The organism is Nocardioides sp. JCM 18999, from assembly GCF_055391175.1.
Genome location: NZ_AP043887.1, coordinates 567,380 through 678,744, shown reverse-complemented (window position 1 = coordinate 678,744; position 111,365 = coordinate 567,380). Strand labels below are relative to the sequence as shown.

General features: G+C 70.6%; 109 protein-coding genes, 2 tRNA genes and 1 other RNA gene (2 of these 112 running past the window's edge). 32 read left to right on the top strand and 80 right to left on the bottom strand.

The features are described from left to right. Positions 1-1,312, bottom strand: the 5' portion of a protein-coding gene (gatA, locus tag ACZ5J1_RS03240) for an Asp-tRNA(Asn)/Glu-tRNA(Gln) amidotransferase subunit GatA (RefSeq protein ID WP_464562453.1). The gene continues 203 nt to the left of window position 1, outside the view; the window shows 1,312 of its 1,515 coding nt (coding positions 1-1,312); its start codon is at positions 1,310-1,312; the stop codon falls past the left edge of the window. Beyond that, positions 1,309-1,608: an Asp-tRNA(Asn)/Glu-tRNA(Gln) amidotransferase subunit GatC gene (gene gatC, locus ACZ5J1_RS03235; RefSeq protein WP_464562451.1), complete on the bottom strand. Its 300-nt coding sequence runs from the start codon at positions 1,606-1,608 to the stop codon at positions 1,309-1,311. The genes gatA and gatC overlap by 4 nt, the downstream gene beginning before the upstream one ends. A gap of 37 nt (positions 1,609-1,645) precedes the next feature. Between gatC and ACZ5J1_RS03230 the strand changes: the two genes are divergently transcribed. The 3 genes from ACZ5J1_RS03230 (at position 1,646) to ACZ5J1_RS03220 (ending at position 4,031) form a co-directional block, all read left to right on the top strand. Next, complete coding sequence (locus ACZ5J1_RS03230) at positions 1,646-2,449, top strand: SDR family NAD(P)-dependent oxidoreductase (RefSeq protein ID WP_464562449.1); 804 nt, start codon at positions 1,646-1,648, stop codon at positions 2,447-2,449. Beyond that, entirely contained in the window at positions 2,446-2,955 is a 510-nt protein-coding gene (locus ACZ5J1_RS03225; protein ID WP_464562447.1) for a GNAT family N-acetyltransferase, read from the top strand. The genes ACZ5J1_RS03230 and ACZ5J1_RS03225 overlap by 4 nt, the downstream gene beginning before the upstream one ends. A gap of 119 nt (positions 2,956-3,074) precedes the next feature. Next, positions 3,075-4,031 (top strand): hypothetical protein, encoded by a 957-nt coding sequence (locus tag ACZ5J1_RS03220; protein WP_464562445.1) that lies wholly within the window; start codon positions 3,075-3,077, stop codon positions 4,029-4,031. 39 nt (positions 4,032-4,070) lie between these two features. On the opposite strand, the gene ligA is transcribed toward ACZ5J1_RS03220, so the two are convergent. Further along, entirely contained in the window at positions 4,071-6,326 is a 2,256-nt protein-coding gene (gene ligA / locus ACZ5J1_RS03215) for an NAD-dependent DNA ligase LigA (protein WP_464562443.1), read from the bottom strand. A gap of 166 nt (positions 6,327-6,492) precedes the next feature. On the opposite strand from ligA, the gene ACZ5J1_RS03210 reads away from it, so the two are divergent. Next, a complete protein-coding gene (locus ACZ5J1_RS03210) occupies positions 6,493-7,122 on the top strand; it encodes a TetR/AcrR family transcriptional regulator (RefSeq protein ID WP_464562442.1) in 630 nt (209 codons plus the stop codon). After that, entirely contained in the window at positions 7,119-8,732 is a 1,614-nt protein-coding gene (locus tag ACZ5J1_RS03205; RefSeq protein WP_464562440.1) for an MFS transporter, read from the top strand. Before ACZ5J1_RS03210 ends, ACZ5J1_RS03205 begins: the two co-directional genes overlap by 4 nt. Positions 8,733-8,763: 31 nt before the next feature. On the opposite strand, the gene ACZ5J1_RS03200 is transcribed toward ACZ5J1_RS03205, so the two are convergent. From ACZ5J1_RS03200 to ACZ5J1_RS03190, 3 genes are read right to left on the bottom strand one after another with little or no spacing between them, the layout of a single operon-like run. Next, on the bottom strand, positions 8,764-9,750 hold the full coding sequence (locus ACZ5J1_RS03200; RefSeq protein ID WP_464562438.1) for a uroporphyrinogen decarboxylase/cobalamine-independent methonine synthase family protein: 987 nt from the start codon (positions 9,748-9,750) through the stop codon (positions 8,764-8,766). Continuing rightward, entirely contained in the window at positions 9,747-10,874 is a 1,128-nt protein-coding gene (mnmA, locus tag ACZ5J1_RS03195) for a tRNA 2-thiouridine(34) synthase MnmA (protein WP_464562436.1), read from the bottom strand. The genes ACZ5J1_RS03200 and mnmA overlap by 4 nt, the downstream gene beginning before the upstream one ends. Continuing rightward, positions 10,871-12,058, bottom strand: a complete 1,188-nt coding sequence (locus ACZ5J1_RS03190) for a cysteine desulfurase family protein (RefSeq protein WP_464562434.1) — start codon at positions 12,056-12,058, stop codon at positions 10,871-10,873. The genes mnmA and ACZ5J1_RS03190 overlap by 4 nt, the downstream gene beginning before the upstream one ends. A gap of 78 nt (positions 12,059-12,136) precedes the next feature. Between ACZ5J1_RS03190 and ppk2 the strand changes: the two genes are divergently transcribed. Continuing rightward, positions 12,137-13,027 (top strand): polyphosphate kinase 2, encoded by an 891-nt coding sequence (gene ppk2 / locus ACZ5J1_RS03185; RefSeq protein WP_464562433.1) that lies wholly within the window; start codon positions 12,137-12,139, stop codon positions 13,025-13,027. 74 nt (positions 13,028-13,101) lie between these two features. Here the strand turns inward: ppk2 and ACZ5J1_RS03180 are convergent, their stop codons facing one another. The 7 genes from ACZ5J1_RS03180 to ACZ5J1_RS03150 all read right to left on the bottom strand — a co-directional run bounded on the left by ACZ5J1_RS03180 (position 13,102) and on the right by ACZ5J1_RS03150 (position 21,631). Beyond that, entirely contained in the window at positions 13,102-14,067 is a 966-nt protein-coding gene (locus tag ACZ5J1_RS03180) for an endonuclease/exonuclease/phosphatase family protein (protein ID WP_464562431.1), read from the bottom strand. After that, positions 14,067-15,164, bottom strand: coding sequence for a glutamate 5-kinase (gene proB, locus ACZ5J1_RS03175; RefSeq protein ID WP_464562429.1), 1,098 nt, complete (start codon positions 15,162-15,164; stop codon positions 14,067-14,069). The genes ACZ5J1_RS03180 and proB overlap by 1 nt, the downstream gene beginning before the upstream one ends. Further along, positions 15,161-16,750 carry a GTPase ObgE gene (obgE, locus tag ACZ5J1_RS03170; protein ID WP_464562427.1) on the bottom strand — a complete coding sequence of 530 codons (1,590 nt, stop codon included), beginning with the start codon at positions 16,748-16,750 and terminating at the stop codon, positions 15,161-15,163. Before obgE ends, proB begins: the two co-directional genes overlap by 4 nt. A 100-nt stretch (positions 16,751-16,850) precedes the next feature. Continuing rightward, positions 16,851-17,108: a 50S ribosomal protein L27 gene (gene rpmA, locus ACZ5J1_RS03165; protein ID WP_464562425.1), complete on the bottom strand. Its 258-nt coding sequence runs from the start codon at positions 17,106-17,108 to the stop codon at positions 16,851-16,853. Positions 17,109-17,154: 46 nt separating this feature from the next. Continuing rightward, positions 17,155-17,457: a 50S ribosomal protein L21 gene (gene rplU / locus ACZ5J1_RS03160; RefSeq protein ID WP_464562423.1), complete on the bottom strand. Its 303-nt coding sequence runs from the start codon at positions 17,455-17,457 to the stop codon at positions 17,155-17,157. A 143-nt stretch (positions 17,458-17,600) separates the two neighbouring features. After that, the gene (locus ACZ5J1_RS03155) at positions 17,601-20,492 is read right to left on the bottom strand and encodes an Rne/Rng family ribonuclease (protein WP_464562421.1); all 2,892 of its coding nucleotides are present in this window, start codon (positions 20,490-20,492) and stop codon (positions 17,601-17,603) included. 422 nt (positions 20,493-20,914) lie between these two features. Then, positions 20,915-21,631, bottom strand: a complete 717-nt coding sequence (locus tag ACZ5J1_RS03150) for a TIGR03936 family radical SAM-associated protein (RefSeq protein ID WP_464564694.1) — start codon at positions 21,629-21,631, stop codon at positions 20,915-20,917. Positions 21,632-21,733: 102 nt separating this feature from the next. Here ACZ5J1_RS03150 and ACZ5J1_RS03145 point away from each other — a divergent pair, with 102 nt between their 5' ends. Then, positions 21,734-22,393: a hypothetical protein gene (locus tag ACZ5J1_RS03145; protein WP_464562419.1), complete on the top strand. Its 660-nt coding sequence runs from the start codon at positions 21,734-21,736 to the stop codon at positions 22,391-22,393. 160 nt (positions 22,394-22,553) lie between these two features. Here the strand turns inward: ACZ5J1_RS03145 and ACZ5J1_RS03140 are convergent, their stop codons facing one another. Further along, positions 22,554-24,506 (bottom strand): TIGR03960 family B12-binding radical SAM protein, encoded by a 1,953-nt coding sequence (locus tag ACZ5J1_RS03140; RefSeq protein WP_464562417.1) that lies wholly within the window; start codon positions 24,504-24,506, stop codon positions 22,554-22,556. Between the two features lie 172 nt (positions 24,507-24,678). Here ACZ5J1_RS03140 and ACZ5J1_RS03135 point away from each other — a divergent pair, with 172 nt between their 5' ends. Further along, on the top strand, positions 24,679-26,754 hold the full coding sequence (locus tag ACZ5J1_RS03135; RefSeq protein ID WP_464562416.1) for a carboxypeptidase-like regulatory domain-containing protein: 2,076 nt from the start codon (positions 24,679-24,681) through the stop codon (positions 26,752-26,754). A 71-nt stretch (positions 26,755-26,825) separates the two neighbouring features. Here the strand turns inward: ACZ5J1_RS03135 and rodA are convergent, their stop codons facing one another. From rodA to ACZ5J1_RS03080, 11 genes are all read right to left on the bottom strand, one after another. Beyond that, entirely contained in the window at positions 26,826-28,016 is a 1,191-nt protein-coding gene (gene rodA, locus ACZ5J1_RS03130) for a rod shape-determining protein RodA (RefSeq protein ID WP_464562414.1), read from the bottom strand. After that, positions 28,016-30,133, bottom strand: coding sequence for a penicillin-binding protein 2 (gene mrdA / locus ACZ5J1_RS03125; RefSeq protein ID WP_464562412.1), 2,118 nt, complete (start codon positions 30,131-30,133; stop codon positions 28,016-28,018). Before mrdA ends, rodA begins: the two co-directional genes overlap by 1 nt. Next, entirely contained in the window at positions 30,130-30,675 is a 546-nt protein-coding gene (gene mreD, locus ACZ5J1_RS03120; protein ID WP_464562410.1) for a rod shape-determining protein MreD, read from the bottom strand. Before mreD ends, mrdA begins: the two co-directional genes overlap by 4 nt. Then, positions 30,672-31,661, bottom strand: coding sequence for a rod shape-determining protein MreC (mreC, locus tag ACZ5J1_RS03115; RefSeq protein ID WP_464562408.1), 990 nt, complete (start codon positions 31,659-31,661; stop codon positions 30,672-30,674). Before mreC ends, mreD begins: the two co-directional genes overlap by 4 nt. Then, positions 31,658-32,626: a rod shape-determining protein gene (locus ACZ5J1_RS03110; protein ID WP_464562406.1), complete on the bottom strand. Its 969-nt coding sequence runs from the start codon at positions 32,624-32,626 to the stop codon at positions 31,658-31,660. The genes mreC and ACZ5J1_RS03110 overlap by 4 nt, the downstream gene beginning before the upstream one ends. A gap of 238 nt (positions 32,627-32,864) precedes the next feature. Continuing rightward, positions 32,865-34,391 (bottom strand): hypothetical protein, encoded by a 1,527-nt coding sequence (locus ACZ5J1_RS03105; RefSeq protein ID WP_464562404.1) that lies wholly within the window; start codon positions 34,389-34,391, stop codon positions 32,865-32,867. Positions 34,392-34,483: 92 nt separating this feature from the next. Continuing rightward, positions 34,484-35,599 carry an o-succinylbenzoate synthase gene (gene menC / locus ACZ5J1_RS03100; protein ID WP_464562402.1) on the bottom strand — a complete coding sequence of 372 codons (1,116 nt, stop codon included), beginning with the start codon at positions 35,597-35,599 and terminating at the stop codon, positions 34,484-34,486. A gap of 16 nt (positions 35,600-35,615) precedes the next feature. Next, positions 35,616-36,365 (bottom strand): hypothetical protein, encoded by a 750-nt coding sequence (locus tag ACZ5J1_RS03095; protein ID WP_464562400.1) that lies wholly within the window; start codon positions 36,363-36,365, stop codon positions 35,616-35,618. A gap of 18 nt (positions 36,366-36,383) precedes the next feature. Further along, positions 36,384-36,794, bottom strand: a complete 411-nt coding sequence (gene ndk, locus ACZ5J1_RS03090; protein WP_464562398.1) for a nucleoside-diphosphate kinase — start codon at positions 36,792-36,794, stop codon at positions 36,384-36,386. Positions 36,795-36,818: 24 nt separating this feature from the next. Next, positions 36,819-37,238, bottom strand: coding sequence for a DUF4233 domain-containing protein (locus tag ACZ5J1_RS03085; RefSeq protein WP_464562397.1), 420 nt, complete (start codon positions 37,236-37,238; stop codon positions 36,819-36,821). After that, a complete protein-coding gene (locus tag ACZ5J1_RS03080) occupies positions 37,235-38,596 on the bottom strand; it encodes a bifunctional folylpolyglutamate synthase/dihydrofolate synthase (RefSeq protein ID WP_464562395.1) in 1,362 nt (453 codons plus the stop codon). Before ACZ5J1_RS03080 ends, ACZ5J1_RS03085 begins: the two co-directional genes overlap by 4 nt. Positions 38,597-38,623: 27 nt before the next feature. Between ACZ5J1_RS03080 and valS the strand changes: the two genes are divergently transcribed. Further along, entirely contained in the window at positions 38,624-41,209 is a 2,586-nt protein-coding gene (gene valS, locus ACZ5J1_RS03075; RefSeq protein ID WP_464562393.1) for a valine--tRNA ligase, read from the top strand. Here the strand turns inward: valS and ACZ5J1_RS03070 are convergent. From ACZ5J1_RS03070 to tig, 6 genes are all read right to left on the bottom strand, one after another. Beyond that, positions 41,181-42,020 (bottom strand): hypothetical protein, encoded by an 840-nt coding sequence (locus tag ACZ5J1_RS03070; RefSeq protein WP_464562391.1) that lies wholly within the window; start codon positions 42,018-42,020, stop codon positions 41,181-41,183. The two genes, valS and ACZ5J1_RS03070, sit on opposite strands and share 29 nt — an antisense overlap. A gap of 117 nt (positions 42,021-42,137) precedes the next feature. Beyond that, complete coding sequence (gene clpX, locus ACZ5J1_RS03065; RefSeq protein WP_464562389.1) at positions 42,138-43,427, bottom strand: ATP-dependent Clp protease ATP-binding subunit ClpX; 1,290 nt, start codon at positions 43,425-43,427, stop codon at positions 42,138-42,140. 17 nt (positions 43,428-43,444) lie between these two features. Then, positions 43,445-44,050 (bottom strand): ATP-dependent Clp protease proteolytic subunit, encoded by a 606-nt coding sequence (locus tag ACZ5J1_RS03060; protein ID WP_464562387.1) that lies wholly within the window; start codon positions 44,048-44,050, stop codon positions 43,445-43,447. A gap of 11 nt (positions 44,051-44,061) precedes the next feature. Further along, positions 44,062-44,634, bottom strand: a complete 573-nt coding sequence (locus tag ACZ5J1_RS03055; protein WP_464564692.1) for a ClpP family protease — start codon at positions 44,632-44,634, stop codon at positions 44,062-44,064. 85 nt (positions 44,635-44,719) lie between these two features. Then, the gene (locus ACZ5J1_RS03050) at positions 44,720-45,583 is read right to left on the bottom strand and encodes a lipase family protein (RefSeq protein ID WP_464562386.1); all 864 of its coding nucleotides are present in this window, start codon (positions 45,581-45,583) and stop codon (positions 44,720-44,722) included. A gap of 77 nt (positions 45,584-45,660) precedes the next feature. Next, complete coding sequence (gene tig / locus ACZ5J1_RS03045) at positions 45,661-47,052, bottom strand: trigger factor (protein ID WP_464562384.1); 1,392 nt, start codon at positions 47,050-47,052, stop codon at positions 45,661-45,663. Positions 47,053-47,179: 127 nt separating this feature from the next. Here tig and ACZ5J1_RS03040 point away from each other — a divergent pair, with 127 nt between their 5' ends. Together ACZ5J1_RS03040 and ACZ5J1_RS03035 are read left to right on the top strand one after the other, a co-directional pair. After that, the gene (locus ACZ5J1_RS03040; RefSeq protein ID WP_464562382.1) at positions 47,180-47,995 is read left to right on the top strand and encodes a carotenoid biosynthesis protein; all 816 of its coding nucleotides are present in this window, start codon (positions 47,180-47,182) and stop codon (positions 47,993-47,995) included. An 11-nt stretch (positions 47,996-48,006) separates the two neighbouring features. Beyond that, positions 48,007-50,934, top strand: coding sequence for a hypothetical protein (locus tag ACZ5J1_RS03035; RefSeq protein WP_464562380.1), 2,928 nt, complete (start codon positions 48,007-48,009; stop codon positions 50,932-50,934). A 17-nt stretch (positions 50,935-50,951) separates the two neighbouring features. Here ACZ5J1_RS03035 and ACZ5J1_RS03030 read toward each other — a convergent pair. The 11 genes from ACZ5J1_RS03030 to ACZ5J1_RS02980 all read right to left on the bottom strand — a co-directional run bounded on the left by ACZ5J1_RS03030 (position 50,952) and on the right by ACZ5J1_RS02980 (position 58,539). Next, positions 50,952-51,024 (bottom strand) — tRNA-Pro (locus tag ACZ5J1_RS03030). A gap of 50 nt (positions 51,025-51,074) precedes the next feature. Beyond that, positions 51,075-51,145: transfer RNA gene (locus ACZ5J1_RS03025), tRNA-Gly, on the bottom strand. A 70-nt stretch (positions 51,146-51,215) separates the two neighbouring features. Beyond that, positions 51,216-52,334: a PP2C family protein-serine/threonine phosphatase gene (locus tag ACZ5J1_RS03020; protein WP_464562378.1), complete on the bottom strand. Its 1,119-nt coding sequence runs from the start codon at positions 52,332-52,334 to the stop codon at positions 51,216-51,218. After that, entirely contained in the window at positions 52,271-53,125 is an 855-nt protein-coding gene (locus ACZ5J1_RS03015) for an Fpg/Nei family DNA glycosylase (RefSeq protein WP_464562376.1), read from the bottom strand. Before ACZ5J1_RS03015 ends, ACZ5J1_RS03020 begins: the two co-directional genes overlap by 64 nt. 36 nt (positions 53,126-53,161) lie before the next feature. After that, positions 53,162-53,680: a ribose-5-phosphate isomerase gene (locus ACZ5J1_RS03010; RefSeq protein WP_464562375.1), complete on the bottom strand. Its 519-nt coding sequence runs from the start codon at positions 53,678-53,680 to the stop codon at positions 53,162-53,164. Between the two features lie 12 nt (positions 53,681-53,692). Continuing rightward, on the bottom strand, positions 53,693-54,574 hold the full coding sequence (locus tag ACZ5J1_RS03005) for a sucrase ferredoxin (protein ID WP_464562373.1): 882 nt from the start codon (positions 54,572-54,574) through the stop codon (positions 53,693-53,695). After that, a complete protein-coding gene (locus ACZ5J1_RS03000; RefSeq protein WP_464562372.1) occupies positions 54,571-55,422 on the bottom strand; it encodes an alpha/beta hydrolase in 852 nt (283 codons plus the stop codon). The genes ACZ5J1_RS03005 and ACZ5J1_RS03000 overlap by 4 nt, the downstream gene beginning before the upstream one ends. Positions 55,423-55,433: 11 nt before the next feature. Beyond that, the gene (locus ACZ5J1_RS02995; protein WP_464562370.1) at positions 55,434-56,060 is read right to left on the bottom strand and encodes a non-canonical purine NTP pyrophosphatase; all 627 of its coding nucleotides are present in this window, start codon (positions 56,058-56,060) and stop codon (positions 55,434-55,436) included. Further along, on the bottom strand, positions 56,057-56,779 hold the full coding sequence (gene rph / locus ACZ5J1_RS02990) for a ribonuclease PH (RefSeq protein WP_464562369.1): 723 nt from the start codon (positions 56,777-56,779) through the stop codon (positions 56,057-56,059). Before rph ends, ACZ5J1_RS02995 begins: the two co-directional genes overlap by 4 nt. A 51-nt stretch (positions 56,780-56,830) precedes the next feature. Further along, positions 56,831-57,640 (bottom strand): ABC transporter permease, encoded by an 810-nt coding sequence (locus ACZ5J1_RS02985; protein WP_464562367.1) that lies wholly within the window; start codon positions 57,638-57,640, stop codon positions 56,831-56,833. After that, complete coding sequence (locus ACZ5J1_RS02980; protein ID WP_464562365.1) at positions 57,637-58,539, bottom strand: ABC transporter ATP-binding protein; 903 nt, start codon at positions 58,537-58,539, stop codon at positions 57,637-57,639. Before ACZ5J1_RS02980 ends, ACZ5J1_RS02985 begins: the two co-directional genes overlap by 4 nt. Before the next feature lie 99 nt (positions 58,540-58,638). Here ACZ5J1_RS02980 and ACZ5J1_RS02975 point away from each other — a divergent pair, with 99 nt between their 5' ends. Further along, positions 58,639-59,091, top strand: a complete 453-nt coding sequence (locus ACZ5J1_RS02975; protein ID WP_464562364.1) for a GNAT family N-acetyltransferase — start codon at positions 58,639-58,641, stop codon at positions 59,089-59,091. A gap of 6 nt (positions 59,092-59,097) precedes the next feature. Here ACZ5J1_RS02975 and ACZ5J1_RS02970 read toward each other — a convergent pair whose 3' ends face one another. From ACZ5J1_RS02970 to ACZ5J1_RS02920, 11 genes are all read right to left on the bottom strand, one after another. Beyond that, complete coding sequence (locus ACZ5J1_RS02970; protein WP_464562362.1) at positions 59,098-59,874, bottom strand: MBL fold metallo-hydrolase; 777 nt, start codon at positions 59,872-59,874, stop codon at positions 59,098-59,100. Beyond that, on the bottom strand, positions 59,871-60,740 hold the full coding sequence (gene murI / locus ACZ5J1_RS02965; RefSeq protein ID WP_464562361.1) for a glutamate racemase: 870 nt from the start codon (positions 60,738-60,740) through the stop codon (positions 59,871-59,873). Before murI ends, ACZ5J1_RS02970 begins: the two co-directional genes overlap by 4 nt. After that, positions 60,712-61,680: a PLP-dependent cysteine synthase family protein gene (locus ACZ5J1_RS02960; RefSeq protein WP_464562359.1), complete on the bottom strand. Its 969-nt coding sequence runs from the start codon at positions 61,678-61,680 to the stop codon at positions 60,712-60,714. The genes murI and ACZ5J1_RS02960 overlap by 29 nt, the downstream gene beginning before the upstream one ends. A gap of 4 nt (positions 61,681-61,684) precedes the next feature. Next, a complete protein-coding gene (locus ACZ5J1_RS02955; protein ID WP_464562357.1) occupies positions 61,685-61,963 on the bottom strand; it encodes a MoaD/ThiS family protein in 279 nt (92 codons plus the stop codon). 35 nt (positions 61,964-61,998) lie between these two features. Continuing rightward, on the bottom strand, positions 61,999-62,421 hold the full coding sequence (locus tag ACZ5J1_RS02950) for a M67 family metallopeptidase (protein WP_464562356.1): 423 nt from the start codon (positions 62,419-62,421) through the stop codon (positions 61,999-62,001). 34 nt (positions 62,422-62,455) lie between these two features. Beyond that, positions 62,456-63,037 carry a DUF2017 domain-containing protein gene (locus ACZ5J1_RS02945; RefSeq protein ID WP_464562354.1) on the bottom strand — a complete coding sequence of 194 codons (582 nt, stop codon included), beginning with the start codon at positions 63,035-63,037 and terminating at the stop codon, positions 62,456-62,458. Positions 63,038-63,056: 19 nt separating this feature from the next. Next, positions 63,057-63,350 (bottom strand): ATP-dependent Clp protease adapter ClpS, encoded by a 294-nt coding sequence (gene clpS / locus ACZ5J1_RS02940; protein ID WP_464562353.1) that lies wholly within the window; start codon positions 63,348-63,350, stop codon positions 63,057-63,059. After that, positions 63,347-63,769, bottom strand: coding sequence for a MarR family winged helix-turn-helix transcriptional regulator (locus ACZ5J1_RS02935; protein ID WP_464562351.1), 423 nt, complete (start codon positions 63,767-63,769; stop codon positions 63,347-63,349). The genes clpS and ACZ5J1_RS02935 overlap by 4 nt, the downstream gene beginning before the upstream one ends. Before the next feature lie 23 nt (positions 63,770-63,792). Next, complete coding sequence (locus tag ACZ5J1_RS02930; protein WP_464564690.1) at positions 63,793-65,490, bottom strand: DEAD/DEAH box helicase; 1,698 nt, start codon at positions 65,488-65,490, stop codon at positions 63,793-63,795. 103 nt (positions 65,491-65,593) lie between these two features. Next, positions 65,594-65,884 carry a DUF3039 domain-containing protein gene (locus ACZ5J1_RS02925; protein WP_464562349.1) on the bottom strand — a complete coding sequence of 97 codons (291 nt, stop codon included), beginning with the start codon at positions 65,882-65,884 and terminating at the stop codon, positions 65,594-65,596. 38 nt (positions 65,885-65,922) lie between these two features. Continuing rightward, a complete protein-coding gene (locus tag ACZ5J1_RS02920; RefSeq protein ID WP_464562347.1) occupies positions 65,923-66,459 on the bottom strand; it encodes a hypothetical protein in 537 nt (178 codons plus the stop codon). Positions 66,460-66,614: 155 nt separating this feature from the next. On the opposite strand from ACZ5J1_RS02920, the gene ACZ5J1_RS02915 reads away from it, so the two are divergent. Then, the gene (locus ACZ5J1_RS02915) at positions 66,615-67,271 is read left to right on the top strand and encodes a TetR/AcrR family transcriptional regulator (RefSeq protein ID WP_464562345.1); all 657 of its coding nucleotides are present in this window, start codon (positions 66,615-66,617) and stop codon (positions 67,269-67,271) included. A gap of 16 nt (positions 67,272-67,287) precedes the next feature. Here ACZ5J1_RS02915 and ACZ5J1_RS02910 read toward each other — a convergent pair whose 3' ends face one another. Further along, positions 67,288-68,307 carry a DUF3048 domain-containing protein gene (locus ACZ5J1_RS02910; RefSeq protein ID WP_464562343.1) on the bottom strand — a complete coding sequence of 340 codons (1,020 nt, stop codon included), beginning with the start codon at positions 68,305-68,307 and terminating at the stop codon, positions 67,288-67,290. Positions 68,308-68,334: 27 nt separating this feature from the next. Continuing rightward, positions 68,335-69,477 (bottom strand): M15 family metallopeptidase, encoded by a 1,143-nt coding sequence (locus ACZ5J1_RS02905; protein ID WP_464564688.1) that lies wholly within the window; start codon positions 69,475-69,477, stop codon positions 68,335-68,337. 111 nt (positions 69,478-69,588) lie between these two features. Here ACZ5J1_RS02905 and ssrA point away from each other — a divergent pair. From ssrA to ACZ5J1_RS02890, 3 genes are all read left to right on the top strand, one after another. After that, positions 69,589-69,960: a transfer-messenger RNA gene (ssrA, locus tag ACZ5J1_RS02900) on the top strand. 73 nt (positions 69,961-70,033) lie between these two features. Then, positions 70,034-70,666: a transglutaminase-like domain-containing protein gene (locus tag ACZ5J1_RS02895; protein ID WP_464562341.1), complete on the top strand. Its 633-nt coding sequence runs from the start codon at positions 70,034-70,036 to the stop codon at positions 70,664-70,666. A gap of 116 nt (positions 70,667-70,782) precedes the next feature. Beyond that, positions 70,783-73,455 (top strand): Ig-like domain-containing protein, encoded by a 2,673-nt coding sequence (locus ACZ5J1_RS02890; RefSeq protein WP_464562339.1) that lies wholly within the window; start codon positions 70,783-70,785, stop codon positions 73,453-73,455. Positions 73,456-73,464: 9 nt separating this feature from the next. Here ACZ5J1_RS02890 and smpB read toward each other — a convergent pair whose 3' ends face one another. Next, on the bottom strand, positions 73,465-73,944 hold the full coding sequence (gene smpB / locus ACZ5J1_RS02885) for an SsrA-binding protein SmpB (protein WP_464562338.1): 480 nt from the start codon (positions 73,942-73,944) through the stop codon (positions 73,465-73,467). A gap of 97 nt (positions 73,945-74,041) precedes the next feature. Here smpB and ACZ5J1_RS02880 point away from each other — a divergent pair, with 97 nt between their 5' ends. Next, positions 74,042-75,301: a sensor domain-containing diguanylate cyclase gene (locus ACZ5J1_RS02880; protein ID WP_464562336.1), complete on the top strand. Its 1,260-nt coding sequence runs from the start codon at positions 74,042-74,044 to the stop codon at positions 75,299-75,301. A gap of 27 nt (positions 75,302-75,328) precedes the next feature. Here the strand turns inward: ACZ5J1_RS02880 and ACZ5J1_RS02875 are convergent, their stop codons facing one another. The 3 genes from ACZ5J1_RS02875 to ftsE form a co-directional block, all read right to left on the bottom strand. Continuing rightward, positions 75,329-76,657 (bottom strand): M23 family metallopeptidase, encoded by a 1,329-nt coding sequence (locus ACZ5J1_RS02875; RefSeq protein WP_464562334.1) that lies wholly within the window; start codon positions 76,655-76,657, stop codon positions 75,329-75,331. Positions 76,658-76,756: 99 nt separating this feature from the next. After that, positions 76,757-77,668 carry a permease-like cell division protein FtsX gene (gene ftsX, locus ACZ5J1_RS02870; protein WP_464562332.1) on the bottom strand — a complete coding sequence of 304 codons (912 nt, stop codon included), beginning with the start codon at positions 77,666-77,668 and terminating at the stop codon, positions 76,757-76,759. Positions 77,669-77,691: 23 nt separating this feature from the next. Further along, on the bottom strand, positions 77,692-78,375 hold the full coding sequence (ftsE, locus tag ACZ5J1_RS02865; protein ID WP_464562331.1) for a cell division ATP-binding protein FtsE: 684 nt from the start codon (positions 78,373-78,375) through the stop codon (positions 77,692-77,694). 63 nt (positions 78,376-78,438) lie between these two features. Between ftsE and ACZ5J1_RS02860 the strand changes: the two genes are divergently transcribed. Together ACZ5J1_RS02860 and ACZ5J1_RS02855 are read left to right on the top strand one after the other, a co-directional pair. Then, positions 78,439-79,053, top strand: a complete 615-nt coding sequence (locus ACZ5J1_RS02860; protein ID WP_464562329.1) for a hypothetical protein — start codon at positions 78,439-78,441, stop codon at positions 79,051-79,053. A 46-nt stretch (positions 79,054-79,099) separates the two neighbouring features. Next, the gene (locus ACZ5J1_RS02855) at positions 79,100-79,660 is read left to right on the top strand and encodes an ATP-binding cassette domain-containing protein (RefSeq protein ID WP_464562328.1); all 561 of its coding nucleotides are present in this window, start codon (positions 79,100-79,102) and stop codon (positions 79,658-79,660) included. Positions 79,661-79,666: 6 nt separating this feature from the next. Here the strand turns inward: ACZ5J1_RS02855 and prfB are convergent, their stop codons facing one another. The 3 genes from prfB to ACZ5J1_RS02840 all read right to left on the bottom strand — a co-directional run bounded on the left by prfB (position 79,667) and on the right by ACZ5J1_RS02840 (position 87,030). Beyond that, positions 79,667-80,737, bottom strand: a complete 1,071-nt coding sequence (prfB, locus tag ACZ5J1_RS02850; RefSeq protein ID WP_464564686.1) for a peptide chain release factor 2 — start codon at positions 80,735-80,737, stop codon at positions 79,667-79,669. A gap of 130 nt (positions 80,738-80,867) precedes the next feature. Beyond that, on the bottom strand, positions 80,868-83,198 hold the full coding sequence (locus tag ACZ5J1_RS02845) for a bifunctional metallophosphatase/5'-nucleotidase (protein ID WP_464562326.1): 2,331 nt from the start codon (positions 83,196-83,198) through the stop codon (positions 80,868-80,870). 184 nt (positions 83,199-83,382) lie between these two features. Further along, positions 83,383-87,030: a lamin tail domain-containing protein gene (locus ACZ5J1_RS02840; protein WP_464562325.1), complete on the bottom strand. Its 3,648-nt coding sequence runs from the start codon at positions 87,028-87,030 to the stop codon at positions 83,383-83,385. A gap of 164 nt (positions 87,031-87,194) precedes the next feature. Here ACZ5J1_RS02840 and ACZ5J1_RS02835 point away from each other — a divergent pair, with 164 nt between their 5' ends. Beyond that, a complete protein-coding gene (locus ACZ5J1_RS02835; protein ID WP_464562323.1) occupies positions 87,195-88,739 on the top strand; it encodes a helicase HerA-like domain-containing protein in 1,545 nt (514 codons plus the stop codon). A 3-nt stretch (positions 88,740-88,742) separates the two neighbouring features. Here ACZ5J1_RS02835 and ACZ5J1_RS02830 read toward each other — a convergent pair whose 3' ends face one another. From ACZ5J1_RS02830 to ligD, 9 genes are all read right to left on the bottom strand, one after another. Further along, positions 88,743-89,171 carry a pilus assembly protein TadG-related protein gene (locus ACZ5J1_RS02830; protein ID WP_464562321.1) on the bottom strand — a complete coding sequence of 143 codons (429 nt, stop codon included), beginning with the start codon at positions 89,169-89,171 and terminating at the stop codon, positions 88,743-88,745. Beyond that, positions 89,158-89,598, bottom strand: coding sequence for a TadE/TadG family type IV pilus assembly protein (locus tag ACZ5J1_RS02825; protein WP_464562320.1), 441 nt, complete (start codon positions 89,596-89,598; stop codon positions 89,158-89,160). The genes ACZ5J1_RS02830 and ACZ5J1_RS02825 overlap by 14 nt, the downstream gene beginning before the upstream one ends. Beyond that, the gene (locus ACZ5J1_RS02820; protein ID WP_464562318.1) at positions 89,595-89,975 is read right to left on the bottom strand and encodes a TadE/TadG family type IV pilus assembly protein; all 381 of its coding nucleotides are present in this window, start codon (positions 89,973-89,975) and stop codon (positions 89,595-89,597) included. Before ACZ5J1_RS02820 ends, ACZ5J1_RS02825 begins: the two co-directional genes overlap by 4 nt. A gap of 289 nt (positions 89,976-90,264) precedes the next feature. Continuing rightward, positions 90,265-91,149, bottom strand: coding sequence for a type II secretion system F family protein (locus ACZ5J1_RS02815; protein ID WP_464562316.1), 885 nt, complete (start codon positions 91,147-91,149; stop codon positions 90,265-90,267). Then, entirely contained in the window at positions 91,146-92,000 is an 855-nt protein-coding gene (locus ACZ5J1_RS02810) for a type II secretion system F family protein (RefSeq protein ID WP_464562314.1), read from the bottom strand. Before ACZ5J1_RS02810 ends, ACZ5J1_RS02815 begins: the two co-directional genes overlap by 4 nt. Position 92,001: 1 nt before the next feature. Further along, entirely contained in the window at positions 92,002-93,300 is a 1,299-nt protein-coding gene (locus ACZ5J1_RS02805; RefSeq protein WP_464562312.1) for a CpaF family protein, read from the bottom strand. Between the two features lie 112 nt (positions 93,301-93,412). Next, entirely contained in the window at positions 93,413-94,639 is a 1,227-nt protein-coding gene (locus ACZ5J1_RS02800; protein ID WP_464562310.1) for a histidine kinase dimerization/phospho-acceptor domain-containing protein, read from the bottom strand. Continuing rightward, the gene (locus ACZ5J1_RS02795; RefSeq protein ID WP_464562308.1) at positions 94,632-95,321 is read right to left on the bottom strand and encodes a response regulator transcription factor; all 690 of its coding nucleotides are present in this window, start codon (positions 95,319-95,321) and stop codon (positions 94,632-94,634) included. Before ACZ5J1_RS02795 ends, ACZ5J1_RS02800 begins: the two co-directional genes overlap by 8 nt. Before the next feature lie 116 nt (positions 95,322-95,437). Continuing rightward, positions 95,438-96,256: a non-homologous end-joining DNA ligase gene (gene ligD, locus ACZ5J1_RS02790; RefSeq protein ID WP_464562306.1), complete on the bottom strand. Its 819-nt coding sequence runs from the start codon at positions 96,254-96,256 to the stop codon at positions 95,438-95,440. A gap of 38 nt (positions 96,257-96,294) precedes the next feature. Here ligD and ku point away from each other — a divergent pair, with 38 nt between their 5' ends. Then, positions 96,295-97,092 (top strand): non-homologous end joining protein Ku, encoded by a 798-nt coding sequence (gene ku, locus ACZ5J1_RS02785; protein WP_464562304.1) that lies wholly within the window; start codon positions 96,295-96,297, stop codon positions 97,090-97,092. A gap of 18 nt (positions 97,093-97,110) precedes the next feature. Continuing rightward, positions 97,111-97,581 carry a DUF2505 domain-containing protein gene (locus tag ACZ5J1_RS02780; protein WP_464562302.1) on the top strand — a complete coding sequence of 157 codons (471 nt, stop codon included), beginning with the start codon at positions 97,111-97,113 and terminating at the stop codon, positions 97,579-97,581. A 175-nt stretch (positions 97,582-97,756) separates the two neighbouring features. Here the strand turns inward: ACZ5J1_RS02780 and ACZ5J1_RS02775 are convergent, their stop codons facing one another. Together ACZ5J1_RS02775 and ACZ5J1_RS02770 are read right to left on the bottom strand one after the other, a co-directional pair. Continuing rightward, a complete protein-coding gene (locus tag ACZ5J1_RS02775; RefSeq protein WP_464562300.1) occupies positions 97,757-98,092 on the bottom strand; it encodes a DUF6912 family protein in 336 nt (111 codons plus the stop codon). After that, positions 98,092-99,558, bottom strand: a complete 1,467-nt coding sequence (locus ACZ5J1_RS02770) for a WS/DGAT/MGAT family O-acyltransferase (RefSeq protein WP_464562298.1) — start codon at positions 99,556-99,558, stop codon at positions 98,092-98,094. The genes ACZ5J1_RS02775 and ACZ5J1_RS02770 overlap by 1 nt, the downstream gene beginning before the upstream one ends. A gap of 96 nt (positions 99,559-99,654) precedes the next feature. On the opposite strand from ACZ5J1_RS02770, the gene ACZ5J1_RS02765 reads away from it, so the two are divergent. Together ACZ5J1_RS02765 and ACZ5J1_RS02760 are read left to right on the top strand one after the other, a co-directional pair. Next, positions 99,655-100,008 carry a hypothetical protein gene (locus tag ACZ5J1_RS02765; RefSeq protein WP_464562296.1) on the top strand — a complete coding sequence of 118 codons (354 nt, stop codon included), beginning with the start codon at positions 99,655-99,657 and terminating at the stop codon, positions 100,006-100,008. After that, on the top strand, positions 100,005-101,375 hold the full coding sequence (locus tag ACZ5J1_RS02760) for a hypothetical protein (RefSeq protein WP_464562294.1): 1,371 nt from the start codon (positions 100,005-100,007) through the stop codon (positions 101,373-101,375). Before ACZ5J1_RS02765 ends, ACZ5J1_RS02760 begins: the two co-directional genes overlap by 4 nt. Here the strand turns inward: ACZ5J1_RS02760 and ACZ5J1_RS02755 are convergent. Beyond that, positions 101,338-102,591, bottom strand: coding sequence for a nucleotide-binding protein (locus ACZ5J1_RS02755; RefSeq protein WP_464562292.1), 1,254 nt, complete (start codon positions 102,589-102,591; stop codon positions 101,338-101,340). The genes ACZ5J1_RS02760 and ACZ5J1_RS02755 overlap by 38 nt on opposite strands. Before the next feature lie 22 nt (positions 102,592-102,613). Beyond that, positions 102,614-103,285 (bottom strand): hypothetical protein, encoded by a 672-nt coding sequence (locus tag ACZ5J1_RS02750; protein WP_464562290.1) that lies wholly within the window; start codon positions 103,283-103,285, stop codon positions 102,614-102,616. A 100-nt stretch (positions 103,286-103,385) separates the two neighbouring features. Between ACZ5J1_RS02750 and ACZ5J1_RS02745 the strand changes: the two genes are divergently transcribed. Then, the gene (locus tag ACZ5J1_RS02745) at positions 103,386-103,622 is read left to right on the top strand and encodes a helix-turn-helix domain-containing protein (protein ID WP_464562288.1); all 237 of its coding nucleotides are present in this window, start codon (positions 103,386-103,388) and stop codon (positions 103,620-103,622) included. Positions 103,623-103,635: 13 nt separating this feature from the next. Here the strand turns inward: ACZ5J1_RS02745 and ACZ5J1_RS02740 are convergent, their stop codons facing one another. Further along, entirely contained in the window at positions 103,636-104,073 is a 438-nt protein-coding gene (locus ACZ5J1_RS02740) for an anti-sigma factor family protein (RefSeq protein ID WP_464562286.1), read from the bottom strand. Then, entirely contained in the window at positions 104,070-104,660 is a 591-nt protein-coding gene (gene sigE, locus ACZ5J1_RS02735) for an RNA polymerase sigma factor SigE (protein WP_464562284.1), read from the bottom strand. The genes ACZ5J1_RS02740 and sigE overlap by 4 nt, the downstream gene beginning before the upstream one ends. A gap of 146 nt (positions 104,661-104,806) precedes the next feature. Between sigE and ACZ5J1_RS02730 the strand changes: the two genes are divergently transcribed. The 7 genes from ACZ5J1_RS02730 (at position 104,807) to ACZ5J1_RS02700 (ending at position 109,879) form a co-directional block, all read left to right on the top strand. After that, positions 104,807-105,448, top strand: coding sequence for an O-methyltransferase (locus tag ACZ5J1_RS02730; protein ID WP_464562282.1), 642 nt, complete (start codon positions 104,807-104,809; stop codon positions 105,446-105,448). A gap of 51 nt (positions 105,449-105,499) precedes the next feature. Further along, entirely contained in the window at positions 105,500-106,570 is a 1,071-nt protein-coding gene (dapE, locus tag ACZ5J1_RS02725; RefSeq protein ID WP_464562280.1) for a succinyl-diaminopimelate desuccinylase, read from the top strand. Beyond that, positions 106,567-107,301: an LOG family protein gene (locus tag ACZ5J1_RS02720; protein WP_464562278.1), complete on the top strand. Its 735-nt coding sequence runs from the start codon at positions 106,567-106,569 to the stop codon at positions 107,299-107,301. Before dapE ends, ACZ5J1_RS02720 begins: the two co-directional genes overlap by 4 nt. 7 nt (positions 107,302-107,308) lie before the next feature. After that, complete coding sequence (locus ACZ5J1_RS02715; RefSeq protein ID WP_464562276.1) at positions 107,309-107,674, top strand: DivIVA domain-containing protein; 366 nt, start codon at positions 107,309-107,311, stop codon at positions 107,672-107,674. A 14-nt stretch (positions 107,675-107,688) separates the two neighbouring features. Further along, positions 107,689-108,111, top strand: coding sequence for a hypothetical protein (locus ACZ5J1_RS02710; RefSeq protein ID WP_464562274.1), 423 nt, complete (start codon positions 107,689-107,691; stop codon positions 108,109-108,111). Between the two features lie 90 nt (positions 108,112-108,201). After that, positions 108,202-108,369, top strand: coding sequence for a DUF3117 domain-containing protein (locus ACZ5J1_RS02705; protein WP_464562272.1), 168 nt, complete (start codon positions 108,202-108,204; stop codon positions 108,367-108,369). After that, positions 108,356-109,879 (top strand): leucyl aminopeptidase family protein, encoded by a 1,524-nt coding sequence (locus tag ACZ5J1_RS02700; protein ID WP_464562270.1) that lies wholly within the window; start codon positions 108,356-108,358, stop codon positions 109,877-109,879. The genes ACZ5J1_RS02705 and ACZ5J1_RS02700 overlap by 14 nt, the downstream gene beginning before the upstream one ends. 117 nt (positions 109,880-109,996) lie before the next feature. Here ACZ5J1_RS02700 and ACZ5J1_RS02695 read toward each other — a convergent pair whose 3' ends face one another. The 3 genes in view from ACZ5J1_RS02695 to ileS are tightly spaced (at most 4 nt apart) and all read right to left on the bottom strand, a layout consistent with a single transcriptional unit that may run on beyond the window. Next, entirely contained in the window at positions 109,997-110,314 is a 318-nt protein-coding gene (locus tag ACZ5J1_RS02695) for an AzlD domain-containing protein (protein ID WP_464562268.1), read from the bottom strand. After that, entirely contained in the window at positions 110,311-111,009 is a 699-nt protein-coding gene (locus ACZ5J1_RS02690) for an AzlC family ABC transporter permease (protein ID WP_464562266.1), read from the bottom strand. Before ACZ5J1_RS02690 ends, ACZ5J1_RS02695 begins: the two co-directional genes overlap by 4 nt. 4 nt (positions 111,010-111,013) lie before the next feature. After that, positions 111,014-111,365 carry the end of an isoleucine--tRNA ligase gene (gene ileS / locus ACZ5J1_RS02685; protein WP_464562264.1) on the bottom strand. It continues 2,903 nt past the right edge of the window, so the window shows 352 of its 3,255 coding nt (coding positions 2,904-3,255); its start codon lies off the right edge, out of view — the gene reads right to left on this strand; the stop codon is at positions 111,014-111,016.

Genomic DNA, 111,365 nt, shown 5'->3' with positions numbered 1-111,365 from the left:
CCGGGATGGTGGCGAGGTCCTGCAGGTAGTTGGCCAGCGGGTCGTCAGCCTTCTCCCCGATCGGCCACGCCGTGGTCGGCGCGGTCGGGCTGACCAGGACGTCGACGGACTCGAAGGCGCGCTTGAAGTCCTCGATGATCAGCGTCCGGATCTTCTGGGCCTGGCCGTAGTAGGCGTCGTAGTACCCGCTCGACAGGGCGTAGGTGCCGATCAGGATGCGGCGCTTGACCTCGTTGCCGAAGCCCGCGTCGCGCGACGCCTTCATCACGTCCTCGGCGCTCGGGGAGCCCTCGGGGGTGACCCGCAGCCCGTAGCGCATGGCATCGAACTTGGCGAGGTTGGAGGAGCACTCGGCCGGGAGGATCAGGTAGTAGGCGGCCATCGCGTGCACGAAGTTCGGCAGGCTCACCTCGGTGATCTCCGCACCGAGACCTCGCAGGATCTCGATCGACTCGTTGAACCGCTCCACGACGGGCGCGGTCCAGGCGTCGCCCTGGAGCTCCTTCACGATGCCGACCTTCAGACCGGTCAGGTCACCGGCAGCACCGGAGCGAGCAGCCTCGACGAGTCCCTCGACCGCGGTCGGGACCGAGGTGTGGTCGCGCGGGTCGTGCCCACCGATCAGCTCCTGCAGCAGCGCGGAGTCGAGCACCGTCCGGGTCACCGGGCCGAGCTGGTCCAGCGAGTTGGCCAGCGCGATCACGCCGTAGCGCGACACCGAGCCGTAGGTCGGCTTCACCCCGACGGTGCCGGTCATGGCGCCGGGCTGGCGGATCGAGCCGCCGGTGTCGGAGCCGATCGCGAGCGGAGCCTGGAAGGCGGCGACGGCAGCAGCCGATCCACCACCGGAACCACCCGGGATCCGGGTGTGGTCCCACGGGTTGGCGACCGGGCCGTAGGCGGAGTTCTCGTTGGAGGAGCCCATCGCGAACTCGTCCATGTTGGTCTTGCCGAGGATCGGCAGACCCGCGGCCTTGATCTTGGCGGTCACCGTGCCGTCGTACGGCGGGATCCAGCCCTCGAGGATCTTGGATCCGGCCGTGGTCGGCAGACCCTCGGTGGCCAGCACGTCCTTGATCGCGATCGGGACACCGTCGAGCGGGTGCAGCGGCGCACCGGCGGCGCGGCGGGCGTCGGAGGCCTTCGCCTGTGCGAGAGCGCCCTCGGCGTCGACGTGCAGGAACGCGTTGAGCGTCTCGTTGGTCGCGGAGATCTGGTCGAGGTGCGCCTGCACCAGCTCGACCGAGGTGACGGTGCCCGCGGCGAGGGCGTCGGCCTGCTCGGCGGCAGTGGTGTGGATCCAGTTGCTCACTGTTCGTCTCCCAGGATGCGCGGGACGGAGAACTTGCCGTCCTCCTGCTCGGGGGCGGCCGCCAGCGCCTGGGCCGGGGTCAGGCTGGGCACGACGACGTCCTCGCGGAACACGTTGGTCATCGGGATCGGGTGCGAGGTCGCGGGCACGTCGTCACCGGCGATCCCCTGGATCGAGGCGACCGACTCCAGGATCACGTTCAACTGGGGAGCGAGGTGGTCGAGCTCAGCGTCGGAGAGATCGATCCGGGCGAGGTCGGCCAGATGGCGCACCTCGTCACGGGAGAGTTCAGGCATGGGGGTCAGTCTAGGGCGCTGGCTAGGCTCACCCGTCATGGAGATCTCCGGCAAGAGGTTCGTGGTCACCGGCGGCGGGAACGGCATCGGGCGCGAGGTCGTCCTGGCGCTCCTGGGCCAGGGCGCCGAGGTGGTCGCGATCGATCTCGACGCCGACGCGTTGGCCGAGACCGCCCGCCTGGCCGACGCCGGCGAGCGGCTCCGCACCGAGGCCGCCTCGATCACCGACCGCGACGCGATGCTGGCGCTCCCGACGACCCTGGGTCCGGTCGACGGGCTGATCAACGTCGCCGGGGTGATCCACGACTTCGTGCCGATCAACGACCTGGAGTTCGCCGCGATCGAGCGGGTGATGAACGTGAACTTCTGGGGCACGGTGAACACGGTCAAGGCGTTCCTCCCCGGCCTCCTCACACGCCCGGCCGCGGCGATCGTCAACGTCTCCTCGATGGGCGCCTACGGTCCGGTGCCCGGGCAGAGCGCGTACGGCGCCTCCAAGGCCGCCGTCCGTCTCTTCACCGAAGGTCTCTACGCCGAGCTGATGGACACCGACGTCCAGGTGACCGTCGTCCACCCCGGCGCGATCGCCACCCAGATCACCGAGAACTCCGGTGTCGACGCTCCGGTCGAGGGCATGTCCGAGGCGAAGATGGCCGAGATCCAGGCCAAGCTCACCCCGGCCCCCGAGGCGGCGCGCCAGATCGTCGACGCGATCCGCACCGGACGCGAGCGGGTGCTGATCGGCAAGGACGCGGCGATGCTGGACAAGCTGATGCGCCTCCTCCCGACCCGCGGCATCGCGATCGTGAAGAAGAACATGGAGAAGATGCTCGGCTCATGACCCGTCTGATCTCCCCCGACCCCGACCGCTACGCGGACTGGGCGGCGCTCGTGGCCGACAACGAGGACGAGGTCCCGCACGGCAGCGGGATGTGGTGGGTCACCGGCGGCACCAGCCCGGAGGGTTTCGGCGAGCACCTCGCGGCCTCGGCCCGGAACGCCGACCTGACGCAGCCGCCTCCCGAGGGCCGAGTCCGCTGCACTCAGTGGTGGATCACCGACGACGCGGGGACGCTGGTCGGTTTCATCCAGCTGCGGCACACGCTCAACGACTTCCTGCTGGAACGCGGAGGTCACATCGGCTACTCGGTGCGCACGTCACGCCGACGCGAAGGGCATGCGACGGCTGCGCTGGGCCTGGCGCTGGACGAGGCACGCAAGCTCGGCATCGCCCGAGCGCTGGTCACGTGCGATGACACCAACGAGGCCTCGGCGCGCACGATCGAGACTCACGGAGGCGTGCTCGAGGACGTCCGCGACGGCACACGCCGCTACTGGATCGGCTGACCGGCGACCGATCGTGGAGCGGCACGGTCACATGCTGACCATGGCGCTCCACAACCCGCTATCCACAACCGTCCCCTCGGCGAGAACGCGTTCGCGCGGAATGGCGGAGTGTGGGCACCATGACGGTCGACCCTGGGGCAGCTCGGATCCTTCGTGAAGCCCTCGAGCTTGATCGCACAGCCCAGGCGGGCGTGGTCACCTGGCATCAGCTCCGCGAGGGCCGGTGGCCCGTGGCCGAGATCCGTCGCGCCGTACGACGCCGTGAGCTGGTGCGGGTCCACCCGCACGTCTACGTCGGCCACACCGGGCCGCTCTCAGCGGAGCAACGCGCGTGGGCGGCGGTGCTGTGGGCGGCGCCGGCCGCGCTGTGTGGTCCGTCCGTCCTCGGGGTCTCGGGCTCCGACGAGGTTCACGTCGCCGTCGAACGCGGCCGTCGACTCAACCCTCCACCGGGCGTCGTCGTGCGTCCGGTCGCGCACCTGGAGGAAATGATCCGAGCCGGGACGAAGCCACCGCGACTGGCCCTGGAGCACCACGCGCTCCTCGAGGCCGCCCGGGCCACCACCGAGTCCGAGGTCGTCGCGGCGCTGACCGACACCATCGGGCGAAGGGGTACGACGGCCGCCGGCGTGCGACGAGCGATGTCCCTCCATCCCACCCTTCCGCGACGTCGGCTGGTTCTCGCCCTGCTCGACGACATCGAGAACGGCACTGAATCGGTGCTGGAGCACGGCTTCCTGGCCCGGGTCGAGCGGCCACACGGACTGCCGACACCGGTCCGCCAGGCGGTCCGTCGCAACGGCAAGGAACGACGCGACCTGGACTACGTGGAGTTCGAGTTCGTGATCGAGCTCGACGGGCGACTCAACCACGAGTCCTGGCGGGCTGGGAACCGGGACGCGCTGCGGGACCTGGCGGATGTGGCGAGCGGAAAGGCGGTCCTGCGTCTGCGCTGGAGCCCCGTCATGGAGACGCCCTGTGACACCGCCGCACTCCTGGCACGAGCGCTGCAGCAGCGCGGCTGGACCGGCACGATGACCGCCTGCCCGAACTGCCCGCCCGAGAATCGGTTGTAGAGCGCCACGGTCACATGCTGACCATGGCGCTCCACCACCTCAGGCGAGCCCGTCCGGTCCGTCCGCCAGCAGGCGCTTGAACCCGTCCTCGTCGAGGATGGTCAGCCCGAGCTCCTCGGCCTTGGCGGCCTTGGATCCGGCGTTCGCGCCGAGCACCACGTAGTCGGTCTTCTTCGACACCGAGCCGGCGGCCTTGCCGCCGCGGCTGATGATCGCCTCCTTGGCGCCGTCCCGGCTGAACTCCTCCAGCGACCCGGTGACGACGACGGTCAGTCCCTCGAGCGTCTGGAGGATCGACTTGTCCCGCTCGTCCCTCATCACGACGCCGGCAGCGGCCCAGCGGTCGACGATCTCGACGTGCCAGTCGACCCGGAACCAGGCGAGCACGGCGTCGGCGATCACCGGCCCGACGCCCTCGACCTCGGCGAGGCGAGCCCGAGCGCGTTCGGCCTCGGTGGCGGGGGCCTTCGCGCGGGTGCTCGGCGCCGCGGGCTCGACCTCGGCATCGACGAGGTCGTCGGACTCCTCGCCCGACAGCTCGGTGAGCTCGGCGTCCTTGGCCTGCTCGACCAGCGCACGCAGGGCCTCCATCGAGCCGAACTCGGTCGCCAGCGCGCGGGCCGCGATCGGGCCGACGTGGCGGATCGAGAGCGCGACCAGCACCCGCCACAACGGAACGCCGCGCCGATCACGCAGGTTGGGGATCAGCTTCAGTCCGTTGGCGGACAGCTGGCGCCCTTCCTCACCACGCTTGGGTTCGCGGGTGAAGAGCGGGGTCTTGAGGAGGTCCTCCTCGGTCAGGTCGAAGACGCCACCCTCGTTGCGCAACGCACCCGACTCGAGCAGCGCGACGCAGGCCTCGTACCCCATGCCGTCGATGTCGAAGGCGCCGCGACCCGCGACGTGGTTGACCCGTTCGGTCACCTGGGCGATGCAGAACTCGTGGTTCGGACAGCGCCGGTCCTTGTCTCCGGCCTTCTGCTCGACCAGCGGTGTCCCGCACGCCGGGCAGGCCGTCGGCGGCTCCCAGGCGGGCAATCCCTCGGGGCGCAGGCTGAGGACCGGGCCGAGGATCTCGGGGATGACGTCGCCGGCCTTCCGCAGCACGACGGTGTCGCCGGGGCGGACGTCCTTGCGCGCGACCTCGTAGAAGTTGTGCAGCGTGGCCATCTCCACCGTCGAGCCGGCGACCTTGACCGGCTCCATCACACCGAACGGCGTCACCCGCCCGGTCCGACCGGTGTTGACCGCCACCGCCTTCAACAGCGTGTGCACCTCTTCGGGCGCGTACTTGTAGGCGATCGCCCAGCGCGGGGCACGCGAGGTCGAACCCAGGGCCCGCTGCTGGGCGACCTCGTCGACCTTGATCACGACGCCGTCGATCTCGTGCTCGAGCACGGCCAGGTCGTGACGGTGCTTCTCGAAGTACGCGATGTACTCCTCCACCCCGGCCAGGTCCGGAACGACCTTGACGGTGGCCGCGACCGGCAGGCCCCACGCCGCCAGGGCCTCGTAGGCGTGGGACTGCGAGACGGGCTCGAAGCCCTCCCGCGCACCGATTCCGTGGCAGACCATCGAGAGTCGTCCGAGTCGAGCCAGCGCGGCGGTCCGCTTCTGCGCCGTCGTCGAGACCCCGTCGAGCTTGAGCCGGAGCGACCCCGCGGCGGTGTTGCGCGCGTTGGCGAACTCCTTGATCCCCTGGGCGCGCTGCTCCTCGAGGAGCGCCTCGAACTCGGTCACGGGCATGTAGACCTCGCCGCGCACCTCGACCAGCGTCGGCACGGGAAACTCCGGCGTCGCGGCCAGCTCGTCGGGGATGGAGGTGATGTGGCGGACGTTGACCGTGACGTCCTCACCCGTGGTGCCGTCGCCGCGGGTGAGTGCCCGCTTCAGCACGCCGTCGCGGTAGAGCAGGTTGATCGCCAGCCCGTCGACCTTGACCTCGCACAGCAACGGCGGGGGTACGGCGCCGGCGCCGGCGACCCGGAGGTACCAGGCCTGCACCTCCTCGACCGAGAAGGCGTTGTCGAGGGACTCCATCCGCTGCAGGTGATCGACCGAGGCGAACCCGGAGGTGACCCGGCCGCCGACGCTCTGGGTCGGCGACTCGGGCGTGACCAGCTCGGGGTGGGCCGCCTCGAGCTCGACGAGATCACGCCACAGGGCGTCGTACTCGGCGTCGGAAAGGGTGGGCGCGTCCTGCTCGTAGTAGAGGGCGCGCGCCTCCTCGATCCGCTGTGTGAGCTCGTGGTGGCGGGCGCGCGGGTCGAGGTCGCCTGTCTGCGGAACGGTCACAACACCATCTTGCCGCGTCCGACCGACAGGTCTTGTCGGTGGGACGGGCTAGGAATGATTTGGCGGGTTCTCAGGTTGCGCCCTGATGAAACGGCGTCGTACTCTTCTCAAAGATGAAACGAAACGGTTTCGTTCCATGTGAACACCAGGTGAACCAGGAGGTGTGATGAACCTGCCACTGCCGAAGCTTCACCGCCCCCGGGTGGAGGGCGACCGACAGCAGGAGATCCTCGCTGCTGCCGCTGAGATCCTCACCGAGGTCGGCTACGACCGATTCACCATGGACGCGGTCTCGTCGCGGGCGAAGGTCTCCAAGGCCACGCTCTACCGACACTGGGACGGCAAGGTCGAGCTCGCGATCGATGCTCTGGCTCAGTCCCACCGCTCCGATGCGCCGGTCCCCGACACCGGGAACCTGCGCGACGACCTGCTCGCGACGTTCTGCGGCGTGGGCGGCCTGGACGACCCGAAACCGACGGCGCAGTTCGGTGCCGTCCTCACGGCCATCATGCGTGACCCCGAGTTCGCGGTCGCGTTCCGCGAGCGCTTCATCGGACCGAAGATGGCGCGTGGTGACGTCGTGTGGCAGCGCGCTGCCGCCCGCGGCGAGCTGCGCGAGGACCTCGACGTCGACCTGCTCACCCCGGCCATCGCCGGGATCGTGCTCCACCGGACCTTCCTGCTCGGCGAGACGCCGACGCCGGAGTTCATCGCTCGGGTGATCGACCAGATCATCCTGCCCGCCGCCCTGAAGCCAGCGATCCTGGCCGGGGCCGATTCCAAGGAACTCTCATGACCACACCCGCTACCGACACCGCGCCTCCCGGCGCCGCGGTCAAGCACGCAGGCTGGGCGCTCGTCCTGATCTGCGTCGCGCAGCTGATGGTGGTGCTCGACGCCTCCATCGCCAACATCGCGCTGCCCTACATCAAGGAAGACCTCGGCATCAGCGAGGCCAACCTGACCTGGATCGTCACCGGCTACTCGCTGGCCTTCGGCGGCTTCCTGCTCCTCGGTGGCCGCCTCGGTGACCTCTACGGCCGCCGGCTGATCTTCGCCCTCGGTCTGACCGTCTTCGCGATCGCCTCGCTCATCGGCGGGTTCGCGCAGAACGAGGCGATGCTGCTCGGCTCCCGTGGCCTGCAGGGCCTCGGCGCCGCGCTGGCCTCCCCCGCCGCCCTCGCGCTGATCACCACCACGTTCGCCCCCGGGCCGGCACGCAACCGCGCCTTCGGCGTCTACGCGATGATGTCCGGCGTCGGCGCGGCGGTCGGCCTGGTCCTCGGTGGTTGGCTGACCGGCCTCGACACCGTCTTCGGCCAGGAGATCGACGGCTGGCGTCTGACCTTCCTGATCAACGTCCCGGTCGGCCTGCTCGCCGCGCTGTTCGCCTTCAGCGTCCTGACCGAGTCCGAGCGCCACTCCGGCTGGCTCGACGTCCCCGGTGCGATCACCGGCACGCTCGGACTGCTCGGCATCGTCTTCGGTCTCTCCCGGGCCGGCGAGCGTGACTACGGCTGGGACTCGACCCAGACCATCGTGTCGCTGGTCTTCGGCGCGTTCATGCTGGCCGTCTTCATCCTGATCGAGACCCGCCAGGACCACCCGCTGATGCCGCTGCGGATCTTCGCCAACCAGACCCGGGCCGCGAGCTTCGCCGCCTTCATGATCGCCCCGGCGGCCATGTTCGCGATGTTCTACTTCCTCAGCCTCTTCATCCAGCAGGTCGTCGGCTACTCCTCGCTCAAGACCGGTTTCGCCTTCCTGCCGTTCAGCTTCGGCATGGTCTTCGGTGCGGTCGCCTCCTCGAAGCTCGTCGCGAAGTTCGACCCGCGCTACATCGCCGGCGTCGGCACCCTGATCGCAGCCTTCTCGCTGTTCATGTTCAGCCGGGTCTCCATCGACGACTCGCCGGCGGCCATCCTCCAGGCGGCAGCCAACGGGACCTACCCCGGCGCGGACCTGAACTACTGGACTCAGATCTTCCCCTGGATCATCACGATGTCCCTGGGCATGGGACTGACCTTCGTCACGCTCACGCTCACGGCCGTCCACGGCGTCCGCGCCGAGGACAGCGGTGCCGGTTCCGGTGTGCTCAACACCATGCAGCAGGTCGGTGGCGCACTCGGCCTGGCGATGCTCTCCACGGTCTCGCTGCACTTCATCAACGACCGTGCCGCGCAGATCGGCCCGGACCTGGCCGCCGGGCTCGCCCAGGCAGGGGGCGATCCCTCGCAGCTCGCCAACCTGGGCTTCCTGGCCACGTTCACCCACGGCGCCACCCACGCGTTCCTGGTGGGCTCCTTCATGATGCTGGCCGCTTCGGCGATCATCTGGATCTTCCTGAACGTCAAGCACGACGAGCTGGCCGACGACTCCGAGCACGGAGCCGTGCACGTCGGCTGAGCCGACCATCGGGTGTGTGGCTGAGCGAGTCTCACCCCAGCGCTGCGGCGCTCGTCCTCACCAGGGCGAGCGCCGTTCGCGCGTTCTGGGGGGTCGCACCGGCCAAGCCGCACGCCGGGGTCAGCACCACCCGGTCGGCGACCTCCTCGGGGTCGAAGCCCAGCATGTCCAGCAGCCGGAGCACCCGGTCGCACACCGCCCGGTCCCCCGGGAGTACGGCGCCGGGGCCGGTCGGCACGACACCGAGCGCGAGTCCCGCACCGGCGTCGAGGGTCTCGGCCAGCTGATCGAGGTCGGCAGCCGAGGTGACGTCGAGGTCGACGCTGAGGAATCGTGCTCCGGCCCGCCGTACGTCGCCCCACGGGACGCCTGGGGCGCAGCTGTGCACCCACGGCTCCGCTCCGGCGTCCGCTACCGCGGCCAGCACCAGCTCGAGCGCCTCGGAGGCCTCGGGCAGGTCGATCCGGCGGTGCTTGCCGAATCCGCTCGCGGTGGGGATCGCGGCGGCCAGCACCGCGGGCAGCGCGGGCTCGTCGATCTGGAGGACCAGCCGGTCCACGCCGCCGAGACGACGGCGCAGGTCCCGGACGTGGTCACCGACCGCCTCGGCCAGCGCCTGGGCGAGCTCGCGGCGCGCACCGTGGTCGGCCAGCAGCTTGTCCCCGCGCGGTCGCTCGACCGTGGCCGCGAGGGTCCACGGTCCGGTCAGCTGCGCCTTGAACGCCCCGGTGTAGCCCTGGGTGAGCTCCTCGAGGGCGTCGAGGTCCTGCGCGAGCAGCGAGCTCGCCCGACGGTGATCGATCCCGGGCGAGCCGGCCGATCCGGTCAGCCTCCAGCCCGCGGGCTGGAGGTCGGCGTCGAGCGGCAGCAGGCTGAGCGTGCGGCCGACCATCGACGCGGTCGCACCACGGGCGGGGAGCTCGACCAGGTGCGGCAGGTCGGGCAGGGATCCGAGGATCAGCTTCTGCGTCTCGGCGAAGTCCTCGCCGGGCATCGACCCGATGCCGGTGGCAATCACCGCTCGGCCACAGCGGCAGCGGAGACGCGGCGGGTCGAGGAGATCGTGGCCGACCCGACGACCCGCGTGCCGTCGTAGATCACCGCGGCCTGACCGGGGGCGATCCCGAAGGCGTGGTCGAGCAGGTCGATCTCCACGTCACCGGTGGCGGGGTCGACGTGCAGCACGGCGCGGTGCTCGTCGCCGTGGGCGCGCAGCTGCACGCTGCAGTCGAACGGCATCCCGGCGGTCGGAGCGGTGCCCGCCCAGAGCGGACGGATCCCGGCGAGGTGCTCGACGGCGAGGTGGTCGCGCGGACCGACCGTCACCGTCCCGGAGACGGGCTCGATCTCGAGCACGAACCGCGGCTTGCCGTCGGCCGCGGGCACGCCGAGGTGGAGTCCGCGGCGCTGGCCGATGGTGAAGGCGACCGTGCCCTCGTGCGTCCCGACCTGGGTGCCGGACTCGTCCACGATCACGCCGGTCGTGTTCGGCTGACGGTCGCCGAGCTTCTCCTTGAGCCAGCCGGCGTTGTCACCGTCGGCGACGAAGCAGATGTCGTGCGAGTCGGGCTTGTCCGCGACCAGCAGGCCGCGTGCGGCCGCCTCGGCGCGGATCAGCGGCTTGGTCGTGTCACCGAGCGGGAACAGGCTGTGCGCGAGCTGGTCCTGGGTGAGCACCCCGAGCACGTAGGACTGGTCCTTCGCCGAGTCGGAGGCCCGGTGCAGCTCGACCAGGCCGTCGGCGCCGATCAGGGTGGTGGCGTAGTGCCCCGTCGCGACGGCGTCGAAGCCGAGCGCCCGAGCGCGGTCCAGGACGGCGGCGAACTTGATCTTCTCGTTGCAGCGCAGGCACGGGTTGGGCGTGCGCCCGGCGGCGTACTCGGCCATGAAGTCCTCGACGACGTCCTCGTGGAAGCGCTCGCTCATGTCCCAGACGTAGAACGGGATGCCGATCACGTCGGCGGCCCGACGGGCGTCGTTGCTGTCCTCGATGGTGCAGCAGCCGCGCGCACCGGAGCGGTAGGAGGCGGGGTTGCGCGACAGGGCGAGGTGGACGCCGGTCACGTCGTGCCCGGCCTCGGCGACCCGGGCCGCGGCGACCGCCGAGTCGACGCCGCCCGACATCGCGGCGAGGACCTTCACCGGCCGACTCCGCCCGCCCCGCGGGCGCGGTCGACGCAGGCACCGATCGCGGCCACGAGGGCATCGACGTCGTCGGTGGTCGAGGGGTGGCCGAGGCTGAACCGGAGCGAGGCCCGCGCCATCTCCTCGGTACGCCCCATCGCGATCAGGACGTGGGAGGGCTGCGGCACACCGGCCGAGCAGGCCGAGCCGGTGGAGCACTCGATGCCCTGGGCGTCGAGCAGCATCAGCAGGGCGTCGCCCTCGCAGCCAGGGAAGGACAGGTGCACGTTGCCCGGCAGTCGGGACTCGGGGTCGCCGTTGAGGATCGCCTCGGGGACGACGTCGAGGACGCCGCGGATCAGCCGCTCACGCAGCTCCCCCACCCGCGCCGCGAAGGCTGCCTGCTCCTTGACCGCGAGCTCGACCGCAGCCGCGAAGCCGGCGATGGCCGGGACGTCGATGGTGCCCGAGCGGATGTCGCGTTCCTGGCCGCCGCCGTGCACCAGCGCCGTGATGTCGAGGTCGCGACGGGCGAGCAGTGCCCCGACGCCGTACGGTCCGCCGACCTTGTGCCCGGTCAGGGTCAGTGCGTCGACCCCACTGCCGGCGAAGTCGACGGGGACGGCACCGACGGCCTGGACGGCGTCGGTGTGCACCGGGATGCCGTACGGCGAGCAGCGGGCGACGACGTCCTCGACCGGCTGAAGGGTGCCGACCTCGTTGTTGGCCCACATCACGCTGACCGCCGCGACCGAGTCCGGGTCGCGGTCCAGGGCCGCCTCCAAAGCGGACACGTCGAGGCGTCCCAGCGCGTCGACGGGAAGCAGCTCGACGTCGAAGTCCTCGGCCTCGGCCATCCAGTGCAGCGGGTCCAGCACGGCGTGGTGCTCGATCGCGGTGGCGAGGATCCGGCGGCGCCCGGGGTCGGCGGCACGACGGGCCCAGGTGATGCCCTTGATCGCCAGGTTGTCGGCCTCGGTCCCACCCGAGGTGAAGACGACCTCCCCCGGACGGCAGCCCAGGGCGGCGGCGATCGACTCGCGCGACTCCTCCACGACCCGGCGCGCGCGGCGTCCGGAGGCGTGCAGCGCGGAGGCGTTGCCGACCTCGCCCAGGTGTGCCGACATCGCCTCGAACGCTGCCGGCACCAACGGGGTGGTGGCGGCGTGGTCGAGGTAGACGGAACGTGACGCGTCGGACATGGCGCTCCCAGCCTACGGCGCCCCCGGATCAATGCCGACTTCACCGCCCGTTCACCGGGGTCCCCTAGCCTCGCGCGCGTGATCGACGACCTCCGCGCCTACATCGACCGACTCCAGATCGACGGGCACCGGATCGGTGAGGATCACGACGACGACCCGATCCTGATCGACCCCTCGGGACGCGCCGTCGACACCTGGCGGGAGAACTACCCGTACGTCGAGCGGCTCGGTCGTGAGGTCTACGACGCCGAGAAGTACGGCCTCCAGGTCGAGCTGATCAAGTTCCAGAACCACATCCAGCGCACCGGCGAGCGGCACGTCGTGCTCTTCGAGGGGCGCGACGCCGCCGGCAAGGGCGGCACGATCAAGCGGTTCATGGAGCACCTCAACCCGCGGTACGCCCGCACCGTCGCCCTGGTGAAGCCGTCGGACCGCGAGGCGACCCAGTGGTACTTCCAGCGCTACCTCGCCCACCTGCCGGCCGCCGGCGAGCTCGTCCTGTTCGACCGCAGCTGGTACAACCGCGCCGGGGTCGAGCGGGTGATGGGCTTCTGCTCCGACGCCGAGTACGAGACCTTCATGGAGCAGGCGCCCAAGGTCGAGAAGATGCTGGTGGAGTCGGGCATCTCGGTGACGAAGTTCTGGTTCTCGGTGACCCAGTCCGAGCAGCGGACCCGGTTCATCATCCGGCAGATCGACCCGGTCCGGCAGTGGAAGCTTTCCCCGATGGACCTCGAGTCGCTCGACCGCTGGGAGGCCTACACCGCGGCCAAGGAGGAGATGTTCCGGCGCACCGACACGAAGTCGGCGCCGTGGATCACGGTGAAGTCGAACGACAAGAAGCGTGCCCGGCTCAACGCGATCCGCTACTTCCTCTCCCAGGTCGACTACGACGGCAAGGACGAGGCCGCCGTCGGCATCCCCGACCCGCAGGTCGTCCAACGGGGCCGCGACGCGGTCGGCGACTGATCGCCGACTTGAGGCTTACGACCGGCGACTTGAGGTTTGTGGTTCAACAACCCTCAACTCGCCGGTCGTAACCCTCAACTCGCGCGAAGGTCGGCGATCAGCCCGAGATGGTCGCTCGCGGGGATGCGGACCGTGCGGGTGGAGGCGGCCGCGAGGCCGTCACCGACGACGGCGTGGTCGATGGCGACCAGTGGCGGCAGCCCGATGCCGTGGAAGCTGGTCGAACCCGGTGAGGGCCACGTCGGCTGCCATCCCGAACCCGCCTGTTCTGCGGCGTCCCGGTAGCCCAGGTCGAGGAGTCGGCGGAAGGTCGCATGGTCGGCGGAGGCGTTGAAGTCGCCGACGAGCAGCCCCGGTCGTTCGCGGGCGGTGACGGCGGTCAGCTCGCGGAAGTCGGACCGCCATCCGGGCGCGTTCCGCGGGTACGTCGGGTGCACCGCGAGCACCCGCATCCCCTGCCAGGTCAGCCCCCACGTGTCGGTCCCGCCGTAGGCCACCAGCACGGGCTCCGCCTCGGTCAGCGGGGTGCGGGCGTAGACGACCGTCCCGGTCGTGCCGACCCGATAGGGGTACGTCGACCGGACGCCTGCGGCCTCCAAGCGGGCGAGCGCCTCGGTCGTCACCTCCTGGAGTGCCAGCAGGTCGACCCGCTCGTCCCGGGCGGTGTCCAGCACCGCGTCCGTGTCGGCGGCTCCGATGAGCAGGTTGGCGCTCATGACCCGGACCTGCTGCCCGTCAGGCTGAGCCGCTTGGGCTCGCCAGTCCGGCACCAACCACCAGAGGTGCAGGACGAGGGCCGCCACCGAGACCACCGCGATCGTCGCTCCCACGGCCCGCGGCCGGACCCACCGGATCAACGCCACGGAGAGCAGGGCGAGGGCGACGTACCCGGGGACCGCGAGCGGTGTGAACGCCTGCAGCACGATGGCGTGCTCGCCCTGCGACCCGCTCAGGCGGGCCAGGGTCAGGAGGACCGCCGGCACACCGATCAGGAGCGCCAGGAGCACCACCGCGAGGCGGGCCGGCACTCCGAGTCGCATCAGAGCAGGACGAGGTCGTCGCGGTGAATGACCTCACGCGCGTCGTCGGGGTCGAGCTCGGCGGTCGAGCGTCCCAGCAGTGCGGGGATCTCGTCGGCGTCGAAGCCGACCAGTCCGCGGGCCACCAGGGCGCCGTCGGGCCCATGCACGTCGACGGGATCGCCGGCGTGGAAGCCGCCGCTCGCGCCGGTGACTCCGACCGCGAGCAGTGAGGCCCCGCGCTCCACGAGGGCACGGACCGCGCCGGCGTCGACGGTGACGGAACCGGCCGGATCGGTGGCGTGGGCGAGCCAGAGCTGACGGGCCGAGGCCCGTCGTCCGGTGGCGTGGAACAGGGTGCCGGTCGGCTCCCCGGCGAGGGCCGTGGCGGCCTGCTCGGCCGACGTCAGCACGACCGGGATACCGGCCTCGACCGCGATCCGGGCGGCCTCCAGCTTGGTCACCATGCCGCCGGTCCCGACACCAGCGGCGCCGACGGCCCCGATGGTGACGCCGTCGAGCTCGGCCAGCGAGGGGACCTCGTCGATCCGCTCGGCGTCGGGGTGGCTGGGCGGAGCGGTGTAGAGACCGTCGACGTCGCTGAGCAGGACCAGCAGGTCGGCGTGGACGAGGTGTGCCACCAGGGCGGCCAGCCGGTCGTTGTCACCGAACCGGATCTCCGAGGTCGCGACGGTGTCGTTCTCGTTGACCACCGGGAGCACGCCGAGCTCGAGGAGCCGGGCCATCGTCTGGCGGGCGTTGCGGTAGTGGCTGCGTCGGGTGACGTCGTCGACGGTCAGCAGGATCTGACTGGCGGTGAGACCGTGCCGAGCGAACTCCTCGGTGTAGCGGTGCACCAGGAGCCCCTGCCCCACGCTGGCCGCCGCCTGCTGGGAGGCCAGGTCGGCGGGACGACGGACGAAACCGAGAGGTGCGAGCCCGGCAGCGATCGCACCGGAGGAGACCAGGACGACATCGGCACCGCGGAGCTTCACCGCGGCGATCGCATCCACGAGGCGGCGTACGCGCTCGGGATCGATGCCTCCGGCTGCCGTGGTGAGGGAGGACGAGCCGACCTTCACCACGATCCGTCGGGCCGATGTGACCTGGTCCCTCACTCGTCGGTCGTCTTCTCGTCGGTCGACTTCCCGGTGTCGGGGTCGGACTCGGAGAGGTCGAAGAACTCCGCGTCGGGGTCCTCCTCAGACCCGATCTCGTAGCCGTAGGTGCCGTCGACGTAGTTGTTCTTGTCGAGGCGGCGGGCCACGTCGGCACGGGTCTCGTTCTCGGAGCGCTCGTCCATCGCCTCGTCGATGTCGCGGCGACGCTGGGCGGCGGGGCGGTCCTCGGTGAAGCGGTGGTCCTCGCCGCGGCGGCCGAGCATCTCGGCGCCCGCCTCGATCGAGGGCTTGAAGTCGAAGACGACGGCGTTCTTGCCGGGGTCGCCGATGATGACGGTGTCGCCCTCGACCGCGCCCTTCTTGGCCAGCTCGTCCTCGATGCCGATCCGGTTGAGCCGGTCGGCCAGGTAACCGACCGCCTCGTCGTTGTTGAAGTCGGTCTGCCGCACCCAGCGCTCGGGCTTCGGTCCACGCACGACGAAGCCGTCCGCCGTCGCGGTGACGGAGAACTCGGCCTTGTCGGTGACGCCCGGCGGGCGCAGCACGATCCGCTGCGGCTCGACGACCGGCTTCTCCTCACGGGAGGCCGCCACGATCGCGGCCATCGCGAAGATCAGCTCGCGGGTGCCGGCGCCGCTGACGGCGGAGATCGGGAAGACCTGGTAGCCGCGGGCGCGCAGGTCGTCGATCGTCATGTCGGCGATGTCCTGACCGTCCGGGATGTCGATCTTGTTCAGTGCGACCAGCCGGGGCCGGTCCTCGAGGCCGCCGTGGCGAGCGAGCTCGTTCTCGATCACGTCGAGGTCGTCGAGCGGGTTGCGGCCGGGCTCGATGCTGGCCGTGTCGAGCACGTGCACCAGCGCGGCGCAGCGCTCGATGTGGCGCAGGAACTCGTGGCCCAGACCACGACCCTCGCTGGCGCCCTCGATCAGGCCGGGCACGTCGGCGACGGTGAACGTCATGTCGCCGGCAGTGACGACGCCGAGGTTCGGGACCAGGGTGGTGAAGGGGTAGTCGGCGATCTTGGGCCGGGCGCGGCTGATCGAGGCGATCAGGCTGGACTTGCCGGCGCTGGGGAAGCCGACCAGACCGACGTCGGCGACGACCTTGAGCTCCAGGCCGATCTCGCGCTCCTCGCCGGGCTCGCCGAGCAGCGCGAAGCCGGGGGCCTTGCGCTTGGAGCTGGCCAGCGCGGCGTTGCCGAGCCCACCGCGTCCGCCCTCGGCGATGACGAGCTCGGTGCCGAAGCCGACCATGTCGGCCAGCACGTTGCCGTGCTCGTCGGTGACGACGGTGCCGTCGGGCACGGGCAGGATCAGGTCGGCGCCGTGGGCGCCGTTCTTGTGGTCACCGGCACCCTGGCCACCGCTGGTCGCCGAACGCTTCGGTGAGTGGTGGTACTCGATCAGCGTGGTCACGTCCGGCGACACACGCAGGATGATCGAGCCGCCGGGACCGCCGTTGCCGCCGTCGGGGCCGCCGAGCGGCTTGAACTTCTCGCGGTGGACGGACGCGACGCCGTGGCCGCCCCGCCCCGCGGCGACATGAAGGCGCACGCGGTCAACGAACGTGGGAACAGCCATGATGGTGAGTCTCTCAGTTGAAATGGCGGAAGGGCGTCCCGAGGGACGCCCTTCCTGAAAACTGTTGGCGTCGGCCAACTATCGCACTAGGTGCGGAGGGTCACTCCGCAGCCGGGACGATGTTGACGACGCGACGGCCGCGACGCGTGCCGAACTCGACCGCACCAGCGGCGAGGGCGAACAGCGTGTCGTCGCCACCACGGCCGACGTTGGCGCCCGGGTGGAAGTGCGTGCCGCGCTGGCGGACGATGATCTCGCCCGCGTTGACGACCTGGCCGCCGAAGCGCTTCACGCCGAGGCGCTGGGAGTTGGAATCGCGGCCGTTCTTGGTAGACGCCGCACCCTTCTTATGTGCCATCTCTTCAGTCCTTAGATCTGATCGGAGTCAGTCAGCTCACAACGCCTCAGGCGTTGATCGCGGTGACCTTGACCTGCGTGTAGTGCTGACGGTGACCCTGGCGCTTCTTGTAGCCGGTCTTGTTCTTGTACTTCTGGATGATGATCTTCGGGCCCTTCCAGGCACCGACGACCTCGACAGAAACCGTCGCCTTGTCCAGGCCGGTCGCCGTCACCTTGTCGCCATCGACGACCAGCACGACGGGGAGCTCGAGGGAACCACCAACCGCGGTCGACACCAGGTCGATGTTGATGGTGTCGCCGACGGCAACCTTCTGCTGGATGCTTCCAGCCTTCACGATCGCGTACACCGCGGTCTCCTTCAAACGAATCGTCGTGCTTGGTTCAACAAGTTCAGATGCATCCGCGCACAGGCCTCAACGCCCGGTGGGCAGGCGGCACGGACAACGAAGATCAATAGTAGGCGTCAGTCCCGTAGGGGGCAAAACGACGCTCACTCCCCTTCGCCGGTGTGGACGACGTCGCGGCTCGCGCCCCGACGGGTCCGGGTGACGACCTTCGGTGCGGCCGCCGTCTCGACGACGGCGGCAGGTGCTGCCTCGGCCTCGAGTACGGCGGCATCGCCGGTCGAGATCACGGCCGTGCTGGCTCCGCGGCGTCCCCGGGTGCGGGTGACCACCTTGGGTGCCTCGGCGGGCTCCTCAGCAGCCTCCTCGGCGGCTTCCTCAACCTCTTCGACCGCAGCGACGGCGTCGATCGTGGCGATGATCTCCTCAGCCTCGACAGCAGCCTCGACCGCGGCCTCGGTCGGCTCCTCCGCCTCGACGGCGTCGGCCTGGACCTCGTCAGCGTGGACGATCTCGTCCTCGTAGTCGTGCCGCGGCAGCGCCGCGATCGCCTTGGGCGACGGCACCGACGCCTTCGAGGTCTCGACGGACTCGGTGGTCTCCTCGCCGCCTGACCGGCCACGGCCACCCCGGCGGCGACGACCCCGGGCGGGGGCCTCGTCGGGCTCGACCTGCGGCGCACCCGAGGTGGCGACCGGGTGCTCGTGCACCACGATGCCGCGACCCTGGCAGTGCGAGCAGTTCTCCGAGAACGCCTCGACCAGGCCGGTCCCGATCCGCTTGCGGGTCATCTGGACCAGGCCGAGTGAGGTGACCTCGGCGACCTGGTGACGGGTCCGGTCACGACCGAGGCACTCCACCAGCCGGCGCAGGACCAGGTCACGGTTGGACTCGAGCACCATGTCGATGAAGTCGACCACGATGATGCCGCCGATGTCGCGCAGCCGGAGCTGACGCACGATCTCCTCGGCGGCCTCGAGGTTGTTCTTGGTGACCGTCTCCTCGAGGTTGCCCCCGGAGCCGGTGAACTTGCCCGTGTTGACGTCGACGACGGTCATCGCCTCGGTGCGGTCGATCACCAGCGAACCACCGGAGGGCAGCCAGACCTTGCGGTCCAGGCCCTTGGCGATCTGCTCGTCGACGCGGTACACGGTGAACAGGTCGGGACGGTGCGTGGTGCTGCCGTCCTCGTTCGTGATCGTCGTCTCGTGCTTCTCCAGACGACCGGCGAGGTCGGGCGCGACGTGGTCGACGTAGTTCTTGACCGTCTCCCAGGCCTCGTCGCCCTGGATCACCAGCGACGCGAAGTCCTCGGTGAAGAGGTCACGGACGACCTTGAGGGTCAGGTCGGGCTCGCCGTAGAGCAGCTGCGGCTGGGACGGCTTGGCGTTGACCTTGGACTCGATGTCCTCCCAGCGAGCCTTGAGCCGCTCGACGTCGCGGGTGAGCTCGTCCTCGGAGGCACCTTCGGCCGCCGTACGGACGATGACGCCCGCCGTGTCCGGGACGATCTCCTTGAGGACCGACTTGAGCCGGTTGCGCTCGGTGTCGGGGAGCTTGCGCGAGATGCCCGAGGTGGTGCCGTCCGGGACGTAGACCAGGAAGCGGCCCGCGAGCGAGATCTGGGAGGTCAGGCGCGCACCCTTGTGGCCGACCGGGTCCTTGGTGACCTGCACCAGGACGGTCTGGCCGCTGGAGAGGACGGACTCGATCTTGCGCTGCTGGCCGTCCTTGTGACCGAGCGCGGCCCAGTTGACCTCGCCGGCGTAGAGCACGGCGTTGCGGCCCTTGCCGATGTCGATGAAGGCGGCCTCCATCGAGGGCAGCACGTTCTGGACGCGGCCCAGGTAGATGTTGCCGATCAGCGAGGTCTGCGACTCCCGGGCGACGTAGTGCTCGACGAGGACCTTGTCCTCGATCACGCCGATCTGGGTGAGGTCCTCACGCTGGCGCACGACCATGACCCGCTCGACCGACTCGCGGCGGGCGAGGAACTCGGCCTCGGACACGATCGGCGCGCGGCGGCGACCCGCCTCGCGGCCCTCCCGACGACGCTGCTTCTTGGCCTCCAGGCGGGTGGAGCCGGAGACGGCGGTGATCTGCTGGTCGAGCGGGCGCGAGTCGCGCACCTTGACGACGGTGTTCTCCGGGTCGTCCTCGCCCGAGCCGTTCGACTCGCCCGAGCGACGGCGGCGACGGCGACGACGCGACGTGCCACCCTCGCCGGCCTCAGCGTTCTCGGCGTCGGCGTCGTTCTCGTCCTCGCCGGACTCGGCGGACTCGTCGCCCTCGTTCTCGGCACCCTCGCCCTCGGAGTCGCCCTCGGCGCCTCCCCCGGCGGGCTTGCGGCGACGACGGCCACCACGGCGACGACGGCGACGGGCCGGCGTGTTGCCGTCCTCGTCCTCCTCGTCGTCCTCGGCGCCCTCGGCGTCGGTCTCGTCGACGTCCGTCGGCTCGGCGGTCTCGATGTCCTCGGTGGTCTCCGCGGCGTCAGCGGCGTCCTCGGACGTCTCGGCGAGCTCAGCGGCGTCCTCGTCCGTCTCCTCCTCGACCGGCTCCACGACGGGGGCGGGCTTGCGGCGACGGGTGGTCTTCTTGGCCGGCTCGGGCGCCTGGAACAGCGCCATCGGCACGGCCGGAGCGGCGGTCTCCTCGACCGCCGGCTCGGCGGCGACCTCGAGGAGCGGCTCGTCGGCGGGGGCAGCTGCGGCCTTCTTGGCGGCGGCCTTCTTCGCGGGGGCCTTCTTGGCCGCGGTCTTCTTGGCGGCGGCCTTCTTCGCCGGCGCCTTCTTGGCAGCAGCCTTCTTGGCCGGCTTCTCCGCCGGGGCGTCGGCGGTGGCCTCGACCTCGGCGGGAGTCTCGGCAGAAGTCTCGGTGGGAGCTTCGGCAGGTGCCGCAGCGGCCTTCTTCGCGGTCCGCTTCGCCGCGGTCTTCTTGGCCGCGGTCTTCTTCGCCGCGGTCTTCTTGGCCGGAGCCTCCGAAGCGGTGGCGGTGGTGTCAGTGTCGGTGACCGGGGTGGTCAGCTCGTCTGCCATGTGGCGTACTCCTCAGCCCAGCCATGAGCACGGCCGGACAGGTAGGCGTCGTCCGGGGTTCCGTCGCGATGACGGGTGCGACCCGGGGACGCAAAAGCTTGTCAGGGCAACGACGCGTCCTGCGCGTGTGCTCCGGAAGTGGTGTCGTCCGCAGCCGCCGCGGTCGTCGGGCCCTGTCACAGGCAGTCGCTGTCACCAACTGCCGAGCCGCGTCGCGTCGAACTTGCGAACGTGTCACTTCCGTGTCGTCCTGCAGCCCGCGGTAGCGGACTCGGGATGACGGATGAGTCGTCGGGTCTCGCTCGGCATGTGACAGGTGGCCACCCGCCGGAGTTCGACCGGGGCCAGTATCGCACACCGGCGTCGTTCACTTGGTGTCAACGCGTGATTTGGGTCGCGTCATTCCCGCCGACGCCAGTCCCTCAGGCGAGCGGATCGCCGATCGTCCGCGCGTCCGCGTCGTAGGGACCCTGGGCCAAGCGGGTCAGCAGCGGCAGGCCGCCGTACTCCACCCCGGTCGTCAGTCCGAAGGTCGCCAGACCCGACATCACGTCGTCGGGCCGTACGGCGGGGGTGCCGTGGATCAGCAGGAGGTGGATCCGGCTGCCGGTCTCGGTCGCCTCGGCCGACAACGTGACCACGGCGGCGCGGGCGTCGAAGGTGCGCAAGCCCTTCTTGGTCATCCGCTCGACGGTGACCTCGTCAGCGGCCAGGAACGCTTCCGTGGCGGGCTGGACGTCGGCGATCGCCAGCGGGACGTCGATCACCCAGGTCGAGGCCTGGAGCAGGTCCGCGAGGGAACCGGCACCCTGCGCCGGGATCTCGACGACCTGCTCGATGTCGAGCCCCTGGGGCAGCGCTCCGGCGAGGGAGCGGGCGATGTCGGCCGGGTCGACGATCTGGGCGAGCCCGATCTCGACGTACTCGGCCTCGCTGGCGGCACCGGTGGGTGCAGCACCGGCGTAGGAGATCCGGGGGTGCGGGTTGAAGCCCGACGAGTAGGCCATCGGCACCTTGCAGCGCATCAGCGCACGCTCGAAGGCCCGGGAGAAGTCGCGGTGCGAGGTGAAGCGCAACCGGCCGCGCTTGGCGTAGCGCAGACGGAGTCGCTGGATCGGCGGAGCTTGCTGCTCCGGCATTTCACGGGCCACGTCGTCATTTTCCCCGATGACGAGGGCTGCCGCCGAATTGTGCCGACCGGCGGCCGTGCCGCCCGCGGACGGGACCACTAGCCTGCGGTCGTGAGTTTCGACGCGCCTCCACCGCCGCCCACGTCTCCGCCGAACCCGGCGTGGCCGGCCCCGCAGCCGCCGACCGCGCCCCGGCGGGTCGACGGGTTCTCGCTCGCCGCGTTCATCTCCTCCCTGGCCTGCTGCGTCGGCCCGCTGTCGATCGCGCTCGGGATCACCGGCCTGGTCCGCACCCGTGGCGGGCGTCGCAGCGGCCGTTGGGCCGCGATCACGGGCGTGGTGATCGGGACCATCACGACGCTGCTCATGGCCGGCGCGGTCGGCGTCGCCATCACGACCTTTGCGAACGCGCTCGACCCGTCCGAGGCTCGGCCGGGCCAGTGCGTGAACATCAGCTGGCTGGGAATCCCCAGCGACGCGTCCTGCGATGGGCCCCACGACGGTGAGATCGTGTGGGCCTCGAGGATGAACGACTCGCTGATGAAGGAATGGGAGAGCCCCGACAGCCTCGACGACTTCTGCCTCAACCGGGATCTCGACGAGCGCTACGAGCAGGCCTACGAGCGTCCGGACATCCTGTTCGACTACTGGTCGAGCGACCTGGAGGGCGACCCCCAGGAGGGCGACTGGCTGGTCTGCTTCATCACCGCCGACAACCGCGACCTCGACCGGTCGATCGCCGACCTGCTGGCCACTGGAAGCGCGGTCTGAGGCTCACACCCCGAGGCGACATCGCCAGCCGAGCGGCCGGTGCGTTCCAACCCCGCAGATGTGCGGTTGGAACGCTCGTCGACCGGCTTCTACCTGTTCCAACCCCACATCTGCGGGGTTGGAATGGCCGGCGCGATGTGCACCGCGCCGAGCAAGGTCGTCAGACGACAGCGAGCGGGAGCAGCTTCTGCCCGGTGGGGCCGATCTGGATCTCGGTGCCCATCTCGGGGCAGACACCGCAGTCGTAGCACGGCGTCCAGCGGCAGTCCTCGATCTCGATGTCCTCGCCGTTGGCGGCTGCGAGGGCGTCCTCCCAGTCGGCCCACAGCCAGTCCTTGTCGAGGCCGGAGTCGAGGTGGTCCCAGGGCAGGACCTCGTCGTAGGCGCGCTCACGGGTGGTGAACCAGTCCAGGTCGACGCCGGTGCCCTCGAGCGCGGTACCGGCCGCGGTCATCCAGCGGTCGTAGGAGAAGTGCTCGCTCCAGCCGTCGAACCGGCCGCCGTCGCGCCACACCTGCTCGATGATCGCGCCGACGCGGCGGTCACCGCGGGAGAGTAGGCCCTCGACGATGCCGGGCTTGCCGTCGTGGTAGCGGAAACCGATCGCACGACCGAACTTCTTGTCGGTCTGGACCTCGGCGCGGAGCTTGCGCAGCCGCTCGTCGGTGGTCTCGTGGTCGAGCTGGGCGGCCCACTGGAACGGGGTGTGCGGCTTGGGCACGAACCCGCCGATGGAGACGGTGCAGCGGATGTCACTGCGACCCGAGACCTCACGCCCGGTCGCGATGACGCGCTTGGCCAGGTCCGCGATCGCGAGGACGTCCTCGTCGGTCTCGGTGGGCAGGCCGCACATGAAGTAGAGCTTCACCTGGCGCCAGCCGTGGGAGTACGCCGCCGCGACGGTGCGGATCAGGTCGTCCTCGGTGACCATCTTGTTGATCACCTTGCGCATCCGCTCGCTGCCGCCCTCGGGGGCGAAGGTGAGACCGGAGCGGCGCCCGTTGCGGGAGAACTCGTTGGCCAGCGTGATGTTGAAGGCGTCCACCCGGGTCGAGGGCAGCGACAACGAGACGTTGGTGCCCTCGTAGCGGTCGGCCAGGCCGGTGGCGATGTCGCCGATCTCGGTGTGGTCCGCGCTGGAGAGGGAGAGCAGGCCGACCTCTTCGAAGCCGGACTTCTTCAGGCCGTTGTCGACCATCGCGCCGATCGTGGTGATCGAGCGCTCCCGCACGGGGCGGGTGATCATGCCGGCCTGGCAGAAGCGGCAGCCGCGGGTGCAGCCGCGGAAGATCTCGACGCTGAAGCGCTCGTGCACGGTCTCGGCGAGCGGGACGAGCGGCTTGGCCGGGTACGGCCAGGCGTCCAGGTCCATCAGGGTGTGCTTGACCACGCGGTAGGGCGCGTCGGCGTGGTTCGGCATGACGGCGTCGATCGCGCCCGTGTCGGCGGCGTACGTGACGTCGTAGAACTTCGGGACGTAGATGTTGCCGCTGATCGCGAGCCGGCGCAGCACCTCGTCGCGGCCGCCGGGACGACCCTCGGCCTTCCACTCGCGGACCACCTCGGTGATCGCGAGGACGGCCTCCTCACCGTCGCCGAGGACGGCGCAGTCGATGAAGTCGGCGATCGGCTCGGGGTTGAACGCGGCGTGCCCGCCCGCGATCACGATCGGGTCGTCGAGACCCCGGTCGGCGGCGTGAAGCGGCATCCCGGCCAGGTCGATGGCGGTGAGCATGTTCGTGTAGCCCAGCTCGGAGGAGAAGCTGATCCCCCACAGGTCGAAGTCGCGCACGTTGCGGTGCGCATCGACGGTGAACTGCGGGATCTGCGCCTCGCGCATGATCGCTTCCATGTCGGGCCAGACCGCGTAGGTCCGCTCGGCGAGGGTGTTCTCGCGCTCGTTGAGGATCTCGTAGAGGATCGCGACGCCCTGGTTGGGCAGGCCGACCTCGTAGGCGTCGGGGTACATCAGCGCCCAGCTGACCTGCGTCGAGCCCTCGGAGTCGTCCCACTCCTTGACGGTGGAGTTCAGCTCCCCGCCGACGTACTGGATCGGCTTGGAGACCCGACCGAGGTGGGGCTCGAGACGGGGAAACAACGACGCGCCGGACATGGCGAGAATTCTACCCGCGCTCGCTGCTCCCGCCCCGATCGACAACGAAGGCACGAAGACGAAAGTAAAGAAATGGACGTTCGAGCCCGCCGCGAATCCTGGGAGCGATAGGCAGACCGTGGCAAACACTCCTTAGCTCCCGAGGACACCCATGAAGACACCCTTGAAAGTCGTGACGGCAGGCTCGCTCCTGGGCTTCGCACTCCCCCTGTGCGCCGGCCTGCCGGTCGCCGTCGCGACGACGACCGGCACGATCGACGTCCAGGTCGCCAGCGACTACTCCGCCACCCTCGCCGGCGCGACCGTGAAGCTGTACAGCAGCAGCACCGGTCTCCAGGTCGGAAGCACCCTCACCGCCGATGGCGAGGGCCACGTCCAGTTCCCCGCCCTCAGCGACGGGACCTACTCGGCGATGGCCAGCAAGAGCGGGTACTTCTCCCGCTACTCCACGTTGGTCACCGTCAACGACGAGTCACCGAGCACCGGCACCACGATCGAGCTTCCGGCGACGTCCGCATCGGTCGGCCGACTCAAGGGCACCGTCACCAAGGATGGTTCGTACGTCGACGCCATCGTCCGGGCCTACCCGAGCACGGTGACCGCGTCGACCTTGGACGAGACCTCCTCCGCGAGCTCGACCAGCACCAACGGCGACGGCCAGTACGGCCTCACCCTGACACCGGGCAGCTACAAGGTGCAGGTGTACGACTGGGAGAACGAGTCGACTCGGTGGGTCGGCCCGTCGGGCGCGACGGCCGACACGGCCACGGTCATCACGGTCACGTCGGGCACCACCGGCACGGTCCCGACCGTGGCCCTCGCCGACGCCGCATCGAGCTCCGCACCCCGCGTCACCGGCACGGTCAAGAACGCCGCGGGGACCAAGCTGCAGGACCTCAACGTGGCGCTGTACCCCGCCGGCGAGACGGACCGTGCCAGCGAGATCGCCGACGTCAGCACCGACAGCAAGGGCGCGTTCAGCTTCACCACCGCTGAGTTCAAGTCGTACTGGCACTGCGGCTACGACGAGAACTACGACACCGACGGCGAGTTCTCGATCGCGACGTACGGCACGGCGCAGGGCGCCATCGACGCGGCGACAGCCGACGGCTGCACCTTCGACGGCCACTGGCACTACGACGAGGGCCCGATCGACGCCGGCAACTACCGGATCCTGGTCACCGATCCCTTGGGTGAGTACGTCGGTGAGTACTACGACAACGTGGCGATCCCGGCCGACGACCCCGAGACGGAGGCTGACGAGTCCGGAACGGTCCCGGCGAGCGCCGCTGCCGTCACCGTGCCGGCGACCGGCGCGGTCGCCACCCCGACGATCACGCTCGCCAAGGCACCCGTCACGCCCGTGACCACGGGGTTCAAGGGCAAGCTCGTGACCGCCTCCGGCGCCCCGATCCCGGGATGGGTCTCGATCCTCTCCGCGGACACGAAGCGGTTCGCCGGAGAGGCCCTCGTCCTGCGCGACGGAAGCTGGTCGGTGCCTGCCACCCAGCTCGCGCCCGGCTCCTATGTGGTCCTGGCGTCGTCCGAAGGCATGAAGGACGCCTGGGTCGGAGGTGGAACGACCACGGCGAACGCGGCACGGCAGACGCTCCCCGTCAAGGGCCAGAAGGACCTGGGGACGGTCAAGCTGTTCCCCTGGGGGACGCTGAGCGGCAAGATCGCCCTCCCGGCCCTGGCCGGCTATGACACCTCCTACCGCAACGTCACCCTGTACGACGCGGACGGGAACGCCATCGACTCCGTGGACACGACCCTCGCCGGCGACTACACCTTCGGGAACCTCGACGCCGGAACGTTCTACGTCTCCGCGGTCGGGGCGCGCGGCTCCCTGTACGAGGAGAGCTACAAGCCGTTCGTCCGCCAGTTCTGGTCGGGGAAGTACACGGTCGCGTCGGCCAACCCGATCACGCTGGGCAACGGCGCCACGGCTCGGTCGATCAACATCACCCTCGGCAACAGGCTCCTCGCCACCACGGCTCCCTCGATCAGCGGGACCGCCGCCGTCGGCAAGGTTCTGACGGCGCGGGCCGGCACCTGGAACACGAAGATCGGAACCGTCTTCAGCTACCAGTGGAAGCGAGGCTCGACCCTGGTCAGCCGGGCGGCGTCGTACAAGGTCACGAAGAAGGACAAGCGCAAGTCCCTCGTGCTCGTCGTGACCGCCAGCGACAAGAACGGCAACTTCGTCTCCGGTGTCTCGACCTCGAAGGCGGTCAAGATCAAGTGACGGCGTAGCCGATCTCCCGCCGGTGGCCGCGTCTCCTCCCGGAGGCGCGGCCACCGCGCACTCCGGGCGGATCAGCGCCGGGCGCTTGGCGCGAAGAGGCCCTGGCCGTCGTCGACCAGCCGGGCGTGCAGGTTCTGCAGCAGGCCGACGGCCAGCATCGAGGCGAACATCGAGCTGCCGCCGTAGGAGACGAACGGGAGCGGCACCCCGGTCACGGGCATGATGCCGAGGCACATCCCGATGTTCTGAAACGCCTGGAAACCGAACCAGCAGGCGATGCCCGCGGCGGCGAGGCGACCGAACGCGTCGGTCGAGCGGACGGCGATCCGCAGCGCCCGCCAGATCACGATCCCGACCAGCACGATCAGGGCGCCGGCCCCGATCAGCCCGAGCTCCTCACCGGCGACGGTGAAGATGAAGTCGGTGTGCTGCTCGGGCACGAACCCGGCCCGGGTCTGGGTGCCGTGGAAGAACCCCTGTCCGAACGCTCCCCCGTTGCCGATCGCGATCCGGGCCTGCTCGGTGTTGTAGCCGGCTCCCTGCGGGTCGAGCGACGGGTCGATGAACGCCAGGAACCGGTCGATCTGATAGGCCTTGAGCACGCCGGCGGTGACGGCGAGCGTCACGCCGATCGCGCCGGCCGCCAGGATCCCCAGCAGCCACTTCCGCGGGGTGCCGGCCGCGGTCAGCACGGCGAGCACGGTCGCGGTCAGGACCAGGGTGGTGCCGAGGTCGGGCTGGAGCAGGATCAGCCCCATCGGTACGGCGGCGACGGCCAGCATCGCCACCACATCGCGGCCGGTCACGACCCAGGTGCCCCGCGAACGCTCGGCGTAGACCAGCGCCATCCCCACGATGACGGCGAGCTTGGCGAACTCCGAGGGCTGGAGCGACATCCCGCCGACCATCAGCCAGGACTTCGAGCCGTTGACCGTCGACCCGGCGACGAGGACGAGCACCAGTCCGACGATCGCGCCGAGGTAGATCGTCGGCGCGAGGATCCGCAGGCCTCGCGGACCGATCAGCCAGGTGCCGGCCATCAGGACGGAGCCGAGCAGCACGTTGGCGAGCTGCTTGCGCAGGTAGAGCGCCGAGTCGCCGCCGGTGAGCACGTCGCGGTGCGAGGTGGCCGACCAGACCAGCAGCACCGACGCGACGGCGAGCGCCATCACGGCCAGCAGCAGGAACCAGTCGATCCGGCGCCAGCCGGGGGTGCGCCGGGCGAGCCGGCTGACCGAGCGGACCGGGATCTGGGTGGCCATCAGTTGTTCACCTTGCCCGTCGAGGCCGGCGGCAGGATCGCGCCGTCCTGGGTGAAGGTCGGCAGGTCCTTGGGCGGAGTGGTGCCGGCGATGGCGGCCTTCGAGCTCTTCACGCTGCCGGAGTCGGAGACGCCGTACAGCGCGTCCCAGATGTGCCGGACCGGCTCACCGGAGGTGCCCGAGCCGGTGCCGCCCTGGGTGATCATCATGACCACGACGTAGTTCTTGTCGTAGGTCGCGACCCACGAGGTGGACTGCTTGTTGTTGACCTCGGCGGAGCCGGTCTTGCCGCGGACGTGGATCTTGTCCAGCGGGAAGTCGGTGAACTTCCAGGCCAGGGTGCCCGCCTTCGGGGTGCCGAGCAGGGCGTTGTTGACGTAGTCGAGCGCCTTCTTCGAGACCGCGACCTTGCGCTCGAGCTTCGGCTTGATGGTCTGCAGGACGGTGCCGTCCTCGGAGACGATCGCCTTCCCGACGGTCGGGGTGTAGAGCTTGCCGCCGTTGGAGAGCGCCGCGTAGGCGCGGGCGAGCTGGAGCGGGGTGATGATCGTGTCGCCCTGGCCGATGGTGAAGTTGGCCGAGTCGCCCTGCCGGAAGTAGTTGCCCTCGAGGCAGAACTCGTGGGCGTAGACCTTCATGAAGGCACTGTCGGCGGTGCCCTTGCGGTCCATCTCGCAGTAGGTCTCCTTGTTGGCCTTGAAGTAGCCGTCGCGCCACGAGCGGTCGCCGACGCGGCCGGCGGACTCGCCGGGCAGGTCGACCCCGGTCGGCGAGCCGAAACCGAACGAGTGCGCCGCGGCGGCGAGCGGGTCCTTGGCCTTCGCGTTGGCGGGGTCGGAGCCGTACTTGTTCCAGAAGTGCAGGCCGACCCGGTAGAAGAACGTGTCGCAGGAGATCTCGAGCGCCTTGCCGAAGGTGATGTTCCCGTAGGAGGCCGACTCGTAGTTCTTGAACCAGCGGTTGCCGATCTGCAGGCCGCCGGTGCAGCCGAGTGTGGTCGAGGTCGGCATCCCGCCGGTGATCGCGCCGGTGGTCATGATCGGCTTCCAGGTCGATCCCGGTGCGAACTGGCCCTGGGTGGCGCGGGGCAGCATCGGCTCGCCGGACTTCTTCGAGGTCAGGGCCTTGAGCTGCTTGGTGGTGATCCCGCCGACCCAGACGCTCGGGTCGTACGTCGGCTGGCTGGCCATGGCCACGATCCGACCGGTCTTCGCCTCCATCACGATGGCCGCGCCCGAGTCGGCCACGTAGTTTTTGTGCGTCACCTTGTCGTAGGTGTTGCGCGCGGTCGTGATGCCGTCGTGAAGCTGCTTCTCGACCGTCGCCTGGAGCTTGGCGTCGATGCTGGTCACGAGGGTGTCCCCGGCCTGCGCGGCCGTGGTGGTGCCGGCGCCGGTGGGTCGGCCGAGCGAGTCGACCGGGACGGTGTTCTCCCCCGGCAGGCCGCGCAGCCAGTCGTCGTACTCCTTCTCCACGCCGGCACGCCCGACGGCGGAGGTGGCGTTGACCGACGGGTCCTGGCTCTTCCGCGCGGCGGCGTACTCCTCGGCCGTAACCGGCGAGAGGTAGCCCAGCACGTGGGCGAGGTTGACCCCGTAGGGCTCGGGGTAGGCGCGCACCGACTGCTGCTCGGCGACGACGCCCGGGTAGTCCTCGGGCTGCTCGAGGATCGCGAGGGCGACCTTCTCGGGGACGTCGCTGGCGATCGGGACGGGCTCGTAGCGCGAGCCGTTCCACTTCTCCAGGGCCTTCGTGATGTCGTCGGTCGCGACCCCGGTCGCCTTGCTCACCCGGCGCAGCACCTCGGGACGGTCGGGGGCGTCGAGCTGGGCGAGGGTGTTCTTGTCGACCGAGATCACCCACGCCTTGCGGTTGGTCACCAGCGGGCGGCCCATGTCGTCGACGATCAGGCCGCGGTCGGGCTGGACGGTCACGTCGCGCACCGACTGCGACGCGGCCTTGGCCTGGTAGGTCGGGCCCTGGTCGACCTGCAGCCACCACAACCGCACGAGCAGGGTGGCGAAGAGCGAGAAGACCAACGCCTGCAGCACGATGAGCCGCAGGCGGGAGGTGGTTCCGGTGGATCCGGGGCGGGCCGGGTTCACGGTCCTGCTCACGGTCGGGCGACCTCGACGCTGGCCAACCAGCGGTAGGTGCCGAGCACCGGCGGCGCCACGAACGGGGTGGCGATCACGTCGGCGACCAGGCCCAACAGGACCGGGGTGAGCAGGTCACCGACGTCGAGCGGAGGGTCGCGCAGGATCAGGCCGGACAACGCGATCACGCTGCCGCCGACGAAGCTGCCGGCGGCCGAGGTCGCCAGCACGGTCGGGATCGTCAGGCTGCGGCCCTGCTCGTCGAGGGCCTCCCGGACCCGGCCGGCGAGGAAGCCGACCAGCAGCAGCGCGAGGGCCCAGCGGCCGGCGAGGTGCTCCGACGTCGGAGCGAGGTCGACGAGCAGCCCGGCCGCGAAGCCGAGCAGGAGGCCTTCGCGGCTGCCGAGGGCCAGGCCGAGCGAGACCACGACCAGGAGGACGAGGTTGGGCACGACGTCGTGCCAGGCGAACGCGGTCAGCACGCTGGTCTGGATCAGCAGGGCGATCATCACGAACGCCATCCCGACCGCCCAACCGGTGAACTGTCGTGCGGAGGCGTTCATCGGAGCTTCCCGTCGACGTCGAAGATCGCGCGGTCGCTCTTGGTCCCGCTGGGTACGGCGATGCCGACCAGGTCGAGCGCCGAGAAGTCGACGTACGGAGTGAGGCGGACGCGCTGGGTGGAGTCACGGACGCTGGAGTAGACCGAGTCGACCACGCCGATCGGGATCCCCGACAGGTACGGCGCCCCCTTGCCGCTCCCCCAGGTGACGACCGAGTCGCCCTGGGCCGGGACGTCGCTCTGGTCGATGAGCTCCATGTCGAGGGTGCTGTCGTTCTTCAGGCTGCCGTCGCCGTGCACGAAGCCGACCTCCATCGAGGAGCTGATCCGCCCGCCCACGACCGAGTCGGCGTCGACGATCAGCAGGACGGTCGCGGTCGAGCTGGTCACCCGCAGCACCCGGCCGACGAGTCCCTCGGCCGCGACCACGGTCATGTCGGCGCTGATCCCGGACGTGGAGCCGGCGTCGATCGTGATGGTGCGTTCGAAGCTCTGCGCGGGGCCGTAGCCGATCACGTGGGCGGGCACGACCGCGTAGCCCAGGTTCTCCGCCGCCGAGGCGAGGCCGTCGTAGGCCTCGAGACGGTTGCGGTCGAAGTCGGTGGTGTTGAGCCGCTCGTTCAGGCGGGCGTTCTCGCCCTTCAGCGTCGAGACCTCCGAGCGCAGCGAGCTCTGCGAGCGCACCCACTCCGGGACCGAGGTGATCGGGCGCGCGATCGTCGCGGTGGCCGACTGGAGCGGTCCGACGACCTCGCCGACCGCGCGGCGGACCGGCGTCAGGACGGGGCTGGTGAGGTCGAGCACGATCAGGACGGCACAGGCCAGCAGCAGCGCGAGCACGGTGGCGCGGCGCGGCCCCGTGGGGACCGGCTCGAGCTGGCCGCGACGGTTGATCCGCTCCGGCTTCGCGCTGGTCGGGCTGGTCAGGCTGGCCGGAGTGGTCGGAGCCGTGGACTCGGTGCTGGGCGGTTCCTCGATCAGCGTCATCCGACGCTCCGTTCGCCGGCCATCTGGATGGAGCGCAGCAGGACGGCGTCGGTCAGCGCCCGGTGGGCACCGCGCACGACGGCGTACGTCGGGGTGGGAGCGACCAGGACGGGCACCTTCAGCTCGTGGCTGAGCAGGAGGTCCAACCCGGGGAGCTGCGCTCCGGCGCCGGCCAGGACGATGCCGTGGTCCACGACCCCGTCCCGCAGGTCGGGCAGGGCGTCGAGGGTGCGGGCGATCGCCTCGGCGATGTCGGCGACGGGCTCGGCCATCGCGTGCCGCAGGTCCCCGCCGCTGACCGGGAAGGTGCGCAGCTCGCCCTCAGGCGTGGTGGCGCCGATCTCGAGGGTCGCACCGTCGCAGAGCGGCCAGGCGGTGCCCATCTCGAGCTTGAGGTCCTCGGCGGTCTCGGCGGTGATCACCGCACCGTGCTCGGAGCGCACCCAGCCGACGATGGCGCGGTCCAGGTCGGCTCCGCTGACGCGGGCCGAGGTCGAGGCGACGACGGCACCGAGGCTGAGCACACTGACCTCGGTCAGGCCCGCTCCCAGCGTGACGACCATGGTGCCGCTGGGACGGTGGACCGGCAGGCCCGCGCCGATCGCGGCCATCAGCGGCGCGTCGACCAGGGTGACCTGACGGGCGCCGGCCTGGTGGCCCGCCTCGCGGGCGGCCCGGCGCTCCACGGCGGTGGTAAGGGCGGGGACAGCGAGCAGCATCCGCGGTCGGGCGAGGTAGCGCCGCTCGTGGGAGCGGCGGACGGTCTCGGCAAGGAGGGCTACGCAGGCGTCGAAGTCGGCGATCACGCCGGCACGCATCGGGGTGCTCAGCTGGCCCGGGCCAGCGAGGGGGCTGCGGGTCGGCAGCACGAACGGCACGTCCGCGTCCCGCGGGAAGACCCGCGTCGCCAACGTGCCGAGATCGACCGCGAGATCGCGGCCGAGCATGGGGTTCGCCTTCACCATGACCTGCACCGTGCCCTGGGGAGAGGGGAAGAGGAACGCGCCAGGACTACACGCTCACGTCGAGGCTAAGCGGGGCGACGGCGCGGTCCCGGCCGGACACGCCGTGACGGATGGGACTGGTGGGATTTCCCGACTTGAGGGTTCGGGGCGTCGACTTGAGGGTTCGGGGCGTCGACTTGAGGGTTAGCGCACCGGAAACCTCAACTCGGCGCCCACAAGCCTCAAGTCGGCGATGGGGTCAACTGCGTCCGAGGAAGGTCTTCGGGGCGCCGAGGACGGCGGCGACGGTGAGGGCCGAGCGGGGTTCGAACGGCTGGCGCCAGAGTCCGCCGTGGACCGCGGAGCCGCTGAAGAGCGTCTCGGGGTGGGACTGGGTGTGGTCGGTCTCGTCGAAGACGTCGGCGACGAGCTTGGCGGCCATCAGCGCGGCCGAGGTCTCGGCCGGGAAGATCTCGACGCCGAACCGACCGGCGCCGTGGTAGGCCGCGGCGAGGGCCTTGTTCTTCGTCACCGAATGCGTCCAGGAGGCCGGGGCGACGGTGCTCGAGGTCCGCCGTCCGGCGTGCCGGTTGAGCACCCCGCGCCAGCGCTGGATGCGCTTGGCCAGCGCGTAGTTCGGCCCCTGGATGTCGATCAGGGTGTCGTTCACGCCCCAGGGGGTGCCGGTCTCGTCGGTGTAGGTCTCGGCGTAGGCCGGCGCGAAGAGGCGACCGCCCGAGGCACCGTGGGCGACCCGGGTGAGTCGACCGTTCCACTCCCGCTGCTGCATCCGCGCCCGCGCCTGGGTGACGACGTCCTCGGGGACGAGGAAGGTGTCGGTCGGCGTGTTGAGGTAGGCCAGGACGGCGTCGGGACGCACGGCCAGGTCCTCGGCGAGTACGTCGGCGGCGAGGGTGAGCTCGACGTGGGCGGCGCCGTCGGCGTAGACGAAGGTGCCGAGCAGCGGGGCTGCTCCGTCGGCCCAGCGCTCGGCGAGCCAGGGCCGCAGGGTGGCCAGGTCGGCCGACAGGTGGGCTCCGGGCACGGCGGCGGAGGGGGCCTGCGGGGACTGCAGCCGGCCGGCGCCGAGCGCCGCGGTGCGACTGATCCGGTCCCACACCGCCGGGACGGCGACGTCGACCGCGGTGATGTCGGCACCCCAGCGGCTGAGCCAGGGCAGCGGACCCATCGCGGCACCGGCGCCGAGGAGCACGGCCTCGTGCCCAGGCAGCGAGAGCCACTCCGGGTGGGCGAGCACGCGCTCGATCGCGGCGGCGAAGCCGGGCTCCATCTGTCCGCCGGAGACCCAGGTCTCGAGCTGGCGCCGGAGCGTGTCGCCGGCGAGGAGCTCGCCGTGGAAGGGCACCTCGACCCGGTCGAGTCGCTCGCCGGTGCCCTGGACCGTGACGGTGTCGACCTCGGCTCCAGCGGGCCGGTGACCGGCGGCCGTGCCGGTCTGCCAGGTGTCGAGGGCGACCTCGTCGCCGGCGTCGTCGCGGACCACGGCACGGGAGCGGGCCGAGGCCAGCCCGTGCTCACTGATCAGCAGCGACTCCTTGGCCGAGGCGGCCAGGGCGGTCGAGCGGAGCAGGAACTCCATGTAGTCCTTGCGCCAGGCGCGGCTGGCGAGGACGGCCTCAGCCAGTGCCGCGTCGCTGGAGCGCACGGAGTCAGCGATCACCGCCGCCCCGAACCGGCTGGAGCTTCGGCTCCCCTCGACGGCGGGGAGCCGGACTCCTGTCCGCTCCGACGCCGTGCCCTGGACCTGCGATCCCTCGTTTCCCACGCTTCCGATCCTGCCGAATCGAGACATCAGGGACAAAGCCGGGATCCGACAAAGTCGACTGCGCCGACCGGTGGATTCCTACAACGCGCGTTTCAGACCAGGCGGCGGCGCCCGGTGCTGAACATCCGGACCGCGTCGGGGTCGACGTCGACCCCGATCCCGGGGCCGGTCGGGAGCTCGACGTGGCCGTCGACCAGCTCGAACGGGCGGGTGATGTCGGTCTCGAAGTAGCGCCGGGTGGCCGAGGTGTCCCCCGGCAGGGTGAAGCCGGGCAGGGCCGCCAGCGCGAGGTTGGCGGCACGACCGATCCCGGTCTCGAGCATCCCGCCGCACCACACCGGCAGGCCGTGCTCCAGCGCCAGGTCGTGGATCCGGAGCGCTTCGAGGTAGCCGCCGACCCGGGCCGGCTTGATGTTGATGATCCGGGTCGCGCCGAGCGTGATCGCGGCGGCCGCGCTGCGCAGGCTGACGATCGACTCGTCCAGGCAGAGCGGCGTCGCCAGCAGCGGTGCCAGCGCGGCGTGGCCGAGCAGGTCGTCCATCGGCAGCGGCTGCTCGATCAGGGTGAGCCCGAAGGCGTCCAACCGGGCGAGGTGCCCGGCGTCGGCGAGCGTGTAGGCCTGGTTGGCGTCGACCTGGAGCATCAGCGCGTCGCCGTACGCCTGCCGGACGGCGGCCACCGGTTCCAGGTCCCAGCCGGGCTGGATCTTGAGCTTGATCCGCAGGTAGCCGTCGGCGAGGTAGCCGCCGACCTGGTCGAGCAGCTCCGCCACCGAGCCGGGGATCCCGATCGAGACCCCGGCCGGCACCCGGTCGTGGACGGCGCCGAGGCGCTGCCCGAACGACACCCCCGCTGCGCGCAGCTCGGCGTCGAGCAGGGCGGTCTCGACGACGTGCTTGGCCAGCGGGTTGCCGCGGACCGGCTCGAGGATCGCAGCGACCCGGTCGGCGCTCAGGTCGGGAGCCTCGAGGAGGCGCGGGACCAGCTCGTCGGCGACGAGCAGCTCGCAGCCGCTGAGCCATTCCTCGCTGTAGACCGGCTCGACGTCGGCGCCGCACTCGGCCCAGCCCTCGGCCTCCCCGTGCTCGGTCGTGACACCGATCCGGAGGACGAAGGTGTCCTTGAACCGGCTCAGTCCACGACTGGTCCGGAAGGGGGTGACGAGCGGGATCTGGAGCCGGGTCAGCTCGACGTGCTCGATCCGCATCGGCCGACTCGCGCGCTCAGGCCCCGGCGGGCGTGAGGTGGTACCAGCTGGAGCGGCTCACCCCGGTGGCGACCAGGCCCGAGGCGAAGGCGTCGAGGAACTGCTCGCGGACCGCCTCGCGCCACTCACTGGCCTCCCCGGCCCGGAGCCGACGCAGCGCGACGATGTCGCGCGGCACCCGCACCCAGCGGGACTCGCCGTCGGCGCGGACGAAGGGTTCCCCGTCCGGTCCGGTGGCGATCGCCGACCCGCCCAGGGGGAGCTCCTCGGACTGCGGCTCGACCCGCAGGTCCCAGACCGCGACCAGTCGATCGGCCTCGTCGACGCCGTTGATCTCGTCGGTCATGACGCCGTAGAAGGCGGTCTCGTACTCGCTGGCGCGAGCGCCGAGGACGCTGAGGTTGAACCGGGCGTTGCGGGCCACCAGCGGGTCGAAGGTCCAGCGGATCTCCTCGATCCCCCGCGCCAGCGCCCAGTCGCGCTGGCGCAGCTTGATCGCGCGACCGATCCCCCGGTCCGAGGTGCCCGGGGCGACGGCGGCGATCAGCGAGTACGCCGACCCGCTGCCGCTGGCGGGAGTCAGGACCGCGGCGCCGAGGAGTCGGGATCCGTCACGGGCGACCGTGATCGCACCACCGGCGTGGACGAGGCTCTTCATCACCTCGCTGTGCAGCGGCGCGCCCTCGTCGGACTGCCCCCACACGTCGGTGAACAGCGTGGAGACCTCCCGGATGTCGGGCATCGCGTCGACTTCGAGGATCTCCATCGCCGACTACTCCTCGCTTCAGGCCAGGCCGGGGAACCAGAGCGCGATCTCGCGGGCCGCCGACTCCGGGGAGTCCGAGGCGTGCACGAGGTTCTCGCGCCCCGAGAGGGACAGGTCGCCGCGGATCGTGCCGGGCGTGGCGGCGCGGCCGTCGGTGGCTCCGTTGAGCCCCCGCACGACGGAGATCGCCTCGTCGCCCTCGAGGATCAGCGCGACGAGCGGACCCGAGGTGATGAAGCCCTGGAGCGGCGGGTACCACTCCTTCTCGACGTGCTCGGCGTAGTGGGCATCGGCCATCGCGGTGTCGATGCTGCGCTGCTCGAGCGCCACCAGGCTCAGGCCCTTGGCCTCGTAGCGGGCCAGGATCTGCCCGACCAGCCCACGCTTGACGGCGTCGGGCTTGAGGATCACGAAGGTCTGCTGAGTCATGGGAGGACTTTATCGACTCCGACGTCAGGCTTCGACGGCGGCGTCGTAGGCGGCGAAGGCCGCGGCTCGTTCGGCCTCGATCCGGCGGCCGAGGATGTCGGCCATCGCCCAGAGCAGCCCGAAGATGCCGCCGAGGACGAACATCGTCCCGACCACGAAGCCGAGCGCGACCGCCGCGACCTGGATCGCCCAGCCGAGGCGGTAGCCCCACGGGCTGCGCAGCATCCCGGCCGCGACCACGCAGGCCACCAGCAGGCCGACCCCGATCAGCACGGCGGTGCCGGCCGCGACGTCGTTGACGGTGATCATCACCGGCGTGGTCAGACCGAGGGTGATCGCCTCGAGGGACAGCACCGCGGCACACATCCCGCGGCGCGGGTTCTTCGTCCGCTCAGGATCGATCGCTGAGTCCAGGGGGGTGAGGTCGTTGCTCTGGTCGCTCATTTGGGTCCTCCGAGCAGGATGCGGGCTTCCCCGACGGTGACGACGGAGCCGGTCACGAGGACCGCTCCGGAGCTGAGCGAGTCGGTGGAGTCGCTCTCGGCCAGGGCCGCGGCGGCATCGATCGCGGTGGCCAGGTCGGGCACGACGCTGACCCGGTCCTCGCCGAAGATCTCCCGGGCCAGCTCGCCGAGCCGCTCGGCCCGCATCGCGCGCGGCTGGGAGTTCTGGGTGACGACGACGTGCTCGAGGTGCGGTTCGAACGCGGCCAGGAGGCCTTCGACGTCCTTGTCCCCCATCGCGCCGATCAGGCCGATCAGCGGACGGAAGGAGAACGCCTCCTCCAGCGCCTCGGCGGTCGCCTCGGCCCCGTGCGGGTTGTGGGCGGCGTCGAGCACGATCGTGGGCGAGCGTCGGATCAGCTCGAGCCGACCGGGCGAGGTGGCGCGGGCGAAGGCGTCGCGGACCAGCTCCTCACCCAGCGACTGATCGCCGCCGACGAAGGACTCCACCGCGGCCAGGGCCAGGGCGGCGTTCTGCGCCTGGTGCTTGCCGTGGAGGGGCAGGAAGAGGTCGTCGTACTCCGCGCGGAGGCCCTTGAGGGTCATCACCTGCCCGCCGACGGCGGTGGCGGTGGTCACGACCCCGAAGTCGCGGCCCTCGAGCACGATCCGGGCGCCGGCCTCGGCGGCCCGCTCCTCGATCACGGCGAGCACGTCCGGCGTCTGCGTGGCGACCACGACCACGGCGCCGGGCTTGATGATCCCCGCCTTCTCGTGGGCGATCGCGACCGGCGTGGTGCCGAGGTACTGGGTGTGGTCGAGGCCGATCGGGGTGATCACCGCGACGGCGCCGTCGGCGACGTTGGTCGCGTCCCAGGTCCCGCCCATGCCGACCTCGATGACGCCCACGTCCACCGGGGTCTCGGCGAACTTGGCGAACGCCATCCCGACGACGGCCTCGAAGAAGGACAGCGGGAACGCCTGCTCGGCGTCGACCAGGTGCATGTACGGGGCCACGTCGTTGAACGCCTCGACGAACTGCTCGTCGCTGATCGGCTCCCCGTCGATGCTGATCCGCTCGGTCATCCGCTCCACGTGGGGCGAGGTGAACCGACCCGTGCGCAGGTCGAGGGCACGCAGCAGGGTGTCGACCATCCGGCTGGTGGAGGTCTTGCCGTTGGTGCCGGTCAGGTGGATGACCGGGTAGGTGTGCTGGGGGTCGCCGAGGAACTCGGTGAAGGCGCGGATCCGGTCCAGCGACGGCTCCAACTTGGTCTCGGGCCAGCGGGACAGCAATGCGTCCTCAGCCTCACCGAACGTTGCCGCAGGTCGTGCCTGGGACGGGGAAGAGTCATTCATGTCCCTGCCAGTCTAGGATTTAGGGTCATGCGCGTCGAAGTTCCCGAGAAGCCCGTCCTGGAAGGTCTCGAGGCCAAGTGGTCTCAGGCGTGGAAGGACGAGGACACCTACGCCTTCGACCGCACCCAGCCGCGGGAGAACGTCTACTCCATCGACACTCCCCCGCCGACCGTTTCCGGGTCGCTGCACGTCGGTCACGTGTTCTCCTACACGCACACCGACCTGATGGCCCGGTTCAACCGGATGCGCGGCAAGGCCGTCTTCTACCCGATCGGGTGGGACGACAACGGCCTGCCGACCGAACGTCGGGTGCAGAACTACTACGGCGTCCGCTGTGACGCCTCGCTGCCGTACGACGCCGACTTCACGCCCCCGGAGAAGCCGGACCCCAAGCGCCAGATCTCGATCAGCCGGCCGAACTTCATCGAGCTGTGCAACGAGCTGGTCCAGGCCGACGAGGCGGTCTTCGAGGCGCTGTGGCGCACCCTCGGCCTCTCCTTCGACTGGAACCACCAGTACACGACGATCGGCAAGGACTCCCAGCTGGTCAGCCAGCGGGCGTTCCTCCGCAACGTCGCCCGCGGCGAGGCGTACCTGCAGAAGGCGCCGACCCTGTGGGACGTCACCTTCCAGACCGCGGTCGCCCAGGCCGAGCTCGAGGCGCGGGAGTACCCCGGCGCCTACCACCGGGTCGCGTTCCACGCCCCGGACGGCTCGGCGATCCACATCGAGACCACCCGTCCCGAGCTGATCCCGTCGTGCGTCGCGCTGATCGCGCACCCCGACGACGAGCGCTACCAGAAGTACTTCGGCACCACCGTGACCTCGCCGCTGTTCGGCGTCGAGATCCCGGTCCTGCCCCACGCCGCCGCGGAGCCCGACAAGGGCGCGGGCATCGCGATGTCGTGCACCTTCGGTGACCTCACCGACGTGGTGTGGTGGCGCGAGCTCCAGCTCCCCGTCCGCACCGTGATCGGCCGCGACGGCCGGTTCACCTCCGAGACCCCCGAGTGGCTCACCTCCGAGGCCGCACAGGCGGCGTACGACGAGCTCAAGGGCAAGACCGTCCACAGCGCGCGGGAGGCCGTCGTGGCCCAGCTCCGCGCGAGCGGCGACCTGGACGGCGAGCCCAAGCCCACCCAGCGGATGGCGAACTTCTACGAGAAGGGCGACAAGCCGCTCGAGATCGTCTCCACCCGCCAGTGGTACGTCCGCAACGGTGGTCGTGACGAGGCGCTGCGCACCCGGATGCTGGAGGCCGGCAACGAGATCCAGTGGCTGCCCGCCCACATGCAGCACCGCTACGACAACTGGGTCGGCGGCCTCAACGGCGACTGGCTGATCTCGCGCCAGCGCTACTTCGGCATCCCGTTCCCGGTCTGGTACTCCCTCGACGCCGAGGGCGAGCCGGACTACGCGAACCCGATCCTGCCCACCGAGGCCGAGCTCCCGGTCGACCCCTCGACCGACGTGCCGAACGGGTACGCCGCCGAGCAGCGTGGTGTCGCCGGCGGCTTCATCGGTGACCCCGACGTGATGGACACCTGGGCGACGTCGTCCCTGACCCCGCACATCGCCGGCGGCTGGGGCACCGACGACGACCTGTTCAACCGGGTCTTCCCGATGGACCTGTGCACCCAGGGCCACGACATCATCCGCACCTGGCTGTTCAGCCGCGTCGTCCGGTCGACCTTCGAGAACGGCACCGTGCCGTGGAGGACGGCCATGCTCTCGGGCTGGATCCTCGACCCCGACCGCAAGAAGATGTCGAAGTCCAAGGGCAACGTGGTCGTCCCGACCGAGATCCTGGACAAGTTCGGCGCCGACGCGGTCCGCTGGCGCGCGGCACTGGCCCGGCCCGGCCTGGACTCCCCCTTCGACGAGACCCAGATGAAGGTGGGCCGTCGACTCGCGATGAAGGTGCTCAACGCCTCGCGCTTCGTCCTCGACAACGAGTTCGGTGTCGGCGCGACCGAGATCAACAACCCGGCGATCTCCGAGCCCGTCGACGCCGCCCTGGTCAGCCGGCTCAAGGACGTCATCGAGCAGGCCACGACCGCGTTCGAGGCCTACGACTACACCAGCGCCCTCGAGGTCTCGGAGAAGTTCTTCTGGGAGTTCTGCGACGACTACCTCGAGCTGGTCAAGGAGCGCGCCTACGACACCGAGGGCGGGCTGGCCACGGATTCGGCCAAGGCGACCCTGGCGCTGGCACTGCACGTCCAGCTGCGCCTGCTCGCCCCGTTCCTGCCCTACGCCACCGAAGAGGTGTGGTCGTGGTGGGCCGGCGAGAACGGCGGCACGTCGATCCACCGGTCGTCCTGGCCCGAGGCTCTCGAGCTGGGCTCCGCCGCTGCCGCCGACGCCTCGCTGCTCAACGGTGTCGCCGCCGCCCTGGCCGGCCTCCGTGGCGCGAAGTCGCAGGCGAAGGTGTCGATGAAGACGCCGGTCTCGTCCGCGACCATCACCGGACCGTCAGCCCTGGTCGAGGGAGCCCGTGCGGCGACCGAGGACCTGCGCAAGGCGGCCCGGGTGAGCGGGGAGCTGAACTTCGTGATCGATGAGGCGGCTACCGACCTGGCGGTCAGTGCCGACCTCGCCCCGACCGAGTAGAGCCGTGCCGGCCGCGCTCGGAACCCCGAGCGCGGCTGTGCGAGGTCCGCTCCTTCTCCGAACGACGGGTCGAGTCCTTCGACCCGCCCTGCGAGACGTGCTGGGACGTGTACGCCACCAGTCCGGGGTAGGCCACGAGACCGTGGCGGTTGCCGCGTGAACGGCTCGAGCGCTCGCCCTTGCCCGGTCGGTCCGACCGGCTGGTGTCGCTCTTGAAGTCGTGGGAGCCGCGGTGACCGTTCGAGGACGTGCCCCTGTCGCCGTACCCGTGGTCGCGGTGTCCGTGGTGGCCGTGCCCGTTGCCGCGGCCGGCACCCTTGTCGGGGGTGGTGACGTCAGGAGTGGTGACGCCGGGAGTGGTGACGTCGGGGACGATCGGCGCTGCCACGGCCGGAGGCGTGACCGGCGTCGGGACCACGACCACGACCGGCGCAGCCGGACGCGGACCGTTCGAGGCCGCACCGGCCTTGGAGGAGTTCCGGGACTTCGACGTCGACGCGGCCGGAGCGTTCGAGGAGCTGCTGGCGGGCGTCGCCGTCGTCGAGTCGGTGCCGGTGCCGGTGGACGCCGCTACCGTCGTCGCGCCGCCCTGGCCGCGATCGGCCGCCGAGCGGAGCTCGATCGCCGCCACTCCGGAGCGGACCACGTCAGCGGGCGTCGGCAACAGGTGCGCGCCCGCGACCACGGACTGGGCGGGAACGGCGAAGAAGTTGCGCACGCTGTCGACCCGCAGGCCGTTGGCCAGGATCAGGGCACCGACGAAGGCGAGCGCGACGAACGCCATCAAGGGGCCACGCTGCTCCGTCGCCATCGACCCACCTCCAACCCGAGAATCACTCCACCATTCTCAGGGCAGAGACGGCTTCCGTGAACCACACGTTACCCAAAAGGGACGATCGGGCCACCGACCCGGGACCGAGGTCCCAGGTCAGGCGGACTTCTTCTTCGGCTTCTCGGTGGCCTCGGCGACCGGCACCAGCGTGGGTGCCTCCTCGCCGTCCACGCTGGCCCGACTGACGATCACCTTGGCGATGTCACCGCGCGAGGGGACCTCGTACATCACCTGGAGCAGCACCTCCTCGATGATCGCTCGCAGACCGCGAGCTCCGGTGCCCCGCTCGAGCGCCTTGTCGGCGATCGCCTCGATCGCGTCGTCGGTGAACTCGAGCTCGACCTCGTCGAGCTCGAACAGCTTCTGGTACTGCTTCACCAGCGCGTTGCGCGGCTCGGTCAGGATCTGGACCAGCGCCGGGCGGTCGAGCTTGTTCACGCTCGCGATCAGCGGGAGACGACCGATGAACTCCGGGATCAACCCGAACTTCGTCAGGTCCTCGGGCCGGACGTACTGCAGCAGGTCCTCGGCCTCCTTCTCCGCGTTGGTCTTGACCTCCGCGGTGAAGCCGAGGGTCTTCTTGCCGACCCGCTGCTCGATGATGTGCTCCAGCCCGGCGAACGCCCCACCGACGACGAACAGGATGTTCGTGGTGTCGATCTGGATGAACTCCTGGTGGGGGTGCTTGCGCCCGCCCTGCGGCGGCACCGAGGCGGTCGTGCCCTCGATGATCTTCAGCAGCGCCTGCTGGACACCCTCACCGGAGACGTCGCGGGTGATCGACGGGTTCTCCGCCTTGCGGGCGACCTTGTCGATCTCGTCGATGTAGATGATCCCGGTCTCGGCCTTCTTGACGTCGTAGTCCGCCGCCTGGATGAGCTTGAGCAGGATGTTCTCGACGTCCTCACCGACGTACCCCGCCTCGGTGAGGGCGGTGGCGTCGGCGATCGCGAACGGCACGTTCAGCATCCGGGCGAGGGTCTGGGCGAGGTACGTCTTGCCGCACCCGGTCGGACCGATCACGAGGATGTTGGACTTGGCGACCTCGACGACCTCGTCCTTGGAGTGCTTGCCCGCCATCGGCTGCAGCCCGGCCTGGACCCGCTTGTAGTGGTTGTACACCGCCACCGCGAGCGACTTCTTGGCCTGCTCCTGGCCGATCACGTACGAGTTCAGGAACTCGAAGATCTCGCGCGGCTTGGGCAGCTCGGCGAGGTCGACCTCAGAGCCCTCGGCGAGCTCCTCCTCGATGATCTCGTTGCACAGGTCGATGCACTCGTCGCAGATGTAGACGCCGGGTCCGGCGATGAGCTTCTTGACCTGCTTCTGCGACTTCCCGCAGAAGGAGCACTTGAGGAGGTCGCCTCCATCACCGATGCGAGCCACGATCAATCTCCTTCAGGTCAGACCAGTGCCGGGGTCTTGAGCGTCTCGAGAATCGAGTCGATCAGACCGTACGCCAGGGCGTCATCGGCGGTCAGGATCTTGTCCCGCTCGATGTCGTGGCTGATCTCCTCGACCGACTTGCCGGAGTGGTCGGCGAGCATCTTCTCCAGGAGCGAGCGCATCCGCAGGATCTCGTTGGCCTGGATCTCGATGTCCGTCGTCTGACCGAAGGTGCCCTCGGTGTACGGCTGGTGGATCAGGATCCGGCTGTTCGGCAGCGCCAGGCGCTTGCCCGGGGCGCCGGCGGCCAGCAGCACGGCAGCCGCGGAGGCGGCCTGGCCGATGCAGACCGTCTGCACGTCGGGCTTGATGAACTGGATGGTGTCGTAGATCGCCGTCAGCGCCGTGAACGACCCACCCGGGGAGTTGATGTAGATCGAGATGTCCTGGTCGGGGTTCATCGACTGCAGGCAGAGCAGCTGGGCGATGATCGCGTTGGCGACGTCGTCCGAGATCGGGGTGCCGAGGTAGATGATGCGGTCCTCGAAGAGCTTCGCCCACGGGTCGACGCGGCGGAAGCCGTAGGAGGTGCGCTCTTCCCACTGCGGGATGTAGTAGTTCATGGTGTTCTCCCTCAGCTCTGGGCCAGCGCCTGGGCGGCGTTGGCGTTGGTGACGACGTGGTCGACGAGGCCGTAGTCCTTGGCCTCCTCCGCGGAGAACCAGCGGTCCCGCTCAGCGTCCTCACGGACCTGCTCGACGCTCTTGCCGGTGCGCTCGGCGATGACACCGAGGAGCGTGGACTTGAGCTTCTTCGACTCCTCGGCCTGGATCTTGATGTCGGAGGCGGAGCCACCGATGCCGGAGGAGGTCTGGTGCATCATGATCCGGCTGTGCGGGAGCGCGAAGCGCTTGCCGGGCGTGCCGGCGCAGAGCAGGAACTGGCCCATCGAGGCCGCCATGCCGACCGAGATCGTGACGACGTCGTTCGGGATGTAGTTCATGGTGTCGTAGACCATCATGCCGGCGTCGACGGAGCCGCCCGGCGAGTGGATGTGGAGGTAGATGTCCGCCTTCGGGTCGGCGGCCGAGAGCAGCAGGAGCTGCTTGTGCAGCTTCATGGTGTTCTCGTCGCGCACTTCGCCCGCGAGGAAGACGATGCGCTCCTTGAGCAGACGATTGTCGAGATCCTCGGCGAGGAAGTTCATCTCAGTCACGGTGCCAACTTAGTCGGCGACCTCCCCACTTCCACGGGATCTCGGCCCCTGTTCGCCGACAGCAGAAGCGCGAGCGTCAGACGAGCCAGCGCAGGAACGCGTCGTGGAGTTCGGGATGGTTGGTCAACGGATGCTGGCGGGCGTCGACCTCGAACCGCTCCCCCGTCGGGAAGAGATCCACGACCGCACGTCCCGAGGGCCGGGCGCGGTGCCGGAACCACAGCAGGTCGCCGAGCCGGCGGCCCAGCGGGTGCGACCGGGTGGCGCGACGGTCGCTGATGACCAGGTGGTCGACGTGCTCGAGCACCGGCACGTCCAGCGTGCCGGGGGCGACGACGACGATGCCGGCCAGGGACTCGTCCAGGCGGCGCCCGAAACCCCCGGAGACGGCCTCCACGGTGGTCCCCAGGGACGGGGTGCCGAGGGTGATCAGCTCGGTGACCCGGGCGGTCCACGGCTCCGGGTCGAGCACCCGGACCCCGAGCGCCGACCGGGCGAGCAGGCCGGCGTCGCCGTGGGCGATCAGCACGATCCGTCGGACCGGGACCGGCCAGCCCGCGTCCAGGTCGTGGACCAGGCGGTGCAGCTCGAGGGCGGCCTCCCCCAGCGGTCGCCCGGCGTCGTACCGGATCCCGAGCGCGGACCAGCCGAGGACGTCGCTGAGCCGGTCGCCGTAGCTCCCGACCCGCGGGTCGGCACCGCGCGTCCAGAGCTCGTCGGTCTCGCCGGTGCCGCTCAGGAACAGGACCAGCCGGTCGGCCGGCTCCGGGAGCGCGGCGACGTCGGCCACCGTGAGGTCCGCACCGTGCCGCTGCAGCGCGACCACCGGGCGGGGCGGAACGAGGTCGCGTCCGATGACCTGGCCCAACGGGCTGGTCAGGGCGGCGACGGGCTGCCACATGGGGCGGGTGAGCCGGCGGACCAGATCACTCGCGGGCATACCGCGAGTATGCCAGAGAACGGCAGGACCCCCGCGGCGAGTCGCCGCGGGGGTCCGGGAGCTGCTGGGACCGAGGATCAGGCCTCGGTCTTCTCCTCGGCCGCGATCTCCTCGAGGACCTCGTCGATCTCCGACTCGTCGGCGAAGGAACCGTCGGGAAGCAGACCCTTGAGCACGACGACGTTGCCCTCGGAGTCGGTCACCACAGCGGCCTCGACGATCTGGGCGAGCGCCTTGCCGCGCACGATCTCGGCGGCGTACTCCTGGAGGTGGTGCGGGTGCTCCTGGATGTGGTTGAACGCCTGCTGCGGGTCCTGGCCGGAGTTCTGCGCCGACCGGATGATGTGCTGCGTCAGGTCGTTCTGCGTGACCTCGAACTGCTCCGCCTTGGCGACGTCGTCGAGCAGCATCTGCGCGGCGATGGCGTCCCGGACGCGACGCTCGAGGTCAGCCTCGAACTCCTCGACGGTCTGGCCCTCGTCCTCGAGGTACTTCTCCATCGTCAGGCCGGCCCACTGGAGCTGCTGCTCGAGCTGGCTGCGGCGCTGGGTGAGCTCGTCGGCGACGAGGCCGTCGGGCAGCGGGATCTCGACCTGGGCCAGGAGGGCCTCCAGCACGGCGTCACGCGCGGCAGCGGCCTGCTCGAGGCGCTTGCCCCGACCGAGACGCTCGCGGACGTCGTCCTGGAGCTCGGCGAGGGTGTCGAACTCGGAGGCGAGCTGGGCGAACTCGTCGTCCAGGGTCGGGAGCTCCTGCTCCTGGACCTGGTTGACCTTGACGTTGACGTCGACCTCCTGGCCGACCAGGTCGCCACCCACCAGGGTGGAGGTGAAGGTCTTGTCCTCGCCGGCGGACAGGCCGGTCGCGGCCTCGTCCAGACCGTCGAGCATCCCGCCACGGCCGATCTGGTAGCTGAGGCCGACGGCCTCGGCACCCTCGACGGGCTCGCCGTCCTTGGTGGCGGACAGGTCGATCACGACGAAGTCGTTGTCGGCGGCGGCGCGCTCGACGTCCTTCAGCGTGCCGAAGCGCTCACGGAGGGCCTCGACCTGCTCGGCGACGTCCTCGTCGGAGACAGCCACGGCGTCGACGGTCGCGGTGAGGCCGGTGTACTCCGGAACCTCGAACGCGGGCTTCACGTCAACCTCGGCGGTGAACTCGAGCGGGCCGTCGGCGTCGTACTTGGTGACCTCGACCTCGGGCTGGGCCAGCGGGGTGATGTCGTTGGCCTGGATGGCCTCGAAGTACTTCTCGTTGAGGATGTCGTTCAGAGCCTGGTCGCGGGCGGCACCGGGGTACTGGCGCTCGATCACAGCAGCGGGAACCTTGCCCTTGCGGAAGCCAGGGATGTTGATCTGCTTGGCGATCTGCTTGTAGGCCGCGTCAATGCTCGGCTTGAGCTCCTCGGCCGGGACCTCGACGGTCAGCTTGGCCCGGGTCGGGCTCAAGGTCTCGACGGCGCTCTTCACAGCACTGCTCCATTCGTTCGATGTACGTAGGGCGAAGATGATGAATCTCCGACCGTGCAACACTACCCGCGCCCGCCGCGTGCGACCTCATCGCGGCCCGGTTCCGAGACGCGTGGGGGTGGAGTGAATGCGGGCACTGGTGCTGACCGGTTCGGCGTGGGTCCTCCTCACGCTGCTGCGCCTGCTGCCCTTCTCCGGGGCGACGGCGGAAGCGCTCGAGGGTGCGCAGAGCGGCGTGCTGCTCGCCCTGGTCGTGGTGCACATGGTCGTGTACGGCGGGTGGGGAACCGTGCTCCGGTACGGCGGCGTCGCCTACCTGCTGGCGCTCGTCCTGGAGATCTGCACCGTCCACACCGGCTTCCCGTTCGGCTCGTTCGTCCACCACACCCCGGGGCCGCGCATCGCCGAGGTGCCGATCGTGGTCCCGCTCGCCTACGTCACCTACGGCTGGCTGGCCTGGACGCTGGCCCGGGTGATCGCTCCGCGCGGTCTCCTCCGGGTCGCCCTCGGCGCGGTCGTCCTGACCGGCTGGGACCTGGGCTACGACGCGATCGGGTCGACGGTGCTGGACCGCTACACCTACGCCCACCCCGGCGGGTTCATGGGCGTGCCGGTCTCGAACTTCCTCGGCTGGCTGTTCACCGGCGCGCTGATCATGGCGGCCTGGGAGGTCCTCCACCTGCGGCACCGGCACCGCCCCGACGGCACCCAGCCCCGACCGTTCTGGACCTGGCCGATCCTGGTCTGGGCGCTGGTCCCGCTCCCCCTGTGGACCGACTGGCTCGGCGCCGCCGACACGGTGATCCACCGTGGTGACCTCAGCTTCGTCACCTCCGACGTGTACGGCGCCGAGGCGGTCGTGGCCACGCTCGTGATGGGCACGGCGGCGCTCGCCGCGGCGGCCACCCTGGCCCGACGATCGGACCAGGCGAGCGCGGCCTAGAGTTCACGCCCATGCGTGGTCGTCGTGTGGTTCAGGTCACAGGGGTGCTGGTCGCCCTGGTGCTGCTCGGCGGTCTCATCGCCGCCGGGATCTCGAGCTCGCTGGGCATCCGGACCGAGGCGAAGGACGTCCCCGTCGAGCACCTCACCGTGGCCGCGCCGCGCGCCGTGACTCCCCCACCGCGGCTCAGCCGGATCGACGCGGCCCCGACGCTGCGCACCACCACCGCGATCGCCGAGCTGCGCGACGCGATCGCCGACGATCCCCGCACCGAAGGCTCGGCGACGCTCACCGTCCGGTCCGGCGACGGGGACCGCGACGACGACTCCTACCGCCTCTCCGGGTCGCCCGCGGCACTGCGGATCACGGCCGCCAGCGAGACCGGCGCCGTCCGCGGGATCTACGACCTCGCCCTCGCCGCCCGTGAGAGCAGTGCCCTGACCGAGCACCTCGGCGAGGAGGTCACCTCACGGCTGCCGTTCCGGATGGTCGACCTCGGCGCGGCCGGGGTCGACGCCGACGAGAGCCAGTGGGAGGGCGGCGAGGACTACTCGCACTACTCCCGGGCCTTCGAGCAGGCGATCCTCCCCGGCGCCCCCTACGTCGACGCGGCGGCACTGCCCGCAGCCCGCGAGAGCGTGCTCACCTACGTCAAGCACGAGCTGGCCGAGGGCTACAACGCGATCACCGTCCCCGGCTTCCTGGAGTACCTCACCTTCGCCGACGTCCCGGCGATCTACGCCGACGACCCGACCTACGTCGCCCGCGCGGAGGCGATGCGGGCGGCCTTCGGCCCGATCTGGCGCGAGGTCCACGACCTCGGCATGGACGTCTACCTGCGCACCGACATGCTCATCCTGAGTGGGCCGCTGCAGCGCTACCTCGAGGACGAGTTCTCGATGGACACCACCGACTCCGCGCTGTGGGACGTCTACGAGGCCGGGTTGGACGAGCTCTACCGCGAGATGCCGTACCTCTCCGGGGTGGTGCTGCGGATCGGCGAGGGCGGCTCGATCTACAACCTGCCCGGCTGGGACTACTACTCCGAGATCAGCGTGACCACCCCCGCCGCGGTCCGCGCGATGCTGACCGCCTTCACCGACCAGGCCGAGCGCAGCGACACCACCGTCATCTTCCGCACCTGGAGCGTGGGGGTCGGCGCGGTCGGCGACATGCACACCAATCCGGACTCCTACCGTGCCGTGCTCGACGGCATCGACTCACCGAACCTGATCGTGTCGACCAAGTACAGCCTCGGCGACTACTACAGCTGGCTGCCGCTCAACGACACCTTGGAGATCGGCAGCCAACGCCGGATCGTCGAGCTGCAGAGCCGCCGGGAGTTCGAGGCGTTCGGGGCGATCCCCAACGACCTGGGCAACCTCACCCAGCAGGCGCTGCAGCGCTTCCTCGCCGCGAACCCGAAGGTGGAGGGGATCTGGACCTGGACCCAGGACGGCGGCCCGTGGCGCGCCGGGCCGATGACGCTGCAGCTCACCCACGGCTTCTGGCAGCTGTTCGACCTCAACACCGAGGTCGCCGTCGCGCTCGCCCGCGACCCCGACGCCGACCCGGCCGTGCTGACCGCGAACTGGGCGCGGCGCTGGTTCTCCACCGACCCCGCGACTGTGACCGCGATCTCGACCGCGATGGCCTCCTCGCGCGAGGCGCTCACCCAGGGGCTCTACATCGAGCAGTTCGCCCAGGTGCGCGCGTTCGCGCTCGGACTCGAGCCGCCGCCGCAGATGTGGATCTTCGAGTGGGACATCCTCACCGGGGACAGCGCCGTGCTCGACGTGATCTATTCGATCGTGCGGGACTCCGGTGCGGACGGTGTCGAGGCCGCGATCGCCGCCGGGCGGCACGCGGTCGAGGTGGCCACGCAGATGCGGGAGACGGTCGCGGGCACCGATCCGACGACGTACGTCGACCCCGCGATGCGGCAGCAGCTCCTCGACGCCCTCGACTACGAGGTCAACCTGTTCACCCTGCTGGGCAGCTACCGAGAGATGGTGCTGCGGCACGTGCAGTGGCTCGACACCGGTGACGGTCGCGACACCTGGGCGACGGCCCGCGACCGGTTCGACGTCGCCGCCGCGGCGCACCAGGCCCGGTACGGCGACGACGTCCAGCTGCCGGCGTACAACCTGGTCGCGGCCCGTCTCGGGGAGGCGCGCGCGGAGCGGGACCTGCCGATGGCGTGGCTGGCCCGCGGCGGTCTGGTGGCGCTGCTGCTGGTGCTGGCGCTGACCCGGACGGGCCGACGACTGGTCCGCGGCGCCCTGGCTCCCTGGCGTGACCCGGGCCCGGTGAACCCGGTCCTGGTCCTGGCGATCCCCCTGGTCGCCCTGCTGTGGAGCCGACTGGTGCTGACCTGGTTCCTGGCACCGGCCCACCTGCTGCTGGTGGGCATCGGCTGGCTGGCGCTGGCGGCGGTCGTGGCGGTGAGCCGGTCGTGGTGGGTCGCCACCGCGGTCGGGGGCGCGGTGGTGCTCCGCACGGTGCTGCTGCTGGCGGTGCTGTCGCTGCACGGGCCGGGCGGCTACTGGTTCGCGTTCTGGACCGAGCCGGGCCGCCGGTCGGCCTACGTCGTCGCGTCGTTCGTGCTGTTCGGCTGGGTGCTGGCCGCGCTGGTGTGGTCGCTGGCGGGACGGGTCGGTGGTCGCCGCGCGGTGGCGTGTGCGACCGGGGTGGCCGGAGCGACCCTGCTCGGTGTGGGTGCGCTGACCGCGGTGATCGGGCTGGAGACCGCCCTCACCCACTGGAACGACCAGCTGGCGCTGCTGCCCTGGGGGATGGCGCGGATCCTGGGGATCACCACGTTCCTCGGGATCCCGGAGTCGCTGCCGACGTACCTGCTCGGGGCGGGTTCGGTGCTGCTCGTCGTCGCGCTGGCGGTGGGGCTGCCGCGGCGCCGCTCGGGCGTTGCGCCGACCTGATCGACGGAGGTGGTGGGTCGGGGCGACAGGACTCGAACCTGCGGTCTCCTGCTCCCAAAGCAGGCGCGCTAGCCACTACGCTACGCCCCGCGAAATGGCCCGGCCGGCCGCGTGATGCGACCGGCCAGGAACCAGTTCCGAGGGGATGACGGGAATCGAACCCGCGTAGTCAGTTTGGAAGACTGGAGCTCTACCATTGAGCTACATCCCCGTGCTGTGACAGCGCGCTCATGCTGCCACATCCGGTGCCGGTGCTCACAACCGGCCCGCCGCGGAACGGCTCAGAACCGATGCACCAGGACCAGGGTCCGGTCGTCGTCGTGCGCGCCGACTCCGGTGACCAGACGTTCGGCCGCACCGACCAGGTCGCGCCGCATCTCGGTCCACGCGTGATCGGCGAGCAGATCGATGCCGACGTCGATGTCGTGCGTCTCCTCCTCGATCACTCCGTCGGTGTAGAGCAGCAGGGTCTCCCCCTCGGCCAGCACCCCCGAGCCCTCGTGGAAGGCGGCGTCGGGCAGGAGCCCGAGGAAGACGCCGTACGACGTCAGTCGGTCCCACCCGCCACCGCGGCGCAGCAGCGCCGGCGGGTGACCGGCGGTGCGGACCTCGAACTCCCCGGTCGCGAGGTCGATGGCCAGGTGGATCGCGGTGGCGAAGCCCTCGTCCCAGCCCTGCCGGACCAGGTAGGTGTTCGCGGCCGGGAGGAACTCGGCCGGCGGCACGGCGCCGAGCAGACCGCCGAAGGCACCGCACAGCAGCAACGCCCGGGTGCCGGCCGCCTCGCCCTTGCCGGAGACGTCGACGACGACGACCTCGACCAGGTCGTCGCGACGCGACGTGACGATGAAGTCCCCGGCGAACAGGGTGCCGCCCGCGGACTCCAGCGCGGTCTCGACCACCCAGCCCTCGGGCAGGTCGGGCACGGTCGCCTGGCGGAGCAGCCGGTCGCGCAGGTCGACGAACATCTCCTCCCCCTGCACCCCGGCGACGCCGAGCCGGGAGCGGCGGAAGGCGGTCAGCAGGATGATGAACCCGATCGCGAAGACGCACGCCGTCGCGGTGGCCGTGACCGCGGTGGGATCGGGGCGTTGCGAGATCCCGATCAGGGCCAGCGCCATCACGGCGACCACGAACCAGGACAGCCGTCGGGGGCTCAGCACCAGGCTGCCGATCACCAGCGGGATCAGGATCAGGTTGATCGAGGCCCAGTGCGACTGGGTGATCACCAGGAAGCAGGCGAGCGCCGCGAGCGCGAGCAGCTCGACGAGGAGGACGCGCTCCCGCGTCGCCGCACGGCGCCAACGCACCTGCATCGCCCCTCCGTCTCCACCGCTCAGCGAGCGGTGGCCCTCCCACCGCTGGTCCGGGAACGGTACGGCCTCTGGCAGCCCGGGCACCAGAAAAGGTTGCGACCCTCCATTTCTTGGGTACGCACGGACCGGGTGCAGATCAGGCACGGCTGCCCGGTCCGCCGGTAGACGTAGACCTCTCCCCCGTGGTCGTCCACGCGGGGATCGCGCCCCATCGCCTCGGGGGTGTGCTCGTCCCGAACGGTGTCGATCCGGTTGTGCGCGACCCCGTACCGCATCAGCACCACGAGGTCGTGCCACATCGCGTCCCACTGGGACCGGCGCAGGCTGCGTCCGGGACGCTGCGGGTCGAGCCGGTGCCGGAACAGCAGCTCGGCGCGGTAGACGTTGCCGACGCCCGCGAGGACGGACTGATCCATCAGCAGGCTGGCCAGGGAACGATCGCTGCTGCTGATCCGCGCCCAGGCTCGGTCAGGGTCGGCGTCCTCGCGCAGCGGGTCGGGGCCGAGGCGGGCCTCGCACGCGGCGACCTCCGCCGGGGTCCACAGGTCGCAGGCGGTCGCGCCGCGCAGGTCGGCGACGGTGTCGCGCCCGATCAGGCGCAGCCGCACCTGCCCGACCGGAGGCTCCGGCTGGTCGACGTACGAGGTGAGCGCGAGCTTGCCGTAGAGCCCGAGGTGGATGTGGATCGCCAGCTCGGACTCGAAGGCCAGGAACAGGTGCTTGCCCCAGGCCGACGTCGCCATCAGGCGGGTGCCATCGACCCGGGCCGCGCCGTCGGCGAAGCGGCCCTGCGGCGACCCGGCTCGCAGGACCTGGCCGACGAACGCCGCCTCCAGGTCGAGCGCGAGCCGGTGGAGGGTGTGCCCCTCAGGCACGGTCCCGGACTAGTCCTGCTCGGCGGAGCTGAGAAATCAATCCTGGTCCTCGGCCGGGCCGAGGCCCTGGGCCGACTCCGGGAGCGCCGGCCGCACGCCGGTGGTGTCGTAGACGTCGAGCTGGCCGATCCGGCGGACGTGGCGCTCGTCGTCGCTGAACGGCTCGGCGAGGAAGATCTCGACGAAGCGGGTCATGTCCTCGAGCGGGTGCATCCGGCCGCCGACGGCGACGACCTGGGCGTTGTTGTGGTCGCGGGCGAGCTTCGCGGTCTCGTCGCTCCAGGCCAGCGCGGCACGGATGCCCTTCACCTTGTTGGCGGCCATCTGCTCGCCGTTGCCCGAGCCACCGATCACGACACCGAGCGAGTCCAGGCCGGCCTCGCGGTCGCGGGCGACACCCTCGGCGGCGCGGATGCAGAAGACCGGGTAGTCGTCGAGCGCGTCGTAGACGAACGGACCGTGGTCGACGACGTCGTAGCCGAGCTCGGTGAGACGCTCGGTGAGGTGGGCCTTGAGGTCGAGTCCGGCGTGGTCGCAGCCGAGGTGAACGCGCATGCGGCGATTGTCTCAGTTGTCGCCGAGCCGCCGGAAACCGGTCACGACCAGGTGCTCCTGCGGCTCCGGTCCGGGCTTCCCGCAGCTCGGGTACGGCGTCGGGTCGACGCTCACGCTCACCTCGACCCGGTAGTCGCCGCCCGGTCCGGTCAGGTCGACGGTGCTGGCGGTGACGGTCGTCGGCTGCCAGTCCACGAAGCCGTCGTACCCGGTGACGGCCTGGGCGTGCGCGAGCGCCGCCTGGACGATCGGGGCGTGCCCGATCTGCCCGCGCAGCCTCCCGGGCAGGGTGCGTCCGGCGTCGGTCGCGCCGACCAGGTCGGCGAGGTCGGCGTCGAGCACCCGGCCGTAGAGCGCCGCCCCGGGGGCGGTGCCGGGGACGGCGAGGACGATCGGTGCGAACCGGTGGCCGCCGGTGTGGCTGCAGCCCCACACCCGTCCGGGTCGGAGGGCGTCGAGGGCGGCCTCGACCCGACGGCCGAAGACGGCACAGCACTCGTCCCGCTTGGCGTGCGTGCAGACCAGGTAGAACGGCTCCCGATCGGGCGTGCCGGTGCTGCCGTCGAGGGCGAGGTCGAGCAGCTCGTCGTCAGCGCTGAACTCGCCCCAGAACGTCTGCTCGGAGCCGGGCGGGCGCACCGCCCAGCGGCGCGGCTGCCCCGGATCGGTGCGTCCCGGTCGGCGGATCGCGAAGACCTTGAGGCCTGCCTCCCCCGCCCGGTCCTGGAGCGCGGCGGCCACGTCGGCGGCGAAGTCGGAGTCGTCGAGTCCGCCCCGACCCCAGGCACCCGGCTGCTCGATCAGCAGGAGTCCGCCGCGGGTGAAGGCGGTGCCGGCCATCGACTCCTCCCGGGCCGAGGACAGCACCGAGCAGCGCAGGTCGGTCTCGGTCACAGCACGGAGTCCAGGAAGGACGCCGTGTAGGCCTTCATCAGGGCGGCGGTCGGCTCGAGGACCTGACGCCAGACGCCGTGCTCGGCGCCGAGGAACCGGGAGCCGGCCACGGTGACGCCGAGGCCGCCGAGGAGCTCGACCAGGTGCTCGCCCTCGTCGCGGGCGATGTCCCGCTCGGCGGTGAGCACGAGAGTCGGGGGCAGCTCGGCGAGGCCTTCGTGGTCGAGCATCGGTGCCACGTCCGGCAGCTCGCGCTGCACCGGGTGGGTCAGGTACTGCGACCAGTACCACTGCGCCTCGTCGCGGTCCCAGCCCCAGTCGGTGACGTCGTAGGAGTCGAAGCCGCTGGCCGGGTCCAGGAACGGGTAGATCAGCACGAGGGCGGAGACCAGGCCGGGGTTGCGGAGCGCTCCGACCAGGGCGAGGTTGCCGCCGGCGCTGTCGCCGTGGGCGATCACCGTCCGGGTCTGGCTGGCCGCCCAGGCGAGCGCGTGGTCAGCATCCTCGATGGCCGCCGGGTAGGGGTGCTCGGGAGCGAGCCGGTACTCCACCGAGAGGACCGAGCGTCCGGTGCGGTTGGCGAGCTGCCGCGCCGCCGGGTCGTGCACCTCGACGTCGTTGAAGACGAACCCGCCGCCGTGGAAGTGGACGATCAGACCGCGCGCGTACGGCGTCCGGTCATCCATCCCTGCCGGGATGTAGAGCCGAGCCTGGACGCCCGAGGCGTCCAGGTCCTCGACCCAGGCGACCTCCTCGCGCGGCAGCTCCGCCGCCTCGATCCGGGTCGCTTCGCGGTCGACGAGGGTCTGCGCGTAGTCCTCGGGATCGACGTGCGAGGGGTGCTCCATCCCGGATCCGCTCAGAAGAGCTCGGCCAGGCGGGGCCCGAGCTCACGCATCGCGACGCCACGGTGCGAGATCGCGTCCTTCTCCTCGACGCTGAGCTGGGCCGAGGTGCGCCCGTCCGGGGTCGCGTCGGCGACGAAGAGCGGGTCGTAGCCGAAGCCGCCGCTGCCGCGGCCCTCGCGCAGCACGTGGCCGGGCATGCGCCCCTCGACGACGAGCTCGCCGCCGGCGTGGACGACGGCGATGGAGCAGATGAAGTAGGCGCCACGGCGCTCGTCGGGGACGTCCTTCAGCTGGTCGAGCAGCAGCAGGTTGTTGCGCTCGTCGGGCAGCAGGTACTGGCCGCGGGGCTTGCCGCTCCAGCGGGCCGAGAGCACACCGGGCATGCCGTTGAGCGCGTCCACGCAGAGTCCCGAGTCGTCGGCGACCGAGGGCAGCCCGGTGGCGGCGAAGCCGGCGCGGGCCTTGATCAGCGCGTTGCCCTCGAAGGTGGGGGCGTCCTCGACCGGCTCCTCGTAGAACTGCTCCGGCGTGAGGTCGTCGAGGCCCACGACCTCGACCCCGGGGACGAGCGGAGCGAGGATCCGCTCCATCTCCTCGATCTTCTTGGGGTTGCGCGAGGCGACGAAGATCTTGCTCATCGGGCGAGCGCCTCGGCCTGGAGGCGGGTGAGGTCGGCGCAGCCCTTCTCGCCGAGGGCGAGGAGGGAGTCGAGCTCGGCGCGGTCGAAGGCGACACCCTCGGCGGTGCCCTGGACCTCGATGAACTTGCCGTCGCCGGTCATCACGATGTTCATGTCGGTCTCGGCGCGGGAGTCCTCCTCGTACGGCAGGTCGAGGCGGGGCTGGCCGTCGATGATGCCGACGGAGACGGCGGCCAGCGAGCCGGTCAGCGCGTTCTCGACGCCGAGCTTCTTCACGGCGTCGGCCAGCGCGACGTAGGCGCCGGTGATCGAGGCGGTCCGGGTGCCACCGTCGGCCTGGAGGACGTCGCAGTCGATGTTGATCGTGTTCTCGCCGAGCTTCTCGTAGTCGATCACGGCACGCAGCGAGCGGCCGATCAGGCGGGAGATCTCGTGCGTGCGGCCGCCGACGCGGCCCTTCATGGACTCACGGTCGGAGCGCTCGTGGGTGGAGCCGGGCAGCATCGAGTACTCGGCGGTCACCCAGCCGAGCCCGGAGCCCTTGCGCCACCGCGGGACGCCCTCGGAGGCGGAGGCGACGCACAGCACCCGGGTCTTCCCGAACTCGATCAGCACCGAGCCGGCCGGGTGGTCGAGCCAGTTGCGGGTGATCGTGATCGGACGGAGCTCGTCGTTGGCACGGCCATCGGCACGCAGGCTGGCGGAGGAAAGCGTCATGCCCCGACCCTATCGAGCCGGGGCATGACACTCACAGGTGCGTCGACGGTCTTACTTGACCTCGGCCCGCAGGATGCGGCGCAGGCCGATCGCCAGCGGGATGCCCACCCAGATCAGGGCGGTGACCGCGAAGTGCGCCCACTCCTCACCGGTCATGGTGGACAGCTCGTAGAGCTCGCCCTGCGCCGACTGGAAGTTGATCCAGGGCTCGAGGTCCTTGAACCAGTCCATGGTCGCCGCGCCGAGGGCCATCAGGCCCGGGAGCACGAACGAGTAGGCGAAGTAGACGACGATCGCGGCCGCGGTGTTGAGCAGCAGTGCGGCGAAGGCGAAGCCGACGAACATCGCCAACGACTGCGCGATCGTGAACCCGATCATGCCGTTGGTGAAGTCCTGGTTCCACCAGACGCCGTCCCCGCCGCTGGCGATGTAGATCGCGTTGCAGATCGCGCCGACGACGATCGCGAAGACGACCGTGGCGAGCGTCAGGATGACGCCGACGAGCAGCTTCGCCAGGATGATCCGGCTGCGCCGCGACTCCAGCGTGAAGCTCACCATCGCGGTGCGCTGGGTCCACTCGGTGGTGACCAGCATGATGCCGAGCACCGGGAGCAGGAGCGAGGTGACGACGGCCGCGATCGCGGTGAACGTCCCCCACTCCACGTCCGTGGTGTCCTGGGTGATGAAGACGATCAGCGAGATCACCTCGGCGGCGATCACCAGCAGACCCATGACGGCGATCAGCCAGAACCCGGCACGGGTGTCGTGCGACTTGCGGAACTCGACGGCGAGCAGGCGGCCGAACGGGATCGGCTCGGCCGGCGGCAGCGTGGACTTCGCCAGGGGGGCGGCGGTGCTCATGCGGGGTTCCCTTCGCGCTGGGTGTCAGCGGTGAGTTCGAGGAAGAGGTCCTCCAGCCCGGCGCCGCCGGTGCGGAGGTCGGTCAGGATGACGCCGGCACCGAGCGCCGTACGACCGACGGCTTCGGTGGCGGCCTGCACGCGCAGACCGGACCCGGCGGGGTCGTTCTTGATCCCGGCAGCGGTCAGGGCCGCGGCCAGCGCCGGGTTGTCCAGCGAGGTCACCAGCGTCTCGGCCGGTCCGGCCTGGGAGAGCAGCGTCTCGCGGTCACCCTGGGCGACGATCTTGCCGCGACCGATCAGGATCATCTCGTCGGCGACCTGCTCGACCTCGTGCAGCAGGTGCGAGGAGAGCAGCACCGTGCCGCCGCGGTCGGAGTACTCCTTGAGCAGGCCACGCATCCAGCGGATGCCAGCCGGGTCGAGACCGTTGGCGGGCTCGTCGAGGATGAGGACCTCGGGGTCGCCGAGCAACGCGTGTGCGATGCCGAGGCGCTGCTTCATCCCGAGGGAGTAGTTCCGGATCCGGCGCTTGGCCTCGTCGTTGGTGAGCGAGACCTTCTCCAGCATCTCGTCGACCCGGCCGGCCGGCAGTCCCATCATCTGCGCGCCGAGGGTGAGCACCTCACGACCGGTGCGGCCGCCGTGCTGCGCCGAGGCGTCGAGCAGGACGCCGACGTGGCGGCCGGGGTTGGGCAGGTCGTGGTAGGAGCGGCCCTGAATGGTCACGTGCCCCTTGGTCGGCGACGTGAGGCCGACCATGATGCGCATCGTGGTCGACTTGCCGGCACCGTTCGGGCCGAGGAAGCCGGTCACCCGGCCGGGCTCGCAGCGGAAGCTGACGTCGTCGACGGCCGTGAAGCCGCCGTACGTCCTGGTCACACCGTGGACTTCGATCATGCCCCCACCTTCTCAGGTGGGCGGATGGGGCGGCATCAGGTGAAGCCCCGACACGCCCCTGGGTCTTCTCAGGGTGCGGTCGTGGCACGATCCTGGATCGTGAGCACTCCGCGAGACGTCGGTGGGAGCGGCGAACTCCGCACCGTGGTGGCCGGGGCGCTGCCGGAGCTCGACCAGCGGTTGACCGACGAGCTGCGCCGGTTCAACACCGCGGCCACCGCGGGCATCGCACCGGCGCGGGAGCTGACCGTTCAGGTCCTCGATGAGGAGGGCGCGTTGCTGGCTGGCCTGAGCGGCTGGACCTGGGGCGTGGCGGCCGGGATCGCGATGACCTGGGTGCGCGAGGACGCTCGCGGCGCCGGACTCGGCGCGACCTTGCTGGCGAGCTTCGAGACCGAGGCGCGGACCCGGGGCTGCACGAACGTGTTCGTCACCTCGTTCACCTTCCAGGCGCCCGGCTTCTACGAGCGTCACGGCTACCGCGAGATCCTCCGCTGGGAAGGAGTGCCGACCCCTGGGTCGGCCGACGTGCACTTGCACAAGGACCTCTGAACGGTTTCAGAGGGTGTACGTCGCCCCGGCGACGGCCAGCTCGATCGGCCCGTCGAAGGCACCGACGGTCTCGGCCAGGATCTCCGCGCTGCTGTGCCAGTCAGGGATGTGGGTCAGGACGAGCCGACCGACCTCGGCCTTGGCGGCGTGCTGGGCTGCCTCGAGGCCGGTCAGGTGCAGCGCCGGCGGGTTGTCGTCGACCTCACGGAAGCTCGCCTCGCAGAGGAAGACCTCGGCACCGCGCGCGGCCTCGACCAGCGCCTCGGTCGGACCGGTGTCGCCGGAGTAGGTCAGGACGTGGCCGTCGACCTCGACCCGGAGCGCGAAGGCGGGCACCGGGTGCTCGACCGCGAACGGGGTGACGGTGAACGGGCCGACCACGACCGGCTCGCGGTCACGGTGCTTCTTGAACTTGAACTCCTCGCGCATCCCCACCTCACGCGGCAGGTCGTAGGCACGGGCCAGACGCCGACCGGTCCCCCGCGGTCCCCACACGGGGATCCGCGGCTGCTGCCCGGTCGGGTGGTACTTCCGCAGCACGTAGTACGACGTCATGTCGAGGCAGTGGTCGGCGTGCAGGTGGGAGAGGAAGACGGCATCGATCCCGAGCGGGTCGGCGTAGGTGTGCAGCGCGCCGAGGGCGCCGTTGCCGAGGTCGAGCAGGATCCGCCAGGTGCGGCCCTCGTGGTCGGCCTCGAGCAGGTAGGAGCTCGCCGGCGACTCCGGCCCCGGGTAGGACCCGGCACAGCCCACGATGGTCAGCTTCAGCTGCCCTCCGCTCACACCAAACCCCCTACGAACTGCGAGGCGGCGACCATCTCTGGTCCGAGGAACCGCCGACCGATGCTTTCGAACTCGTCCGGAGTACCCGTGGTGAGGAACCGGTACGTCGGCTCGCCACCCTGCCGCATCAGTCCGGTCTGCGCCAACATCTTGTAGACATCCTTGGCGCATTCCTCCGCGCTGGAGACGAGGGTCACGTCGTCGCCCATCAGCGACGAGATCACGCCGGTCAGCAGCGGGTAGTGGGTGCAACCCAGCACCAGGGTGTCGACCTGGGCCCGGATCAGCGGGTCGAGGTACTCGTGGGCGGCGTTGAAGAGATCGTCGCCGGAGGTGACCCCGGCCTCGACGAACTCCACGAACCGGGGGCACGCCTGCGTGGTCAGCTCGATCTGGGGGGCGGCGGCGAACGCGTCGTCGTAGGCCAGCGAGTCGACCGTGGCTCGGGTTCCGATGACCCCGATCCGGCCCGTGCGGGTCGCCCGGACGGCACGGCGCGTGGCCGGCAGGATCACCTCGACGACCGGCACCTCGTAGCGCTCGCGCGCATCGCGCAGCATCGCGGCACTGGCGGAGTTGCAGGCGATCACGAGCGCCTTGACGCCACTGTCGACCAGGAAGTCGAGGCACTCGAGCGCGTACTCCCGCACCTCGGCGATCGGCTTGGGCCCGTACGGCGCCCGCGCGGTGTCGCCGACGTAGGTGATCGACTCGTGGGGCAGCTGGTCGATGACGCTGCGCGCGACCGTCAGACCACCGAATCCCGAATCGAAGATCCCGATCGGTGCGTCCACGTCAGCCACGGAGCCAGTGTAGGGCGACGGTCGAGTCAGACCGTCATGCCCACAGTTGACCTTCGAGGGCATCTTCCGCGTCGTCGATGGTGCCCTCGTAGGCGCCGGTGGAGAGGTACTTCCAGCCGCCGTCGGCGACGACGAAGGCGATGTCGGCCGACTCCTCGGCGGCGAACGCCTTGGCCGCCTGACCGAGCGCGGCGTGCACGATCGCGCCGGTGGAGATGCCGGCGAAGATGCCTTCCATCTCCAGCAGCTCGCGGACCCGCCGGACGGCGTCACGCGGACCCACCGAGAACCGGGTGTCGATCAGCGAGGCGTCGTACAGCTCGGGGACGAAGCCCTCGTCGAGGTTGCGCAGCCCGTAGACGAGCTCGCCGTAACGGGGTTCGGCGGCGACGATCCGGACCTCGGGCTTGGCCCGGCGGAAGAACCGGGAGACCCCCATCAGGGTGCCGGTGGTGCCGAGGCCGGCGACGAAGTGCGTGATCGAGGGCAGGTCGGCGAGCAGCTCGGGCCCGGTGCCCTCCTCGTGCGCCAGCGCGTTGGCGGGGTTCCCGTACTGGTAGAGCATCACCCAGTCGGGGTGCTCGGCGGCGAGCCGCTTGGCGACCCGGACCGCCTCGTTGGAGCCACCGGCGGCGGGCGAGGAAACGATCTCGGCGCCCCACATCCGCAGGATCTGGCGACGCTCCTCGGAGGTGTTCTCCGGCATCACGAAGACCGTGCGGTAGCCCTTGAGCTTGGCCGCCATCGCGATCGAGATGCCGGTGTTGCCCGACGTCGGCTCGAGGATCGTGCAGCCGGGACGGAGCGTGCCGTCCTTCTCCGCTTCCTCGACCATCTTGAGCGCCGGGCGGTCCTTGATCGAGCCGGTCGGGTTGCGGTCCTCCAGCTTGGCCCACAACCGGATCTCCGGTCGGCCAGGCACGTTGAACGCGCTGGCCAACCGCGGCAGCCCCACCAGTGGGGTGTTCCCCACCGAGGCGATGAGGCTGTCGTAGCGAGTCATGGACTCAGCGAGCTCCGCCCGCGACAGCCGGCAGCACGACCACGTTGTCGCCGTCCTTGAGCGGGGCCTCGAGGCCACCGAGGAAGCGGACGTCCTCGTCGTTGATGTAGACGTTCACGAAGCGACGCAGGTCGCCGTCCTGGAGGAGGCGCTCCTTGAGGCCGGGGTGGTTGGCCTCGAGGTCGTCGATCAGGGCAGCGAGGGAGGCACCCTCGGCGGAGACTGCCTTCTCGCCGCCGGTGTAGGTGCGCAGGATGGTGGGGATACGGACCTCGATGGCCATGATGCTCCTTCGGTTGCTGCTTCGGTTTGCTTCGGTCAGATGGTCTGGACGGTGACGTCTTCTTCGGTGACGACGCCGTCGACGATCCGATAAGAACGAAACTCCACGGGGCCCTCGTTATTCCCGTGCTCGCGTGTGCTGATCAGCACGTAGTGCGCGCCGGGCTCGCTGGCCAGGTTGATGTCGGTGACGCTCGGGTAGGCCTCGGTCGCCGTGTGGGAGTGGTAGATGATCACCGGCTCCTCGTCCTTGTCCCACATCTCCTTGTAGAGCTCGAGGAGCTCGGTGGAGTCGTACTCGTAGAACGTGGGACTGCCCGCGGCGTTGATCATCTCGACCACCCGGGTGGGGCGGTCGGCCCCTTCCGGCCCGAGGACCATGCCGCACGCCTCGTCGGGGTGGTCCCGCTTGGCGTGGGCGACGATCTGGTCGTACGTCGCCTGGTCCAGGGTGAGCATGCGCCCAGCCTAGGGGGTCAGGCGCCGCTCTCCGTCAACGGCTCAGGGCCTGGACGAGGGTCTCCTGCAGGTAGCCCACCCAGTCGTAGATGTCGTGCGCCTGGGCGGTCGGATCGGTGTCGGGCAGCGACGCCCAGTACTCCTCGTCCCCCTCCTCCACCCCGAGCCGGGTGGCCAGCGCGAGCCGGAGGTCGGTGAAGGAACGCATCCACGTCATCGCGGCGGCCTGGTCGAGCTCGACGTCGATCATCAGACCGTCCTCGGTGAGCTCGTCGGGCAGGCCGGCCTCCTCGAGGGTGTCGATCACCAGCCCGGCCGAGGCGGCCTTGCCGTCGCGCAGCCCCTGCTCGGTGAACCGACGGAAGTCCGAGGCCGCCTCGTCGTCGGCGAGGTACGCCGTCGGGAAGAGCCGGGCCAGCACCGGGTCCTCGGGCTCGGTGGTCGGACCGCTGAAGTCGAGCAACGCCTCGAACGGGTCGATCTCGACCTGGGCGGCGTGCTCGTTGCGCAGCAGCTCGACCAGCTGGCTGGCCAGCGAGCGCAGCAGGTCGGCCTCGAAGCCGCTGAAGGTCGCGAAGATGACACCGGAGCGCCGGTGCTTGGAGAAACCGCTCATCGTTCGGGTCGGTCCTGGATCACTCTTGCTTCTCCAACGTGGCCCAGAGGCCGTACTCGTGCAGCGCCTGGACGTCGCGCTCCATCTCCTCGCGACTGCCGACCGACACCGCGGACCGGCCGTCCTCGTGGACCTCGAGCATCAACCGCTGCGCCTTCTTCTTCGAGTAGCCGAAGTGCTGCTGGAACACGAAGGTGACGTAGGACATCAGGTTGACCGGGTCGTTCCACACGATCGTGACCCAGGGTGTCGCCGGCAGGGTGACCGAGTCGGTGCTCGGCTCGTCCAGCTCGACGGGGGATGGAGCGCTCACTCGTCAAGGATGTCACGGAGCACGGCGACGGCGGTGGCCAGTTCCGCCTCGGTGTGTCCGCTGGAGCGCAGTCGGTCGGTGATGGTGGCGGCGTAGCTCTCACGGAAGTCGTGGAGCTGGGTGCGGCCGGCGTCGGTCAGGGTGATCACGGACCCGCGGGCGTCGGTCGGGTGCGGCGAGCGGGTCGCCATCCCGGCGTCGACCAGGGCGGCGACGGCGGTCGACATGGTGGGCTGGGAGCACCCGTCCAGCCGGGACAGCTCGGTCACGCCGAGAGCCTGGTGCTCCTCGAGCAGCGAGAGCACCCGCGTGCCCGCCGGAGCGTCGTGCCGTCGGCGCAGCGACCGGACCAGCCGGGCGGAGTAGATCGCCAGGTCTGCGCTCAGCGCGAGCGAGTCCTGGGTGTGGTGGATCCCCATGCGCCGATCCTATCGAGCGTCGACTACGAGCTCTTCCGGGTCGCCCAGTCCCGCAGGGCGTTGATCCGGGCCCGGAGCTGCTCGGTGTTGGCCACCGCCGCAGCCGGTCCGCCGCACTCGCGCCGCAGGGCGGCGTGGGTGGCGCCGTGCGGCTGCCCGGTGCGGTGGTACCAGGACGCCACCAGGCCGTTGAGCTCACGGCGCAGGACGCCGAGCTGCTCGTGGGTGGCCATGTCGGTCAGCGCGTCGGCCGCTTCGGCGGCCTTCTGCGCCCGGTCCGCGGTCTGGGTGCGCTGCTTCTTGGCCCGGTCGGTCTGGCGCTGCTGGAGCAGCGCCTTCATCTGGTCGGGCTCCAGCAGGCCGGGGATGCCGAGGAAGTCCATCTCCTCGTCGGAGCCGACCTGGACCTCGCCGGCGTGGCCGAACTCGCCCCCGTCGAAGAGCACCCGGTCGAACCGGGCCTCCGAGCCGAGCGACTCGAACGTGCCCATCAGCTCGTCCGAGCCCGACTCCGAGGCGTTGGCCTGGGCGACGAGGGCGTCCTCCGGGGCGAACATGTCGCCGTCGGCGCTCTCCTTCCTGCCCAAGACGTGATCGCGGGCGATCTCCATCTCGTTGGCGAAGGTGAGCAGGTGCGGCACTGAGGGCAGGAAGACGCTCGCGGTCTCACCGCGGGTCCGGGCCCGGACGAACCGGCCGACGGCCTGGGTGAAGAAGAGCGGTGTGGAGATCGTGGTCGCGTAGACGCCGACGGTCAGCCGCGGGACGTCGACCCCCTCGGAGACCATCCGGACCGCGACCAGCCAGCGCGAGGTGTCGGCCGAGAACGCGGCGATCTTCTTCGAGGCCGCCTTCTCGTCGGAGAGCACCACCGTGGGTGATTCGCCGGTGATCTGCTTGAGCGTCTTGGCGTAGGCCCGGGCGGAGTCCTGGTCGGTGGCGATCACCAGTCCCCCGGCGTCGGGAACGTGCCGCCGCATCTCCGAGAGCCGGCGGTCGGCCGCCTCGAGGACCGCGGGGATCCAGGAGCCCTTGGGGTCGAGGGCGGTGCGCAGCGCGTGCGCGTGCATGTCCTTGGTCAGCGGCTCGCCCAGCTGGGCGGCGATCTCGTCACCGGCGCTGGTGCGCCAGGTCATCTGGCCGGAGTAGGCCATGAACAGCACCGGCCGGACGACGTGGTCGCGCAACGCGTCGGCGTAGCCGTAGATGTAGTCGGCCGCCGAGCGCGGGATCCCGTCGGGGCCCGGCTCGTAGGAGACGAACGGGATCGGGTTTACGTCGGACCGGAACGGCGTACCGGTCAGCGCCAGACGACGGGCCGCGGGCTCGAACGCCTCGCGGACACCGTCACCCCACGACAGCGCGTCACCGGCGTGGTGGATCTCGTCGAGGATGACCAGCGTCTTGGACCGCTCGGTGCGGATCCGCAGGGCGAGCGGGTTCACCGCGACGCCGGCGTACGTCACCGCGATGCCGAGGTAGTCGGCCGAGGTCTTGCCCTGACCCGCGGAGTAGGTCGGGTCGATCGGGATGCCGGCGCGCTCAGCCGCGGCCGCCCACTGCACCTTGAGGTGCTCGGTCGGTGCGACGACGATGATCCGGTCGATCATCCGGCGGCCGAGCAGCTCGGCGGCGACCGTCAGCGCGAACGTCGTCTTGCCGGCGCCCGGCGTGGCAACCGCGAGGAAGTCGCGGGGCAGCTCGGTGAAGTACTTCGTCATCGCGGCCTGCTGCCAGGCACGCAAGGACGTGGCGGTCCCCCAGGCGGCCCGGTCGGGCCAAGCGGGAGGGAGCGCCGCGGAGTGCGGCTCGATCACGCGGCGGTCACTTGCCGTTGCCGCTGTCGTCGCTCATCGACTCCCAGATCTCCTTGCAGTCCGGGCACACCGGGAACTTCGTCCCGTCCCGGCTCGGCACCCAGACCTTGCCGCACAGCGCGACCACCGGAGTGCCCATCACCATGGCCTCGGTCAGCTCGTCCTTGGGGACGTAGTGGGAGAAGCGATCGTGGTCGCCCTCCTCGGTCGGGACGGTCTCCTCGGACTCCTTGACCCGCTCATCGAGTGCTGTTCCGCCGGCACTGTCCGAGCGACTTCCGAAACCGAGGATGCCCATGTCCCCAGCCTAGGCCACGTCCCGGGATGAAGCCGGTTTCAGGCCGCGAGTGCCGCCTTGATTCGCTGGAGAAGGGTGCGCGGCGACTCCGGCTCGGGCAACGTCGCGCCGGCGACGTACGTCGTCCGGGCCCGCTCCGCGATCCGGGCTCCGATCGCGACGGCCGCCGCGTCGGAGACGGCGGCGTTGCCGGAGGTGACTGCGAGCAGGACCTGCTCCTTGGCCGTCGACTTCGCGATCGCCACGGCCATCGCCTCGTCGACGGGGAGCAGGGCGTACCGGTCGAGGATCACCCGGACGCCCGGGTTCTCGTCGGCGGCCTGGTGCCAGGCCCGGACGACGGCCGCCTCCAGGTCGAGGGGCTGGTCGTCGTAGGCGTGCTCGATCCGGCCGGCGAGCCGGGTGTGCCAGCGCAGCTGGAGCGCGCAGAGGAGGTCGAGCTCGTCGGCGAAGACCTGGTCGACGCCGTCGACGTCGAGCGGGAGGAGACCGTCCTGGCGACGGTCGGCCTCGTCGATGACGGCGCGGAGGATCGCTCCGCGTGAGGGCCGCTGGATGGTGCGGGTCCGAGTCATGGTGGCTCCTGGGAAGAGGATTCACATACTGTGGGTACGTACCGAGAGTACGGCTGCGCAGGACCCCCGCCCAACTACGCCTCGCGTGATCCCGCACACGCAGGCAGCGGCCTGGATCACACCGGGATCCCTAGACTCCTGCTGTGGTGAAGTCGGTGAGCAAACTCGTCCCCAAGGTGCCGGGCCTGCCTACGGTCTCCGGGGTCTCGCGGCGGCAGCAGTTCTCCGCCTCCACCCGACGGACCCTGCTCGAGGTGGCGCAGCGGCTCTTCACCGAGCAGGGCTACGCCAGCACCTCGCTCGACGCGATCGTCGCCGGCGCCGACGTCACCAAGGGCGCGCTCTACCACCACTTCTCGGGCAAGCAGGCGCTCTTCGAGGCGGTCTTCACCTCCGTCGAGGCCGCCGGCACGAGCGCGATCGCGGCGGCGATGAAGGACCACCACGACCCGTGGACGAAGTCCTCCGCCGGGCTGGCGACCTTCCTCGAGGTGGTCCGCGACCCCTCCTACCGCCGGATCGTGGTCCAGGAGGGACCGGCCGTGCTGGGCTACGAGCGGTTCCGCGAGCACGAGGAGCGGTCCTCCTACGCCGTGGTCGAGGACCTCGTCAGCGGGGTGCTCGACAGCGTCGGGCTCACCGAGGACCACGAGATGGTGGCCACCTTCGCCCAGATCTTCTTCGGCGGGCTGCAGTCGGCCGGCGAATCGGTCGCCGCGGCGTCCGACCCCGAGGCCGCGGCCGCCCGGGTCGAGGCGGCGCTGGGCATCGTGCTCGGCGCGATGAAGTCGCTCTCCGAGCGCGCCGACTAGAAGCCCTCGTCGTCGACTACGGCGCCATCACCAACGGCGGGCCGTCGTTGGGCACCAGCTCGATCCAGGTGTGCCCGGCGGGCACGGTCAACGGACCGGCCGCGGTCGCGAGCTGGAGCGGCGCGTCGTCGGCGGACTTGGTCCAGGTCCCCCGGACCACCTGGCCGGCGTGGAAGAGCAGCGCCTTGCCGGTGCCGACGAACTTCGTCTCCGGGACCGGGTTACCGGCGGGATCCGTGTAGCCGGCGTCGCCGACCTTGACCCGCAGCACCAGGACCGAGTCCGGGGTGAGCTGGTCACCCTTCTTGGCGTTGGAGTTGGTGTTGACGTAGTGGGTGCCGTCGAAGCTCCACTTGGTCGTGTGGCTCCAGGAGAACGGCACCTCGAGCTTGGTCACCGGCTCCACGCCGACGTACTCCGCCTCGGTGCCCCAGTCCAGGTAGTCCGGCACCGTCTCCGGGTCGCGGGTGGCGAGGGTGGCGGTCTTCTGCAGGTGGGTGAAGAGGTTGTACGGCGCGTGCCGACTGTTGTCGCGGAACATGCCCTTGGAGCCCTCGGCGTAGAAGTCGATCCCCGCCTTCTTGATCCGCTTGATCGTGACCTCGGCAGCCCCCGAGGTGACGATGTCGGCGTCGACCGGGGTCACGATCCCGATGTCGCTCGCGCGCATCGAGCGGACCGGCCCGACCGTCTTGGGCAGCTGCGTGTAGAAGAACGCGGCCAGGCGGGTGATCCCGCCCTCGACCAGCTCTTCGACGACCATGTCGGCCCCGCTGAGGCCGAGCTGGGGCGAGCTCGCCTCGGTGTTGTCCACCTTGACCACCAGCGGCGGACGGTCGAGCTTGGTGGTGGTGCCCTCCGGTGCCTGCAGGCCCGTCAGCGGCCAGAACTCGGGGACCGGCGCGGCGGAGGTCTCCTCACCCGAGGGGCTCTTGCCCCCGTCGCTCCCCCCGCACCCGGTGAGCAGCACCGAGGCGATGAGGAGGGGCGCAGCGATGCGCACGCGGCGTGACGTGGTCAGGGAACGCAAGGACACGCCGTCCAGTCTGGCCGGTGGCTCCACTCAGTCGCAGACCGCCACGCCGCATTCGACCACCGGGGTCGGCGGATTGGTCGTCGGGACCACCCTCCGATGCCCGGCCGGGATCGCGTCGAAGTGTTGGGTGTCGCCCGTGCCATAGGTCCATCGGATGTGGTGCCGCGCCATGATCCGGACGACGATGTGCCGCTTGGAGCGCCACGCGACCCGGGCGTTGGAGCGGCTCTGCCACCAGCGGTTCGGGACGAGTCCCTGCGCCGAGCGGTAGGGGTTCTCCCAGGTGTTGAGGTCGAGCGAGCGACCGTAGGAGTGCGGCGACCGGACCCTCGGGTTCCCCACCACGCCCCGGCAGTTGAAACCGCTGGAGTTGCCGGCCGCCATCGACCGGTAGTCGTTGGCCCCGCCCAAGCGCTTGGACCAGCCGAACCGGTCCACCCGGACCAGGCTGCGCAGCGGCAGCTGGTGGCGGTACAGCTCGGCCAGGGCGCCGGCGAACTGCCCGGCGACGTCGACGTTGACGACCAGCTCGCCGCGCCGGCGGAAGCCGCGGTAGTCCCAGTAGTTCACCTGGACCAGGCGCAGGTTGCTCCGCCCGACGGGGCACCCGCTGTGCCAGCTCCGGCCGACCATCCGGCGCCAGGTCGCGTCCGGGATCGTGCTGATCACCGGGTTGGCGCCGGCGCCGACGGCGACCGGCTGGGCCGGGATCCGGATCCGCGGCTTCGGAGCGCGCTTCGGCAGCTTGACCGGCTTGCCCTGCGGCTTCGGCGGGCCGGGCGGAGGCGGCGTGGGGAGCAGCGCGACGGTGACGGTGGCCGAGACGCTGGGCTGGTGCGTCTCGTCGCCGGCGTACGTCGCCCGGAGGGTGTTGTCGGCCGCCGTCGCGCTCATCGTGAAGCTGAACGTCGCCCGCCCGTCGGGGCCGCTGGTGAGCAGCGCGAGCTGCTGCCAGACCCCGGCGACGCGGCGCTCCACGGTGACCGGGGCGCCGGCGACCGGGACGGCGGCGTCGTCGAGCAGGGTCACCGTCACCGTCGAGGCGGCCCCTGCCCTGGCCGCCGTCGCGACCAGTGTCGTCGTGGTCGCGACCGGGGTCTCGTCGTCGGCCAGGGCGGGCACCGTCCAGGCCAGCACGAGCGCGACCACGATGGACACCACCGACCTCATCCGCACCACGCGTTCGAACCTACCCGGCGGCACCTCGTGCCAAACATCGACATATCGAGGTGAGGGAATGACCACCTCCCCGCTATCGTTGTCCTGCTTGACAACTCAAAAGGGGCTGATCGGTTTCGACTTGGGACGTTAGTTCCAGGGGAAGCGGGTCGAGGAGCCAGCGTTATCTCGTTAACGATCGCTGGAAACCAATAACTGCCAACGCTAAGCGCAGTTCCTTCGCTCTCGCCGCCTGAGCGGTGATCGAAGCGTCCAACCGAGCATCCGTCTCCGTCTCGGACCTGGGCGTCATCCAGGAGACTTACCCTCCCTCTCTCGCTAGTGGGGTTCGAGGGGACAACTAGCTAGCTGAGCCTGTCGGCGACGTGTCTGTGTCGAACGCCGGGGCTGAGAAAACGACACCCACAGACTGCACCCGGAGAAGACCTGGATCGACGCTCGAGGACCGGGGTTCGATTCCCCGCAGCTCCACGTTCACCCCTGAAACGCCCTCCGAACTGCGCAATGCGCAGGTCGGAGGGCGTTTCGTCGTCGGTAGGTTCTGCGCATGACGAACGCTTCATCACCCGCACTCGTCGATGCCGACCCCGCGTCGTTCCTGGGCGGTGACGACATCGTCCAGACCGATCACCCCGACGTCGTCGCGCTCGCCCTGGAGCTGCGGGCGACGGCGTCGTCGCCGGAGGAGTTCACCCGAGCCGCCTTCGAGTGGGTGCGCGACGAGGTGGGGCACTCGTTCGACGTGCAGGACCCGCGCGTGACGCTGGCGGCCTCCGACGTCCTCGAGCAACGCGTCGGCCTCTGCTACGCCAAGTCCCACCTGCTCGCCGCCGTGCTGCGCTCCCAGGGTGTGCCGACCGCGCTCTGCTACCAGCTCCTGCACGACGAGAACACCGGCGGATCCGTGCTGCACGGTCTCGTCGCGGTGCACCTGGACGGCGGCTGGCACCGGCAGGACCCGCGCGGCAACAAGCTCGGGGTCGATGCCCAGTTCTCGCTGGGTGACGAGCAGCTGGCGTGGGTCGTCGATCCGACGCTCGGCGAACGCGACGACCCGATCCTGCACGTGGCGCCTGCCGCGTCCGTCGTCGAGGTGCTGGGTGCCGCTGACGACGTTCTCGCGCTGTACGCGCACGGGCTGCCGACGACCCTTCCGGAACCGCGCACGATGCCGCGGTGACGTGGGGTTGAGCCCTCTCACGTGACTCCGAGGAGATTTCGTCGTTTTTGAGGACGGAACGGCCCGAGTGGAGCCGCTAGGGTCGCGTCATCCATCCGTGCTCCCGGAGGTAGAACGTGCGTCGTACCGCCCTGCTGATTTGTTCGACGCTCGTGCTCGGCGGTGGCCTCGCCGGCACCCTCGGAGCCGTCGGAGGCGCGGCGCACGCCGACTACGCGACCGACTGCGCGAGCCCGGACCGCACGCTGACCGGGGGCCAGTCGTCCTCGTTCTCCGTCCAGCCCGGCGAGACGCTCCGGCTCACCGGGGGCACCTTCAGCGGTGGCATCGACTCCTTCCCCGCCGGATCGACGCTCTGCGTCGCCTCCAGCGCGACCCTGACGCCGGCCTACCTGAACAACGCGGCCGGAGCCCTGGTCGTCGCGGCCGGGGGCACCGTGAACCTGCCGTCGATCGCCGTGGCGACCGGGTTCTCGTTGCAGAACGAGGGCACGGTCCGGGCGTCCTCCCTCAACGTGAACGGCGCGGCGACCCTGCACAACGCCGCTGGAGCGACGCTGCGGATCGACGGTCAGTTCTCCCCGGCCGCCGGGACCTTCACCAACGACGGCACGATGCTGCTCGAGGGCGGGGCCAACCTCAACGGACCGGTCTCGGTGACCAACACCCGGGCGCTCCGGGTGACCGGCACCCTCACCCTCAACGGCGTCCTGGAGAACTCCGGGGTCGCGAGCATCTCCGGCGGGTTCACCGTCAACGGTTCGGGCCAGCTGCGCAACGACTGCGTGCTCGCGGTCGGCGGCACGCTGGCCAACAACGGACCGACGTCGGCGAACGACGGGGTCACGGGTGCCACCGGCGGCTTCACCAACAACGGCACCTGGGAGCAGTCCACGACGGGACTGCTGAGCGCGGCGTCGCTGAGCAACGACGGCACGGTGCGGGGCTTCGGCGGCTACCGGTTCGCCGGGGAGACCCGCACCCAGGGCTCCTTCACCGGGAGCGGCGCCAGCGACCCGATCGTCGTGGACGACCGCACTCCCCCGGCCGCCCCGCAGATCTTCGACACCCAGTCGGGCACCGTGTCCAACGTCGTCGCCGGGACCGTCTCCCCGCCGGAGCTCGACGGCGACGGGCTCCCCGGCTGCAGCGGATCGATCGATCCGGGCACCAGCGCGGACGTCGAGGCGACGAAGTCGGCACCGGAGCTCGTCATGGCCGGCGAGACGATCACCTTCACCGTCACGGTCACCAACCACGGCCCGGACCCGGCCGCCGGGGTGACGCTCACCGACGACCTGCCGGCCAATCTCCTGGCTCCGATCACGGCCAGCGACGGCGGCACCGTGTCGGCCGGCACCGTCACCTGGGACCTCGGGACACTCACGGCCGGGCAGACCCGCACCCTGACCGTGACGGGCACGGCCCCCGCCGACGGCACCCTGGTCAACACCGTCTCGGCGACCTCGACGACCGACGACGCCGACCTCACCAACAACGACGGCAGCGCCGCTCAGGCGAGGACGAACACGACCGTCGTCCCGTCGATCGATCCGCCCGGTCCGCCACCGGACGCACCGGACTACGAGCGCACCACCACGACCTGGAAGCCGGTCTTCGGGGAGATCCCGGGCGGTGATCCCGACCTGCGCTACTCCGTGACCACCCCGCCCGGGCACGGCACCCTGACCGCCGAGGCCGGCGGCGCGCTGGCCTACGTCCCCGACAACGACTTCACCGGGATCGACACCTTCGTCTACCAGGTCTGCGACGGCGGCATGCCGCGCCAGTGCGCGTCGGGAACCGTGACGATCAACGTGCTCCCGGACGCACGCCCCGACCGGGCGGCGACGCCCCAGGACACCCCGGTCCGGATCGCGGTGCTCCGCAACGACACCGCCGGGGCACCGATCACCACGACCTCGAACGGCCCGGACCACGGCACGGTCAGCATCGACGCGTCCGGTGTGATCACCTACACCCCGGACGCCGGGTACACCGGCGCCGACAGCTTCGACTACACGATCTGCTCACCGACCGAGCCGACGTTCTGCGACACCACGACGGCACGGCTCGCCGTGACCCCGGTCAACCATCCGCCCATACTGGCGCCGCTCCATCTGGTCACCGACGTCGACCTCCGGGTCGCCGGCCGGCTGGTCGGCAGCGACCCCGACGGCGACGCCCTGACCTACCGGATCTCCGGGACGGCGCGGCACGGCACCGCGACCAGCACCGCCGGCGGGGCCGTCCTCTACCGGCCCACCGGCGGGTACGCCGGCCACGACCTGGTCCCGGCGACGGTCTGCGACGACGGCGAGCCGCAGCTGTGCGACAGCGCCCTCATCACCCTGGCGGTCTACCCGGTCGCCGTCGACGACCGGGCGAGGGCGCAACCGAGCAGGCCCGTGTCGATCCGGGTGACCCGCAACGACCGTGGGACGCACCGCGCCCCGGTGGTCGTCGACCGACCGGGCTCCGGATCGGTCCGGGTCGTCGGCGAGCGGATCGTCTACACGCCGGAGGACGACTTCGTCGGGACCGACACCTTCACCTACCGGCTGTGCACCCCCGGCGCGGCACCGCTGTGCCGGACGGCGACCGTCACGGTCGTGGTCAGCGACGACGGTGCAGGCGGTGGTTCGGATGACTCCGGGAGCGTTGCGGGGAACGGGCTCGCCGCCACCGGTGGTCCCGACCGGTGGCTGGGGATCGCCGGGATCGGCCTGGTCGCGGCCGGTGCCGTCGTACTCCTGGCGCGGAGGCGCCGGCGCTCGACGGCGGGGTGAGGCGAGCGCTCAGTCGCGCATGCCCTTGAGCCGGCGTCCGACCTCGACCTCGACCTCGCGCTTGGCGGTGCGCTCGGCGATCGACTGGCGCTTGTCCCAGGACTTCTTGCCCTTGGCCAGCGCGATCTCGACCTTGGCGCGGCCGTCCTTGAAGTAGAGCGAGAGCGGCACGACCGTCATGCCCTTCTCCGAGACCTGACGCTCGATCTTGGCGATCTCGATCCGGTGCAGGAGCAGCTTGCGCTTGCGGCGCGCGGTGTGGTTGGTCCAGGTGCCCTGGGAGTACTCGGGGATGTGGACGGCGTGGAGCCACGCCTCTCCCCCGTCGAAGTCGACGAAGCCGTCGACCAGCGACGCCCTCCCCTGCCGCAGCGACTTCACCTCGGTGCCCGTGAGCACGAGGCCGGCCTCGAAGGTGTCCTCGATCAAGTAGTCGTGGCGCGCCTTCTTGTTCTGGGCGATCATCTTCTGCCCCTGTTCGCGTGCCATTCGCCTAGTATCGCGTACGTCGCCCGCTCGACCGAAACGTTTATCCCCACCGGCGGGTGACACGGATGGACCGAGACACGAGCCCGGGGAGGCGCGGATGCGAGGCGAGGACGTCAAGCGCGACCTGGACCGGATCGTGCTGGATCACCTCCCGGTGCTCGCCGCGTACCTCGATCGCGAGGAGCGCTACCGGTTCGCCAACGAGACCTATGCCGCGTTCTTCGGCCGCACGGTGCGCGACATCATCGGGGTGCACATCGCCGACCTGCTCGGGCCGGTGCTCTACGCCGACGTGGCAGCGGAGATCCAGGGCGCCCTGGCCGGGGTGACCCAGGACTTCGAGCGGGTCGTCAACCCGCCGGGCGGACCTCGTCAGGTCCGCGTCCACTACCGACCCGACCTCCACGACGGGGTCGTCCACGGGTTCGTGATCCAGGTCCACGACGTCACGGAGCAGCACCAGGCCGCGTTGGCCCTGGCCCGTGCCGAGGAACGCTTCCGGATCCTCTTCCAGGCCGCACCGACGGCCACCCTGGTGACCGGGGCGAGCGGCACGATCGCGATGGCCAACGCGGCCGCGGCCACGCTGTTCGGCTTCGGCATCGAGGAGCTGGTGGGGCGACGCGCCGGCGATCTCATCCACCCCGACGAGTTCGGGTCCGCGACGGAGATCCGCCGCTTCCTCTCCGCGGATCCGCACGCGACGTACTCGGGGGAACGACGGTACGTGCGGGTCGACGGCACCGTGTTCTGGGCCCAGGCCGACATCACGATGATCGACGGCCCGGACGACTCCGACGTGCCCTACCTGCTCGCCCAGCTCCAGGACATCGGCGCCCGCAAGCGCTACCAGGAGCAGCTGGAGTTCCTCGCCGACCACGACTCACTGACCGGCCTGCTGAACCGGCGTGGCTTCCACAGCGCCCTGGAGTCGCAGGCCCAGCAGAATCGGTTCGACGACAGTGAGGCGGTCGTGCTCGTCCTCGATCTCGACGGGTTCAAGACGGTCAACGACCTCGGCGGCCACGCCGCCGGGGACCGCCTGCTGATCGATGTCGCCGACGCCCTGCGCGAGACCCTCGGCCCCGACGGCGTCATCGCGCGCCTGGGCGGGGACGAGTTCGCGATGCTGCTGCCCGGCTCTCTCGCCGCGGTGATGAGCTCCGCGGGTGCCGCCGTCGTGTCGGCGGTCAACCGGACCGCCGCCCCGCGGCACGGCCAGCCGGTCCACGGCATCACCGCGTCCGCGGGGATCGCCGCGTTCAGCGGTGCGATGACCGGGGACCGGGCCCTGGTCGCCGCCGACCAGGCGATGTACCGGGCCAAGAACTCCGGCCGGAACCGGCTCAGCCTCTGACCCGTCCCTGCCCTGGACCTGAAGGGCTCAGAGCACCGACTGCGGGTTGATCGCGGTGCCGTCCTTGAGCACGGTGAAGTGCAGGTGGCAGGCGGTCGACCACCCCGTCGTCCCGGCGAGCGCGACGGTCTCGCCGCGCGCGACCACCTGGCCCTCGCGGACCTTGTACTTCGAGATGTGGTTGTAGATGGCCGTGTAGTTGTGGCCGTTGATGTTGCCGAGGTCGAGGAACAGCCGGTTCCCCCAGACGTCGGAGTAGGTGATGTCGCTGACCCGGCCCGAGTCGACCGCGACCAGGGCGCGCCCGCACGGAGCGTGGAAGTCGTCGCCGTCGTGCAGGCCCCAGTAGCCGTAGATCGGGTGCTTGCGCCAGCCGTAGGGCGAGGTGATGTAGCTGTTCGCGACCGGCATCTGGAACATGCCGTCGAGGTCGCCGACGTTGCGGTTGCGGTCGGTCTTGGAGGAGGCGAGGATCTTCAGCTTGATCCGCTCCTGCTCGGCCTTGAGCGCGCGGAGCACGACCAGGTCGTGCGCCTTCTGCCGCGCCGCGACCTTGCGGGCGGCACTGGCCTTGGCCCGGGCCGTCGCGGCGACGGTCACCGAGGCCGCGACGGTGTCGCGGGCGGCGACGGCCTGCTGCTCGAGGCCCTGGACCACGATCAGGTGGTCGGCCGCCTCCTGAGCCTGGACGGCGACCTGCTTGGTCGCCTCACGGACCTGGTGGGCGCGCACGGTCAGCATCACCTCGGCGGCGGTCAGCTCGTCGTAGGAGGCGGCCTGGTGCGACACCACGGTGTCGGTGAGCTCCTGCTGGCGGGCGAGGTCCTCCGGCGAGGAGGCCTGCATCAGGGCAGCCAGCGCGAGCAGGCGCGGATCGCCGCCCTGCGCCAGGCTGATCATCGTCGACTCGACCTTCTTCCGCTGCTCGGCCGCAGCGGCCTTCCCGGTGGCCAGGTCGGTCTTCGACTGGGCGAGCCGGACCCGGGCCGCCGCGAGCGCGGCCTGCATCTTGGCGTCGGCGATCCGAGCTGCGGTCAGGGCCGCTTCGGCCTTCGTCAGCGCGGCCCGTGCCGCGACCAGCTTCGTCTGGGCCGTGGTCAGCACCGCGGTCGCCTGGGTCAGCGTGGCGGTGGCGGCAGCGAGCTCGTTGCTGGACTCCTCGAGGTCGGAGCCCACGCCGCGGATCTGCTGCTTGACCGCCTTCTGCTTCTTCTTCAGCCGGTCACCGTGGTCGCTCGCGGAGGCCCACGGCAACGCCGCGGGGTCGAGCAGGGGGAATGCCATCGCGCCGACGGTCATCGCCACCACCGAGGTGGCGGCGATCCGGCGACGGGTGGCGCTGGGGAAGGAGCGCACCGTGTTGCCTTTGTCCGGGGAAGTGAACCCCTCGACCGTAGACGGGCCAGCTCCCCTGCCCGGGTATTTGGCCTGCCGTGTCGCCAGCCTGTGAAGAACTCAGACCTTGAGGTAGCGGCGGGTCAGCAGGACGGTCGGCAGCAGCGTGAGGAGCGGCCCGAGGATCGCCACCACCGCGAGCGCCACCCCGAACTCCGGCCACTCCACCCAGAGGATGAAGTTCAGCTTCTCCGAGAGCGACTTCTGCACCACCCAGTGCATGAAGGCGGCCATCGTCGCCCCCGTCAGGGCGACACCGATGAGCGCGGTGACCAGGGCCTCGAGCAGGAAGGGCAGCGCGATGTAGAGCGTCGAGGCGCCGACCAGTCGCATGATCGCGATCTCGCGGCGCCGGGCGAAGGCGGCAAGGCGGATCGTGTTCGCGACCAGCAGCAGCGCCGCGATCACCAGGAAGCCGGCGATCGCCAGGGCGGCGTACTTCATCGCGTCGATCGTGTTGAGGATCGGTCCGACGACGCCGCGGAGGTCCTGGACGTGCGAGACCCCGTCGAGCCCGACGACGGCCTCCTTGACCGAGTCGGCCTGGTGCGGATCCTTGAGCGTGACCCAGTAGGACTCGGCCATCATGTCGACCGTCGCGACCGCGTTCGGTCCCTCGAACCGCTCGGGGCCGTAGAGCTCCTTGAGCTTCTCGAAGGCCTGCTCGCGGGTCTCGAGGTAGTACGACGCCACGTTCGGGTGGTCGTCGAGGACCTTCGCGATGGCGTCCTTCTGCGGGTCGGTGGCCGGGCCGGTGCACGACGGGTTGTCGTCGTTGGTGCGGCAGAGGTAGATCGTGATCTGGAGGGCGCTGCCCCACTGGTCCGAGGACTTCGTCGCCTGCTGGTTGAGCATGACGCCGAAGCCGACCAGGGTGAGGGAGACGAACAGGGTCAGGATGACCGCGATGTGCATGGACAGGTTGCGGCGCAGCCCCTGGCCGAGCTCGGTGAAGACATAGCGAAGTTGCATGGTGGGAATCTCCTGATCGGCGGCTAGACGCCGTAGCTGCCCTGGGCCTGGTCGCGCACGACCCGCCCGTCTCCGAGCTCGATCACCCGCTTGCGCATCTGGTCGACGATGCCAGCATCGTGGGTGGCCATCACGACCGTCGTCCCCGTGCGGTTGATCCGGTCGAGCAGCTTCATGATGCCCACGGACGTCGCCGGGTCGAGGTTTCCGGTCGGCTCGTCGGCGATGAGGATCATCGGACGGTTCACGAAGGCTCGTGCGACGGCGACGCGCTGCTGCTCCCCGCCGGAGAGCTCGTCCGGTAGCCGGTCGCCCTTGCCGTCGAGTCCGACCAGCTCGAGCGTCTCCGGGACGCGACGGACGATCTCGCTGCGGCTGTGCCCGGTCACCTGCATCGCGAAGGCGACGTTCTCGGTGACGGTCTTGTTCTGGAGCAGCCGGAAGTCCTGGAAGACGGTGCCGATCTGGCGACGCAGCCGAGGCACCTTCCACCCGGCCAGGCGGTTGATCTCCTTGCCGGCGACGTAGACGCGGCCCTCGGTCGGGCGGGCCTCGCGCAGGATCAGCTTGAGTGCCGTCGACTTGCCCGACCCGGACTGGCCGACCAAGAAGACGAATTCGCCCTTCTCGACGTCGACGGAGACGTTATCCAGCGCCGGCCGTCCGGAGCCCGGATAGGTCTTGGTGACCTTTTCGAAGCGAATCACCCGATCGAGGATAGGTGAGAGCGGGTTGAACCTCGGGATCCACGCCACCCTAGGCTCTCGACTGTGGTCCACCTGTCCGGCAGCGCGCGAACGTTCCTCCTCGCCGCACTCGCGTCGACCACGGTCGTGACGGTCGGCGTCCTGGTCGCGGCCCCGGTGACCCCCGCCGAACCGGCGCTGCCGAGCACCTTGGCCAGCCTGGACACGACCACGATGATCGTGCCGCGCGCCCCGTTCTGCGACCGGGTCCGGGCCGTCGACGTCACGGCCGCGCTGGGCGCGGCACCCACCCAGGCGACCGAGTGGGGCAACGGCGACACGCTGACGGTCGACGGCATCACCGACGTCGCGCACGAGTACGGATGCCGCTGGGAGGGAGCGACCGGCAGCGTGAGCGCCTGGGTGTTCGCTCCCCCGATCACGACCGACCGGGCGGCGACGCTGATCCAGTCGGCCGCAAGCGGCGACGGCTGCCGACCGACGTCGGGCGCCGCGGCCTTCGGCGCTCCGACCCTGGCCCAGGAGTGCGCCTCGACCACGCCCGATCGCACCGTCGCGAGCTATCGCGGTCTGTTCGGTGACGCCTGGGTGGTGTGCCAGCGCGACGCCGCGGCCGACCCGAACCTCGCCGACCGGTGGTGCGCGGCGGTCGGAACTGCCTTGTCCACCGCTCCGTAATCTGTAGTATTTAGGTTGTCTTTGATGACTACCTGGGAGCCGTCCGATGAGCGATGCCACCTCGACCACCGTCGCCAGCGTCCGCGGACTCCACCGTCGCCCCAGTGATCGCGGCGCCCTGCACGGGATCACCCTCGAGCTGCGCCGCGGCGACTTCATCGCCGTGATGGGCCGGCCCGGGGCCGGGAAGTCGACCCTGCTGCGCGCGATCGCCGGCGAGGACCGTTCCACCGGGAGCGGCGAGCTCACCGTCGCCGACCGACGGACCACGATCGGACCGGTCGTGCCGCGGGGCCTGCCGGCCGGGACCGACCTCGTCCTGGCCGATGACCCCTTCGCCGGCCAGGACCCGGCCACGCGGGCGCGGATGCACCTGCTGCTGCGCACCCTCTACGAGGCGAGCCGCCCCGCCGTCCTGCTGGTCACCCACGACGTCGACGAGGCGTTGGCACTCACCGATCGGGTCCTGGTCCTGGAAGCGGGCCGGATCCGGTCGTGGGTGGCCGTGCCACGGGCGCGTCGCGGGTCCGAGCAGTACGACGACGTACGAGCCCTGCTGGTCAGGGAGATCGGTCAGCGCGCAGCGCGGCGCGCTGCGACGGCCTGACCCGGATCAGTTGTCGGCGGCCTTGTCGGCGCCGCGGCGCCAGCGGATGCCGGCCTCGATGAAGTCGTCGATCTCGCCGTCGAGGATCGAGGCCGGGTTGCCGGTCTCGTGCCCGGTGCGCAGGTCCTTGACCAGCTGGTAGGGGTTGAGCACGTAGTTGCGCATCTGGTCGCCCCAGCTGGCGGCGACGTCGCCCTTGAGGTCCTTCTTGAGCGCCGCTTCCTCGGCCTTGCGCTTGGCGAGCAGCTTGGCCTTGAGCACCACCATCGCCGAGGCCTTGTTCTGCAGCTGCGACTTCTCGTTCTGGCAGCTGACCACGATGCCCGAGGGGATGTGGGTCAGCCGGACCGCGGAGTCGGTCGTGTTGACCGACTGGCCGCCGGGACCACCGGAGCGGAAGACGTCTACCCGGATGTCGTTCTCGTCGACCTCGATCTCGTCGGTCTGCTCGAGCTGGGGCACGACCTCGACGGCGGCGAACGACGTCTGCCGGCGGCCCTGGTTGTCGAACGGGCTGATCCGGACCAGGCGGTGGGTGCCGGCCTCGACCGACAACGTGCCGTAGGCGTAGGGCGCGTGGATGGCGAACTCGGCCGACTTGATCCCGGCCTCCTCGGCGTAGGAGACGTCGTAGACCTCGACGGGGTACTTGTGCCGCTCGGCCCAGCGCGTGTACATCCGCATCAGCTGCTCGGCGAAGTCGGCCGCGTCGACGCCGCCGGCGCCGGAGCGGATCGAGATGATCGCCTCACGGGCGTCGTACTCGCCGTTGAGGAGGGTCCGGACCTCGAGGCCCTCGACCTCCTTCTTCACCCGGGCGAGCTCGGCCTCGGCCTCGGCGAGGGTGTCGGCGTCGCCCTCCTCCTGGCCCATCTCGACGAGCACGCCGAGGTCCTCGACCCGGGCGTTGAGCTGCTCGAACCGCTCGACGTCGCCGTTGAGGACCGACAGCCGGCTGTTGACCTTCTGCGCGTTGGCCTGGTTGTTCCAGAACTCTGGGTTGGCCGACTGCTCGCTCAGGTCGGCGATCTCGTTCTTCATCGCCGGCAGGTCGAGGACCTGCTCGATGGTGTGCATGGTCGCAGCGAGCTGCTTGAGCTCCGCGTCGAAGTCGATGGCCACCTGCCTAGGCTACCGGCGGCGGTGGGACGGCCAGAAATGCACCGAGCCCGGCCCCTCGCGTGGAGGGGCCGGGCCGGAGCAGGCGTCAGCCGAGCGGGACGACGACGGTCGTGCCGGTGGTGGTGCCGACGAGCGTCACCGACGTCACCCCCGCCGGCACGGTGACGGTCACGGTCGCGCTTCCGTTGTCGTCGTAGGCCAGGCTGCTCACGCTGTTGTCCAGCGTGGCGGTGCCGAGGACGGTGGCACCGCCCCTGACCTCGAAGGTCGCGTCCTTGACCGCGGCACCGGCCAGGAGCCACGACTTCACGGTGAGCGTGAGCTGGTCACCGACCAGGGTCTTCGCGACCTCGACGGCGCGCTGGCTGTAGTCGACCGGGAGCGTGCTCGAGCCGGCGAACTCCTTGAGGTAGTCCACCATCGCGGAGAGGTCGATCTTGCCGGTGTCCTTCTTGTGGGTGCCGTTGGCGAACTCGCGGAAGTTGTCGCCGCCGGAGCCGAGGAAGGAGTTCACCGTGACGGAGTACGTCGTCGCCGGCTCGATCGGGACGCCGTCGAGCCACATGCCGGTCACCGTGCCCTTCGGGGTGCCGGGCTTCAGCGGGTCGTCGGCCTGTGTGTAGGTGTAGGTGAACCCCTGGGAGACCCCGAGCCGGAGGAACGGGCGGGTGGGCACGTTGCCGGCGGCGTCACGCTGCCACTGCTGCTCGAGCACCGTCTTGATCTGGGCGCCGGTGAGGTTCAGGTTGACCAACGTGTTGGCGAACGGCTGCACGGTGGCGGCCTGCTTGTAGGTCAGGTTCGCCGGGTCGCCCGTCGCCCCGGGCATGTCGGCCCGCAGGCCGCCCGGGTTCATGAAGGCGATCTGCGCCGCGCCGGACTCCGGGCTCTCGGTGGCCCAGCGCTGCACCTCGGCGACCAGGTTGCCCAGCGTCGACTCGCCACCGCGGTTCTCGGTGGCCGTGACGGTCTCGCTGCCGTTGCCGAGCTTGGCCCGGTCGAAGGTGCCGGCCAGGGAACCGACCTTGACCGTGCCGAGGACGTCAGCCTTCGCCTTGGCCGCGTCCATCAGGGCCTGCACGCCGGCGTCCGGCGGGAACGGCGGAGCCACCGCGGTGGACGCACGGGTGAGGTCGATGGTCGCGGTCTGCTGCGACCCGATCCGGCCCTTGTCGTCGATGCTGAGCAGCGTCTGGGTGATCTTCGTGCCGTACTGGCCGGCCGAGGTGACCGGACGCTTCGTCACGCCGTGGTTCTTGGCCGTCCAGCCGTAGACCGGGACCTCGCAGTTGTAGGCGAGGTGGGTGTGGCCGGAGACGATCGCGTCGACGTCCGTGCTGACGCCCCAGACGATCCGGCCGAAGTTGGAGGTGGTGTCGGTCGCGATCTTCGCGCAGTCGGTCGACTCCGAGCCCTCGTGCACGAGCAGCACGATCGCGTCGACGCCGGCCTGCTTGAGCTTGGAGGCCTCGGCGTTCACCGCCGCGGGGATCGACTCGACGTCGAGGCCCGCGATGCCCGAAGGGCTGACCAGCGACGGCAGGTCCTCGGTGACAGCACCGATGAAGCCGACCCGGTAGTCGTGGCAGGCAGCCGTCCGGGCGCGGGCGGCTGCGGCGGTCGCGGCGGCCTGCGCCGGCAGCGTCCGCTTCGCCGCGGCGAGCTGGCTCTTGAGCGTCCGCACGGTGCGTGCGTGCCGCTTCGCGGCCGCCTTCTGGTGGTTCTTCCTGGCCTTCTTGAGCTTCTTCTCCGCCGTGGCGAGCTGGGCGGTGAGGACCTTGATCCGGGCCGCGGTGGCGGCCTGCGCCTTCCCTGCGGCGGTGAAGGTCTTGGTCGCGTTGGCGCATCCGGTGGTGGAACGCCCCGTGCCGTTGATCCCGGAGAACGCCTTCACGTAGGACGGGTCGAGCAGCGGAGTGCCGGTGTCGTGCTTGACCACGTTGGCCGCGACGTAGGTCCACTTCGCGTTCTTGCCACCGTCGATCACCCGGTCGGTGAGGTCGGCGGCACCCTGGTCGAACTCGTGGTTGCCGGCCGCGGAGACGTCGAGGCCCGCGGCGTTGAGGGCATCGATCGTCGGCTGGTCCTTCTGGATGAAGGACTCGAAGGTCGAGGCACCGATCAGGTCGCCGGCGGCGGCGAAGACCGTGTTGGCCTGCTGCCCGCGCAGCGTCTTGACCGCTCCCGCGAGCTCGGCCGCTCCCCCGGCACTGGTGGTGCTGGTCGGGTCCTCGAGGATCCGACCGTGGAAGTCGTTGGTGGCGATCAGCTGGATCGTGTTGGCGCCGCTCGGGTCGAGGGGCTGGTCGATGACGGCGCCGGCCGGTGGGGCCAGGGTGATGCCGCCGACGGTGAGGGCCGAGAGGCCCAAGGCTGTGGCGATGCTCGCGGCGATGCCGCTCCGAGTGAGTCGCACGGATGATGCCTCTCTGTTCGCGACCGGTCCCCAGTGACCTGGTCGTTCGACGTTTCTTCGATCTATACCCAGATTCGGGCGGCCCAACCGTCGCCGCCGTCCGCACGGTCGATGTGAGAGCGAACCGGCCCCCGACGATCTCGATGGGGAGTGTCGGGGGCCGGTTCGGTTGTCGCTGCTCGGGCTACTTCCGGGCTGCCTTCTTCGCCTTCGCCAGCGCGGCCTTCTGCTTCTTCAGCTGCTTCTTCGCCGTGCTGAGCTTCTTGGTCAGCGCCTTGACCTTGGCCGACTTCTTCGCCTTCTTCGCGGCCTTGATCTGCGCCTTGAGCGAGGTGACCTTCGCCGTGGTCTGCTTCACCTTGGCCGCGGCCTTGATCACCGCCTGCTCAGCCTTGGTCGGGGGCGTGACGACCGGGGGCTTCACCACGTCGGCCGCGGCGATCGTCAGCGGGGCGCTGTCGACGACCTTGTCCTCGTAGCCGGCCACCGTCGCCACCGCACGGACCAGGATCTGCTTGCCCGCGTCGGCGGTCACCGGCGTGTACGGGCTCGGCGTGGCGGTCGGGGTCGCGAGGGGCGTGCCGCCGAGGACCCACTGGTAGGTGATCATCGCCGTCGGGGTGACCGCCAGGCTGGACGTCGGCGCGAGGGCGACGCCCACCTTGGCCTTCGTCCCGGCCGCGAGCGATCCCGTCACGGCGAGCGTCCCCCTCACCACGGTGGTCGCCGTCGAGGTGACCGTGCTGGCGTCGTAGTGGGCCAGCGAGCCGGTCGCCTTCACGGTGACCGCCTTCCCGAGGTCGGCAGCGGTCGGCGTGTAGCTGCCGAGCTGGGCCAGCGCCACCGGCCCGGCGCCGATCGGCGTCGTGCCGACGAACCACTGGTACGTCGTCGTGGTCGCTGCCGGCGTGAAGGCGAGCGTCCCCGCGGCGGCCGTCAGCGGGCTGCCCACGGCTCCCCCACCGCTGATCGCCGGAGCGCCGTCGGCGGCGAGCGCCGGGAACGCGGCGTAGAGGTGGCCCTCGCGGATGGAGTAGCCGCCGGTGTCGGCGTCGTCGGTCCACACCACCTCGACGAGGTGGTCGACGGCGGTGCTGCGCGGCTTGATCGCCATGCCCTCGTTGTTGAGGTTCGCCATCCCCGCCGGGCGGGCCAGGGAGTGCGCGACGGCGAAGTCACCGTTGCTCACCTGCAGCACGTTGTAGACGCCACCGCAGCTGTCGTCGCAGAGCGCCCACAGGGCCGAGCGCTCGGCGTCGAAGGTGACGTCCATCGCGAACGGGAACCCGGACTTCTCCACCTTGACCTCGACCGGGGCGGACCCGGCGGCGAGGGAGAAGAAGTGCAGGTCGCCGGTCTGCTCGACCGCGGTCACGTAGAGCCCGGCCGTCGGGTAGGCGGCGGCGGTGTACGCCGTCCCGTCGACCTTCCAGCCGGCGTCGACCAGGAAGCTGTCCGGGACGTAGGTGATGCCCTCGAGGCCGAGGTTGACCCCGGTGGTGATGAAGCTGTTGACGTCCCACTCGTGGGTGGCGGTGAGGTCGGTCGTGCCCGCGGTCACCGCGGAGACGTCGTACCGCTCGATCTTGTTGGACGAGATTCCGTTGTTGGAGTTGTCCCGCTCCGAGGTGACGTAGATCGATCCGTCGGGGGCAATGGTGAGGCCCTCGGAGTCGACCGCGCCGGTGCCGCTGGCGAAGTGCAGCTTCTTGCCCTCGGCCCAGCCGGCGACGTCGACGTACGTGCCGTTGACCTTGGTGAGCTTGTGCAGGGTGTTCTTGTTCTGCACGACCCAGAGGATGCTCGGGTCGGTCGGGTCGAAGACCGCACCGGAGGCGTCACCGTCGCCGTTGCCGTCGGCGTCACCGATCGTGGCGCCGTCGTCGACGGTGGTCACGCTCGACGGTCCGGGCCAGGTCTCGGTGCCGACCTGCGGGCAGGCGTTCTCGGCGCCGAAGGTGGCCTGCGGCGTCTCGACCATCGCGGTGGCGGTGCCGAACTCGCACCGGCTGTAGGAGGCGTTGCCGTCCTCGGTCCAGGTGAAGGTGTCCGAGGAGGCACCGACGGTGTTGAGCACGGTGACGGTGCCCGACGTCGTCAGCGTGACCGGCGAGGCGGTGTAGAGGCCGCCCGCCGCGACCGTGGTCGAGGCCGGCACGGTGAACGCGGTGCCCGCGGCGGTCTTGAACGTCCAGCCGGACAGGTCGACCGGGGTGGCGCCGAGGTTCTTGAGCTCGACCTTGCCGGCGGCGGCGGAGAGCTCGTTGATCTTGACCTTCTGCGCCACCGGGACACCGGCGGCGAGGGCCGCGGCGTTGTCCTGGGCGAGGGTCTGGAAGGTCACCTTCTGGAAGGTGTCGCCGCCGGGGGTGGTGGCGGCGAAGGAGGCCGAGCCCTGGTCGTTGGTGCCGGAGATGCCGGCCTGGCCGTCGGTGTAGGTGACCGTGTCAACCAGCTGCCGGGTCGCGGGGTCGCTGCCCGGGCCGTAGACCTTGACCGCGTCGCCCTCGCCCGAGAGTCCCTTCTTGGAGCTGAACGCGACGTAGCCGTGGCTCGGGATCACCGTGCTGGTCGCGGCGACCAGGGCGCCGGCGCCCGCGTTGGCCGTCGGGTCCCAGACCTTGAGGTCGGCCAGAGCGAGCTTGACGGCGTCGGCAGCCGCGCCGCTGTCGACCTGGTACCAGCCGTTGATGTCGACCGGGCTCGCGCCCGCGTTGTAGAGCTCGACGGCGTCGGCGAAGGGAGCGCCGAACTGGCCGGCGTTGAGCGAGGAGACCTCGTTGATCTCGATGTCGTTCCAGTTCGGGTCGAGCGTCGGCTCCTCCGAACCGCCGCCGCCGTCGCCGCCGGGGAAGGCGTTGACCGCACCCGGCGTCTGGGTGGCGCCGTTCTTCCACAGCCCGGTGCCGGGCGCGAGCCGGGAGAACGTGTTCGCGTGCTCGTCGGGCAGGAGCCCCTTGAAGGTGGTCGAGACCAGGGTGCCGTCGGGCTTGGAGAGGAAGACCCAGTCGGTCTTGTTCAGCCCGAAGCCGGACTTGGTGCCGTTGCTGGCGGGAAGGTAGCTGAACCCGGCCGGGATCTCCGCGTCGGTGAGCTCCGTCTCCGCCGCGAGGTAACCGCCGGCGGGGATCGTGGCCGACGCACCACCGAGCGTCACCTTGTCGGCGGCCGTCGGCGCACCGGCGCCGTCGGTGACGTACCACCCGGAGAGGTCGATCGGGGCTGAGCCGCCGTTGTAGATCTCGACGTAGTCGTGCAGGCCGGCGGTCGTGGTGCCGGCGCCGTCGGAGTAGTACTCGTTGAGCGTGACAGCCGCCTCGGCGGTGGTGAGCGTGTTCGGCCCACCCGGCGTCGCGGCGCTCGAGACGGCGAAGGCACCGCTGCCGTCGGGCGAGCGGCCCCAGCTCGGCGCGCGGTGCGCGGTCCAGACGTAGCTGTCGATCACGGTGGTGCCGTCGGGCGCGATCAGGTTCGCCTCGTCGGCCGCACCCAGACCGAACCCGTGCGGCAGTGCCGTGGCGACGTCGGTGTAGACGACGGCGTACCCCTGCGGCGCGATCTTGCCCGTCAGCGCGATGTCGTCCTCGGCGAGGGTCTTGCTGTCCTTGAGGTGGTAGCCGGTGAGGTCGACCGGCGCCGTCCCGGAGTTGTAGAGCTCGATGAAGTCGCCGCCGGCGTAGCCGTTGGAGCTGACCTCGTTGATCACGACGCTGCCCAGCGCACCGGCCGGGTCGGCCGCGCGAGCGGGGCTGGCGACAGCCAGGACGGAGAGGCCGGTCAGGCCGAGTGCACCGGCCGCGACAGCGGCAACGGCACGGAAGGGAGAAGTCACGTCAGGGGTCCTCTGGAGACGGCGATGGGCAACGTCGACCAACATCCCGAGGTCACGCGAACGGCAGGTGAATCGCAGGGCACGGTGGACCGAACCTCACACGGACGCACGGATCCCTCACGGATGCATAGCCAGCCGGTCCGCTCCGCCCTAGATTGACCGTCATGGCCGTGGACTCCGAACAGGTTCGTGCCGGTTACGCCTTCGAGGGAGCTGCGCTCGAGCTCGGCGGCCTGATGCTCGATGCCACCGAGCTGAGCGACGTGCACGTGCGGATCCCGCTGGGCATGCTCAACCGGCACGGCATCGTCGCCGGGGCCACCGGCACCGGGAAGACCAAGACGCTGCAGCTGCTGGCCGAGCAGCTGTCAGCGGCCGGGGTGCCGGTCTTCGCCGCCGACATCAAGGGCGACCTGTCCGGGATCTCGACGCCCGGGGAGACCAACGACAAGATCACCGCGCGGGCGGCTTCGGTCGGGCAGACCTGGACGGCCACCGGCTTCCCCGTGGAGTACTTCGCCCTGGGCGGCAAGGGCACCGGCATTCCGCTGCGCGCGACGATGACGAGCTTCGGTCCGACGCTGCTGAGCAAGGTGCTCGGCCTCAACGACACCCAGGAGTCCTCGCTCGGGCTGGTCTTCCACTACGCCGACAAGGCCGGCCTGCCGCTGCTCGACCTGGCCGACCTGCGGGCGGTCGTCCACCACCTGACGTCGGAGGAGGGCAAGGCCGACCTCAAGGAGCTGGGCGGTCTCTCCTCGGCGACCGCCGGGGTGATCCTGCGCGAGCTGATCACCTTCGAGGACCAGGGCGCCGACGCGTTCTTCGGCGAACCCGAGTTCGACACCAGCCACTTCCTCCGTACGTCGGCCGAGGGGCTCGGCATCATCTCGCTGATCGAGCTGCCCGACCTGCAGGACCGCCCGGCCCTGTTCTCCACGTTCCTGATGTGGCTGCTGGCCGACCTGTTCCACGACCTGCCCGAGGTCGGCGACACCGACAAGCCGAGCCTGGTGTTCTTCTTCGACGAGGCCCACCTGCTGTTCGCCGACGCCTCGACCGAGTTCCTGTCCGCGATCGCCCAGACCGTGCGGCTGATCCGGTCCAAGGGCGTCGGCGTCTTCTTCGTGACCCAGTCGCCGACCGACGTCCCGGACGAGGTGCTGGCCCAGCTCGGTTCCCGGATCCAGCACCAGCTGCGCGCCGCGACCCCCAACGACGCCAAGGCCCTCAAGGCCACGGTCAACACCTACCCGACCTCCTCGTACGACGACCTCGGCTCCGTGATCCTCTCGCTCGGCATCGGCGAGGCGATCGTGACCGTGATGAACGAGCGCGGTGCCCCGACGCCGGTGGCGTGGACCCGGCTCCGGGCGCCCGAGTCCCTGATGGGGCCTGCTGATCCGGCGGCGATGGACGCCACCGTGACCGGATCGCCGCTCTACGCGACGTACTCGGAGGTGATCGACCGGGAGTCGGCGCGCGAGCTGTTGATCGCCAAGGTGGAGGCGGGCGCCGCGTCGGCCGAGAAGGAGGCCGCCACACCGAAGGCAGAACCGAAGGCTGCCCCCAAGGCCAAGCCGCGCGCGGCCAAGGAGTCGGACACCGTGGTCGAGCAGGTGCTGAAGTCGTCGGCCGCCAAGCAGTTCGCCCGGACCGCGGCCTCCGAGATCGCGCGCAGCCTGTTCAAGATCGGGCGCCGCAAGTAAGGCTCAGGGGTCGACGCTGACGGTGGCGGCACCGTGCCCGGTGACGCGAGGACTCGACGGACCGCCGGGGATGTCGAGCGGCAGGTCGAGCGGGGCACGCACCATGACCCGGACGCGGTCGCCGTTGACGGCCACCGCGAAGGTGAGGCCGGGGAATCCGGCTCCGACGCGACGCAGGTAGTCGCTCACCGCCTCGCGGGCGGTCGCCGCGTCGAGTCGCAGCCGCGAGCCGAGGCCGTCGCGGTAGACCTCGGTCCCCTCCGCGCCACGGTCCGCAGCGTGCAGGGCCGCGCCCTCGGCGAGGTTGTCCAGGGACTGTCGCCGGAGCCAGGCGGCGGAGGCGTCGACCACGACCGCGGCCGCCAGGAGCAGGATCGTGGTGAACCCGATGATCAGCGGGATCGTCGAACCCCGCTGCTCACCGCTCCTCATCGGGACGCTCCTGGTACTGGCCGACGGGCACCGCGTGCACGGCGGTGACGGAGAAGCTCGGATCCCCCAACCCCATCCATGCGGGCAGCCACGGTAGACCGACCCGGGTCGCCAGCCGCACCGTGACCACCGACGTCCCGGCATGGCACTGGCGGGGATAGGGAGTGCAGGAGATCGTCAGATCCACCGGCCGGCCGGGATCGTGCTGGTCGGCCAGGGCGATGCGGGTCGCCTGGCGCGCCCGCCGCTCCCCCTCCGCGTCGTCGGCGGCCAGCACGTAGGCACGACCCGCCGATCGGGCGGCGCTGGTCAGGGCGAAGGTGGCCCGTTGGACGTCGAAGACCGCCAGCACCAGCCAGAGGGTCGGAATCATCAGCAGCACGGCCAGCCAGCTGAACTCGACCAGCGCACTCCCCCGTTGGTTCATCCCGGCTCCTGGACGGCGTGACCCTGGATGGTCAGGTCGACCGCCGGACCCGCCACCCCGAGCGCCGGAACACGGGCGTGCACCGTCACCTCGACCGTCGGGACGCCGTCGAGGATGACGCGCGCGACCCGGACGTCCTCGGTGTAGTGGCCGGCCAGCACGCCCCGGACCTCCTCGCGGGTGCGCACGACGGCCGTACCCAGGTCAGCACCGGAACCGGCCCCGGCGCGGGCACCCTCGGCCGCCGCGCTCGCCAAGGCGTTGCGGACGTAGAGCACCAGCGAGACCTGGACGATCCCCAGGAAGAGCGGCACGAGCAGCAGCAGGATCAGGACGAAGTCGACGACCGCTGCACCGCGCGCGCCGAACCGCCTCACGAGACCTTGGAGAGGGCGCTGTTGAGCAGACTGCGGAGCTGGTCGTCAGCGATCGAGTAGAGCGCCGCGACCAACCCCGCGGTCATCACCGTGACCAGCACCCAGCCCGGCACGTCGCCTCGTTGAGATCGACTCCGGGTCTGAGCCCGGTGGAGCAGCCGGCTGACAAACAGGTACGAGACTGTCGCCACGACAGGTCTCCCTTCCCGAGTTGGAGTCCTTTTCAGCACCTTAGGTCCGGCTCCTCGCCGCTTGCCATACCCGAACGAGGGGGCTGTGGAAACGGGCGTCAGCCGGCGATCACCTGGAGGCCCAGCAGCCCCGGCCAGAACGCGAACAACACGGTCACCGGCAGCACCAGGAAGACCACAGGGATCATCATCAGCACCTCCTTGCGAGCCGCGATCTCGATCAGATCCCGTCGTCCGGCCTCCCGGACATCGGCCGCCTGCGCGTGCAGCACGTCAGCCAGCGGCGTGCCGCGTTCCAGCGCCACCGCCAGCCCGGCGGAGAAGCGGGCCACGATCGGGAGCCCGGTGCGCGCCGCGAGTGCGTCGAAGGCCTGCGCGACCGGCACCCCCGTGCGGGCATCGGCCAGCACCCGGCCGAGCTCGACGGTGAACTCACCGCCCGTGCGGCGGACGACCCGCTCGAGCGCGACCACGGGGCTCTCGCCGGCGCTGACGGCCAGGGCGAGCAGCTCGGCGATCGTCGGGAACTCGGCCAGCATCCGCCGCTCGCGGGTGCGCACCTGGGAGGTGAGCCAGTGGTCACGGGCCAGGACGCCGCCGAAGAAGGCGGCGGCACAGACCAGCAACGACGGCACCAGCGCCGACGGCGCGGCCAGGGTGCGCAGCAACGCCCAGACGGTCGCCACGCCGAGGGCCAGGACACCCCAGACCACTTGGTCGATCCGGAACTCGTGCACCGTCCGATCCAGGCCGGCGCGCTCGAGCCGTCGTCGTACGGAGGCCGAACCGCCGAGCAGGCCGTCCAGCATCCCGGCGGCGCGCGGGATCAGCGCGGTCGGGACAGCGCCGGTGGCGCCGATCTCGGGGACCCACGGGGCGACCCGGCTGCGCAGGCTCGGACGCACGATCGCCTTGACCCGCGCCAGCACCAGGACGAGCGCCATCCCGACCACCGCTCCGAGCAGAGCGCCCAGGGGGCTCATGCCAGGATCCGTTCCTCGACCGGCAGCCGACCGATCCGCATCATCGCGCGATAGGCGATCAGGCACAGCCCTGCGCCGACGACCAGGACGATCACGCCGCCCGGGGTGGCGTAGCGCTGGATCACGTCGGACTGGAAGGACATCAGCAGCAGCACCACCCACGGCGCGGCGACCGCGAGGCGTGCTCCGTTCACGGTCCAGGCCTGCCGGGCCTCCAGCTCCGACCGCGTGCGGGCGTCGTCACGCAGGTAACCCGAGAGGTGTCGCAGGAGTCGGCCGAGCTCGCCACCTCCGACCTCGCGGGCGATCCGCAGCCCCTCCACCACCCGGTCCCCCACAGGATCGGCCAGCCGTTCCTTCAACCGGTCCAGCGCCTCCCCGAAGCGACCGGTGACCTGGAAGTCGAGGGCGAACTCGGCGAAGGCCGGGCGCAGCGGTTCGGGTCCACGTTCGGCCAGCGCAGCCACGGCCTCGGGCAGCGAGAGCCCGGCCCGAACCGCCGAGGCCAGGTTGTCGACCGCTTCGGGCCACACGTCGGCGAACTCCCGTTGTCGGCGGCGCACCCGACCGTTGAGCCAGCCCCAGGGCAGGTAGCCGGCCATCAGCCCGAACGCGATCGCCACCGGCGCGGTCTCCGAGACCACGTGCACGACGAGTGCGGCCATCGCCCCGCATCCCACGCACACCAGCACGAAGGCGCCCGGTCGGACCTGACCCATCCCCGCACGGGTGAGGGTGGTCGACAGTCGGCGGGACCGAGGGGAAGTCGGTCGCGACGAGGTCGGCAGCGCGAACGCGCTCCAGCACAGCAGCAGCCCCAGGCCGGTGGTCAGACCGAGGAGGGTGCCCATCTCACTCCGCCTCCTGGAGCAGTCGGTGGACGTCGACCCCGATCCGCGCGAACCGTTCGGGGCGGGGAACCTCGCTGCCCCGCCGTTCCAGGCCGGCCTGGCCGCGGTCGAAGAGCGTCGCGGTCTCGATGGTGTCTCCCTCGACCCGTCCCGACACGGCCACGATCTCGTTGACGGTCCGACGCCCGGCCGCGTCGATCCCGAGGTGCACGACGAGGTCGATCGCGGAGGCGATCGTGGGGACGACGAAACGGGCCGAGATGTTCTCCCCGGCCAGCAGCGGCAGAAGTCCGAGCTTCCCCAACGCCTCACGGGCGGAGTTGGCGTGCAGGGTGCACATCCCGGGGACGCCGGAGTTGAGCGCGAGGAGGAGGTCGAGCGCCTCGGCCGCCCGCACCTCACCGACGATGATCCGGCTGGGTCGCATCCGGAGTGCCTCCTTGACCAGGTCGCGCAGGGTGACCTCTCCCGTCCCCTCGAGCCCGGGCTGGCGGCACTGCAGGGCCACCCAGTCCGGGTGCGGGAAGCGCAGCTCCCACACCTCCTCGGCGCTGATCACCCGCTCGCCTCCGGGGATGCTCGCGGCCAGGCTGTTGAGCATGGTGGTCTTCCCGGTCTGGGTTCCTCCGGCGACGAGGATGTTCAGTCCGGCTCGGACGCTGGCCTCGAGGAACGCTGCGGCGGCCACGGTCAGGCTGCCCAGCTCCACGAGGTCACGCAGCCGCGAGGCGCGGAGGACGAACTTGCGCACGTTGACCGCCGCGAAGTCACGGCTGATCCCCTCCAGCACGACGTGCAGGCGGTGACCGCCGGGCAGCATCGCGTCGACGAAGGGTTGGGAGAGGTCGATGCGACGGCCGGTCGTGGCGAGCATCCGCTCGACGAGCTCGTCGACCTGCTCCCGCCGCAGGATCACGTTGGTCAGCTCGTGTCGGCCGGCGCGGGCGACGAAGACCCGGTCGGGGGCGTTGATCCAGATCTCCTCGACCGACTCGTCCTGGAACAGCGACTGCAACGGACCGAATCCCGCGATCCGTGCCACCAGCTCGCTGGTCACCTCGCCCGCATCGCTCAGCGAAGCCACGGCTCCCGTCATCGCCCGCTGGTCGTGCTCGGCGACGACGGTGTCGACGATGCGCCGGACGGCGAGGTGGTCCTGGTGCGGGTCGACGCCGGCCCGTCGGACGCGCTCGCGCACCGATGCGTCCAGCCCTTCGATCACGTCACGATCGGCATGGCCGAGGTCGGAACCGCTGAGCCCGCTGCTGAGGTCCGTGCTGAGGCCGGGTGACATCCCCATGCGGATCTCCCTTCCCGAGAGTGGAGTCCTAGGGGTGAGGCTAGATAACCGACCGCCAGGACGCCAGGGGTGCACCGGGCGGTTGTGGACTTCTCCCGCAGGCAGGTGAGGGTCAGCGGCGGGGAAGGACGAGCTCGATGCCGGCGTCGTACTGCTCCCCCTCGAGCCGGCCGCCCAGCGCGGTGGCGACGGCTCGGGCCCGCAGGAACGTCGATCCGGGTTCGCGCCGGCGCCCCCGGGTGTGGATCGTGGCGTCGCTGGTGACCCTGATCCGCAGCGTCCCGGAACCGTCGACCGTGTAGTCGAGCACCACCTCTCCGCGGGAGCGGTGCAGCAGGTCGACCAGCAGCAGCTCCTGGAGGTGCTCGATCGGTCCGGGGGTGTACGTCGCCTCGGCATCGCCCTCGAGGCGACACGTCAACGTCCGCTCGTGATGGGCGAGCTCCAAGGTCCAGCGGTCGGCGTGGTCCTCGGCGAGCTCGCGGACCGCGACCTTGCTGGCGCCGGCGGCGGGTCGGCGCCGTGCCAGCTGGACGAGCTCGCCGGTGACGGCGTCCAGCGTGTCGATCCGGCCGATGCAGCGCGCCAGGGTGTCGCGTGCCTCCTCGGAGAGGGCTCCCGTCAGGGCCAGGTCGTCCAGCTCGAGCCGGAGCGAGGTGAGGGGGGTCCGCAGGACGTGCGAGGCGTGCTCGGCGAAGGACTGCTCCTGGGCGATCCGCTCGGCCACCTGGACCGCGGAGGCATCGAGTGCCGCCGCGATCGCCCGGACCTCGGGCAACGAGGAGACCGGCAGGTCGAGGTCGAATCGGCCGCGCCGGTGCGCGCTGGCAGCCTCGGCCAGCTGACGGAACGGGGCCGAGAAGGACCGGGCCATCACCCATCCTGCGATCACCGAGATCGCACCGAGGAGGCCGAAGTAGACCAGCAGCACCCAGCGGTCACCCAGGACGAGGTCCCACACCACGTCGCGGGACTGGCTGACCGTCACGGTCCCGTGCTCGACCCGCTCACTGGCCCAGAGATCGTCCGATCGGCTCGGGTCGGCGGTGCCGTCGAAGTCGGGCCCGGCGCTGACGAGGTCGGCCCGCCCGTTGCCGGGGACGTGGTACCGGATCTGCTGGTCGTCACTGCGGAACGTCCCGAGGAAGTGCTCGGTCACCGGCCGGTTCGACTGGAGACGGGTCGCGATCGCCACCGCGGCGACCCTGGCGCTGCGGTCGGCCTCCTCGAGCTCGTCGCGGTGGGCCATCGGGATGAGCGTCGCCGCCCCGACGACGTACGACAAGGCGCACATGCCGAAGGCAAGTGCGATGAACCAGATGGCGAGGCGCCTACGCACCCGCGCTTCCAGTCTCGAGGCGGAAGCCCACCCCACGGACGGCCACCACGCGGTCGTTCACGCCCGCGGCGTCCAGCTTCTGACGCAGCCGCCCGATGGTGACGTCCAACGTCTTGGTCGAGCCGAACCAGTTCTCGTCCCAGGCCTCGGCCATCAGGCGCGAGCGCGGCACCACCTTGTCGCGCTGGGAGGCGAGGACCGCCAGCACGTCGAACTCCTTGCCGGTGAGGCTGAGCTCGCTCTCGCCGGCGTAGACCCGGCGTGCGCCGACATCGAGGCGCAGGGCGCCGTCGATTCCGTCGATGTCGGTGGCCACGGTGGTGCGGCGCAGCAGCGCACGCACCCGCGCCTGCAGCTCCGCGAGCCCGAACGGCTTGGACATGTAGTCGTCGGCGCCGTAGTCGAGACCGACCACCCGGTCGAGCTCACCGGCCCGCGCGGTCACGATCATGATGGCGCCGTCGTACCCCGCCTTGCGTGCCTGGCGGCAGACGTCGAGTCCGTCCATGTCGGGCAGCCCGAGGTCGAGGATGGTCACCTCGACCGGTCGGCGTGACAGCTCCTCCAACGCACGGGCTCCGGAGTCGACCCAGTGCACGAGGTAGCCCTCGCGCTCCAGGGTGCGGACGAGCGGAAAGGCGATGTCTTCCTCGTCCTCGACGATCAACACCGTGTGCGTCATGGCTCGCATCGTAGGCGAGCGAACATGCCTTGGTGTGCGACTCGACCACACGGGCCATCTCGGTGCACCAAACCGGCCATCTGGGCGGACCAGACGGGCCATCTCGGCGATTGTGGTCAGAGGCGGGTGAGGGCGGTGGTGAGAGTCATCTGCTCGATGGCGAGGGGGTCGGCGGCGCCCTCCTCGACCTCGGCCCACTCCAGCGGTACGGCGACGAGGGGGCGATCCCGGCCACGCAGCGACCAGGGGCAGACGGTGGTCTTGGCGGCGTTGTTCTGCGACCAGTCCAGGAAGACCTTGCCGCCGCGCTTCTCCTTGGCCATCGAGGAGACCACCAGGTTCTTGTGCTCCTTCTCCAGCTGGTCGGCGAGCTGCTTGGCGATGCCGGACGGGTCGGGCACCGGGACCGGCAGCGGGACGTAGAGGTGCAGCCCCTTGCTGCCGCTGGCGACCGGGAACACCTCGAGGCCGAGGGCGGTGACCTGCTCACGCACCAGCAGCGCCACCGCGCAGCACTCGGGAAGCCCGGCCGGTTCGCCGGGGTCGAGGTCGATCACGATCCGGTCCGCGGGCAGCGGTTCGCCGGCCTCGTCCAGGCGCCACTGCGGGGTGTGCAGCTCCAGCGCCGCGGAGTTGGCCAGCCAGATCAGCGTGGCCAGGTCGTCGGCGACCGGGTACCGGGTGGTGTTCACCCGTGCCGTCCGGATCCACGACGGCGCCCCGGCGGGGAGGTTCTTCTCGAAGAAGCTCTGCGCGCCGATCCCGTCGGGCCACCGCACCCGGGTGACGGGGCGGCCGCGGAGCTGCTCCAGCATCACCGGCGAGACCCGGGCGTAGTAGTCGAGCACCTCGCCCTTGGTGGTGCCGGTGCGGGGGTAGAGCACCTTGTCGAGGTTGCTGACGGGGATCGCGCGTCCGTCGACCTCGATCTTCATGGGTCCCATCGTGACCCAGAACCGGGCATCATGGAGGGATGCGAGCGATCTGGAAGGGCGCGGTCTCCTTCGGTCTGGTCAGTGTGCCGGTCCGGCTGTACTCCGCCACCGAGTCCCACGACGTCTCCTTCCGGCAGGTCCATGCCAAGGACGGCGGTCGGGTGAAGTACCAGCGGATCTGCAGCCTCGACGGCGAGGAGGTCGCCTACGCCGACATCGCCAAGGGCTACGAGACCGAGGACGGCGAGATGGTGATCCTCACCGACACCGACATGGCCTCGCTGCCGTCGGCGTCGAGCCGGGAGATCGCCGTGCAACGGTTCGTGCCGCGCGACCAGATCGACCCGCTGCTGTTCGAGAAGAGCTACTACCTCGAGCCCGACGGCGCCGCACTGAAGTCCTACGGCCTGCTGCGCGAGGCCCTGCGGGAGACCGACCGGGTCGCCGTGGTCACGATCGCGATCCGGCAGCGCACCTCGATCGCGCTGCTCCGGGTCGTCGACGAGGTGATCGTGCTGCAGACGATGATGTGGCCCGACGAGGTCCGCACCCCCGACTTCAACCTGTCGATGGACGGGATCGAGGTCAAGGACGCCGAGGTGAAGATGGCGCACATGCTGGTCGAGACCCTGGCCGGCGACTTCGAGCCCGAGGAGTTCGAGGACGACTACGCGTCAGCGGTCCAGGAGCTGGTGGACCGCAAGATCGAGGGCGGCGAGATCACCAAGCCCGAGCCCGTCACCGAACCCACCGGCGAGGTCGTCGATCTGCTGGCGGCCCTGCAGAAGTCGGTCGAGGCGGCCAAGGCGCAACGGGACGAAGCGGTCGCTGGGTAAGCCCGGCATGATGGAGCCATGACCACCTCGCTCTCCTCCACCTGGACCTACGACGCTCCCCTCGAGACCGTCCGAGCGATGCTCTTCGACCCCACCTTCCGTGAGCAGGTCTGCGAGGCGCAGCACGCGATCTCGCGCACCGTGCGGATCGAGGGCGACGTGGTCGAGGTCGACTACGCCCAGGGCACCGACAAGGTGCCGTCGTTCGCCAAGAAGCTGGTCGGCGACTCGATCTCGGTCTCCCAGCGCGAGCAGTGGACCGGCTCCGAGGCCGCCGTGGAGATCCTCATCCCCGGCAAGCCCGGCAGTGCCCGCGGCCGGCTCTCGCTGACCGAGTCAGGCGGTACGACGACGCAGACCGTCGTGCTGGAGGTGACCGCCAAGATCCCGCTCGTCGGCGGCAAGCTCGAGGCGATGATCGAGCAGCTGCTGGTCAAGGCCTATCAGCGGGAGGCTCGGGTCGGTCAGCAGTGGCTGGCCCAGAGCTGACCTCGGCCTGAGGCTGCTCCCCCTCGGCGGCCGCCGCGTCCTGGTGGCGGCGCACCGCGATCACCACACCGAGCAGCACGAACGGTCCGAACGCGAGCGTGAACGTCAGCACCTTCTCGAAGGGGTGCAACGCTCCGAGGTGGAGCACGATCAGGTCGACGAACACCCCACCACCTTAGGCGAGCAGGTCCCCGATCTCGGGAATCGCCCACCACGCCACATCGTCGTCGGGATCCGCGTCGGCGGCCCGGTCGGCGTCGTCGGCGTGGATCGCCGCCCACGTCCTCAGCGGGTACGTCGGCCCCGGACCGTCGACGACCACCACGACCCGACGTCGACCCCGACCGGCGAGCTCGGTCGAGGCGTCGGCCGCACTCATCAGGGCGGCGTACTCGCCGTCCTCGGTGTCGTCGGGGGCCTCGTACCCCTCGGCAGCGGCATCGGCCGGGACCGCTCCGGCGCCGTGCCAGGTCGCCAGCAGGTCCAGGGTCGCCGGGACGTAGAGCCGCATCAGTCCTTCTCCGCCTTCTTGGTGGCCTTCGCCGAGGTGCGCCCCCGCGGGGCGCGCGGGCGGGTGGCCGAGGAGTTCTCGACGAGCTCGTCGACCGCCTCGCGGAAGCACTGACCGAGGATCTCGGCGTCCGGGATGAGGTCGCGGTCGGTGTTGATCCCGAAGTAGACCGCCCCGTTGTAGGACGTCACCCCGATCGCGAGCGCGTGGCCGGGGGTCAGCGGCGGCACCGGGTAGCTGGCCACCATCGTCGCCCCGGCGGCGTACCGCGGGGTCTGCGGGCCCGGCGCGTTGGTGACGACCAGGTGGTAGGAGTCGTCGGGCTGGCTCGCGGCGACCCGGTTCCCCACGGCGTGGAACGTGGTCGGGGCGAACCCGGCGATCCCGACCAGCCGGGACGCGGCCACCGCCCGGCCGGTCGCCTCGTGCGACTCGAACGAGTACGAGACCTGGTGCAGCCGGACGATCGGGCTGGCCTCGCTGACCGGCAGGTCGACGACGTGCATCGCGATCTGTGAACCCAGCGAGGTGACGCCCTCGTTGTCGTCGATCACCGAGACCGGCACGATCGCGCGCACCTGCCGCAGCGAGGAGAACGACTCCGCCCGAGTCATCAGGTAGGCCCGGAGACCACCGGTGATCACGGCGAGGATGACGTCGTTGACGGTGCCGCCGTGCTCGACCCGGACCTGGCGGAGGTTCTCCAGCGGCTCGACCAGGGTGACGAACCGGCGCTGCTGGGAGATCCGGCCGGTGATCGCGGTCGAGCGGTCGGGTCGGCGGCGCGCGAACGGCCGTGCCATCGCGCCCACCTGGTGGCCGATCCCCCGGATCGCACGGGCGGTGACGAACCCTTGGACCCGGGCGGAGTCGAGCACGACCTCGGGGTCGCGGACCGCGTCGCGGACCACGTCGAGCAGGAGGGCGGCGCTGCTCGGCCGGTACGGCTGCCGGGATCCGTCCGAGCCGTCGTCCTCGACCAGGGTGACCTCGGACTTCACGTCGAGCAGGACGTGGCCGATGTCGAGGGTCTCCACGCCGTCGACCAGCGCCTGGTGAGCCTTGGTGAGGATCGCGACCTGGCCGTCGGCGAGACCTTCGATCAGGTACATCTCCCACAGCGGGCGCTCGCGGTCGAGGGGACGGGCCACGATCCGCCCGACCAGGTCGCGCAGCTGGTCGTGCGACCCGGGACGCGGCAGCGCGGAGAGGCGGACGTGGTAGCCGAGGTCGAAGGACGGGTCGTCGACCCAGACCGGGTTCGCCACCCGGCCGGGGACGGGCTGCAGCTTCTGCCGGAACCGCGGGACGAAGGAGAGCCGGTCCGCCACCAGCGCGACCAGGTCGTCGTAGCGCAGTCCGTCAGGTCCGGGCTGGAACACCTCGACGGTGGCGTTGTGACGCGGCGTCGTCGTGGTCTCCCCGGTCAGGAAGGCCATGTCACGCGCAGTGAGCCGATCACCCATGCGGATGCCACCTTCTTACTGCCCCCACGGGGCGTTCGCGGGGCTCACCCCCGGGCCTCTTGGGCCGCTCTCAGACTCACATGCGATTCTGACAGAGTGTTGCGTCCGATCGTCGCCCTACTCGCCGCGCTGTTCCTGTTGACCGCTTGCGGTTCCGAGTCCAGTACCCCTGATGCGAATCAGCCGACCAAGAAGATCACCATCACCTTCGAGGGTGACCAGGTCACCCCGAACGGTGACCGGGTCAAGGTCGCCATCGGCCAGCCGATCGAGTTCGTCGTCTCGGCCGACGCGCCCGGTGAGATCCACGTCCACTCCGACCCGGAGCAGGAGCTGCCCTACAGCCAGGGCACGACGATCCTCGACATCGGCAGCTTCGACAGCGCCGGCATCATCGAGGTCGAGTCGCACCAGTTGGACAAGACCATCGTCCAGCTCCAGGTCCAGTGACCCTGACGGCGGCGGTCGTCACCGCCGTTCCGGGGTTCCTGCCGCTGCACGGGATCGGTGGCGCCCGTGACCTGCCGATCCCCCGCGAGCTCGCGATCGCCGGTGCCGTCGCGGCACTGGTGGTCTCCTTCTCCGTCCTCGCGCTGGCCTGGCGCACGCCCCGCTTCAACGCGGCCACCAGCGGTCGCCCCGCACCCGTGGTGCTGGAGGCCGTGGTCGCCTCCGCCGCCTGGCGAATCGGCTGGCGGGTCGTCGGGATGCTGCTCTTCGCCTACACGGCGATGGTCGCGATCTTCGGCAAGGACCTGCTGACCAACCCCTTCTTCGGGATCTTCTACGTCTGGTGGTGGGTCGGCCTGGTGCCGCTCTCACTGCTGTTCGGACCGGTGTGGAAGGCGATCAGCCCCGTCCGCACGATCAACGCGGGGCTGGCCAAGCTCAGCGGCAACGACGCCGAGAGCGGGCTCTACCGCTACCCCGAGTGGCTCGGCCACTGGCCCGCGGCCGTCGGCCTGTTCGCCTTCGTCTGGATGGAGCTGGTCTACCCGCACTCCACCGACCTGGGCCCGGTCCGGCTCTGGTGCGCGATCTACGTCGCGGTGATGCTGGTCGGCGGCGCGGTGTGGGGCAACACCTTCTACGCCCGGGCCGACCCGTTCGAGGTCTACAGCTCGCTGGTCGCCAAGCTCTCGATCTGGGGCAAGCGCGGCGGTCGGCTCCTGGTCCGCACCCCGCTGGCCAACCTCGACACCGTCGTCCCGCGCGCCGGACTGGTCGCCGTCACGGCGGTGCTGTTCGGCTCGACCGGCTTCGACTCGTTCAAGGACTCCACCACCTGGGTGAAGTTCATCCAGGGCAACGACTTCATCAACACCCACAGCTGGGGCGCTCAGCTGGCGAACTTCGCCGGCCTGCTGGGGATGTGCCTCGCGGTGGGGCTGATCTTCACCGTGGCCACGATGGCGACCGGGGTCCGCCCGGGCGTGCGTCGGATCACCCTGCCCGCGCAGTTCGCGCACTCGCTGGTGCCGATCATCGTCGGCTACATCATCGCCCACTACCTGTCCTACCTGCTCGAGGCCGGGCAGGCGACGCTGATCAAGGCGAGCGACCCGTTCTCCAACGGAGCGAACTGGTTCGGGACGGCGAACTGGTCGGTGGACTACTACTTCGCCTTCCACCCGACGATGCTCGCGGTGATCAAGGTCCTGGCGGTGGTGATCGGCCACGTCCTGGCCGTGATCGCCGCCCACGACCGGGCGCTCAAGGTGCTGCCGCCGCGACACCAGCTCACCGGTCAGCTCCCGCTGCTCTTCGCGATGGTCGGCTTCACCGCCGGCGGGCTGTACCTGCTCTTCTCCGCCTAGCCGCACCGGCGGGCCGCGGCACGATCGCCTCGGCCAGCCGGCGCACCGCCTTGTCGAGGCCCGATCCGCTCGTGCCGCCGGAGCCCAGTGCCCGGTGGGCGAGCAGCGCCGCATCGGCGGCCGCGCGGTCGTGCGGCAGCACGTGCACGGCGATCGGTTCACGCGGGGTCGCGAAGGCGCCGGTGACCAGGTCGACCAGCTCGTCCTCCCCGGTGTGCAGCGACCGGCGGTGCTGGTTGAGCACGACCCGCACGGGGAGCTCCGCCCGGTCGGCGAGCTCGGCGAAGGAGCGGGCCAGTCGTCCCAGGCCGATCGGGTCGGGAGTCGCGACGAGGAGCACCTCCTCGGCGACGTCGAAGGCCTCGACGGTGAGCCGGTCCCGATCCCGGTCGACCCCGGCACCGACGTCGATCACGACCCAGCCCCGGGACCGGGCGGCCTCGGCGAGCGCCGTGATCGTGCCGACCGGGACCTCCCGCCACCGCTCCGGCAGCGGCAGTCCGCTGACCAACCAGAACCGGTCGTCGAGCGCTCGCGCCACCCGGACCCAGCCGTCCTCGAGCGTGCCGGCGATCGCCAGCCGTCCTGCTGCCAGCAGGCCGGAGACCTCGTCGACGACACCGAGCTGCTGCGCCAGCGTGCCCGCCCCGGGGTCGGCGTCGATCAGCGTCACCGGCCGGCCGGTCCGGGCCAGTCCGGCAGCGATCGCTGCCGCGACCGTGGATCGTCCCGGCGCGCCGGGCGTGCCCCAGACCACGAGCACCCGGCCGGGCTCGCCGGTGTCCTCCTCGGGTCGGTCGATCGTGGTCGTCGCGACCGGGTCGGGCACCGTCGTGCCGCCGACCTCGGCGCCGCTACCGACGTCCTGGGTCAACGCCAGCGCGACGGCGTCCTCGAGCCGCTCGGCGTCGACCAGGTGGCGCAAGCCGATCCGGCGGGCGTGCGCCTGGGCCGCCTCGTGCCGCTCGTCGAGGACGCCGATGATCAGGGTGCCCGCCTGCTGCACCCGGACGACGCCGTCGGCATCGAGACCCGGAGCCTCGATCGCGACCAGGGCGACGTCGGCCTGACCGGTCGCGGCGGTGGCGATCAGGTCGTCGACGTCGACGCACCGCTTGAGCAGCACCAGGCCACGCTCGCGGTCGAGCAGCGCCAGGGCCTCGGCCTCCCACCCCGCACCCGTGCCGACCACGACGACGGTGCGCCGGCCCGTCATCCGTGCGCCGTCATCTCTGCACTCATGGCCGCCGGACCACGGTGAGCCGCGCCTGGTCGTCGCGGCCCAGCTGGGCGAGGAACTCCCGGGCCGCGTCCCCGGGCACCGCGAGGACGAGCTGGCGCTCGCTCGAGGCCACGACCGCATCGGCGGGGTCGGGGGCGGCGACCACGCTGGCCGATTCGAGGGCCGGGGACGCCGGCCCCGGCGCCGTACTCCCGGGGCGGAGGATGTAGACGTCGACCCGGTCCCCCACCCCGACCGAGGGCGGGATCTGGTTCGGGTCGACCGAGATCGGCAGCTGCACCCGGTCCTCGACCCGGGCGTCACCGACGGCCGAGACCGGCACCAGCTCGCCCGGGTCGAGGGCGCGGACGAACGCCCGGCTCCCGTCGGTGGGCAGCGGCGCGGTCAGGTAGCGCGCTGCCTGGTCGGCGTCGGCGAACCGGATCCGACGGACCTCCAGCTCGGCCTCCCGCAACGGCATCCCGACGGGGATCGGCGAGGCGGCGGTGTAGACGGCGATGGTGTCGTCGGCCTGGGCCAGGACGCGGGCCCCGACCACCACCGAGGCAGCGACGATCGCCACTCCGATCCACAGTCGGGGGTCACGCCAGGAGGCACGTGACGCACGCGCGGCCTTCGGAGCACCGGCCGGCGTGACGAATCCGAGATTTCTCGTCACAAGCGCCATCATGACCGCGTTCGCGTCCGTCTGACAGCCCCTGCCCCGCTTTTCCACAGGCCGGAGTGGTTTGAAGGGGTGTTCAGCGGGGAATGGTTACATGGTGTCTATGCCAGGGACTCCCCGCTTCCTGACCCTCGCCGACGTCGCGGAGGTGCTCAACACCTCCAGCGCGCAGGTCTACGCCCTCGTGCGTCGGGGCGAGCTGCCCGCGATCAAGCTCGGCGGGCGCGGCCAGTGGCGGGTCGAGTCCTCGAAGCTGGAGGAGTTCATCGAGGGGCTCTACTCCGAGACCCGCTCGTTCGTGGACGCCCATCCCTTCGCCGAGAGCGACGAGAGCGTCTGAGCTCGCGCAGGGCTCAGCGGCGCGGTTCGTGCACCAGCACAGCCGGCGAGACCGACACCGTCGGGGCGACCGGGGGCCGGATGGTCGGAGCACTCGCGGGAGCGGCACCCAGCGCGAGCACGCCCATCACGGCAGCGCCCACGGCGCTGCCGCCGATCGCCGCCAGGGCGACGTTGCGGCGGTGGTGCTCGACGGAGAAGAACGCGCCGGGCTCGCACTCGCCGGCTCCCATCAGCGAACCCTTGAGCCCGTCCGAGGCACCGGCGGGGTCGTGGGTCAGGCCGGCCAGCCGACGCTTGACCCAGCCTTCCCGCTCGACCTGGTCACGGCAACCGTGACAGGTCGCCACGTGGGCCCAGGCACGCTCGGTCTCGGCCTCGCTGAGCTGGCCGTCGAGCAGTGCACTGGCGCGGTGGCCGAGGTGGCCTCCGCCGCCCGCGAAGATGCTCATGCCGACGTACCCCAGCCGAAGGCCTTCGGTCCGGAGTAGCGGACCCGGCCGCCGCGCGGGGCCCGGTGCGCGAGGGAGTCACGCAGCATCGCGCGACCCCGGTGGATGCGGGAGCGGACGGTGCCGAGCTTGGCACCGAGGATCTGGGCGATCTCCTCGTAGGACAGGCCCTCGACGTCGCACAGCACCACGGCGGCGCGGAAGTCCGGCGGCAGCGACTGCAGCGCCTGCTCGATGTCGTCGTCGAAGCGCTGGTCGCTGTAGGCCAGGTCGGGCGTGGGCTGGTTCGAGGCCAGCTTGTCGGTGCGCGCCTCGGTCAGGGCGTCGAACCGGATCCGCTGCTTGCGCCGCGCCTGGTCGAGGAACAGATTGGTGGTGATCCGGTGCAGCCACCCCGCGAAGGTGCCCGGGGTGTAGGTGTCGAGCGAGCGGAAGACGCGGACGAACACCTCCTGGGTCAGGTCCTCGGCGTCGAGCCGGTTGCCGGTCAAGCGGTACGCGAGCCGGTACACGCGATCGGAGTGCTGCTCGACGATCTCGTCCCAGGTCGGGACCTCGGAGGACTGCTCCTCGTGAGTCAACGACATCTGCTGCTCCTTCTCCCCCGCAGCCCCCTGACTGCGAGTTCTCCCACCCTAGGAACGGTTCCTGAAAACAACCTGGGATTCAAGCGTGAACCGTTCAGAGGTTCGCAACGCCCGACGCAGCCGATTCGTTCCACTAGGTTGGTCCCGTGACCGACCCGATCAACGCCGCGAGCTGGATCCACGCCGACGAGTTCGTCCCCGAGGACGAGGTCCTCGCTGCCGCGCGCGAGCGTGCAGCGGCGATCGGGGTGACCCCGATCAGCGCCGGCGTCGGCAGTGCGCTGCGCTTCCTGGCCTCGGTCCTGGACGCCAAGGCGGTCGTCGAGGTCGGCACCGGCACGGGTGTCTCCGGCCTCTGGCTGCTGCGCGGGATGCGCCCCGACGGCGTGCTCACCTCGATCGACGTCGAGGCCGAGCACCAGCGCCTGGCCCGGGAGACGTTCACCGCGGCCGGCATCCCCAGCCAGCGCGCCCGCACCATCGGGGGCGCGGCCCTCGACGTGCTCACCCGGCTGACCGACGGCCACTACGACCTGATGTTCGTCGACGCCGACATCGAGGAGACGGCCGACTGCCTCGCCGAGGCGGTCCGGCTGCTCCGGCCCGGCGGCGTGGTCGCGTTCAACGACGCCCTGTGGGGCGGCAAGGTCGCCGACCCGTCGCAGCGCGACTCGGCCACGGTCGCCGCGCGCGAGCTGGGCCGCACGATCGCCGCTGACGAGGACCTGGTCCCGCTGCTGCTCCCGATCGGCAACGGCCTGCTGCTCGCCCAGAAGGCGGGCCACTGACCCGCTCGCCCTGGCAGCTCCCGGCCTGGGCCCGACTGATTGACTACCGACATGGCTGCGCTCGACCTGACCACCTCCGTCGTTGATCTCACCCTGGCACTGGTCGACGTCGAGTCGGTCAGTCGCGACGAGGAGCAGCTCGCCGACCTCGTCGAGGCGGCACTGGCTCCGCTGAGCCACCTGACGGTGACCCGGATCGGGAACACCATCGTCGCGCGCACCGACCTCGGCCGTGCCGAGCGGGTGATCCTCGCCGGCCACCTCGACACGGTCCCGGTCAACGGCAACCTGCCCGGACGGCTCGAGGACGGGATCCTGCACGGCCTGGGCAGCTGCGACATGAAGGGCGGCGTCGCGGTGATGCTGCGGATCGCCGCCACCGTGCCCGACCCGAACCGCGACCTGACGTTCGTCTTCTACGACTGCGAGGAGATCGACGCCGCCGCGAACGGGCTCTTCAGGCTCAGCCAGAACTCACCCGAGCTCCTCGCCGGTGACTTCGCGATCCTGCTCGAACCCTCCAACGCCGGGGTCGAGGCCGGCTGCCAGGGCACCCTGCGGGTCGAGATCCGCACCACCGGCGAGCGGGCGCACGCCGCCCGCAGCTGGAAGGGCAGCAACGCCATCCACGCCGCCGGGGAGGTGCTGCGCCGGCTCGAGGGCTACCAGGCGCGCCGCCCCCTGATCGACGGACTGACCTACCACGAGGGCCTCAACGCGGTCTTCATCTCCGGCGGCGTCGCCGGCAACGTGGTCCCGGACAGCTGCGTGGTGACGGTGAACCACCGCTTCGCTCCCGACCGGAACGAGGCCGAGGCGCTCGCCTTCGTGGAGGACTTCTTCGCGCCGTACGACGTCACGCTCACCGACTCCGCCCCGGGTGCGCTCCCGGGCCTGGACCGACCTGCGGCCGCGGACTTCGTCGCCGCGGTGGGTGGCCCGGTCGCGCCGAAGTTCGGCTGGACCGACGTGGCGCGCTTCACCGCGCTCGGTGTTCCGGCGGTCAACTTCGGCCCCGGCGACCCGCTGCTGGCGCACAAGGCCGACGAACACGTGCCGGTCGAGGAGATCGAGCGCTGCGAGACGACGCTTCGCACCTGGCTCACGGGAGGAACACGATGAAGGGCAGCTTCAACGGACCACGGCCGGGCGAGTCGCGTCCCGGCACCACCGCGGACCAGCGGCTCCTGGAGAGCCGCGGCCCGGCCGGCTGGCACCACACCGACGCCTGGCGGGTGATGAAGATCCAGGCCGAGTTCGTCCAGGCCTTCGACGAGCTGGCCGAGCTCGGTCCGGCGATCTCGGTCTTCGGGTCGGCACGCACGCCGAGCGACCACCCCCACTACGAGCTCGGGGTGAAGGTCGGCAGTGCGCTGGCCGCGGCCGGATTCGGCGTGATCACCGGTGGCGGGCCCGGCGCGATGGAGGCGGTCAACAAGGGCGCGCTCGAGGCCGGCGGCCAGTCGATCGGGCTCGGCATCGAGCTGCCCTGGGAGGCCCGGCTCAACGAGTTCGTCAACGTCGGGATGAACTTCCACTACTTCTTCGTCCGCAAGACGATGTTCGTGAAGTACTCGCAGGGCTTCGTCGTGCTGCCCGGAGGCCTGGGCACCCTGGACGAGCTGTTCGAGGCGATGACGCTGGCGCAGACGCAGAAGATCAACCAGTTCCCGATCGCGCTGCTCGGCGTGGCTCAGTGGACCGGCCTGATCGACTGGATGCGGACCACGATGCTGCCCGACGGCCGGATCAAGGAGTCCGACCTCGACATGCTCACCCTGACCGACGACGTCGACGCGGTGGTCGACCTGATGGTCAAGGCCCGCGACGCCGCCGACGCCGGCGAAGGGTGAGGCAGTGATGATCTGGGTCTTCGCGATCGTGATCGTGCTGATCATGGGCGCTGTCGCCGTGGTCGCTGCCGGGCGCGGTGACGGGTTGGAGCCGACGTACGACGATCGGCCCGACGTGCTGGTGCCCACCAACCGGCTGCTAGGTGCTGAGGACCTGCGTCGGATCCGGTTCAGCATCACCTGGCGCGGCTACCGGCCGACCGACGTCGATGCACTGCTGGACCGGCTGGCGGCCGAGCTCGAGTCCCGCGACGCCGAGGTGCTCGGTGGCGGAGAGCCCGCTCCCGTGCCGAGCCCTGGCCCGAGTGACGTCCCGAGTGACGTCCCGAGCGACGGACCGGCCGATGATGCCGCCACGTCCGACGACCACTAGCATCTCGGACCGTTGTGCATGAACTCACGCTGCCGTTGCTGATCACCGCCGGCCTGACCGTCTTCGTCGGCCTGGTGGTGCTGCTGACGCGCCTGCGACTGCGCCGGACCCACCGGGTCCCGGCCCTCCAGCTGCACACCGGTGCCGGGGTGCTCGGGGTGGTCTGCTGGACGTTGTTCCTGGTCGCTCCCGCCGATGCCGAGTGGAGCTCCATCGTCGGCGTGGTCGGGCTGGGCTGCTTCTGGGTCGTGGCCGTGGCCGGCATCGTCCTGGCCATGCGGTGGCGGATCGGACGCTCGCGCGGAAAGCGTGCTGCGGGCGGTTCGTCCGCCGCCGACTCGTGGACCTCCACCGCCTGGCTCTCGGTGCTCGGACACCTCGGTGTCTTCGGCTCCGTCGCCTGGTTCACCTTCGCTTACGTGACCAGCGTCATCTGACTGTGGGATCATGGGGCGACAGGCATGGGAGCCTGCGCCCCGGCAACGGGTAGCACGACCCCCACGACGACCAGAGGAAGAGGCTGCAACATGGCGGCGATGAAGCCACGGACCGGCGACGGTGACATGGAGGTCACCAAGGAAGGCCGCGGATACGTGATGCGTATTCCGCTCGAGGGCGGCGGCCGCCTCGTGGTCGAGTTGAACGCCGACGAGGTCAACTCGTTGGGCGACGCGCTCAAGAATGTCCTTGGCTGAGCTGCCACCTCAGGTCAGCCCGCCCGGGCTGACGTTGGATGGCCGAGACCCGCACCTGGCGGGCGCGGCTCTGATCGCGCTTCCCGTCTCGGCCGAGGGTGACGCGCTCACCATCGGTCCGGGTGCTGCCTCCCTCGCCGACGAGATCGATCTCCTCGGCGTGCTGGAGAGCGAGGGCGCGACCGGGCGGGCCGGCGAGGTCGTCGTCCTCCCCGTCCCCAGCGGAACCACCCAGAACCCGGCCCTGCGCCGGGTCCTGCTGGTCGGTGTGGGCACGGCGAGCGCCGACGAGTTCCGTCGTGCCGGCGCCGCGCTGGCGCGAGCCACCCGTGACCGGGACACGGTCTCCACCACCATCCCCGCCCTGGACCCGACGGTCGGCCTCGAGCCGTTCATCGTCGGAGTCGTGCTGGCCTCGTTCTCCTTCGACTGGCGCAGCGCCGGGCCGGCGTCGCAGCCGGTCGGGTCCGTGGTGCTGGCCGAGCTTGATCCCAGCTTCGCGGACCAGCGTGACCGGGCGGTGGCGATCGCCGCCGCGGGGTGGCGTGCCCGGTTCCTCGCGACGGTGCCCTCGAACCTGAAGTCCCCCGCCTGGGTCGCGGCCCAGGCGAAGACGGCGGCCAAGGCCGCCGGGCTCGAGATCCGGATCTGGGACGAGAAGGCGCTCGCCAAGGAAGGCTTCGGCGGGATCCTCGGCGTCGGCGGCGGGTCGACGAACCCGCCCCGTTTCGTCCGACTCGACTACACCCCGGCGAAGGTCACCCGACGGACCCCGACGGTGGTCCTGGTCGGCAAGGGCATCACGTTCGACACCGGCGGCTACAACATCAAGCCCGGTGAGTCGATGACGACCATGAAGCGCGACATGACCGGGGCCGGCGTCGTGCTGGCCACCCTGTGCGCGCTGCGTGACCTCGACGTCCCGGTCAAGGTGATCGGCCTGCTCTGCCTGGCCGAGAACATGGTCTCCGGGTCGGCGATGCGTCCGGGCGACGTGCTGCGGCACTACCCCGGTGACGCGACCGCGCGGACCAGCGAGGTGACCAACACCGACGCCGAGGGGCGCCTGGTGCTGGCCGACGGCCTCTCCTACGCGGTGCGCGAGATCAAGCCCGACCTGCTCGTCGACGTCGCGACCCTGACCGGTGCGGTCAAGGTGGCGCTCGGCCAGGAGACCGGTGGCCTCTACGCCACCACCGACGCGCTGGCTGCGGCGATCGACACCGCGGGCACCGAGGCCGGGGAACCGTGGTGGCGCCTCCCGCTCTCCTCGCTCTACGAGGACCGGCTCTCCTCCCCCGTCGCCGACGCCGACAACGGCGCCGGCGGTCCCGGATCGATCACCGCCGCGCTGTTCCTGCAGCACTTCACCGGTGGACTGCCGTGGGCACACCTGGACATCGCCTCCGTCGGCGACGCCCCCGCCCACCGCGACGAGTACACCCCCGGCCCGACCGGGTTCGGCGCTCGCACGCTGCTGCACTGGCTGGCCGCCGGCGCACCTGCCTGACCCGTTGGTGAGCAGGCAGAAGCTTGTTCCCGAGCGACGCTGAGCAGGCAGAAGTTTTCAGGCCCGCCTGAAAACTTCTGCCTGCTCACGCGAGCTGGGGTGAAAGTTTCTGCCTGCTCACCAGATGAGGCGCAGCACCGCGGCGGTCACGGCGGCCGCCAGGACCACCACCAGGAACGAGGCGCGCCACCAGAGGGCGACCACGGCCACGGCGAGGGCGGGCACCCGGGCGTCGATCACGATCTCCGAGCCGCGGCCCAGCACCTGGACGGCGATCAGCGCACCCAGCAGCCCGGCGGGGATCAGCGCCGAGACCCGCAGCGTCCAGGGGTGGGTGAGGACGCGCGCGGGCAGGGAGAGGCCTGCCAGCTTGAGGCCGTAGCAGCCGGCGGCCATCGCGAGGATGCCCCACCAGACCGCGGTGCTCGTCGTCATGCGTCCTCCCCGGCGGGTTCGGGCTCCACGACGGGGGCGGCCGGTAGCAGCAGTCCCACCAGCACCGCGACCGCTCCGCCGAGGATGATCGGCACACCCGCAGCGGTGAACGGGATCAGCCCGGTCGCGGTGCCGGCACCGACGAGGGCGACGACGCGTTGCGGCCACGCGGTGAGCCGCGGCCAGAGCAGGGCCAGGAACGCCGCACCGACGGCCGCGTCGAGACCGAACGCCCGCGGGTCACCGATCGCGGAGCCGGCCAGTGCACCGACCAGCGTCATCAGGTTCCACAGCAGGAACACGCTCACCCCGGTCACCCGGAACGCGGTGCGCTGATCGTCCGGATCGGTCTGACCCAACGCCATCGCCGTGGACTCGTCGATGACGAGGTGAGCACTCGCGAGGCGCCGTACGCCTCGGAGGTTGAGGATCCGGGCCAGGCCGATCCCGTAGAAGGTGTTGCGGGTGCCGAGCAGGACGCCCGTGAGCGCGCCCGCGGCCGGCGTGCCCCCGGCGGCCAGGACGCCGACGAAGGCGAACTGGCTGGCGCCGGTGAAGACCAGCAGGCTCAGCGCGCAGGCCTGCCACACGTCCAGCCCCGACGCGGTCGCGACCGCGCCGAAGGAGATGCCGTAGGCACCGGTCGCCACGCCGACCCCGAGGGAGTCGACGACGACCGGTGCCGGACGCTTCATCGGCTCAGGCGCGGACGACGGTCAGCAGGGCGAGGTCACCCTCACCGACCTTCACCCCACCGTCGGCACCGGCCGGCGCCTCGGTGACGGCGTACGTCGTCGCGAGAGTCTCCCGCGCGATCAGCTCACCGTGCTCGGTCGCCGCCTGCTGCACCGCGTCGCCGCCGGCGATGGTGAGCTCGATCCGGTCCGAGACCTCGAGGCCGGTCTCCTTGCGGGTGTTCTGCACGGCGCGGATCAGGTCGCGGGCCAGGCCCTCGGAGGCGAGCTCGGGGGTGACGACGGTGTCGAGCACCACGAAGCCGCCACCGGGCAGCATCGCGACCGCGGCGTCGTCGCCCTCGGCGCCGGCGACC

What these genes read in the sequence shown, in the direction of transcription:
- gatC (WP_464562451.1), bottom strand. Translation starts at nt 1,608, where the DNA reads ATGCCTGAACTCTCCCGTGACGAGGTGCGCCATCTGGCCGACCTCGCC.
- ACZ5J1_RS03230 (WP_464562449.1), top strand. Translation starts at nt 1,646, where the DNA reads ATGGAGATCTCCGGCAAGAGGTTCGTGGTCACCGGCGGCGGGAACGGC.
- ACZ5J1_RS03225 (WP_464562447.1), top strand. Translation starts at nt 2,446, where the DNA reads ATGACCCGTCTGATCTCCCCCGACCCCGACCGCTACGCGGACTGGGCG.
- ACZ5J1_RS03220 (WP_464562445.1), top strand. Translation starts at nt 3,075, where the DNA reads ATGACGGTCGACCCTGGGGCAGCTCGGATCCTTCGTGAAGCCCTCGAG.
- ACZ5J1_RS03210 (WP_464562442.1), top strand. Translation starts at nt 6,493, where the DNA reads ATGAACCTGCCACTGCCGAAGCTTCACCGCCCCCGGGTGGAGGGCGAC.
- ACZ5J1_RS03205 (WP_464562440.1), top strand. Translation starts at nt 7,119, where the DNA reads ATGACCACACCCGCTACCGACACCGCGCCTCCCGGCGCCGCGGTCAAG.
- ACZ5J1_RS03190 (WP_464562434.1), bottom strand. Translation starts at nt 12,058, where the DNA reads ATGTCCGACGCGTCACGTTCCGTCTACCTCGACCACGCCGCCACCACC.
- ACZ5J1_RS03180 (WP_464562431.1), bottom strand. Translation starts at nt 14,067, where the DNA reads ATGCGACTCGGAGTGCCGGCCCGCCTCGCGGTGGTGCTCCTGGCGCTC.
- obgE (WP_464562427.1), bottom strand. Translation starts at nt 16,750, where the DNA reads ATGGCTGTTCCCACGTTCGTTGACCGCGTGCGCCTTCATGTCGCCGCG.
- rpmA (WP_464562425.1), bottom strand. Translation starts at nt 17,108, where the DNA reads ATGGCACATAAGAAGGGTGCGGCGTCTACCAAGAACGGCCGCGATTCC.
- ACZ5J1_RS03155 (WP_464562421.1), bottom strand. Translation starts at nt 20,492, where the DNA reads ATGGCAGACGAGCTGACCACCCCGGTCACCGACACTGACACCACCGCC.
- ACZ5J1_RS03150 (WP_464564694.1), bottom strand. Translation starts at nt 21,631, where the DNA reads ATGCCGGAGCAGCAAGCTCCGCCGATCCAGCGACTCCGTCTGCGCTAC.
- ACZ5J1_RS03140 (WP_464562417.1), bottom strand. Translation starts at nt 24,506, where the DNA reads ATGTCCGGCGCGTCGTTGTTTCCCCGTCTCGAGCCCCACCTCGGTCGG.
- rodA (WP_464562414.1), bottom strand. Translation starts at nt 28,016, where the DNA reads ATGGCCACCCAGATCCCGGTCCGCTCGGTCAGCCGGCTCGCCCGGCGC.
- mreD (WP_464562410.1), bottom strand. Translation starts at nt 30,675, where the DNA reads ATGAACGCCTCCGCACGACAGTTCACCGGTTGGGCGGTCGGGATGGCG.
- mreC (WP_464562408.1), bottom strand. Translation starts at nt 31,661, where the DNA reads ATGACGCTGATCGAGGAACCGCCCAGCACCGAGTCCACGGCTCCGACC.
- ACZ5J1_RS03110 (WP_464562406.1), bottom strand. Translation starts at nt 32,626, where the DNA reads ATGGTGAAGGCGAACCCCATGCTCGGCCGCGATCTCGCGGTCGATCTC.
- menC (WP_464562402.1), bottom strand. Translation starts at nt 35,599, where the DNA reads ATGCGGATCGAGCACGTCGAGCTGACCCGGCTCCAGATCCCGCTCGTC.
- ACZ5J1_RS03095 (WP_464562400.1), bottom strand. Translation starts at nt 36,365, where the DNA reads ATGGAGATCCTCGAAGTCGACGCGATGCCCGACATCCGGGAGGTCTCC.
- ndk (WP_464562398.1), bottom strand. Translation starts at nt 36,794, where the DNA reads ATGACTCAGCAGACCTTCGTGATCCTCAAGCCCGACGCCGTCAAGCGT.
- ACZ5J1_RS03085 (WP_464562397.1), bottom strand. Translation starts at nt 37,238, where the DNA reads ATGAGCGACCAGAGCAACGACCTCACCCCCCTGGACTCAGCGATCGAT.
- ACZ5J1_RS03080 (WP_464562395.1), bottom strand. Translation starts at nt 38,596, where the DNA reads ATGAATGACTCTTCCCCGTCCCAGGCACGACCTGCGGCAACGTTCGGT.
- valS (WP_464562393.1), top strand. Translation starts at nt 38,624, where the DNA reads ATGCGCGTCGAAGTTCCCGAGAAGCCCGTCCTGGAAGGTCTCGAGGCC.
- ACZ5J1_RS03070 (WP_464562391.1), bottom strand. Translation starts at nt 42,020, where the DNA reads ATGGCGACGGAGCAGCGTGGCCCCTTGATGGCGTTCGTCGCGCTCGCC.
- ACZ5J1_RS03060 (WP_464562387.1), bottom strand. Translation starts at nt 44,050, where the DNA reads ATGAACTACTACATCCCGCAGTGGGAAGAGCGCACCTCCTACGGCTTC.
- ACZ5J1_RS03055 (WP_464564692.1), bottom strand. Translation starts at nt 44,634, where the DNA reads ATGAACTTCCTCGCCGAGGATCTCGACAATCGTCTGCTCAAGGAGCGC.
- ACZ5J1_RS03050 (WP_464562386.1), bottom strand. Translation starts at nt 45,583, where the DNA reads ATGCCCGCGAGTGATCTGGTCCGCCGGCTCACCCGCCCCATGTGGCAG.
- ACZ5J1_RS03040 (WP_464562382.1), top strand. Translation starts at nt 47,180, where the DNA reads ATGCGGGCACTGGTGCTGACCGGTTCGGCGTGGGTCCTCCTCACGCTG.
- ACZ5J1_RS03035 (WP_464562380.1), top strand. Translation starts at nt 48,007, where the DNA reads ATGCGTGGTCGTCGTGTGGTTCAGGTCACAGGGGTGCTGGTCGCCCTG.
- ACZ5J1_RS03010 (WP_464562375.1), bottom strand. Translation starts at nt 53,680, where the DNA reads ATGCGCGTTCACCTCGGCTGCGACCACGCCGGACTCGACCTCAAGGCC.
- ACZ5J1_RS03000 (WP_464562372.1), bottom strand. Translation starts at nt 55,422, where the DNA reads ATGGAGCACCCCTCGCACGTCGATCCCGAGGACTACGCGCAGACCCTC.
- ACZ5J1_RS02995 (WP_464562370.1), bottom strand. Translation starts at nt 56,060, where the DNA reads ATGAGCAAGATCTTCGTCGCCTCGCGCAACCCCAAGAAGATCGAGGAG.
- rph (WP_464562369.1), bottom strand. Translation starts at nt 56,779, where the DNA reads ATGACGCTTTCCTCCGCCAGCCTGCGTGCCGATGGCCGTGCCAACGAC.
- ACZ5J1_RS02985 (WP_464562367.1), bottom strand. Translation starts at nt 57,640, where the DNA reads ATGAGCACCGCCGCCCCCCTGGCGAAGTCCACGCTGCCGCCGGCCGAG.
- ACZ5J1_RS02980 (WP_464562365.1), bottom strand. Translation starts at nt 58,539, where the DNA reads ATGATCGAAGTCCACGGTGTGACCAGGACGTACGGCGGCTTCACGGCC.
- murI (WP_464562361.1), bottom strand. Translation starts at nt 60,740, where the DNA reads ATGCCCTCGAAGGTCAACTGTGGGCATGACGGTCTGACTCGACCGTCG.
- ACZ5J1_RS02960 (WP_464562359.1), bottom strand. Translation starts at nt 61,680, where the DNA reads ATGACTCGCTACGACAGCCTCATCGCCTCGGTGGGGAACACCCCACTG.
- ACZ5J1_RS02955 (WP_464562357.1), bottom strand. Translation starts at nt 61,963, where the DNA reads ATGGCCATCGAGGTCCGTATCCCCACCATCCTGCGCACCTACACCGGC.
- ACZ5J1_RS02950 (WP_464562356.1), bottom strand. Translation starts at nt 62,421, where the DNA reads ATGCTCACCCTGGACCAGGCGACGTACGACCAGATCGTCGCCCACGCC.
- ACZ5J1_RS02945 (WP_464562354.1), bottom strand. Translation starts at nt 63,037, where the DNA reads ATGAGCGGTTTCTCCAAGCACCGGCGCTCCGGTGTCATCTTCGCGACC.
- ACZ5J1_RS02935 (WP_464562351.1), bottom strand. Translation starts at nt 63,769, where the DNA reads ATGGGGATCCACCACACCCAGGACTCGCTCGCGCTGAGCGCAGACCTG.
- ACZ5J1_RS02930 (WP_464564690.1), bottom strand. Translation starts at nt 65,490, where the DNA reads ATGACGAAGTACTTCACCGAGCTGCCCCGCGACTTCCTCGCGGTTGCC.
- ACZ5J1_RS02925 (WP_464562349.1), bottom strand. Translation starts at nt 65,884, where the DNA reads ATGGGCATCCTCGGTTTCGGAAGTCGCTCGGACAGTGCCGGCGGAACA.
- ACZ5J1_RS02920 (WP_464562347.1), bottom strand. Translation starts at nt 66,459, where the DNA reads ATGACTCGGACCCGCACCATCCAGCGGCCCTCACGCGGAGCGATCCTC.
- ACZ5J1_RS02905 (WP_464564688.1), bottom strand. Translation starts at nt 69,477, where the DNA reads ATGAGGTCGGTGGTGTCCATCGTGGTCGCGCTCGTGCTGGCCTGGACG.
- ACZ5J1_RS02895 (WP_464562341.1), top strand. Translation starts at nt 70,034, where the DNA reads ATGACGAACGCTTCATCACCCGCACTCGTCGATGCCGACCCCGCGTCG.
- smpB (WP_464562338.1), bottom strand. Translation starts at nt 73,944, where the DNA reads ATGGCACGCGAACAGGGGCAGAAGATGATCGCCCAGAACAAGAAGGCG.
- ACZ5J1_RS02880 (WP_464562336.1), top strand. Translation starts at nt 74,042, where the DNA reads ATGCGAGGCGAGGACGTCAAGCGCGACCTGGACCGGATCGTGCTGGAT.
- ftsX (WP_464562332.1), bottom strand. Translation starts at nt 77,668, where the DNA reads ATGCAACTTCGCTATGTCTTCACCGAGCTCGGCCAGGGGCTGCGCCGC.
- ACZ5J1_RS02855 (WP_464562328.1), top strand. Translation starts at nt 79,100, where the DNA reads ATGAGCGATGCCACCTCGACCACCGTCGCCAGCGTCCGCGGACTCCAC.
- prfB (WP_464564686.1), bottom strand. Translation starts at nt 80,737, where the DNA reads ATGCACACCATCGAGCAGGTCCTCGACCTGCCGGCGATGAAGAACGAG.
- ACZ5J1_RS02835 (WP_464562323.1), top strand. Translation starts at nt 87,195, where the DNA reads ATGGCCGTGGACTCCGAACAGGTTCGTGCCGGTTACGCCTTCGAGGGA.
- ACZ5J1_RS02830 (WP_464562321.1), bottom strand. Translation starts at nt 89,171, where the DNA reads ATGAGGAGCGGTGAGCAGCGGGGTTCGACGATCCCGCTGATCATCGGG.
- ACZ5J1_RS02825 (WP_464562320.1), bottom strand. Translation starts at nt 89,598, where the DNA reads ATGAACCAACGGGGGAGTGCGCTGGTCGAGTTCAGCTGGCTGGCCGTG.
- ACZ5J1_RS02815 (WP_464562316.1), bottom strand. Translation starts at nt 91,149, where the DNA reads ATGAGCCCCCTGGGCGCTCTGCTCGGAGCGGTGGTCGGGATGGCGCTC.
- ACZ5J1_RS02810 (WP_464562314.1), bottom strand. Translation starts at nt 92,000, where the DNA reads ATGGGCACCCTCCTCGGTCTGACCACCGGCCTGGGGCTGCTGCTGTGC.
- ACZ5J1_RS02805 (WP_464562312.1), bottom strand. Translation starts at nt 93,300, where the DNA reads ATGGGGATGTCACCCGGCCTCAGCACGGACCTCAGCAGCGGGCTCAGC.
- ACZ5J1_RS02795 (WP_464562308.1), bottom strand. Translation starts at nt 95,321, where the DNA reads ATGACGCACACGGTGTTGATCGTCGAGGACGAGGAAGACATCGCCTTT.
- ligD (WP_464562306.1), bottom strand. Translation starts at nt 96,256, where the DNA reads ATGAAGATCGAGGTCGACGGACGCGCGATCCCCGTCAGCAACCTCGAC.
- ku (WP_464562304.1), top strand. Translation starts at nt 96,295, where the DNA reads ATGCGAGCGATCTGGAAGGGCGCGGTCTCCTTCGGTCTGGTCAGTGTG.
- ACZ5J1_RS02780 (WP_464562302.1), top strand. Translation starts at nt 97,111, where the DNA reads ATGACCACCTCGCTCTCCTCCACCTGGACCTACGACGCTCCCCTCGAG.
- ACZ5J1_RS02775 (WP_464562300.1), bottom strand. Translation starts at nt 98,092, where the DNA reads ATGCGGCTCTACGTCCCGGCGACCCTGGACCTGCTGGCGACCTGGCAC.
- ACZ5J1_RS02770 (WP_464562298.1), bottom strand. Translation starts at nt 99,558, where the DNA reads ATGGGTGATCGGCTCACTGCGCGTGACATGGCCTTCCTGACCGGGGAG.
- ACZ5J1_RS02755 (WP_464562292.1), bottom strand. Translation starts at nt 102,591, where the DNA reads ATGACGGGCCGGCGCACCGTCGTCGTGGTCGGCACGGGTGCGGGGTGG.
- ACZ5J1_RS02750 (WP_464562290.1), bottom strand. Translation starts at nt 103,285, where the DNA reads ATGGCGCTTGTGACGAGAAATCTCGGATTCGTCACGCCGGCCGGTGCT.
- ACZ5J1_RS02745 (WP_464562288.1), top strand. Translation starts at nt 103,386, where the DNA reads ATGCCAGGGACTCCCCGCTTCCTGACCCTCGCCGACGTCGCGGAGGTG.
- ACZ5J1_RS02740 (WP_464562286.1), bottom strand. Translation starts at nt 104,073, where the DNA reads ATGAGCATCTTCGCGGGCGGCGGAGGCCACCTCGGCCACCGCGCCAGT.
- sigE (WP_464562284.1), bottom strand. Translation starts at nt 104,660, where the DNA reads ATGTCGTTGACTCACGAGGAGCAGTCCTCCGAGGTCCCGACCTGGGAC.
- dapE (WP_464562280.1), top strand. Translation starts at nt 105,500, where the DNA reads ATGGCTGCGCTCGACCTGACCACCTCCGTCGTTGATCTCACCCTGGCA.
- ACZ5J1_RS02720 (WP_464562278.1), top strand. Translation starts at nt 106,567, where the DNA reads ATGAAGGGCAGCTTCAACGGACCACGGCCGGGCGAGTCGCGTCCCGGC.
- ACZ5J1_RS02715 (WP_464562276.1), top strand. Translation starts at nt 107,309, where the DNA reads ATGATCTGGGTCTTCGCGATCGTGATCGTGCTGATCATGGGCGCTGTC.
- ACZ5J1_RS02705 (WP_464562272.1), top strand. Translation starts at nt 108,202, where the DNA reads ATGGCGGCGATGAAGCCACGGACCGGCGACGGTGACATGGAGGTCACC.
- ACZ5J1_RS02700 (WP_464562270.1), top strand. Translation starts at nt 108,356, where the DNA reads ATGTCCTTGGCTGAGCTGCCACCTCAGGTCAGCCCGCCCGGGCTGACG.
- ACZ5J1_RS02695 (WP_464562268.1), bottom strand. Translation starts at nt 110,314, where the DNA reads ATGACGACGAGCACCGCGGTCTGGTGGGGCATCCTCGCGATGGCCGCC.
- ACZ5J1_RS02690 (WP_464562266.1), bottom strand. Translation starts at nt 111,009, where the DNA reads ATGAAGCGTCCGGCACCGGTCGTCGTCGACTCCCTCGGGGTCGGCGTG.